Genomic DNA, 115,343 nt, shown 5'->3' on the forward strand with positions numbered 1-115,343 from the left:
GTGTCGCCGATGCGAGCGGCACGGGCCCTTTCGCGGCATTGATCGTCACAGTCAGCCCTTCGGAGTTCATGCCCGACAGCACGCCGATCATCCCCGCCCAGCCGATGCTGGCGAAGGGATAGCCCGCCTGCGGCCGGCAGAAGGTCACGATCTTGTTGCGGGCGAAGTCGTCGCCCATATAGAAATCGAAGTTGCGCCCGACGACCGGTTTCCCGTCGTCGCTCGCACCGCCCCATGCCGCGAACGAACTGCATCCCACGAGCATGTACTGGCTCATAGCGTGCCCGATGTCGTGCGCCGCGTGGTAGTTGAGCTGGCGTTCGTAGGGGGTGCCGATGGCGTCGAAGTCGTGCGAGCAGTAAAGCGACCGGGCGTATATCTCGCGCCGGTACTCCTCGGGGACGTGCCGCCCCAGGTTGCGGTTGAATATCCGGATCATGCCGCCCAGGAATTTCAGGTAGCCCTCCGAGGGGACGAATTCGCGGATTTGGTCTACGAAAACCTGTTCCTGGTAGTGCATCAGCCCTGCGGTGAGGGCGCCTGCCGCCGCCCCCGACTCTTCGGGCGGCCCGGCGGTATAGAGCTCCCAGAGTCCGTGGGGGTTGCGGCGCAGGAAACTGCCGTGGCAGGTGGTGTAGCCACCGTGGTTTGTGACGCGGTAGGCCGCGGTGTCGATCGTCACCGCTGGTTGCTCCATGTCGGCCGTTAAATAGAGGCCGCAGAGGAATGCCGCCGGCAGGACGAGGATCGCCGCCAGTGCGATGAGTGTGTATTTGAAGAGGCGTTTCATGCGTTGGCGATTTTTTTTGCGAGGTATTCCGTGCCCACTATTTCCGAGCAGGTCGCCGCGGCCGACAGCGTGACGCCGATGGCGCCGTGAACCGTGAGGTTCTGCCCCGTGAGCAGCAGGTTTTCGAATTTCGTGCGGGCCGGGATGTGCGACGCCATGATGCTGCGGCAGTCTTTCAGCAGCCCGTATGCCGCGCCGTGCGGTGCGCCGGTGTAGTGGCGGTAGGTGAGCGGCGTGGCAGCATACGTATGGGCGATGGCATCCCTCAGTTCCGGAAGGCGGGCGCAGGCGAAATCGACCGTCGCCTGCGTCATGGCGGCCTTCAGCGCCGTGTAGGCTTCGGGGCGGCGTCCCGGGGCGGAGCCTTCCCACGCCTCCCAGGGGCGGGTGGCGACGGGCGTCATCAGCGTTACGACGTCGCACCATGCCGGGTCGCCGGCCGGAGCCTGTGCGCTGAGCAGCACCATCCCCGGCCGCATGGCCTCCGGGTCGAAAAGCGTCTTCCAGACATCTTTCCCGGCGAAGTAATAGAGGTTCCGGTTGATGTAGGGGAACTGCCCCGGCTTCAGCAGCAGGTATGCCGAGAAGAGCCCGTATGAGTCGGGCAGGCTGCCGATCCGTTCCCGGAATGCCTTGCGGACGACGGGCGTCGGGCCTATCAGGCGGAATGTCTCCGCGGGATGGATGGCCGAGATGACGGTTTTTGCCCGCAGCATCCGCCCGTCGGCCAGCTCCACGCCCGTGACGCGCCGCCCTTCGGTGTGCAGGGCGACGACGCGGCTCCGCACCAGCGTCGTCCCTCCGTGCTCGCGGATCTTCGCCGCCAGTGCGTCGGCGATCTGCTGTGTCCCGCCCGTAAAGCGGCAGGCGCCCTCGATGTTCGAGTGGTTTACCATCGCGTGGTGGTAGAGCGTCGAGCTTTCGCGCACGCCTCCGTAGAGGGGGTTCGTCCCCGCGAGGACATTGCGCAGCAGCGGGTCTGCGACGCATTCGCCGATGAATCCGGCCGCCGGTGCCCCGAGGTATTTCGTTCCCCCGGCCGACAGCCGCCCCGTGCGGTGCACCCCGATGCCGATGCTGCCGCCGATTTCGCGCAGCTTCGCGCAGTAGCGGCCGAGCCCCGCCTTTTCGTGCGGGAACAATTCCCCGATGTGCTTTTCGAAGGCTTCGTAACCGTGCATGTAGGCGTAGTCGCCCGCTCCGGGCAGCGACACGACGTCGAATGCCTCGTCGAGCGGCCGCAGGCGCAGCGAGCCGAGGATGCCGAAATATTCGAAGTAACGGCGCATGATGCCGCCGGCCTGCATGCTGCCGATGTAGTGCATGCCCGTGTCGATCGCATGTCCCCGCCGGGAGAACGATTGCAGGCAGCCCCCGGGGACGTCGGCCTGTTCCGTGACGCAGACCCCCATCCCTTCGCGGGCGAGCATGGCGCCGCACTCCAGGCCTCCGAGGCCGCTGCCGATGACGATTATGTCGAACTGCCCCTCCATGTCACTCCTCCTTTCGGCCCTCAGTTTCCCGCCGGGTCAGTATGTATACCGTATTCGACGTGCGCGTGTCCTTGTGCGCGGCGTGTATCTCCATGCCCAGTTCGCGGGCGATCCGGGCCAGCTCGGGCGTCGAGGTGAAATGCAGCCCGCCGTCGGTCTTGTTGAACCCCACGATCTTCGTCGACCACACCTCGGTCATCGCCGTGGCCTTGTGCCGCTCGGCCTTGCCGCTGTCGCCGTCGCGGATGATGATCCGTCCGCCTGCGTTGAGCCGTGCCGCGCAGCGCCCGATGAGCGCCCGTTGTTCTTCGGGGCGCATGTAGTGCAGCACGTCGACCAGCAAGAAGGCGTCTGCCCCGGGCAGCTCCGCCGTGCGCAGGTCGGCGTGGATGAACTCGATGCCCGGCCGCCGCAGGAAGCTCTGTCCGGCCGTCTCGACCTTTTCCGCATCGTAGTCCATGCCGATGACCCGCCGCCGCTCGCAGAGCATGGCGAGCATGTAGCTCAGGGGGCCGTATCCGCACCCGAGGTCTACGACCGCCGCATCGCGCGGCACGATGCGGTCGAACAGCTCGTAGCTCCGCTCCAGCCGCACCTTGACGCGCATGTACCACTCCAGCACGGGGCCCTTGTAAGTGTAGCTCTTGATAAGCATGTCGCGGAAATAGGGGTTGCACGGCCTGTTGTAGGTTTCGTACAGCCCGAGGTACTCCCGGCGCATCAGGCGGCAGGCGGCCTTGGCCTGCGCCGAGCAGTTTGCGGGGTCGGCGGCGGCCATGCGCGGCAGCACGCGGCTTACCACCAGCCCGTGTTTGATATAGATGGGCTGCCTTTTCGACGAGATCATGCCGTTGCCGTAGAGGCAGATCGGCAGGATGTCCAGCCCCAGTTCCCCGGCCAGGTAGAAAGCCCCTTTGTGGAAGCGTCCGATCTTCCCGTCGGCCGAGCGCGTCCCCTCGGGGAAGACGATCACGCTGTACCCTTCGGCCACTTTCTGCGCCAGTGCCGGGGCGAGGCGTTCGTATCCGTCCGCCGCGTGGTAGAACCCCAGGTAGCGGACGATACGCCCGAATACCGGCGAACGCCATACCCAGCCGTTGGTCACCATCACGGCTTTGGGGCAGATGCTCAGCAGCACCAGGATGTCGATGAACGACTGGTGGTTGGCGATCACGACCGCCGGTTTTTCGAACTTTTCGCCCGGCTCGTTCAGGCGTATGGTCTTCGTCGTGACCATCGCCCGCAGGAATCCCCGCGTCATGTGGTGGATCGACCACTGCACGATGCGCTGTTTGCGGCGGCGTGCCATCGGCAACGGCCAGAGCGTGAAGATCAGCGCCTGCAACAACTGGCAGCCCGTCACGAACAACCCGAATGCGTAGGCCGTGTTCACGAGGCTCCCCAGCGTATAGGGCGCCCCGCCCTTTTCGGTCTGCGAGGTGATCAGCATCCGGAACAGCACGGGTTGTATCGTGTAGGAGACCAGCACCACGGCGACGATGCCGAACAAGGAGATCGTCGCCAGCGAGTGCAGTGCTGGGTGGTGTGCGAAGATCAGCGCCCCGAGCCCCACCACGACGGTGAAGGCCGAAAAGAAGATCGCCGTCTTGTGCGTGTCGAGCATCCTGCGCCCGGTCTTGTATTCGCTCAGCAGCCCGTCCATGATGAAGATGCTGAAGTCGTCGCCGATGCCGAAGATGAAGGTCGAGAGGATGATCGTCACGATGTTGAATTCCACGCCGAACATCGCCATCAGTCCCAGGATGATGACCCAGCTGATGCCCATCGGCAGCAGCGACATCAGCGTCAGCTCGATACGCCCGTAGCAGAGGAATAGCGCCACGGTGACCAGTATCGACGAGATCGAGAGTATCAGGTAGAAGTTGTGGTTCACGCTCCGCGCCATTTTCCCGGCGTAGAACGCCCGGTCGGCGACCACGATGTCGTCCGCCGCCGAAAACACGGCGTAAACCTCGTGCTTGCAGCTGTCGGGCAACGTCACGTGGCTCAGGAATATGGGTGTCGCCCCCTGCCCGTCGATCCATTCGCGGAATACCTCCCGTGCCGCCGGGGACGAGTAGTCGAGCTTCGTATATTCCCTTTCGGCCAGTTCCAGTGCGCCGTCGAAAGCCCCTTCGGCGAATCCGTAGCGCCTCTCGCCCTCCCGGATCCCCGCGCGCAGCACTTCGCGGCGCTGCGGCGTCCAGAACTTTCGCCAGCGCTCCAGCCTCAGCAGCTGCTCGGCGCTGTCCACCACGAACGAGGTCACCCCGGCATGGGAGTCGATCTTCCCGGCCTGTTTCAGCGAGTCGAGCTGCCGTCCCAGGCGCAGGTAGCTGTCCACGGCTTCGGCCGGGGTGTCGGCCGCCGTGAGGAAGAGCACCTTCGAACGTTCCCGGTCGTCGTCCATCAGGCGGCCCAGACGCTCCTCGGCCTGCGCCAGATGGGGTGCGTTGTAGTTCAGGTGCATCATGTCGCTGTCGAAGCCGATGCGGTTGAAGAAGAAGAGGCATACCGCCGTGAGCCCGAGTATCGCCGCCACCAGCATGCGGTTGCGGTCGGGGCGCATACCCGTGAGCCGCTCCACGCCTTCCAGCACGGCCGACCCCCCCCCGCGATCCTCCTTACGGATCAGGTGTGGCAGCAGGACGAGGCTGAACAGCGTCGTTCCGACCAGTGTCAGCGAAGCGAAGAGCCCGAAGTCGCGCAGCAGCTGCGAGTCGGTGAAAAGCAGCCCGGCGAAGGCGCCGATGGTCGTGATGCTGCCGATCGTCAGCGGGTAGGCCAGGTCGCGGATGATCTGCCGCGGGTCGTGGCAGTGGTTGGCATGGCAGAGAATGTGTATCGAGTAGCTCAGTGCGATGCCCATGACGACGGTTCCGGCCCCGACGGCTATGGCCGAGATCGTGTGGCACACGAGTGACATGACCGCCAGCGCCAGCAATCCTCCCAGTGCCACGGGGATCAGGGCCAGCAGCACCGACAGCTTGTTGCGGAACGAGAGGGTGATGAACACCACGATGACGAGGATGGCGATGTTCAGCGTCAGCATCATGTCGTGCTTGATCTGCCGCGCGTTGTATGCCGCCACGGCCGGGGCGCCGAAGTAGTCGGCCGAGATGCCCCGGGCGGCGTACTCGGCGTTCAGGCCGGCCAGCACCGCTTCGATCCGCTCCACCAGCCGGTCGCCGATGCCCGTGTCGCTGCTCTCGTACCGGGGCGAGATGAAGACCATCAGCGTCGTCATGTCCTTCGAGAAGAGGTAGTCGTCGAAGAGCGTGTAATTGCCCCCGATATTCAGCTCCTGTAATTTTCCCAGTGCCCCGAACGACAGCCCCAGCGGGTCGTCGTAGATGTATTCGTCGATGAACCCGCCGACGGGCGACAGCAGCCTGCGGTAGTTGCTTTCCATCGCGCGCGCGATGCCCTGCCGCGTGAGGAGCGTGTCCATGCGGGCATAGTCCGCCTCGGTGAGCAGCAGCGGCAGGTGCCCTTGCAGGAACGCCCGCATGTCGTCCGCCAGCTCGCAGCCGAACGAAGCCTCGGCCTGTGCCCAGCGGTGGAAAAGCGTATCGGCTTCGAGCAGTTCCACCAGCCGGTCGGCGCAGGCCATCATCCCCTCCGCCGTGGCTCCCGTGCCTTCTGCACCTTCCCGGGCATTTATCATCACGGCGATCTTGTCCTTGATCTTCAGGTTCGAGAATGCCGCCGCGGCCTTCCGCTCCCCGTCGGGGAAGAAGCCGGTGATGTTCTCGCTGAAACGCAGTTGCAGGGCCGCCGCACCCATCGCCGCGACCAGCACTGCCAGCACCGTGCAGAGCAGTGCGCGGCGCCGTTCGAAGAAGTCGTAGAGGGTGATGAAAAGTTTATTCATGGCCGGGCGTGCGTTTACAGAGTACGAGCAGGGCATAGCCGACCGCCGTCGCGGCCGCACCGCATACGGCGGCCATCGTGAAGCTGCCCACGATGTATTGTACGAGGTCTGCGGCCACCCGTTCCAGGGTGATGTCCGAGAGCGAGAGCGGCATGTCGCGCTGCAAGACCTGCGCCCCCGTCCAGTAACTTCCGTAAAGGATGAACGGGATCATCGGCGGGATGCTGATGTTCGAGCTGATAACCGCCACGGCTTTGTTCAGGCGTGTGAAATGCGCCGTAACGGCGGCCGCGATCATCTGGTAGCCCCACAGCGGGGCGATGCCGAAGAAGACGCCCAGCCCGATCGAGGCGGCCAGCCGCGGGTTCGAGTCCTTCGACCGGGTGATGTTGTCGGCCACGAAGCGCCGGATGTTTTCCCGGGTGAGCGACCGCAGGAACCGCCAGGGATAATAGAACAGCAGCGCTCCGAGCACGAGCAACGTGTTGAGGATGCTAATGCGCGTGAAATCCTTGCCCGGGCGGAAATGCGACACGCGCTCGGCCTTTTCGGGGTAGAAAACCCCCACCGGGATGTTGCGCACCTCGATCCCGCGCCATGCGGCGCGTACCAGCACTTCGACCTCGAACTCGTAGCGGCGCGTCGCGAAACGCATCCCCTTCATCCGCCGCACGGGGTAGAGCCGGAACCCCGACTGCGTGTCGTCGAGGCGGATACCCGTCTCCACGCGGAACCAGAAGTTCGAGAACTTGTTGGCGAAGGTGTTTTTGCCCGGCATGTTGTCCGACCTCAGGTTGCGGGCCCCCACGAGCAGTGCGTCGGGGGTCTTTGCGATCTCTTCGACGAATTTCGGGATGTCCGAGGCGTAGTGCTGTCCGTCCGAGTCGATCGTCAGCATGTAACGGTAGCCGTGCTCCGCGGCGTAGCGCAGCGCCCGGCGCAGGGCGTAGCCCTTGCCCCGGTTCGGAGCGTAGGAGATCGCCTCGACGCCCGCCGTGCCGAGTATGTCCGCCGTCGAGTCGGTCGACCCGTCGTTCACCACCAGCACGTCCGTGCAGTAGCGGCGCACGTCTCCGATGACTCGGGCGAGGGTCTTTTCGTTGTTGTAGGTCGGGATCACCGCCAGTATGTCGTTTTTTTCGCTGGTCATAGCTCTTCGCTGACGGTTCCTTTGAGTTTGAGTGCCGTTTTGCCGTTGTTGGCGACGGTGCAAACGAGCTTCTTCGCCGCGGGGCCGTCGTCCGCGAGCCTGATGTCGATCTCCAGCAGTTCGTCCGCCTGCGGCACGACCATGCCGAGGAACTTGCATTCGCGGATGGCCGCATAGCGGAACCTGCGCCCCGTGCCGCGGTTCAGGCATTCCCGTACGAGTTGCAGCGTGCAGACCCCCGGCAGCACCGGGTGCCCCGGGAAATGCCCCCGGTAGACCGGGTGCGACGCATCGAGCCGCACGCGGAAAGCGTAATGCCCCTCCTGGGCCAAGTAGTTGTCTATGCTGGTGAACAGGTCTTGCATCGGGCGTGGTCTCTGGGTTACGGGTTGAATCTTGCGGGGTCGACCGGGAGGTTGAAACGCTTGTTGCGGAATTCGTAGACCGAACGCCCGCCTTGGGTCTCGCAGAGTTCCATGCGGTCTAAGGTCATGTCCTTCAGGTCGAAGCAGAGCGTGATCGAGTCGATGTACTTGCGGGCGCGCTTCGACTCGGGAACCATTTTCACCTCCCCGACACCCTCCTTTTCGGTGTAGCCGATCTGCCACCCCTGGCCGAACTGCGAGAGGTCGCCGGTCATGCTGGCGCGGATCATCAGCGCCACCTGTTGCAGCATGGGGTTGGCCGACGTCGCGGTCTGGGTCACCTGCCCGGCCGTTTTGAGGATGATGCGGTCGTTGCGGATAATCACCTTGTCGCCTTCGGGCACGGTGTAGTCGAGCGCCATGGCGAGGCTGTTGTCGTAATAGAAGCGGCCTTTGAGCTCGATCTCGTTCTTCATGCGGCGCACCTGTTTGTGCTGCGTGAAGTCGCACTGGATAGTCCTGTTCTCGCGGCTGGCTTCGGCGAGCCGCTCTTTGAACGACGCGGGCAGCCCGGCCCGGGCCGTCAGCCCCGACAGGAGCAGGGCGGGGATGAAAAGAAGTGACGCTATCTTCATGGTTTCTCGGTTTTAAACAGTTCGCATACGGTCGCCGTGCGGTAGCCCCCGCGTTGCAGGTCGTTCAGCACCATCGCCAGTAGCCGTTCGGCACCGGGGCGGTCGTCGTGCAGCAGGATCACCTTGCCGTCGCCCAGCCGTCGGCGGATGCGGCGTGCCACGGCCTCACGGCTGCGCTGCCGGAGCGTGTCGAGCGAGCGGATGCTCCAGCCCACGCAGCGGCTTCCCGTCCGTTTCACGGCGCGTGCCACCATCGGGTTCGTGACCCCGTAGGGGGGCCGGAAAAGGTCGGTTTCCACGCCGGTTATCTCGCGCAGCGACTCCCGGCACCGCAGGATGTCGGCCGCCATCGCCCCGCTTCGCAGCATCGGGAAGCCGGGCGTGTGGCTCCACGTGTGAATGCCGATTGCATGCCCCTCGGCGGCCATACGGCGTACGATCTCCGGGTGCAGTTCGGCCTTGCTGCCGATCAGGAAGAAGGTCGCCCGTACGCCGTGCGCCCGCAGCGTGTCCAATACGCGCGGCGTCTGCTCGGGGTCGGGCCCGTCGTCGAACGTCAGCGCCACGACGCGCCCCGCCGCCCGGTTGCGGCACAGGCTGCGGACATACGCCCCCAGCCTGATCTGGTAGGAGCAGTAGAAAAGGGCGAACCCCGCGGCGATTATGGCGATAATTACATACATGTCAATTCGATGGCGGATACGGTGCTGCCCGGGAAATCGTTGTAAAGCACGATCCTCTGCCCGGCGTTCCCGGTGTCCTCGATGCTCCCGGTGTTTCCGATATTTCCGGCCTTACCCGTATTCCCGGCCTCCCCGGCGACCACACGGCGGAACACCTCGGCGATGGCCGTGAAATGGGGCGTCACGCCGCTCATCGACGCACGTACCATCCGGCGCTCGCCGCTTTGCGTCGCATTCTCCGGTTCCTCCTCGTTCCCGGAGGCCGTCCCCGTGCCGGGACTTCCCCCGGCCGGGATTTCACGGCCGGCGTTTCCCCCGGCCGATGTCCTTGTGCCGGCATCTTCCCGGGACTGGATTCTTCCCGTGCCGGCGCTTTCCCCGATGGCCGTGCCGTCCGGGAACCGGATCCCCGTGATCGCCGCGACCGAGGTGTCGAACGCTTCGGCGGTCAGCACGAAGAATACCGACGATTCGCCCCAGCCGCCCTGCTGTGCCACCCCGAGGCGTTGCAGGATTATCCCGGCCGACGGCGTCGTCTCGTCGAACGCCCCGACCAGCACCGCCTGCGACAACCCCGCGCCGATGCGCAGTGCGGCATCCGTCAGGGCGTTCTCGAAGCTCGTCCAGCGGTTGGCGTAGGTCGTGTTGTAGCAGTGCAGCCCGCGCAGCAGGGCGATCTGCGCCCCGACCGTGTTGAACGTCGACTGGATGAACGGCGTCGGGTTGAGCATCCGCTCTTCGTTGGCGATCAGCGAGTCGAGGAATTTCTCGCTGTCGGCGATGCACCCCAGCCCCGTGGCCGTGACCACGGCCTCGACCGCCGCCCGGTCGCCGAATTCCAGCAGCGATTCGATGCCCGCCGCGACGCCCGACTTCACCACGCGGCTCATCCTCCGGCGGAGGTTCATTTCGGGGATCAGCTCCTTGATGTCGCGGCGCAGCCCGGCGCCCGATGTGATGCAGTTGACGTAGAGTTTCATTTTGCAAAGATTAACGAACAGCAGTTGCCGCCGAACCCGAACGAATTTGAGAGCACCGAACGTACGTCGGCCTCTTGCGTCCGTGCTACGGGGTGCAGCCCGAGCTCCGGGATCGGCTCCGCGAATCCGGGGTTGCCGTAGCGCAGCCCGTGTGTGATAGCCAGCACCGCCAATACGGCCTCGATGCCTCCCGCCGCGGCGAGCGCATGCCCCGTGTAGCCTTTCGTCGAACTGAACGGCGGCACCTGTCCGCCGAACAGCCGCCGCAGGGCGGTGCCTTCCGTGAGGTCGTTGTTCGGGGTCGCCGTGCCGTGGACGTTGATGTAGTCCACGCGGCGCAGCCCGCTTTGTGCCAGCGCCCCGGCCATGGCGCGGTATGCCCCCTCGCCCGTTTGCGACGAGGCCGTCTGGTGATGGGCGTCGTTGGCATTGGCATATCCCGCCAGGCGGCAGTAGGTGCGCATGCCGGGCCTTTCGTGCGTGAGGACGAGGTAACCCGCCCCTTCGCCCAGGTTCAGCCCGGCGCGCGTGGCGTCGAACGGGCGGCAGGGTTCCCGGTCGAGCACCGAGAGCGAGTTGAAGCCGTTGAGCGTGAAACGGCAGAGGGCATCCGTGCCCCCGGCCACCACATAGTCGGCCATGCCGCTCCCGAGCAGCAGGGCGCCGGTGACGATGGCGTTTGCGGCCGACGAGCAGGCCGTGCTGACCGTCGCCGTGTAACCTCCGATGCCGCAGTAGCGGGCGATCCGTTGCGTGCTGTCGGCACAGTCGTGCCCCGCCACGTCGCGCAGCCGCCCTTTCGCCTTGTCCGTGCGGAAGTCGCGGTAGAAATTCTCCGTCAAATCCATGCCGCCTACCGAGGTGCCCGAAACGAGTGCTACGCGCGCCCCGGCGGGGATCGCCGCATCCGCTACGGCCTGTGCGGCCGCCGCCATGCCCAGCAGGGCGGTGCGGGAGGGGTGCTCGCGCTCCGGGATGCCGAGCAGCTCCCCGAGCGCCGCGTTGTCCCGCTTCACCTCGCCCACGGGCACGCCGACAGCCGAACCGAGAAGCGTCGGCTTCCCGATTCCGCTGCGTCCGGTGCGCAGGTTCCCGAGCGTCTCCCCGGCTCCGATGCCGATGGCCGAGACGATCCCTATGCCGCAGACGGCTATGCTCATTGCGGGCGGTTCTTGCGGATATAGTCGGCCAGCGTGGCTACCGAATAGAATATCGGTTTGGCTTCGGCCGGGTTCGCCAGCCGTATGCCGTAGTGTTTTTCGAGCAGGAGGGTGATCTCCAGTGCGTCGATCGAGTCGAGTCCCAGCCCGTCGCCGAACAGCGGCGCGTCGGTCGCTATCTCGTCGGCGGTGATCTCCTCGAGGTTCAGCGCTTCGATAATTTGTTGTTTGAGTTGCAGTTCCAGATCTTCCATCGTATCTTGTCCCGTTTTTTCGGTTAATGTCAGTTCGCAGTCGTAGCTGCCGCCGTCGAATTCGCACCAGCCCCACAGGACGGCGTCCATGCGCCCTTCGGCGATCAGCGAAGCGGCGTATTCCCGGATAAAGTTACTGCTTTTGTCCGGGAACGCAAAAAAAGTGCTCTCTCCCTTCAGCCCGTGCTTGATCGCCACCTGCCCCAGCATGATGTTGGGCAGCGTGTAGACGAACACCGCCGGTGAAACCCCGCACCCGTCCCCGGCGTCGATGATCGCCTGGTGGCGCCGGTCGCTGTCGAGCGAGGCGCTGCGGTTGGCCATCACCACGCCGATGCGCTCCGCCGGGCAATCGGGCCTGTGTCCGGAGAGCAGTTCGCACGAGGCGACGTAGGCCAGCTTGCACAGGTCGTCCATCTTCGAGAACTTCATGTTCGGGTCTGCGAGCGCCCGGTATCTTTCGCGGATGAAGGCGTCGAACGGCAGCGAAGGGTGTTGCGCAATGACGACGTGTGCCGTATCGTGACAGCGGATTCCGCTGCCGTGTCGTCCTGTGCCGGTTTCCGCATGGCCGCCGGCCTTTTCTCCGGTGTCCGGGTTCCGGTCCCCGACCGCATTTTTGCCGTGCCCCCGGTCATTCGCGCTCATAGCCGTTCCGCTTCGGGCACGGGCTGCCTCCGGGCAGTCGTTCCCGCCTTGCGTCCCTGTGTCCGGTTCGCTGCCTTGTCCCGCCGTCGTTTCATTTCCGGGCGCGGCGTTGGGGCCCGCTGCGCGGCGGAATACGACCGCGGCGTTGCAGCCCCCGAATCCCGAGGCGGTTTTCAGCGCCGTGTCCGTTTGTATCTTGCGGTGCGCGGCGCTTAAGTCGGGCGGGTAGGGTACCCCGCACTCCGCGTAGCCCTTCACCCCGAAGCAGGTGCCCTCGCACAGCTCACGTACCGTAACGATGCTCTCGATCACGCCCGAAGCCCCCAGCGTATGTCCGAAATAGGGCTTCAGCGAGTTGCAGGGTACGCCGCACAATCCCGCCAGGTGCAGCGCCTTGCTCTCCATCTCGTCGTTGTAGGCGGTCGCCGTGCCGTGGGTGTTTACCAGCCCGACCTCCCTGGCTCCGGTTCCCGCCTCGGCGAGTGCCGCGCGGATGGCGTACCAGAGCCCGTCGCCAGTGCGCGAAGGCGCCGATATGTGGTTGGCGTCGTTCGAAATTCCGCCTCCCGCCACGCTCACGCCCGTGCCCGAGAGCCGTCGGTCGCGTGTCAGCAGGACGGCGCCGCACGCTTCGCCCAGCGTCAGCCCGTCGCGTGCCGCATCGTAGGGACGGCAAAGCGTCGGGCTCACCGACTTGAAGGCGTTGAATCCGCTGACGATGAAGTCGCACAGCAGGTCGAATCCCGCCACGAAGACATGGTCGTACCGGCCGCTGCGGATCAGCCGTGCCGCGATGACGATGGCCGAAACGCCCGAGATGCAGGCGTTCGAGACCAGCAGCGGCCGGTGCGCGGCGCCGAAATGACGCCCCACGACTTCCGCCGTCCTGTTCAGGTCGCATCGCTCCGGGGCGCTCCCCAGCGACCCGATCTCCCCTTTGGTCGTCGCCAGGACGATCAGCACCCGCTTGTCGGCGGGCGTGACCCCCGAGCGGGCGACCACCCCGCCCAGCGTCGCCAGCACGAGCCGTTCCAGGGGCGTATATCCCGCGAGTCCCTGCTCCGCCGCCAGCGCTCCGAGCCGCTTCCGGTCGATCAGGCATACGGGTGTGGCGTCGTGCCACGACGCCAGCGAGCTTTTCATGGCACGTACGGCGGCCATGTTCTCCTCCGTGCCGAAGCCCAGCGCCGATACCATGTCGTCGGGGCCCCACCAGACCGTTATTTCACCTCCCATCGCTCTTTCCATTTGCGGTAGAACTCCGGCGCGAGCAGTTGCAGTTCGCCCCGGCTGTCGAGAAACACCTGTGTCGAGCTGCCTTCGGCCACCACTTCGCCGTCGGTGGCGCTGCGGATCGTGTACTCGAAACAGACCTTCGCCGCCTCGGTGGCGATATAGCGGGTTTCCACCACGGCCGTGTCATTCACTTTCAGCGGTTTCCTGTATTGCAGGTGCAACTCGACGATCGGCGCCGTGTAGCCGCTGGCATAGATGTCCATGTAACCCAGCCCTGCGAATTCGCGGCCGAACGCCTCGCGCCCGTCCTCGAAATAACGCACGTATTCGCCGTGCCACACGATCTGCATCGAATCCACTTCGCTGAACCTCACGCGCAGCGATGTCTTGTTCACGAGGCTCGCCTCGCTCTTTTTCCTGCGTACCATCACTCTTCCAGGTATATTTTCATCCGGCACTCGGCGACGGGTTTCCCGTCGCATTCCGTCCGTGCCGAAAGAAGCGTTACGTTCATCACCGTCTGCTCGACCATGTTCTGTGTGACGAGTCTGCTGCCCACCGGCGGCAGGAAGTGCACCTTCAGGTCGTTCACGGCGCCGATGTACCCCAGCTGCACTCTTCGGCCCATCGTGCGGTTCATGTAACCCGCCCTCAGGGCGGCCGACTGGGCGATGTGCTCCACGATGCCGCACTCGTCCAGCACCCCGTCCGCAACGAACAGGTTGTCCGCCGTAACGGTCAGCCCGCTGCGTGCGCACCCCCGCTCGTCGATGCCGTAAAAGGTGTCGACCATCACGACCGGCGGGCGCTGCGGGATGTATTCCAGTATCTCCTCCCCCGTAATCAGGGTTTTCTCAGGTACTCCCATAAAGGCCCTTTTTTATTTCGTTTCAACCGCAGCGTATCCGCCAGCGCGCTCTGCGGGTCGTCGGGGAAAACCCACGCCTTGCCCGTGGCCAATGCCGCGCGCCGCACCTCTTCCAGGTCGAAATCCCGGGAGATATAGTAGCTCGGCGCCATCAGGTCGTCGTCCCGGCCGATGGCACCCTCTTTCGCGGCCAGCTCCGCCAGCCGCGTATGCGGGTAGATGCGCATGCCCGCATAGGGGAACATGACGGTGTACTCCATCCGCCGCGAGTTTTCGATCGTTTCGCGCACGTTTTCGCGCGTGTCGCCGTAGCCGCCCAGGATCAGGAAGTGGGCGTAGTAGACGCCCTCGTCCAGCGCGAGCCGGCTTGCCCGCTCGACGTCGCCGAACGTGAAACGCTTGCCGTAAGCCTCCAGCGTCCGGTCGCAGAATGACTCGGTGCCGAATTCGATGTGCGTAAGCCCCGAAGCCCGGAACAGCCGCATCTGCTCTGCGTCGATGCCTCGCGGCGAGAAGTAGGCGCCCCAGCGGATATCCGTGCGGCGGCGGATCAGCGTCTCGGCCAGCCGGACGTTGTATTCCGGGCCGATGTTGAACACCGAGTCGGTGAAAAACAGGTAACTGATCCCGTAGTCGCGCTTGGCGCGCAGGATATTTTCGGCGATGGCCTCGGGATCCATCGTCCGCACGCACCGCCCGTCGATCGAGGGGTACGAACAATAGATGCAGTCGTAGGGGCATCCCCGCTTGGTCTGTATGTTGAGCATCCCGCTCCGCTTCCAGTAATAGCCCGTCAACTCGGGCTCGAACTGCACCTCGATCGACGGCAGGTAGCTCCTGCGGCCGCTTCCGCGGCGTCCGTCGCGGGTATAGACCGACGGGATGTCGATCTCCGTCCGGCCGCGCTCCAGCGTCCCGATCAGCTCCGCGAGCGGCTCTTCGCCCTCACCGTGGATGCCGTAATCGGCGCCCAGCTCCCGCATGAAGGCCTCGGGGAAGATCGAGAACCCGGCACCGCCGATGATCAGAGGGGCGTCGCTTGCCGTGCGTATGACGTCTGCCAGCACCTTGTACTGGGGCAGGAAACCCCGCCGGTCGAGCGAGTTGGCCCCGTCGACATTGCGCAGCGACAGCCCGATGTAACGGGGCGCCAGCGTGCGGATGCGTTCCGCGAGTTGTGCGTCGGAAAGCAGGTTGCAGTCCGCAATATCGACGCGTATCCCGTTTATCGTGCGCTCCAGGTAGGTTTTCAGATACGAAAGTCCGAGCGGATAAACGGGGTAGGGCGAGGTGTGCCGGTTGGCCGATACGAGTAATATGCTGCATGCGCTCACGACCAAAACCGATAGAAGTTGAACCACTGCTGCGGGTAGCGTCTCACCACGGCCTCGAGCGAGCGTACGTAGCTGCCCAGTATGGCCTCCTTCGTGCCGCACCCGTCCCCGTCCGGGATGTCGAAGATGAAGCGGTAACGCCTGCCGCGTTCGCGCATGGCATAGTAGAAGACCACCGGGGCGCGGAATTTCCCGGCGACAGCGAACGGCCCCGCCGGGAACGGCGCTTCGTGCCTCATGAAAGGTAGCGTCACCGTCGGGCTGCCCTCGACGAAGCGGTCGCCCTGGAAGCAGACGTACTCCTTGCGGTCGAGCACCTCCTTGATGCGGAGGATCGACTCGATGCCGCCCTCGTTCACCGCGATCACCTTGTAGCCCTCCTGCCCGCAATGTTTCTCCATGACGTTTTTGATCTGCCGGTATTCGGCGTCGTACATCACCAGGTGCATCTTGCGGGCGTAGTCCCCGAAGAACCCGGCCCCCGTGCCCCAGCATCCGACGTGTGCGCCGATGATCACCGCCCCGCGCCCGCCGTCGAGTACGCGCAGGAAAGCGTCGTAGTTTTCGAATTCGAATTTGTATTTTCGCTCCATGCCGCTGCCGATAGCCACCCGGTCGATGATCGTCTGCCCGAGCGCATAGTAGTGGGCGTAGAGCTTCACCGCCGAGTGCAGCCTGCCGTATCCCAGGATGCGGCGGTTATAGAACCATACGGCCCGCGTGGCGCGGGGTGCGAAGGGGATGAAATAGACGACTACCAGCGAGAGGAAGGCATACGCGCTGCGTATTCCGGCCACCTTCATCAGCAGGATGAAGAAATTGTACCCGAAACCGCCGCCGCGCGAGCGTCCGCTCCACTGTTTGCCGTTATTTCCCATTCGTCCGGCTGATAATCAGGTCGTAGAAGTCCCGGAAGGTCTTCAGCTCCTTGAAATCGGGGCCCGTGAGCGTTACGCCGAAGTTCTTGTCGACGATCACCACGACGTCCACCAGGTCGAGGCTGTCCAGGTCGAGCGTCTCCAGCAGCGGGGCTTCGGGCGTGATGGTCGTCCGGTCGACTTCGAATTCATCGGCCAGTACGGTATCGATCTTTTCTATGAGTTCCTGTTCTGTCATTTTTAGGAAAGGGTTTATTTGTATTTCTTAACGATCAGGGTCGAGTTGGTGCCGCCGAAGCCGAACGAGTTCGAGAGGAAACAGTCGAACTCCGTGTCCACCCTGCGGGTGGGGATGTTGAGCTTCGAGGTGGCCTCGTCGCCCTCGGTGAAGTTGATGTTCGGGGCGATGAACCCGTGCCGCATCATCAGCATCGAGTAGACCACTTCGCTCGCCCCGGCCATCCACATTTCGTGGCCGGTCATCGACTTGGTCGACGCCACGTAGGGGTTGCACCCGGCGAATACCCCGGCTATCGCCTCCGCCTCGTTGTAGTCGCCCAGCGGCGTCGAGGTGGCGTGCGCATTGACGTAGGGGATCTCTTCGGGCCGCATTCGGGCGTCCTCCAGACACCGCAGCAGCGAACGGCGCGGGCCGTCGACGTTCGGCACGGAGATATGCTCGCCGTTCGACGAGAACCCGTACCCGACCACTTCGCCCAGGATTTCGGCGCCCCGTGCGACGGCCGATTCATGGCTTTCGAGGATCACCGTCGCCGCGCCTCCGCTCGGCACCAGCCCGTCGCGGTCTTTGTCGAAGGGGCGCGATGCCGCCGCGGGATCCGATTCGCGGGCCGAGAATGCCCCCAGCCCGTCGAAGCTGCCCACCGAGTAGAGGTTTACCTCCTGTGCGCCGCCGCAGACCACGCGCTCCTGCAACCCCTGCCTGATCATCAGGTAACCCATGCCGATGGCGTGCGACCCGCTGGCGCAGGCCGCCGAGAGCGTGAGGTTGATGCCCCGCAGGTTGAAGATCACCGAGAGGTTCATCGTCACGGTCGAGTTCATCGACTGGAAAATATTGCCCGAGCCGACCATCGCCGTGTTCCGCCTGGCGCGGATGATGTCGATCCCCTCGATCACCGGCGCCGCACTGCTGTCGTTGCCGTAGATGATTCCCACCTCGTTCGCCGCCAGGTAGGCCTCGTCCATTCCGGCGTTGCGCATCGCCTCGGCGGTGGCCATGTAGGCATATTCGCCCTGCTGGGGCAGACACAGCCGCTTGCGGCGGTCGAGCACCCCTTTCAGGTTCGGTTGTTCCACGATCCCCGTCAGCGACGAGATGTATCCCAGCTCCCTGCGCGCCGGGTCGAGCCCGATGCCCGAGCGTCCTTCGCGGAGCGACTGCGTGACTTCTTCCGTATTTTTTCCGATGCAGGCCCAGATGCCCATTCCGGTGATAACTACTCTCTTCTCCATGGTCTCAGGTATATAATCCCCCGTTGATCGAAATGACCTCCCCCGTGATGTAGGAGGCTTGTTCCGAGATGAGGAACATCGCCAGGTCGGCGACTTCGGCCGGTTCGCAGAAGCGTCCGGCGGGTATCTGTTTGCGGAGCTCCGCCTCGTCGATGTCGGCGGTCATGTCCGTGCGCACGAATCCCGGGGCGATGGCATTCACCGTCACCCCCTTTTTGGCCACCTCCTGCGCCAGCGCCTTCGTCGCGGCGATCACGCCGCCCTTGGCCGCGGCGTAATTGGCCTGCCCGGGCAGCCCCTTGATGCCCGAGAGCGAGACGATGTTGACGATGCGCCCGAACCGGTTCACGAGCATCCCCTTGAGCAGCGGCCGCGTGACGTTGTAGAACCCGTCGAGGCTGGTGCCGATCACCGAGTGCCACTGCTGCGGTTCCATCCACATCATCAGCACGTCGTCGCGGATGCCCGCGTTGTTCACCACCACCTCGATGCAGGCGCCTTCGTGCGCTTTCTGCCATGCCTCGATGGCCGCCGTGCTCTCTTCGCCCGAGGCCACGTCGAATTGCAGTGCCTCGCCGTCGCCGCCTGCGGCGCGGATGCCCGACAGGGTCTTTTCGGCCTCGGCGGCGTTCGACTTGTAGTTGACGAGCACGTGGTAGCCGCACCCGCCCAGTTTGAGGCAGATTTCGCGGCCTATGCCCCGGCTGCCGCCGGTCACGAGTGCGTATTTATTCGTTTTTGCCATTTTCTGCGGTTATAGCTTGCTGCAACTCCTCGCCCAGCGAGCGGCGAAAGCGCCGGAAAGACAGCACAATGTCGCGGTCAGGGTGGTCAGGAGCTTTTTCATAGGGAAGCGGAATTGTTTTTCAGGAAATTTTCGATGGCGGCGATCTCCCTGTGCTTGGGCGTGTCGTCGGCAAAGCGCGGCACGATGCCCCGGATGTCGGCATACAACTGCCGCGTGGCGTCGGAGAGCTCCCCGGCGCATTGCAGGTAGTCGGCGGCCTGCACCAGCGCCAGCATCTCGATCGCGGCGACCTGGTAGCCGTTCTCCACGACCTGCCGCGTGAGCATCGCCGCGTTGGTTCCCATGCTCACGATGTCCTGGTTGTCGTTGTTGTTGGGGATCGAGTGGACGTACATCGGGTTGGAGAGCGTTTGCGACTCGGCCGTGGTCGAGGTCGCCGTGAACTGCGCTGCCTGCAACCCGTAGTTGAGCCCCAATTTGCCGAGGTTTACGAACGGCGGCAGCGTCTCGTTGATCCGGTCGTGGAAAAGGTAGTTCAGCTGCCGTTCGGCGAGCATCGTCATCTTCGTCACGGCGATCTTGAGCTTGTCCATCTCCAGCGACACGTAGTCGCCGTGGAAATTCCCGCCGTGGTAGATCGTCCCCGCCGCGGGGTCTACCACCGGGTTGTCGTCCACCGCGTTGAACTCCTCGACGAGGATTTTCTCGGCCTGGGAGATCGTTTCGAGCACCGGCCCCAGGATCTGGGGGATGCACCGCAGCGAGTAGTAGGGCTGCACCTTGTGCCTGAAGGTGGGTGCCGCGCCCGTGTCGCCGCTGTAAAGTTCCGCTTCGCGCTTGCGCAGCCGGCGGCTCGTGGCGCATATGGCGCGCATCTGCCGGGCGATCTCGATCTGCCCCGCGTGGAGTTTGTATTCGTTGAGCGCCCCGGCCATGAAGTCGTCGTACGACTCCACGATTTCGTTGAGCATCACCGATGCCTTCACCGCCCACCCCAGCAGGCGGCGCGCCTGGGCCAGGTTCACCAGTCCGATGCCCGTCATCACGGCCGTGCCGTTCGTGAGCGCCAGCCCGTCGCGGATGCGAAGCCTGAGGGGCGTTATGCCGCATGCCGCCATCGCCTCTGCTGCCGGGACGGTTTCGCCCCGGAACGAGACCTCCGCTTCGCCGATCAGCGCCAGTGCGATATGCGCCAGCTGCACCAGGTCGCCGCTTGCGCCCACGCTGCCGTGGCGCGGCACGAGCGGGTAAATTTCGTTGTTGAGGAAATCGGCCAGTATCCGCACCACGTCGGGGTGTACGCCCGACTTGGCGTTGAGGAACGTTTGCAGCCGCGCCAGCATCGCCGCCCGTACGCAGATGTCGGGCAGCGCCTCGCCCGCGCCGCAGCTGTGCGAACGGATGATGTTGTACTGGAGGCTGTTCAGGTCGGCGTCGCCGATCCGGTACTGCGCCATGGGGCCGAACCCCGTGTTGATGCCGTAGATGACCTTTCCCTGCTCGAATTTCTCCAGGAAACGGTAACACGCCTCCACTTCGCGCAGCGCCTGGTCGTCGATCCGTATTGCGGTCTTGTTGAAAATCCGGTCGTTTATGGTATTTAGGTTCGAACGTAGCATTTTTTGAGCTGATTTATGGCTCCAAAATTACAAAAACTATCTCAATAAATATTTATAAGTTTGTTTTTTTGTTTATATCGTCGGGCGATGCGTCCGGGCGCCTAAGGCTGCGGGCGGCATCCGTGCCCCGGAAAAACAGCGGAGGGCACCCGATGGTGCCCTCCGCCGCCAAGGCATATCCTGCGTGTTATTTCACGCCGAACTTGTAGATGCAGACCTGCGTATAGATCTCCCCGGGGCGCAGTACCGTCGAGGGGAAATTGTCGTGGTTGGGGCTGTCGGGGAACTTCTGCGTTTCGAGCGCCAGCGACTCGCGGTAGCGCTGCGGCTTGCCGTATTTGCCGATGCTCTTGCCGTCGAAGAAGTTGCCGCTGTAAACCTGCAGCCCGGGCTGGTCGCTCAGCACCTCGATGGTACGTCCCGAGGCGGGTTCCCAGACCGTGGCGGCCTGCTCGATGCCGCTTGGGGTCTTGCGGTCGATGACCCAGTTGTGGTCGTATCCGCCGCCGTTGCGCAGCTGTTCGTTCTCCGCTCCGATGCGCTCGCCGATGGCGTGCGGCTCACGGAAGTCGAACGGCGTACCCTCTACCGGGGCAATCTGGCCCGTGGGGATCAGCACCGAGTCCACCGGGGTGGTGTGGCTGGCGTTGATCGTCATCACGTTGTCGAGCACCGTGCCGTTGCCTTCGCCCTTGAGGTTGAAGAACGGGTGGTTCGACATGTTCACCACGGTCGGTTTGTCGGTAGTGGCCTTGTAGTCGATGCGGAACTCGTTGTCGGGCGTGAGCGAGTAGGTCATCTCGATATCCAGGTTGCCCGGGAACCCGTCCTGTCCGTCGGGATGGAGGTAATGCAGCACGAGTTTGTCGTCCGAGGCCGATACCACGTCCCATACCACGCGGTCTACGCCCAGGAGCCCGCCGTGCAGCGTCTGCCCGTTGTTGTTCAGGGGAAGGGTGTACTCTGTGCCGTCGAGCGTGAAGCGCCCCTTTGCGATGCGGTTGGCGTAGGGGCCTACCACGGCGCCGAGGAACCGTTCGCCCGTGTTGTCTATGTAGCGGCCGATGTTTTCGTAGCCCAGTACGATGTCCTCGTAGCGGCCTTCGCGGTCGGGCGTCCAGAGCGATACGACGCGGGCGCCGTAATTGGTGACCTGCATGGTGATGTCGCCTGCATGGAGCGTGTAGAGTGCGACTGGTTTGCCGTCGACGGTGGTCTGGAATGCCTCTTCGGGCAGCAGCGGGAGTTCCGTTTTCTGCACGCCGCACGCAGCCAGCAGCGACATGCCGAGTAGGATAAGCGATTTTTTCATCGGTTTCGTTTTTTTTAAGTTTTTTCAGCACGTAAAGATAAACGATTCCGGCGAAAAACGTGCGCTGCGGCCCGGTTTTTTGCCGGAGCCCGTACGGTTTCGGCACGCTTTCGGACATTTACGGCGTATATTGGAGGGATTTTGCTATTTTTGTCCGGGACATCAGCCCGCTCCATGAAACAGAAGCAGATATTTACGTTCCGCGACGCGGAGAAACAGGTCGCCCCCGCGGCCTTTTCGATCATGCTCAAACCGGCGGGCTCGGCCTGCAACCTCGACTGCCACTACTGCTACTACCTCGACAAGGCGGTGCAGTACGGCGGCCGCCAGGCCGTGATGGACGACCAGCTGCTGGAGCTCTGCATAAAACAGTACATCCGGGCCAATGAGGTCGACACCGTGCAGTTCTGCTGGCACGGCGGCGAGCCGTTGCTGCTGGGACTGGATTTCTATCGCCGGGCGATGGAGCTGCAGCGCAGGTACGCCGACGGCAAACGGATCGAGAATACGTTGCAGACCAACGGTACGCTGGTCGACGAGGCGTGGTGCGACCTCTTCGCCGCCAACAATTTCCTGGTCGGCCTCTCGCTCGACGGGCCCGGGGATATCCATGACGCCTTCCGCCTGACCAGGGGCGGCAAACCGACCTTCGAGCGCGTGATGCGGACGGTCGGGATGTTCGGGCGCAGCGGCGTGGAATTCAATACGCTGAGCGTCGTGAACCGGCGCTGCGAGGGGCGCGGCGGGGAGATCTACCGCTTCTTCCGCGACGAGGTGCACAGCCGCTTCATGCAGTTCCTGCCCGCCGTCGAACACGTCGTCGACAAACCGGGACACCACCGTCCGCTGATCGTCCCGCCCGGACACGAAGGGGCGCGGCTGGCCGGCTGGTCGGTCTCGGCCGAAGGCTACGGGCATTTCCTGTGCGATGTTTTCGATGAGTGGGTCGTAAGCGACGTGGGGCGCTGTTTCGTGCAGTTGTTCGACGCCTCGCTGGCGCAGTGGTGCGGTGTGCAGCCGGGCGTCTGCTCGATGGGCGAGACGTGCGGCGACGCGCTGGTCGTCGAGCACAACGGCGACGTCTACTCCTGCGACCATTTCGTCTACCCCGAGTACAGGCTGGGCAATATCCGCGAAACGCCCCTTGCCGAGCTTTACCGCTCGCGGAAACGCCGCGAATTCGGGCTGGACAAACGCAATACGCTGCCCGCCGGGTGCCTGCGCTGCAACTACTATTTCGCCTGCCGGGGCGAATGTCCCAAGCACCGTTTCGCCCGCGGGGCCGACGGCAGCCCCAAAAATTCGCTCTGCGAGGGGCTGATGCACTATTTCCGCCACGTCGAACCCTACATGGAATACATGCGCGACCTGCTCGCGCGGCAACAATCCCCGGCCTGGGTCATGCCTTTCGCCCGCAGGCGCATGGGGCTGATGTAGCCGTCCGTTGCCCGATCCGGCGGCCCGGCGCACACCGGTCCGGCCTTTCCCGCCCCGGTTTAACTTTCCCCTGCCTCCCTCTGATTCCCTGCCGGCGTTTTCTTCCGTTTTTTGCGGAATGCCCACAGCAGTGGCAACCCCGCCGCGAGGGTCAGCCATGTCACTACGCCCAGCGCGTCGGTCACCCCCTCGACATAGGTTTGGGAAGCCGATACCGTTTCGTGCGTCGCATGGAAGGCCGTCCGGGCCGAGTAAACGGCTGTCAGGATGGCGATGCCGATGCTGCCTGCGAGCTGTTTGATGCTGTTCGAGATCCCCGCCGCTGCGGCCATGTCGTGCTGCGTGAGGTTCCGCAGCGAAAAGAAGTTCAGCGGGGCGAACGTGAGCCCCATGCCCAGCCCGCGGATGTAGAGCACGAAGAGGATGTGCCGGTGGGTGGTGTGGAGCGTGAAACGGCTGGCCAGCCAAAAGCTCGTCGCCAGCAGCAGGATGCCCGCCGCCGCGAGCAGCAGGGGTTTGACATAGCGCGTGAGGTAACCCGATACGGCCGACAGCACTCCTTGTATGAGCCCCACGGGCAGGAATACGCTCCCGGCCATCAGCGCCGTGTAGCCCAGCCCGCGCTGCATGTAGAGCGGCAGCAGGTAGGTGCCGCCCAGCATACCGATCGAGAAGAGCGTCAGCACGGCCATCGAAACCCCGAAGTTGCGCTCCCCGAGCAGGCGCAGCTGCAGCAGCGGCGCCGGGCTGCGCAGCTCCGTGCGGACGAAGTAGGCGAGCGCCACGGCCGCCACGGCGAAACAGCCGATCACCGTGGGCGAGGCCCAGCCGTCGTGGTTGGTCGGCGAGTTGCCCCGCGCCAGCGCAAAGATCGCCAGCGGCATGAAGAGCGCGATGGCCACGAATCCCCGCCAGTCGAACGGGTGCCGCGCCGGGCTTTTCCATTCTTTCTGGATAAAGGCCGAGAGCAGGATGGCGAACACTCCCACGGGGACGTTCACGTCGAAGATTCTGTGCCAGCTGTATGCGTCGACCAGGTAGCCGCCCAGCAGGGGGCCGAACGAGATCGAGGCGGCCGCCGCCATTGCCCACAGGCCGAGCGCCAGGCCGCGCTGCTCGGGGCGGAATTCGCGGGTCACGATCGCCAGTCCCAGTGACTGGATGATGCCGCTGCCGACGCCTTGCAGGGCGCGTGCCCCGATCAGAAACAGGTCGCCCGGGGCTTTGCCGCAGAGCCACGACCCGAGCGTGAAGAGCGCCAGCCCCAGGATATAGATGCGTTTGTTCCCGAAGCGGTCGGCGAACCATCCCGCCGAAGGGAGCATGACGGTCATGGTGATCATGTAGGCGGTGATGACCCATTCGGCCGTCGAGATGCCGATGCCGAAAGCCGACATGATGGCCGGCAGCCCGACGTTGACTACCGTCACGTCCAGCACGGCCATGAACGTCCCGAGCATGATCATGCCCAGGATCCACCATTTGTAAGCGTTGCTTTGCCGGATATGTTCGCCGAGGGTCGCCATCGGCGGGCGATACGTCAAAAAAAATGCCATGCTGCCGATGCCTGCCGCATGGAATGCCCGTCCTTCTGCGTTTTTCTTTCCCGGGCTTCTCTGCTTCCCCGGGTACTGCTCCCGCTCCCGCCGTCCGTCCCGTTGCGGTAGCGGCCCGAAAAAGGGGATGCCGCTTTTTGGCGGCATCCCCGTACGTGCAGGCCCTGTAAGCCGGGTTCTGTTCCCGGGGCGAACCCCGGGCCCCTGTCATTTATCTAGGGCGGCAGTCTCCTGCCGTCTCAAGCAACCTACCCCCCGGCATCGGGCGAGCAACCCTTAATTGCCGGTATACACGGTCTTGCAACCCGCGAGACGTACTGCCGGACGGCATCGCTGCCCCCGCGGTGGGCTCTTACCCCGCCTTTTCACCCTTACCCGCCGGGATTACGGAAATCCCCTGCGGGCGGTCGTTCTCTGTTACGCTCCTATACCCTCACGGATATCAAGTCGTTAGCTTGCGCGGTGCTCTGTGTTGCCCGGACTTTCCTCTCCCGGCCTCGGCCGGCAGCGACAGGGCGGGCCTGCCCCGCAAAGGTAATAAAATTCGGCGGATTCCCGCTCCGCGGTTGCGATTTCCGGACATAAGCCGGGAATATCCCGGCTTGCCGCCATGGTATTCGCGTCCATGCCGCACCCTGCTTCCCGGCCTGTGCCGTGACGCATTCCCGCCGGGCGGCAGGGTGCTCCCCGAGGCGGCGGCAATACGCCGCCGTCCCCGGCCTCCGCCTTCCCTGCCGCCGGACACGGCGTTGCCCGCGCCGGTTCCGCGGTTTCCCTCCGGCATACTCCGTTCGGGCGCACTGTATGCCCTGTACGGAATCTTTTTTGCAAATATTGGATAAAGTTGTATTTTTGCTTTGTCCCTCCGCCGTTCTTCGGGGCGGCGGGCCCGAAGAATATACCGGCCGATGGCAGATAACGCGCATACGATCGACATACACGACAACCGCACGGTTGTCGGATTGCTCCGTGCGGGGGATGAAAAATGTTTCGATGCGCTTTTCCGCCGCTATTACAAACCGCTCTGCACCTACGCCACGCGCTTCGTGCCGCCGGTACGCGCCGAGGAACTCGTCCAGGACACCCTGATGTGGGTGTGGGAAAACCGCACCTCGCTGATCCCCGAGATGCCGCTCAAATCGCTGCTGTTCACCATCGTAAAGAACAAGTCGCTAAACAGCGCCTCGCGCGACACGCTCAAGAACCGCATCATCCGCCAGCTGGCCGAACGCTACGAAGAGACGTTCGACGACCCCGATTTCTACCTCGAGGGTGAACTGGTGCAGCGGCTGACCGAAGCTCTGCGCAAAATGCCTCCTGAATTCCGGCAGACCTTCCGTATGCACCGCCTGGAAGGTATGACCCACAAAGAAATAGCCGCCCGCCTCAACGTCTCCCCGCAGACGGTCAATTACCGTATCGGGCAGACGGTTCGCCTGCTGCGCGAAGAGCTCAGCGATTACTGGCCGCTGCTCGTGCTGTTGCTGTGGCCTGACCTCTCCTGATAAGGAAATCTGAATTTTTTTTTCGCCGTTCCGTTAGCATCCTTTGCTGACGGATTGTATTACTTTATAGACAAGCAAACAGCATGGCAAATTTCGAAATCGACGAAGAGGTATTGGTCGCCTTCCTGAAGGGCGAGCTGGACGCGGCGCAGGCGGAGGCCGTAGAGGCGTGGTACGACCGCTCGGCCGCAAACCGCAGGATGCTCGGCCAGGTTTATTATATATTGTATGTCAGCGACCGTATCAACGATGCGGCCGGTATTGACGTCGAACGTTCGCTCCGGCAGTTCAAGCGCCGCATGCACGCCGGACGCCGTATCTCCCTGCGCCGGAGCGCGGTGCGTATTGCCGCTGCGGCCGTGGTCGCCGCGGTGCTCCTGGCCGGCGGGCTCACGACCGTGTTGCTTTCCAAGCGCCTGGCGCAGCCCGTGACCGTCGTCACCCAGCTGGGCGAGCGGTCGCAGGTGGTGCTGCCCGACGGGACGAAGGTGTGGCTCAACTCATCGAGCAGCGTGGAGTACGTTGCCCCTTTCTTTTCGCGCCAGCGCCGCGTGAAGATGGAGGGTGAAGCCTATTTCGAGGTCGAGCACGACCGCCGGGCGCCGTTCGTCGTGTCGACCAACGGCCTGGACGTCGAAGTCCTCGGCACACGTTTCAACATCCGCAACGACGACAACGAGCATCGTGTCACCACCGTCCTGCTCGAAGGCGCCGTCAAGGCCTATGCTTCGGGACGCGAGCAGGCCTCGGTGCGCCTGCACCCCGCGCAGCAGCTGGTTTTCGACACCCGGACGCACGCCATGCGCCTGACCGACTGCCCCTCGGCCGAACGCTCGATCAACTGGATCGACGGCCGATTCTGCTTCGAGCACGATACTTTCGGGGAGATCGTCGCCGAGCTCAAGCGCTACTACAACGTCGACATCCGTTTCATGGACACCCGGCTCCGCGACATGCGTTTCTCGGGCAATTTCCGCGTCGAGGACGGCATCTACCACATCATGTCCGTATTGCAACTGACCTATAAATTCAATTACAGGATCGCCGGCAACGACATCGAACTCTACGCAAACCCTGAACGATAACCGAATACGAACTTAAAAACCTTCGATCCGCCTATGGAAAATTAACGTCTCTTTTTTCCCGGATGCCGCACTTTTCGGCGGCCTGTTTCGACACCTAACCATTACACTAACCTAAAATCTGATCCATGAAAAAAACTAACCTTGCGACAGGCAGGGGAGGACGTGTTGTCGCTACATGTTTCCGTTGTCTGTTCGTTATCCCGATGCTGCTCCTGGGATGCTTCGGCGCCACCTCTGCCGCAGCACAGACGCAGCAAGCCCTCTCGCGTGTGAGCCTCGATGCCCCGGACGCGACGGTCATCACGGTTTTCCAGGCTATCCAGCAGCAGACGGGCTGTTCGTTCGTCTACAATACGTCGGACATCGACACCGACCGCAAAGTGAGCCTTTCGGTGCACGACGAACCGCTGCAGGCCGTGTTGGACAAGCTCTTCGCGGGCTCCGACATCGCTTATACCCTTCGGGACAAACACATCGTGCTCTCGAAGAAAGCTAAAAATTCCCCCCCCCACAGCGCTCAGGGCGGCGTTACCGGAGTCATAAAGGACGATAAGGGCATGCCCCTGGTCGGCGCCACCGTGCTTATCAAAGGTACGACGACCGGTGCCGCCGCCGACATCGACGGCAATTTCTCGCTTCCGCAGGCCAAACCGGGGGACACGCTCGAAATTTCGCTCATCGGCTATACCAAACAGGAACTTCCCGTCTCGGGATCCGCCCCGTTGTCGGTGGTCATGCACGAGGACAACGAAGTGCTCGACGCCGTGGTGGTTACCGCACTCGGCATCAAAAGGTCGGAGAAAGCGCTGACCTACAACGTGCAGGAGGTCGCGGGCGACATCGTCAACACGGTCAAGGACGCCAACTTCATGAACTCGCTTTCGGGCAAGGTCGCCGGCCTTCAGATCAACGCCAGCGCCTCGGGCGTGGGCGGTTCCACGCGCGTGGTGATGCGCGGCGTGAAGTCCATCAGCGGCAACAACAACGCCCTCTATGTGATCGACGGTATCCCGATGCCCGACCTGCGTTCGTCGCAGACCGAGGGCACCTACGAAACGCCCGACGGCGGCGATTTCGAGGGTATCTCGAACCTCAACCCCGAGGACATCGAATCCATGACGGTGCTTTCGGGCGCCACGGCGGCCGCGCTCTACGGTTCGCAGGGTGCCAACGGCGTGATCGTCATCACGACCAAAAAGGGCGAGGAGGGGCGTGTGCGCGTGAACTACGCCAACAATACCACCTTTTCGTCGCCGTTCGTCATGCCGCAGTTCCAGAACATCTACGGCACCGAAGCTACGGCACCTTCCATGAGCTGGGGTACGAAACTCTCGACCCCGACCTCGTACGACCCCTCGGATTTCTTCCAGACCGGCTTCGAGGAGACCAATGCGATCTCGGTCTCGGGCGGTACGCGCGTGAACCAGTCCTATTTCTCGGCCGCTTCGCTCAATTCGCGCGGCATCATCCCCAACAACGTCTACAACCGGTACAACTTTACCTTCCGCAATACCACGCAGCTCATCAAGGACAAGCTGACGCTCGACCTGGGCGCTTCCTACATGCGCCAGTACAAGCGTAACCCGCTCGTGCAGGGCCTCTACCACAACCCGCTGATTCCCATTTACCTCTTCCCGCGCGGCGACGACATCTCCAAGTACGAGGTTTACGAGCGTTACGACGCCACGGCGGGCTATATGAAGCAGTTCTGGCCCCTGGAGTTCATCACCGGCGTCGAGAACCCCTGGTGGATCACCAACCGCGAGCTGTTCGAGAACACGGCGCACCGCTATACGTTCAACGCCACGCTCAAGTGGGACATTGCCGACTGGATCACCCTCACGGGGCGCGTGCGCACCGATAACATGGTGATGAACTATACGCGCAAGATCTATGCCTCGTCCGACAAGCTGTTCGCTTCCGAATACGGTAACTACCAGAACAACAAGATCCATCACAACAACCTCTACGCCGACGCACTGCTGTCGATCAACAAGAGTTTCTTCGACGACAAGTTCTCCCTGTCGTTCAACCTGGGTGCGAGCATCCTCGACGACAAGAACGACGGCGAAGGCTTCGAGGGCCACCTGGCCACCCTCGCCAACAAGTTCTCGGTCTACAACGTGGATATGAGCCATTCGCAGACCAAACCCTACGCCGACCGCTACCACGACCAGACGCAGGCCGTCTACGCCACCGCCCAGCTGGGATATAACGGCATGGTCTACCTCGACGTGACGGCGCGCAACGAGTGGGCGTCGCAGCTGGCCTTCACGCCCCATATGAACATATTCTACCCGTCGGTGGGCCTTTCGGCCGTCATCTCGTCGATGGCCGACCTTTCCAAAGCCGGCATTTCGTTCCTCAAGGTGCGTGCCTCCTATGCCGAGGTGGGTAACGCCCCGCAGCGGTTTATTACTGGTGTCAATACGCCTTTGCAGACGGGCGGTATCGTTTCGTCGGACTCCTATGCCCCGGCTGTCAACCTTACGCCCGAGCGCACCAAGTCGTTCGAAGTGGGCCTGAACGCCAAGTTCCTCGGCAACAAGATCTGGACGGACGTGACCTATTACAATACCAACACCTACAACCAGCTTTTCAGCTACGATGCACCGCCCAGCACCGGCTACAAACGGGCATATATCAATGCCGGCAAGGTCAACAACTGGGGTATCGAAGCGGTCGTGGGTTACAAGAACAAGTGGCGCGACTTCTCGTGGTCGACCAATGTCAACTTCTCGATGAACCGCAACGAGGTGAAGGAGCTGGTTCCCGAAGGCACGCGCGACGTGGCCGGTAACCTGGTGACTGTCGACGAGGTGAACATGGACTACGGCGGCTACCGCATGAAGGTCAAAAAAGGCGGTTCGATCGGCGACTTCTACGTGACGGGGCTCAAGACCGACGATCAGGGACGCATCTATGTCGACCCCAATACCAATACCGTCACCACCGATCCCAATACGTGGCTTTACGGCGGCAATACCGAAGCCCGCTTCCGCCTGGGGTGGAACAACCGCTTCTCCTACAAGGGCGTGAACCTCGGCGTGCTGTTCGATGCCCGCATCGGCGGCCAGGGCGTTTCGGCGACGCAGGCCCTGATGGATCGCTGGGGTGCCTCGCAGGATTCGGCCGACGCCCGGGAAAACGGCGGTGTCTGGATCTCCGAGGATCAGAAAGTCCCCGATGCCAGGGTCTTCTACGCCAACAACGGCAACGGGCTTTCGATGCTTTCACACTACGTTTACAGCATGACCAACGTCCGCCTGCGTGAACTTACTCTGGGCTACGACCTGCCTTCCAGGTGGTTCAACGACAAGATCGGCATGACCGTGTCGCTCGTCGGCCGCAACCTGTGGATGCTCTACAACAAGGCGCCGTTCGATCCCGAGATCACCGCGTCCACGGGTACCTATTACCAGGGGCTCGACTATTTCATGCAGCCCAGCGCCCGTACCATCGGTTTCAGCGTAAGACTCCAATTCTAAAATTTCAGACCAATGAAACGATTCAATCATACAATAGGATTTTTCGCCGCTGCGGCGCTTGCCGCCTGTACTGGTGACTTCGAATCCTTCAACACCAATCCCGATGCGGTGCAGTCGGTCGACAAGAAGACCTACATCACCACCATGCAAATGGATGCCGTGATCCCGTGCAGCGACGTGGGGGCCAACGAGTTCCAGCGCGCCTGCAACCTGATGGGCGACGCCTTCGGCGGCTATCTCTCCCCGATCCAGGCCTTCAACGGCGGCAGCTATACCTGTACTTACGACCTCGACGGTACGGACTACAACAACGTGCCTTTCTCGGTGGCTTTCACCAATGTGATGCCTGCATGGCTCAACCTCAAGTACGCCTACCAGAACGGACAGGTTACCGACGATGTCTTTGCCGTTGCCGAGGTCATCAAGGTGATGGCCCTCCAGCGTACCACCGACATCTACGGCCCGATCCCCGTTTCGAATTTCGGCCAGACCGAAAACCCCTACGAATCGCAGGAGACCGTCTACAAAAACCTTCTCACGGATCTGAATGCCGCCATCGCGGTGCTCAAGGAGTATGCGGCCAATGCCGCCGACGCCAGGCCGTTGCAGAAGGTCGACGCCGTTTACCAGGGCGACTATGCGAAATGGCTCAAGCTGGCCAACTCGGTCAAGCTCCGCATGGCCATGCGCATCCGTTTCGTCGAACCCGGGCTTGCCCGGACCTATGCCGAGGAAGCCGTCAGGGACGGGGTGATGACCGCTTCGGACGACGGGGCGTGGCTCAAGAGTTCCGGTTCGGTACAGGTATACAATCCGCTCGAAGAGGTGTGGAACGCCTATAACGATACCCGCATGGGTGCGACCATCGACGCTTATATGAACGGTTACGCCGATCCGCGCCTGCCGGCCTATTTCAAAACCTGCGAGGATGGCAAGTACCACGGTGTCCGCAGCGGTCTCAGCTCGATGCTGAAGGCGGACTATACCGGACTTTCGGTGCCCAACGTCGCCAAGGATACGCCCGTCGTGTGGTTCCTCGCTTCCGAGGCCGCTTTCCTGCGGGCCGAAGGCGCCATGCTCGGCTGGGAGATGGGCGGTGACGATGAATCGTTCTACAAGACGGGTATCGAGCTGTCGTTCCTCGAACGCGGTCTTACCGCGGCCGCCGCGGCCACCTATGCCGAGAGTGCGAGCGAACCCCAGGCATTCGAGGACGCTTCGGCCGCCTCGACGAAATACAACGCTTCGAAACCTTCGTCCGTCTCCCCGAAATGGAATGCCGGCGCCGGGGACGAGGAGAAACTCGAACGGATCATCACGCAGAAGTGGATCGCCATGTTCCCCAACGGGCAGGAAGCCTGGTCGGAATTCCGCCGCACAGGTTACCCCAAGGTGATCCCGATCGTCAACAACCTCAGCGGCGGCAAGGTCGATACCAACGTCCAGGTGCGCCGTATGACCTTCCCGCGTTCGGAGTACTCGAACAATGCCGCCGGCGTGGCGGCTGCCACCGCACTGCTCGGCGGAGCCGATACCGGCGGTACGAAACTCTGGTGGGATAAGAAATAATGAACCTAAAAACAACACGAAAGATGAAAAATTTCTTGAAATACGTCGCGGCCCTTGCGATCGTGGGTGCCTTTTTCGTCGCTTGTTCGGATTGGACGGATCCCGAGCGTGAAATTACGCAGCATCCCGACCAGCAGTCGCCCATCCTGCGCGATAATGCCTACTACCAGGCCCTGCGCGAATACAAAAAGACCAAGCACAAGATCGCTTTCGGCTGGTACGGTTCGTGGACGGCCGTCGGCGCATCCTACCAGACCCGCCTGCAGAGTGCTCCCGACTCGATGGATATCATCTCCATCTGGAGCCAGTGGCATTCGCTGACCCCCGAGCAGATCGCCGACAAGGAGTTCGTGCAGAAGATCAAGGGCACGAAGGTGACCTTCACGATCTTCTCGGACAAGATGCCCGAGCCGTTCCTCACCGAGATCGGCGGCGGCGAATATACCGACGAGGCCATCGAGGCCTACGCCAAAGCCTACTGCAAGGACTCGATGGACAAGTACAGCTACGACGGCATCGACGTCGACTACGAACCCGGCTACGGCGCTTCGGGGCCGTTCGTGGGACATGACAACGAGCTGTTCAGGAAGCTGATCCTGGCCATGAGCAAATACGTCGGCCCCAAGTCGGGGACGGGACGCCTGCTTATGATCGACGGCGTGCCCTATGCCGTGCATGCCGATGTGGCCGACTGCTTCGACTACGGCATCGTGCAGGCTTATAATTCTTACGGCTATACCGATTTGCAGGATCGCTTCGACGAAGCCTATAAGAAAGGCTGGAAGCCCGAGCAGTATATCTTCGCCGAGAACTTCGAGTCCCTCTGGAAAACCGGCGGCGTGTCGCATGAATGCCGCGACGGCCAGTGGGTCAACTCGCTGCTGGGCATGGCGCGCTTCAACCCCACGCAGGGTTTCGGCGCCGGTTTCGGTGCCTATCACATGGAGTATGAGTACGCCAATTCGTCGATGCCTTACAAGTATATGCGCGAGGCGATCCAGGATGTGAACCCCGCCGGCGGCGACCTGATCGTCGGTCTGACCTCGACCGGCTTGTCCAAATACCTGTTCCTGGTCGGGGACGACGGTACCATCACGGGCGAGGTGGACGAAAAAATCCGGGTCGAGCTGGCTCGTCCTGCCCCGGCCGACGTTTCGTTCCCGCTGGCTATCGACAATTCGCTGGTCGATGCCTACAACGAAAAGCACGGCACCTCCTACGAGCCGATCGACCCCGCGCGTGTTTCGCTCGGCACGCTCGGCGTGGCAGCCGGTGCGTTCTTGTCCGACGAGGTGTCCGTTACCGTAAGTTCTGCCGGGATCGAGAAGGGTTACTACCTGATCCCCATCGTCGTGGAACTTCCCGCGGAAGATATTTATACCTCGAAGGAGCCATTGGTACGCTACCTGCTGTTGACGGTGTCGGCGGTGGAGATCGACGTCGATGCGACGGCGCTTACGGGCGTGAAGATCGAACCTGCCTCCGGGTGGACGATCGTCTGCTACCAGGGCACCGCTTCGAGCGGCGCCAACGGCGTCTGGAACCTCGATTCCGATGCGCAGAAGGCCTGCATGTTCGACGGCAAGCTCGACTCCAACTGCTGGTATGCCGCGAATGCGTCCTATTCGTGGGGGAACGGCGGCAACTTCATCATCACGCTGGACAAGGCCTACGACATCAACGGCTTCCGCTGGCATATCTACTACGAGGACTCCAACCCCGAATGTACCGATTTCCAGTACAGCGAGGACGGCACCAACTGGTATAGCCTCACCAATGAAATTTCGTTCGTGCCCAAACTCTCGGCCGACAACTGGAAGATATTCCAGTTCAAGAAGACCGTCAAAGCCCGCTATCTCCGGGTATACGTCGGCCGGGTAACCGATTTCACCAGTATGAACGAGGCCGAGATTTTCGCCCCTGCAAACTAAACCTAAAACAAGAGAACTATGAAACTGAAATATTTGGTCGCTCCGCTGTTGTTCGCCGCCGCTGCGGCGACGGGCTGTCAGGAGTCCGCGGAGACCTATCCTGCGATCTACATGACCGATGCGCAGAACAATCCCGACAAATCCATGACCATCGACGAACCCCCTGCCGAGACCTCGATCACCGTATCCTCCTCGGTGGTTATGGAGCACGACGTGCGGATCCAGTTGGAAGTGCGGCCCGAACTGCTGGCTGCCTATAACGACAAGTACGGCAAAAACTACCAGATTCCGCCCGAGGACAGCTATGCCCTGAGTTCGACCGAAACGACCATCCTGGCCGGCTACAACACCTCTTCGGCGATTGACTTCACGGTGTCGTCCGTCTCGGAGTTCGCCGAGGGCGTGACCTATTGCGTCCCCGTGGGCATCAAGACCGTATCCGGCGGAATAAGCGTGCTTGAACCGAGCCGCACGCTCTTCATCGTGCTGAAAACGCCCGTGATCAGCAAGGCGATTTACCTGGGTTCGGGCAACATCTACGATGTGCCTTCGTTCCAGGAGAATTCCGACCTGGCAGCCCTTCCGCAGCTCACGCTCGAAGCCCGCGTATACATGCTCGGCTTCCAGTCCCGCGATCCTTACATCAGCTCCATCATGGGTATCGAGGGCATTTGCGGCGTGCGTTTCGGCGACGTGAAGGTCGATCCCGACTGCATCCAGATCTGCCACGACTCCTACCAGCCGGCGGCTTCCGACAAGCCGTTCAGCCTTGAGAAATGGTATCATGTCGCCGCCGTCTGGACAGGTTCGTCGTGGGATATCTACATCGACGGGCAGTATGCCACGGGCGTGGAGACGCAGGGCGAGACCATCGACCTTACGAGCGACAACGCGAAAGGGTTCCATTTGGGAGCTTCCTATGGCCGCGGCCGTACGCTGAATGGTTACGTCGCCGAGTGCCGCGTATGGACACGGGCTCTTTCGCAGGCCGAGATCGCCAACAACATGAACTATGTCGATCCCACGTCCGACGGGCTGCTCGCCTACTGGCGCATGAACGCATGGGAACCCAACGAGAGCGGTTACGGCAATATCGTGCGCGACCTTACGGGCCATGGTTACGATGCCATCGGCGACAGTTCGAATCCGACGATGATGGACACCAAGTGGAATTAGTCCGCTTATAGACCGACAAGGGCCGTGCGACCCCGGCATAAGCCGGGTTGCACGGCCCTTTTTTCATCCTCCTGCTTCGGGCTGTCCCTGCTTCGGCCTGCAAACCCGCCCCGGATGGCGGCTTGTGGGCAGTCTATCGGCGGGTTCGCTTTTCGGTTGTCCCTGTTTTCCAACGGTTTCCGGGCTCGGGTTGCACCGGTTGCCGCTTGTCCGCGTCCTTCGACGGTTTCCCGACTGGAGTCGCTCCGCTTCCCGGCTGCGGGTTGTCTCCGACTACCTGTTCCCCGGCGCCGCCCTTCCGGCCGTGGCCCGTTACGCCCTCCTCCGGCTTTGCCGGTTCATCCCGATTTGTTGTTGTACATGACCTAAAGACCTTATGAAAAAAATCACGCTTATCTCTTTTTGCCTTGCCGCTTTCGCCTTTGCTTCGTGCGCCGGCGGCGGGTGCCCGGCCACGGGTATCATTCCGGCTCCGCAGCAGGTGACGTGGGGCGAAGGTGCCTTCCGTATGCCTGCCAGGCTGCTCTACACGACCGACCTCGACGGGCAGGACAAGGCCGACCTCGCGGCGTGGATGCAGCGTGCCGCGGACGGATTCTTCCCTGCCTCCTTTGCCGAGGCCTCCGACGGCGACATGCCCGCGCTCGAACTGCTCCGTACGGGCGACGGCGCCCCCGAAAGCTACCGCCTCGACGTCTCCCGCACAAAGATCACGCTCACGGCCCCCGATGCCGCAGGGCTGTTCTACGGACTCCAGTCGCTCGCACAGCTGGCCGGGCATCATGGCCGCCGCATTCCGGCCGTCACGATCGTGGACGCCCCGCGCTTCGGTTATCGGGGCTTCATGCTCGACGTTTCGCGCCATTTCCGCGACAAGGAGTTCGTCGAACGTCAGCTCGACCTCATGGCGCGCTACAAGCTCAACCGCTTCCACTGGCACCTGACCGACGGAGCCGGATGGCGCATCGAAATCAAAAAATACCCCGCCCTGACCGACATCGCCGCCTGGCGTCCCTATCCCGACTGGGAGGGGTGGAATTTCGGCGGCAAACGCTACTGCCACCGTGACGACCCGGCGGCCGCCGGGGGCTATTACACGCAGGACGACATCCGCGAAGTGGTCGAATACGCCCGTGCCCTGCATATCGAGGTAATTCCCGAGATCGAGATGCCGGGGCACAGCGAGGAGGTGCTGGCCGTTTACCCCGAACTCTCGTGCAGCGGCAAACCCTACACGGACTCCGATTTCTGCATCGGCAACGAGCAGACGTTCGAATTCCTCGAGAACGTGCTCTCCGAGGTGATCGGGCTCTTCCCTTCGGAATATATCCATATCGGCGGCGACGAGGCTTCGAAACGGGGTTGGCGCACCTGCCCCGAATGTGCCGCCCGGATGCGTCGGGAGGGACTGAAGGATGTCGACGAGCTGCAAAGCTACCTGGTGCACCGCATCGGGACGTTCCTCGCCGCCAGGGGCCGCCGCCTGCTGGGCTGGGACGAGATTCTCCAGGGCGGGCTCGCGCCCGGCGCCACGGTCATGTCGTGGCGCGGCACCGAGGGCGGGATCGCCGCGGCCAGAGCCGGACACCGCGCCGTGATGGCTCCCTCGAACTACTGCTACCTCGATTTCTGCCAGGACGACCCCACCCGCGAGCCGGTCGCCGCGGCGGCGTTCCTCACCCTCGCGCAGGCCTACTCCTACGACCCTGCGCCCGATTCGCTGGGTGCGGATGTCGTGCCGATGATCCTCGGCGTGCAGGGCAACCTGTGGTGCGAGCACGTGCCCACAGCCGAACATGCCGAACACATGATCTGGCCGCGCCTGCTGGCGATCGCCGAAGTGGGGTGGAGCGCCCCCGAACGTAAGGACTTCGACGACTTCCACGCCCGCGTGCTCGACGCCGTGGCGTGGATGCAGCAGCGCGGATACCACCCCTTCGACCAGAAAAATGCCGTCGGCCCCCGCCCCGAATCGCTCGATACCCTGCATTGCCTCTCGACCGGCAGGCAGGTGGCTTACCGTACGCCTTACAGCCCGAAATACCCGGCTGCGGGCGACGCTTCGCTGACCGACGGGTTGCGCGGCGGGTGGAACTACGGCGACCGCCGCTGGCAGGGGTGGCTCGATACGGATGTCGAACTGGTCGTCGACCTCGGGGAACGCCTGCCTGTGAAACGTATCGCGGCCTGTTTCATGCAGGGTTTCTATGCCGACATCTGGATGCCCCGTGCGGTCGAAATCTCGGTTTCGGACGACGACAGGCACTATACGCCCCTTGCCTCGGTCGAAAACGACATCCCGTTCGAATACAAGCAGGATTGCTACCGCGAGTTCGGCTGGTCGGGCCAAACGGCGGCGCGTTACGTGCGGCTGAAAGCCCTGCACAACGGCCATCCCGGCGGCTGGATTTTCACCGACGAGATTATCGTGGAGTAACCCCGCCGGGGCGGATTTCCGGGATGCTTTCCCGCGATGTGCCTGCCGCTACAATGGGAAAGGGGGGGGCGCCAAGTCTTTCCGGCCTCCCGGGAACCGCGTGGCCTGAAATGCCCCGGATGGCAGTGTAAATAAAAAGGGCTGTCAGCGATATGCCTGACAGCCCTTTTCCATGCCGGGTCGGTTCTTTGCTATTGATCCCGCCGCCCGTTTCCCGGCTATGTTTCCCGATTGTGTTTTCCTTGTTCGTTTATCCTTGCGCCCGTCCGCGTACCCTTGCGTTCTTGTCCCGGTTTATCTTTGCGCTCGTCCGCGTACCCTTCCGTCTTTGTTCCGGCTTATTCTTGCGCTCATCCTTGTTCCTTTGCGTCCTTGTCCTCCTTTTATCTCTGCAATCCGGCTGTCGCTGCGCGCACGCAAACCCTCCGGTTACTTCTCGCGGAAAATGTTGAGGTGCGCCAGCAGCGGGTTGCGGCGGTCGAGCAGCAGGAACTCCGCCAGCAGCAGCACGAGCGCTGCGATGAGCAGGTATTGGTACTGCTCGTTGAATTCCTCGAAACGCATCATCGACAACTCGGTCTGCTCCATTTCGTTGATGCTCTTTACGATCTCGTCGAGGCCGATCGACTGCTTGGTCGAACGCACATAGGCGCCGCCCGTGATCTGGGCCACCTCGGAGAGCATCTTCTCGTCGAGCTTCGAGACGACCATATCGCCCTTCTCATCCTTGATGAACTCCCCGCCGATCTGGATCGGGGCGCCTTCGGGCGTGCCGATGCCGATGGTGTAGATGCGTATGCCCATCTCCGCGGCGCGTTTGGCCACCGCCAGGGCGTCGTCCTCGTGGTTCTCGCCGTCGGTCACCAGGATGATGACCCGGCTGTGTGTCTCTTCCGTTTCGCCCGAAAACGACAGCAGCGCCTGTGACAGCGCCTTGCCGATGGCCGTGCCCTGTACCGACACCAGCGACGGGTCGATGCGCTTGGCGAAGGCCTTCGCCATGCGGTAGTCCGACGTGATGGGCAGCTGTACCTTCGGTTCCCCGGCGAAGACGATCAGCCCCACGCGGTCTTGCCTGAGCCCGTCGAAAAGTTTGTTGATGGCATATTTGGTGCGTTCGAGCCGGTTGGGTTCGAAATCCTCGGCCAGCATCGAGTTCGAGACGTCGACCACGAGCATCATCTCCACGCCCTGCGCCTTCTCCTCGCGGAGCTTCGACCCGAACTGCGGGCGTGCCACGGCCAGTATGAGCAGGACGGCGGCCGTGCAGAAGAGGATGAACTTGAGTGCGGTACGCCCGGTCGAAACCTCGGGCATCAGCTCCTCCAGCACCCCGGGGTTCCCGAAGCGTGCGAGCCTTTTGCGGCGGCGTGCCGCCGCTGCCCAGAAGATCAGTACCAGTGCCGGGATTGCCAGCAGCAGCCAGAGATATTGCGGATTTGCGAATCTGAACATAACGAATGCCTGCCCGGCGTATTGTTTCCCGTTTGCTGTCCCTGTCCGACCCGCCGGGTTTGCATTAGGGCACCTGGGGTGCCTGTCGGACAGCGACATTCCCTCCGCAATCTTCCTTCCGGCAAAGGGAGGGCTTTGCCGGCGTCCGGGGCGTGGTGCCCGTCAGGGTATCCGTTTGAGCACCAGGTTTGCGAACAGGAACTCCGCGAACAGCAGCAGCAGCCCCGCCAGCGCCCACAGGAGGTACTGTTCGTGGTAGGTGACGTGTTCCGTAACCTTCACCTTGCTCTTTTCCATTTGGTTGATCTGGTCGTAAATGGCTTTCAGCTTGGCTTTGTCCGTGGCGCGGAAATACTCCCCGCCCGTCATCTCGGCGATCGACCGCAGGGTCTTTTCGTCGATCTCGACCTTGGCCATCACCGTGCCGCCCGTGGGCGTGCCGTAGATGTCCACGGCGGGGTAGGGCGCCATGCCCTCGGTGCCGACGCCGATCGTGTAGACGCGGATGCCCTGCGCCTTGGCGATCTCGGCCGCCGTCAGCGGGGCGATCTCGCCGCGGTTGTTCACGCCGTCGGTCAGCAGGATGATTACCTTCGACTTGGCCTCGCTCTCGCGCAGGCGGTTGATCGCCGTCGCCAGGCCGTTGCCGATCGCCGTGCCGTCCTCGATCAGGCCGCTGCGGATGCGCGACAGCAGGGTCTGCAACGTCCCCTGGTCGGTGGTCAGGGGGCTCTGCGTGAAGGCCTCGCCCGCGAATGCCACCAGCCCGATCCGGTCGCCGTAGCGGTCGGCGATGAACGATCCGGCCACCTCCTTGGCCGCCGTGATGCGGTCGGGCCGGAAGTCGCGTGCCAGCATCGAGCCCGAGACGTCGATCGCCAGCATGATGTCGATGCCCTCGGTGTTCGTGTGCGAAAGCCGCTCCACGTCCTGCGGGCGCGCCAGCGCCACGACCAGCAGTGCGAATGCCGCCGCACGCAGCACGAACGGCAGGTGCCGCAGGTAATAACGTATGGTCTTCGGGGCGCGCACGACACCGTCGACCGACGAGATCTGTATCGCCGCCCCGCCCTGCAACGTCCGCCAGACGTAGTAGCCGGCCATCGGTACGAGTGCCGTCAGCAGCCACAGATAGTATGGTGATGCAAAATGCATAGTCCTTGTGTTTTACCAGTTTTTCGTTCCCCGGACGACGACGCCCTGTTTCTCCTTCAGCTTGTCCTGCGTGCGGTCTTCCTGAGCCTGGATGGCATCGAGCATCTGTTCCTGCTCCTGCGGGGAGATACCCGCCGGAACGGGCTGTTGCTGCCCCTCCTGGTCGCCTTCGCCCTCCTTGTCTGGCTGCGAAGGATCCTGCTGCCGGTCGCCCTGCTGCTCCTGGTCGCCGCCCTGCTGCTCCTGGTCATCGCCCTTTTGGCCCTTGTCGTCCTGCTGCTGGTCGCCGTCCTGTTTGTCCTGTCCGTTGCCCTGTTGCTGCTGATCCTGGTTCTGGTCTTTGTCCTGGTTCTTGTCGTCGTCGCCGCCACCGCCGCCGTCCTCGTTGTCGTCTATCAGGCGCTTGGTGTAGGCGTAGTTGTACTTGGCCTGCTGGTCGGCAGGGTTCAGCCGCAGCGACTGTTTGTAGCTTTCGAGCGCCTCCTTGTATTTCTGCTGCTTGAACTGGGCGTTGCCCAGGTTGTAGAACGCTTCGGCACGCTCCCCGTCCGTACGCAGCGAGTCGGCCGCGGCCCTGCGCATCGTCTGCTCGGCCTTGTCGAACCGCTCGGCCTTGTAGAGGGCGTTGCCGAGGTTGTAAGTCGCCTCGAACGACTCCGGTGCGGCCTCCAGCGCCCGCTCGTAACGTTCGATGCTTTTCTCGTAGTTGCCCTTGTTGTATTGCCGGTTGCCGCGCCGCACCTCGCTGCGTTCGGGCATGTTCTGTGCCGAAGCCCCGAGCGCGGCCAGGAGGAATACCGCTGTGTATATGAGTTTATACATCTGTCACGCATTTTAGTTTTTCACCGGCTCCTGCCCTTCGGTCTCCTCCTCCGCCTCGGCGACCTTGGTCTCCTCGACGAAATAGTAGGCTTTCAGGTAGTCGGCCTCGTTCTGCTCCGCATCGGGCGTCGCCTTGGCGAACTTCACCAGGTCGGCGTCGCGCAGGATCGCCGTCAGATCCATCCGGGCCTTGTCGGGCAGTTCCTCCGCGCGCATCGCCTCTATGATCTCATCCGAGGTCATCTCCATGGCGCCGAAGCCCCACCGTGCCGCGATGTAGGTGCGCAGGATGTCCGTCAGTGCCGAATAATATTGCTTGTGCTTGTTGTTCTGCCACAGCTTCTGGTGGTGCAGTGCCTCCAGCGCCTTGATCGCCACGACGTGCGGCGGCTGGGGCGGTGACGGCCTGAACAGGTCGCCGAGGCGTTTGCCGCGGCTCTCCAGGTAGCGCTTCAGCGCATAGGCCGCCGCCAGCAGCAATACGAGTGCGAGCGCGCCCCATTGGGCGTAGCCGCTGACCTCCCCGAAGCGGAACGGCAGGTTCCACTGGGGCTTCACGTCGTAGATCGACTGCGACGTCGAGTCGATCTGGAAGGTCGCCACCTGCAGGTAGAGCGAGTCGCGTGCCCAGAGCGTGTCGACGATGTTCTTGTCGGCATAGAGCACCGCCGGGCGGCCGAGATTCCACTTGCCCTCCTCGAACGCCGCCAGCGTGTAGCGCTTGCGGAGTTTGAGGTGGCGGCCGTCGCGTTCGAGCGTGTCGACCGGATACTCCTTGTGGAGTTCGATAGGGCTCCCCGGCTTGTCCTCGAATTCGGGGAACTGCACCACCTGCACCAGGTCTTTCTCGACGTCGACCATCAGGTCGAAACGGTCGCCGATCATGACGCTGTCGGGCTGGATGTGCGCCGTGACCTGCGGCACGTCGGACTGGGCCCGCGCCGCTGCGCCCGCGAGGAGCAGCGCTATTGCAAAAAGTCGTTTCATCGCTGTTTGAACAGTTTTATCAGTTCCGCCACATAGTCGCCCTCGGTCGAGACCATCGCCGTGTCGATGCGGTTGTGCTTGAGCGTCGATTCGATCTGTGCGCTGCGCTGCCGCCATTTTTCGGCGTAATGCTCCCTCACGGCGCGCGACGAGGTGTCGACCCAGACCTTACGTCCGCTCTCGGCGTCTTTTAGCTCGACGATGCCCACGTCCGGCAACTCCGTTTCACGCGGGTCGTAGACGCGTATGCCCACCAGGTCGTGCTTGCCGCCGGCGATCTTCAGCGCGTCGTCCAGCGCCGCCCTGTCCTTCGAGGAGTCCATGAAATCCGAGAGGATGAAGGTCGTGCAGCGTTTCTTGTTGACGTTGGTCAGGAAACGCACCGGCTCCGAGAGCTTCGTCCCGGCCGATTCGGGCCGGAATCCCACCAGCTCGCGGATGATCATCAGGATGTGGCTGCGCCCCTTCTTCGGGGGGATGAACTTCTCGACCTTGTCCGAGAAGAAGATGCAGCCCACCTTGTCGTTGTTCTGTGCGGCGGAAAAAGCCAGCACGGCGGCGATCTCGGTGATGATGTTCTTCTTCAGGCGTTCGGTCGTGCCGAACATGCGCGATGCCGAGACGTCGACCAGGAGCATCATCGTCAGTTCGCGTTCTTCCTCGTAGATCTTGATGTGGGGTTTGCGCGAGCGCGCCGTCACGTTCCAGTCGATGTCCCTCACGTCGTCGCCCGCACGGTACTCCCTGACTTCGGAAAACGACATGCCCCGTCCGCGGAAAGCCGTATGGTACTTTCCGGCGAAAATCTCGTTCGAAAGACCCCGGGTCTTGATTTCGATCTTCCGGACGCGTTTCAGAATATCGTTCTCTGTCTCTTGCATCGTTAGGGTACGATTACGTTGTTGAGGATGTCGGTGATGATCTCCTCCGAGGTGATGTTTTCGGCCTCGGCCTCGTACGTCAGGCCGATGCGGTGGCGCAGCACGTCGTGGCAGACGGCGCGCACGTCTTCGGGGATGACGTAGCCGCGGCGGCGGATGAAGGCGTAGGAGCGTGCGGCCTTCGCCAGCGAGATCGACGCACGGGGCGAACCGCCGTATGCGATCAGATTCTGCAGTTTCTGCAGGTTGTATTCCGCCGGCTCGCGCGTGGCGAAGATGATGTCGATGATGTATTTCTCGATCTTCTCGTCCATGTAGACGTCCTCCACGACCTTGCGGGCCTTGATGATGTCCTCGGGCGAGATGACCTTGTTGACCTGAGGCATGCCAGCGCCCGAGAGGTTCATGCGCACGATGTCGCGCTCCTCCTGCTTCTTGGGGTAGGAGATCTTGGCCTTGAGCATGAATCGGTCGACCTGCGCCTCGGGCAGCGGGTAGGTACCCTCCTGCTCCAGGGGGTTTTGCGTGGCCAGCACCAGGAAAGGCTGCGGCAGCGGGTAGGTCTGGTCGCCGATGGTCACCTGCCGCTCCTGCATGGCTTCGAGCAGTGCCGACTGCACCTTGGCCGGGGAGCGGTTGATCTCGTCCGCCAGCACGAAGTTGGCGAACACGGGGCCTTTCTTGACCACGAACTCCTCGTTCTTCTGCGAGTAGATCAGCGTACCGATCAGGTCGGCCGGCAGCAGGTCGGGGGTGAACTGTATACGCGAGAATCCGGCATCCACGGCTTTTGCCAGCGTGGTGATGGCCAGCGTCTTGGCCAGTCCGGGCACGCCTTCCAGCAGGATATGTCCGTTCGACAGCAGCCCGATCAGCAGCGTGTCGACCAGATGGCTCTGCCCCACGATGACCTTGCCCATTTCCGTGCGGAGCGTATCGACGAATACCGATTCGCGTTCGATGCGCTCGTTGAGTTCCTTGATGTTGATGACTTCGCTCATTGTTTTATTATGTGTTGAATTTCATGCTTCATACCCTGCGCCCGGCATCTTTTGCCCGCAGCTTCCGCATCCGCCCGGCGCAAACGTTGCCGTATTGTCGTCGGATACGCAAGTCTTGATTTATTATTGGGAACGATTCCCGAATGAAATTATTGCAAAATTAATAAAATTACGGATAAAATGTTTTGAATTTCCCCTTTTTTGCTATCTTGTAATCACTTACCGCTTGAACCCATGCTATGCGAAAATTGTATTATTTAGCCTGCAGTATTGTCTTATCCGGCCTTACCGCCTGTGAAGTGCCTCCGCTGGCGGATGGAAGCTCTGCTGTAACGGTTGAAGGCGTTGCGACGGCTCCGGTCTCGCACACGATTCCCGCAGCGAAGGCACTGGAACATCTTGCCGGGGCACTGGTTGCCCTTGACGGGCCGACCCGTTCTCCGGGTGAATCGAGAACCGTGCAACGCGTTACGGCGGTTACGCGGGCCGACCTGAGGGCGTCTGCGACCCGCAGCGGAGGATGTTCTGCCGACTCGCTTGTTTATTTAGTCGAGTTCGAAGATGGAAAAGGCAGTGCCATTCTGGCTGCGGACGACCGGCTCGAACCTGTTATCGTGATCTACGATACGTATAAAATGAAGAAGGAAGATTTGCGGGAACCGCCGGTCGATCCGGATGCTTGGCGGACACTTGAAAATCTTTATTGCGAAGAGGATGACGACTATTATCTGGGGGCAAGCGAACTCCCGGAGCTACCTGTCGAAAATACGCTTTTGGAACATCAACTCATCTACGATTATATCAATAAGGAAGTAGAAGATACGGGCGGTGCTGTTTATACGGTTGAGAGCGGTTGGAATCTGAGCCGATCCGTGAGCCCCATGCTGACGACTCAATGGCATCAGGGAGCCCCGTTTAAACTACGTTTTCCGATTACTGCTTCGTGGACTATCTGGGCTCCGGCCGGATGTGTCACGATCGCCGTGGCCCAGATTATGAACTATCACCAATTTCCGCGCAATTATTGTGATTGGTCGCTGGTAAATCAATATAATCCTAACGACCCCCTTGAAGATAATGGCCAGGATGTGCTGGACGAAGTCGCGTTATTGTCTAAAAAGGTGGCTGGCGGTTGTCGTGTGGAATGTAATTTTTTTGGCTCCGGGGAAACTTTTTCCACGCCGGCCAAAGCCAAGCGTTTTCTTCGCGATGTGGGCTATACCGGTACCGAGAAACATCTCGGATATGACGCGGACGTGATTAAGAAAACGCTGGATAACGACTGCCCTGTCTTTATCGGGGCTTTGGCTTCCAGCAATCATGGTCACGCATGGGTGATCGACGGATATCTGAATTACGAAAACATCATCAAAACCTACAACGGCCCTACCACTTTGTTGAAAACAAACACAGTGAATAAACTATTCGTACACTGTAATTAGGGCTGGCAGGATACTGACAAAAACGGATATTATGCCAGTAAGGTTTTTGACACCCGAAAAGGGCCTGCGGATTTGAACGGGTATCCGGCGGCGACTCGCGGGGTCAATACTAAAAATTACACATGGTGGTTCCGCATCGTTACTTATAACAAACCCCGATAGTTATGAAAAAACTGATTATATTGTGTAGTGCCGTATTGGGCTCCTTGCTGTTTTGCGGATGTCTTCCGAGCTCTGCGCCTTACGAGGATTTTTACTCCCGGTCGTTCGTCTTGCGGTATTGTCAGGTAAGCGATATCTCGATCGAACGTCGGTATTATTCCGAAGACGATCCCGATTACAACCTGGGCTATTTTATCCGGGTTGTTTCCGATAAACTTTATCGGGCAAACAGGAACGGTGAAGAAAAACAGGTCTACGATGCACTTTGCGAAAAATACAATGATGTGACCTATAACCGTAAGGTGCGATACTCTTACGATGAATACTATCCTCCCAGGTGTTCCTGCTTTTTTACGGATATGGAGATATGGAGCACTGCCGACTGGGATGCCGGTCATCCGGCGGGAACGCCGCTCGATGACATCGTGCGTTTCAAAAGCGATACCCCCTGGCCTTATATCCGGAGCGGTTATACGCAGCGGTATTCCGACAAGAAAAGGGGCGAATACTATCCGGTCTATTGCCTGGTTTCGGAACTTACGGCGGACGACATGACCCTGTTGCCGGATTCCTTTTTTATCCTGTTTACCTCGCGTCCCTCCCTCGACCTGCAACATACCATCCGTGTCCGGTTGACCGACGATGCCGGGAATGTGTACGAGGCTGGCATCGACGTGGATTTCAGCCTGTGACCCGAACCATCCGTGCGGAAACGGGTATTTCTGTCCCTGTCGTTGGCTGTGTTTTCGGATGTCCCGGCAGTGTTGCAGCCGGCCGGCAGTCCGCTTTGGATTGCTGTGCCCCCGAATCGGCGTGCGGGGCTTTCCCGGTAAATTTTATTCCAAAATCGGCAGGGCTCTGCCGAAGGGCTTGCGAAAAAGTATTAACTTTGCAGCCATGGAACCCAAAGAATCTCCGATACTGCAAGGCCTGAACCCCGCACAGCTCGCTGCCGTGGTCAACTACGACAGCCCGTCGCTCATTATCGCCGGCGCCGGTTCGGGCAAGACGCGCGTGCTGACCGCGCGCATCGCCTATATGATCGAGCAGGGCGTGGCGCCCTTCAACATCCTGGCGCTCACCTTCACCAACAAGGCCGCCCAGCAGATGCGCGAGCGCATCGCGCAGATGATCCCCGATAACCGCAGCCGCTATATCCGCATGGGTACGTTCCACTCGGTCTTTTCGCGCATCCTGCGCGAGAACGCCGAAAAGATCGGTTTCCCCGAGTCGTTTACGATCTACGAGCCCTCGGACTGCAAGAACCTCATCAAGACCATCGTCCGCGAACTGAACCTCGCGGACGAGAAATACAAGCCCAACCTCATCGCCTCGCGTATCTCCTACTTCAAGAACTGCCTGGTGACGCCCGGCGCCTACCTCGCCAACTCGGTCTATGCCGCCGAAGACCGGCAGGCGCAGATCCCCGAGTTCGGCAATGTCTACAATATCTACTGCCAGCGCTGCAAGCGCAACGGCGCAATGGACTTCGACGACCTGCTCTTGCAGACCAACATCCTGCTGCGCGACGCCCCGGACGTGCTGGCGCGCTACCAAGAGCTGTTCAAATACATCCTGGTGGACGAGTACCAGGACACCAACTACGCCCAGTACGTCATCATCCGCCGCCTGTCGCAGCTCCACTCCAAGGTCTGCGTGGTGGGCGACGACGCACAGTCGATCTACTCGTTCCGCGGTGCCAAGATCGAGAACATCCTCTCCTTCCAGAAGGATTTTCCCGCGGCCAAGGTCTTCAAGCTCGAGCAGAACTACCGCTCGACCCGCACGATCGTCGATGCGGCCAACTCGGTCATCGTCCGCAACTCCAGGCGCATGGAGAAACACTGTTTCTCGGCCGGCGACGTGGGTGAACCGATCCGCATTCTCAAGGCCTATACCGACCGCGAGGAGGCCGAAATGGTGGTCTCCGACCTGCGCGACAAAGTCCGCTCGACGGGCGACGACTGGTCGGAAGCGGTGATCCTCTACCGCACCAACAACCAGTCGGCCGTGCTGGAGGACAACCTCCGCCGCCGCGGCATTCCCTACCGCATCTACAAGGGCAGTTCGTTCTACGACCACAAGGAGGTCAAGGACATGCTGGCCTATATCCGGCTGGTGATCAACCCGCGCGACGACGAGGCGTTCAAACGCATCGTCAACTATCCGACGCGCGGCATCGGCGACACGACCGTGCAGCGCATCGCGCAGCTGGCCGCCGAGCGGGGCGTCTCGATGTGGGAGGCGGTCGACGCGCTGGTCGCCGAGCCGGCCGCCGATCCCGTGCAGAAGACCATCGCCCGCAAGGTGGCGGACTTCGTGGCGATGATCCGCTCGCTGTCGCTCGCCCGCAACGAGAAGGGGCTTTACGACTTCGGGCTCGAGATCGCCACCCGCTCGGGCATCCTCGCGGCCTACCGCGCCGAGAATACCCCCGAGGCGACCTCGGCATTGGACAATATCGAGGAGCTGCTGAACTCGATGCAGGAGTTCAAGGAGCGGTGCGACGCCGAAATCCGCAACGGGGAGCGTCCGCAGGACGAAGAGGCGACCATCGAGGAGTGGTTGCAGAACGTCATGCTGGTGACCGACATGGACAAGGACGACCCCGAAGACCGCAACAAGGTGACGCTGATGACCGTCCACTCGGCCAAGGGGCTGGAATACAAATACGTGTATATCGTCGGGCTGGAGGAAAACCTCTTCCCCTCGCAGCGGGCCGCCGAGTCGCCCGACGGCATGGAGGAGGAGCGGCGCCTGTTCTACGTGGCGCTCACCCGTGCCAAGGTCGAGGCGACGATCTCCTACGCCGAGATGCGTTTCAAGTGGGGCAACATGGAGTTCTCGCGCCCGAGTTGCTTCCTGCGCGAGATCGACCCGAAATATGTCAGGGCCGACTTCGGTACCGGTACCGGCACCGACGACGACCGCCCGCACCGCTCGCCCGACGGATCCGCACCTTCGGCCATCGACGAACTGCGCCGCCGCTTCGACTACCGTTTCCAGCAGAAACAGCAGGCTGCGGGCGGGAACAATCCCGGCTTGGGCGGCGGCCGGCCGGGCAGCAACCCCGGCCGCGGCAATTTCGGCGGCCGCCCCTCCGACGGCGAATCCGGCCCCGCAAGGCGTTTCGCCCGGGCTGCGGCACCCCGCGACGCCCGCCCGCAGGGGCGTCCCGACCCGGCGCTCGTCCAGGCCTCGCGCCCCTCGACCGACGGCATGCGCCGCATCGGTGTGCGGCAGGCGGCCGACGGCGGCGTACCCCTCGGCGATACGATGCCCGTCAGCGGCGATTATACCGTGGGACAGCGCGTCGAGCACCCCAAATTCGGCGTGGGTATCGTGCAGCGCATCGAGACCCTCGCCACCGACCACAAGCTGGTCGTGGCCTTCGACGGCGCGGGCGAAAAGACCCTGCTGGCCAAATTCGCCAAACTGACCAAACTGTAACGGCGCGAAACTGCGCCGGCAGATACCGGTAACCTCGCTGAATCTCCCTTCGAAAGGGGCTGCGTTAGATAATTTTTGTTAAATTTGACCCAATGGACTATCCTGTATTTCCGCTGGTGTCGGTCTGCATGACCACCTACAACCACGAAGCTTACCTTGCCCAGGCCATCGAGAGCGTGCTGGCGCAGCAGACCTCGTTCGGGGTCGAGCTGGTGCTGGGCGACGATTGCAGTACGGACTCCACGGCCGCTATTTGCCGCGAATACGCGGAGAAATACCCCGGCCGCGTGCGTTTCGTCACGGGCCAGCGCAACGTGGGCTGGCGTGCCAACTACCTCCGCACGTTCGAGGCCTGCCGCGGGAAATACGTGGCCTACTGCGACGGCGACGACTGGTGGAGCGACCCCCGCAAGTTGCAGATGCAGGCCGACCTGCTGGAGTCCGACCCCTCGTGCGGGATGTGCTATACGCGCGCCAGCAACTATTACCAGAACACCGGCCTCACCGAACCCGACCACGAGGAGCATTTTACCGATTTCGACCGCCTGCTCTGCCGGCTCACCATCGCCAACTGCGCCACGCTGGCGCGCCGCGACCTCATCGCCCGCTACTATGCCGAGGTGCGCCCCGGGGAACATCCCGAATGGCTTACCGACGACGCTCCGATGTGGCTCTGGTTCGCGGCCTGCAGCCGGATCCGCTACCTCCCGGTCATCACGGCGGTGCACCGCCGCCTGCCGCAGAGCGTGAGCCATAGCACGGAATATCCCCGCCGGATCGCCTTCTGCGACTCCCTGATGGACATAAGCCTGTGGTTCGATGCCCGTTACGGTGCACGCCGCAACCGTTTCCGCATCCTGCGGCGGCGCAGTTCGGTCGCGTTGTGGGTACTCTCCTGGAACGGTTCCGTCGGCGAATACCTCGCCCGGTGGCGCCGCGACGTGGCTGCCTGTCCGCGCCTGCTGTTCTGCCCCGAAGGCTGCGGGCTCCTCGTGAAGAAGATTTTGTTCCGACGTAAAAAACAACGACTATGACTACCAAAGAGCGTTACGACGGCGTTATCGCCTGGTTCTCGGAGCACATGCCCGTGGCCGAGAGCGAATTGCACTATACGGATCCCTACCAGTTGCTCGTGGCCGTGATCCTTTCGGCGCAGTGTACCGACAAGCGGGTCAACATGACTACGCCCGCCCTGTTCGAGCGCTTCCCCACGCCGTTCGAAATGGCGAAGGCCACGGCCGAGGAGATTTACCCCTATATCCGGAGCATTTCCTACCCGAACAACAAGGCCCGCAACCTCGCGGGCATGGCGCGTATGCTGTGCGAAGAGTTCGGGGGCGAGGTGCCGAGCGACCTGCAGCAGATGCAGCGCCTGCCGGGTGTGGGGCGCAAGACGGCCAATGTGCTTGGCGCCGTGCTGTGGCAGAAGGAGGTGATGCCGGTGGACACGCATGTCTTCCGTGTTTCGAACCGTATCGGGCTGACGACCAATTCGAAAACTCCGTTGCAGACCGAGCTGACGCTCGAAAAGAACATCCCCTCGCACCTGCTGCCGCTCGCCCACCACTGGCTGATCCTCCACGGACGTTATGTCTGCATGGCGCGCAGCCCCAAGTGCGGCGAATGCGGGATCGCCGCCTGGTGCCGTAAGTACGCCGCCGACCACCGGACGAAAGGGTAGGTGCCGGCCTCCGGAGCTCCGGCCGGTTCCTGCCGACCCGGCCTCTGGCGCTCCCGTCTGCTCCTGCCGGCTCCTGCGGGCCCCGGCTTTTCCCCGACGTTTTGGGGCGTTTGCCCGGGGAGGCTTTGCCGGGACGGTTCGTTCCCCGATCGACGCCCCCGCCCGATCGACAGCCCCCCCCCGGTACGGCCCGCCTCCCGCGCGGGGCATGATCCGGCCGCCGGGAACACCCTGAACACAAAAAAACAGATCAACCCAATCCAAACCTCAGACCTATGACCAAGATCGTCCTGAAATTCCTGTTGTTGCTGTTCGTGCCCTTTTTCACGCAGGCGCGTGACACCGATTCGCTGCGGGTGCTGTGGGTCGGCAACAGCTATACCTATTACAACGACATGCCGTCCACCGTCCGGCAGATCGCCGCGACGCAGAAGGTGAAACTCTCCTGTACGCGCTTCCTCAAGGGCGGCGAGCGCCTTTCCGGCCACCTGAAAAACCAGAAACTGCTCGACGCCATCGCCGCGGGCGGCTGGGACTACGTCATCCTCCAGGAGCAGAGTTCCGCACCGGCCATGCCGACCCGGCAGGTCGCACGGGAAGTCTACCCTGCGGCGCGTACGCTCGACAGCCTGGTGCACGTCGCGTCGCCCGATGCCCGTGTGATCTTCTACATGACGTGGGGGCATAAGAACGGCAACCGCTTCCCGATTCCGGAGTACCCGCCCGCCAACAGCTACGGCACCATGCAGGAACGGCTGATTACCAGCTACCTCGAAATGGCCTACGACAACGACGCATGGTGTGCCCCCGTGGGCATGGCATGGCGCCGGGTGCGTGCCGAAAGGCCCGATTACGTGCTCTATGCGCAGGATTGTTTCCACCCCGGGCCGCTGGGCAGCTACCTGGCCGCGAACGTGATTTTCACCACGATCTACGGCAAGCCCTACCAGACCGACTGCACGCTGGATTTCCCGGCCGAACAGGCCGAATACATCCAGCGTGTGGCGCAGCAGACCGTGCTGGAAAACCTCACGCTGCTGAATATAAAAAGGTAATCGGATTTGTACGGATTCATGCCCGCGCTTCCGCAAGCGCGGGTTTTTTCGGATCTTGGACGCCCACCGGCCCTGCCGCAGGCCGTTCTGCCGGACAGGATGCCTGCCCTCACCGCTCGCTCAGCTCCAGCCAGCGCATCGTCTTTTCGTCGATCGACGCGATCAGCTCCGCTATGCGCCGTGACTGCGCCGTGAGCTCCTCCACCGGGAGCGTCCCCGACGAGAGCGACGCCTCGAGTGCCGCTTTCTCGGCCTCGAGCGCCGGGATTTCCGTTTCGAGCGCTTCCAGCTCCCTCTTTTCGTTGAACGAGAGCTTGCGCGGCACAGCCTCCGCCGCCTGTGTTTTCGCCGCCTGCGGTTTGGGGCGGGCCTGTGCGGTTTCGGTGCGGCGTGCCGCTTCGTATTCGCGCTTCCAGGCCACGTATTCCGAGTATGCCCCCGCAAAATCCCTGATCTCGCCTCCGCCGCAGAAAACCAGCAGGTGGTCGGCGACCTTGTCCACGAAATAACGGTCGTGCGACACCACGATCACGCAGCCTTTGAACGCTTGCAGGTACTCTTCCAGAATACCCAGCGTTACGATGTCCAGGTCGTTCGTCGGCTCGTCCAGCACCAGGAAATTGGGGCTCTGCATTAGCACCGTGCAGAGGTATAGCCGCCGCCGTTCGCCGCCGCTCAGGCGTGCCACGTAATTGTATTGCGTTTCCGGTGTGAAGAGGAAATGTTGCAGCAGCTGCGAGGCGCTCATCCGCCGCCCGTCGCCCAGTTCGACCTGCTCGGCGATCGCCGTCACCACGTCGATCACCCTCATCGAGTCGTCGAACTCTAGCCCCTGCTGGCTGTAATAGCCGAAGCGAACGGTTTCGCCTATGTCGATCACACCGCTGTCGGGTCGTTCGATGCCCGTCAGCAATTTGAGAAACGTCGACTTACCGCAACCGTTGTCGCCCACGATCCCCAGCTTTTCGTAGCGGGTGAAGTTGTAGTTGAACTTGTCGAGGATCACCACGTCGCCGAAGCGCTTGCTCACGTCGCGGGCCTCGAATATCTTGGTGCCGATCCGCGACGCCCCGACGTCGAGCCGCACCTCGCCGCTGCGGCGCGTCGTTTTGAGCCGCGATTCGAGATCGCGGAACGCGTCGATGCGCGACCGCGCCTTGGTCGCCCGCGCCTGCGGCTGGCGGCGCATCCACTCCAGTTCGCGGCGGTAGAGGTTCATCTCGCTCGCCCGCTGTGCCGCGTCGGCCGTTTCGCGCTCCTGTTTCTTTTCCAGGTAATAGGAGTAGTTGCCCGCATAGTGGTAGATCCGGCGGTTTTCCATTTCGAGGATGTCGCTGCACACGCTGTCGAGGAAATACCGGTCGTGGGTCACCATCAGCAGCGCGGCGCTGCTCGCCGCGAGGTACTCTTCGAGCCACTCGGTCATGTCGGTGTCGAGGTGGTTGGTCGGCTCGTCGAGGATCAGCAGGTCGGATTCGCTGATCAGCACGTTGGCCAGCGCCACGCGCTTGAGCTGTCCGCCCGAGAGGGTCTCCACTTTTTGCCCGAAGTCGCGGATCCTGAGCCGTGAAAGGATCCGCTTGGCGCGCTGCTCGTAATCCCACGCTTCGAGGGCATCCATCCGCGCCATTGCCTCCTGCAGCCCTTCGCCCGACGCATCGCCGATCGCCCGCTCATACTCCGCGATGGCCTTCAGGGCGGGGCTCTCCGAGTAGAAGCAGGCTTCCAGTACGGTCATTCCCGCCGGGTATGCGGGGCTTTGTTCCAGGTAGGCGATCCTCAGGCCGCGGCGCGGCACGACGCTGCCCGCGTTGTGGCTTTCCTTCCCCGCGATGATGTTCAGCAGCGTGGTTTTCCCCGTGCCGTTCTTCGCCACGAGGGCCACGCGCCGGCCCTCCTCGATCGTGAACGAGATATTTTCGAAGAGCACCTGCTCGCCGTACGATTTGGTGAGGTTTTCCACCTGGAGACAAGAAGCCATAACGTGTGATTTAGATTTGCAAAGCTACGCAAAAATCCCGAACCGTGCCAATCGCCGTCCCGGAAAGGGGCCCCGACCCCCGGAAAACGGACTGCTCCTCCCCGAAAAAAGGACGGCGCACGACGGTCATATCCCCTCGTGCGCCGTTTCTCGTTGCCGGACTTCCCCCGGAAACGTTGTGCCGTTCCGGTTTTTCACCCCTCCCGGCGCCATGCTTTCCGGGCGGTTCCCTTTCTTCCGTCAACCTCCCTTCTTCCGGGTTGCGGGTTCCCGTCACGGTGTTTTCTCCGGCATCGGATCCCTCCCCGCGGCATCCGCTTTCCCGGACACCCGTTTCCAGACACTATCTTTTCCCCGCCCTGCCTTTCGGGCGCACTACCAGTTCTTGCGCAGGTCGCGCGTCAGGGGGAACTCGGTGATGCGCAGCGTCGTGCAGCCGTAGGGGATCAGCGTGATCTCTTCGGCGGGGTTGGCGGTCTCGTTGGTGCTGTACGGCTGGGGGCCGGCGCTCTCCTGGTAGAGCACCCATTCGTCGAGTCTGCGCCCGCGCGCCCTGATCTCCACCGGGGCGTTTTCCAGCGTCCACGGATAGGCGTCGCCGATGTCGCGCCGCTCGACCCTGAATGCCTCCGCAATGCGTTCGGGGCGGATGTCCTCCTCGAAGAGCGTGTAGTTCCACGGGGTTGTAGGCCGCACCTCGTAATACCACGGGCCGTAAATCTGTTTGCCCGGGTTGCGGACTTTCGACCATTGTTCGCCGATGCGCAGCGAGTAGACCAGCGGCCCGCGCTCGACGACGGCCGAGCGTTCGTACCAGCGGCTGACGGCGACCTCCATCGGCAGGCGGAGCGTCACCACGTCGCCCGTGCGCCATGCGCGCCGCACTTCCGCCACGGAACCTTTCCCGGGCGACGCCACGGCCTGACCGTTCACCACTACGGTCGCCCCCTCGCACCAGCCGGGGATGCGCAGGCGGAGCGGGAACTCGGCCGTTTTCACCTTGCGGCCGTCGATCCTTATCTCGAAACGTATCTGCTCGTCGAAGGGGTATTGCGTCCGCTCGGCGATCGTCACCCGTACGCCGCCGGCCACTTCGGCCGTGACGTTGCAGGGCGAGTAGACCATCGCGGCCAGCCCGCCGTCGTGGGTGGCATACCACAGGTTTTGCGTGAACTTGGGCCATCCCTGGTGCATGTTCGACATGCAGCAGGCATAGCCCGTCAGCAGGCCGTAGAGGATGTCCGTGCCGTCGTGGCTCTGCTCGAAATTGCGGCGGTGGTCGGTAATCATCACCTGGTTGACCTGCTGGTAGTACTGGCGGGCGTCATAGGCGTCCGTGGCCTGCGTGGGCAGGGCGTTGAACGCCACGCGCTCCAAGTGGTCGGCGAACTGCACGTCGCCCGTGATTTCGGCCATCTCCTCCAGCGAGTACATCATCTCCACGGCCGTGCAAAGTTCCGAACCCTGCGTCGGGGCGGCGCCGTGCAGCGCCTCGTCGCCCCCGTACAACCCCGTCGGCAGGCCGATGTAGCGGCGTATGTCCGCGAAGCCTTTCTTCACGGCCGCCACATGCGCCGGGTCGTTGCTGCGCTGGTAGTATACCACCGGCTCCTTGATCCCCTGCGCGAGGTTCACGCAGTGCAGCGAAAAGGGCGTCGGGATCACCTCCCCGCCGGCGAGGATGCCCGTCCAGTCGAGCGTCTGCCGGTGGATCAGGTCGCCCAGCTCCAGCAGGAATTCGTCGCCCGTGATGTTGTAAAGCCAGTAGACGATGCCCAGGTTGTCGCCGCCGCGCTGTTCGCCCCAAAAAGTCCAGTGCCCCAGCGGGGTCTTCGGAAGTTCGCGCATCTGGTAACGGAAATAGGCCCTCATCAGTTCGATGACGCGCTCGTCGCCCGTCGCTGAGTAGTATTGTTGCAGCACCTTGAGCATGACCATCTTGGGCCACCAGTCCCGGGCGTTGTCGCGTTGTATGGCCGGGCTTTCGAACGGGCGGTCTTCCGCCGGGCCGAAATAGCCGTCGGGCTGCCGGCTGCCGAGCGCCCACTCGACCCAGGGGCGGGTCTTTTCGATCAGCCGTTCGTCGCCGAGGATATAGGCCAGCGGCAGCAGCCCGTCGATCCAGTAGGGGCCGCGTTCCCAGACGTCGCCGTCGCCGCCCAGCCAGCCGTTGCGCGGGCCCATCACTTCGGGGTAGACCGAATCGAGGTGCCCCGTCAGCCCGTCGGCCTGGCGCTGCAACTGGTCGCGGAGCCATCCTTCGGCGCGGATGGCGCCCAGCGGAAGTTTTACGAAGGGCTTTTCGCGCAGCGGGGCGCGGTTGTTGGCATAGGGTGCCGCGGCCGTCGCGGCGGTCGTTGCCAGGAGCAGGCTTGCCAGGAGCAGGTGGATAAGTTTTTTCATACGTACGGTTTTGGTTAGCCGGGACAAAATTAACGAAATTCCCGGCTGCGGGGTGTATGCAAACGTGCAAATTCAGTATGCATCGGCGGGCGCGGTTTGTTATCTCCCTCTTTTTTGCTACCTTTGCCCAGTATCACCAATGTGAAGCAAGGCTGAAATGGAGCTATCGAAAGAGCGTATCGAATCCCTCAGGGAACTTCTCGCCCCGGCAAACCGTAAGATCGTGATTGTCGCCCATACCAATCCCGACGGCGATGCCGTGGGTTCTTCGCTCGCCTGGGCCGAGGTGCTGCGGGGAATGGGACACGAGGTAACGTGCATCGTCCCGAACAAATATCCCTATTTCCTCGACTGGATGCCGGGTATCGGCCAGGTCGTGGTCTTCAAGAACGACACCGCGGGCGATGCCGTGCGCGCCATCGCCGAGGCCGACCTGCTCTTCTGCCTCGACTTCAACGCCGTGTCGCGGCTCGAAATCCTGAGCGATACGATCGAGGCCAACACCACGGCGCGCCGTGTGCTGATCGACCACCACCTTTCGCCCGACGGGCATTTCGACCTCTCGTTCTCGTATCCCGATTCGTCGAGCACCTGTTTCCTCGTATACAGTATCATCGAAGCGCTGTTCGGCACCGATGCCATTACGCGGCAGATGGCCGAGGCGCTCTACGTGGGCATCATGACCGACACGGGCAACTTCGCCTACTCGTTCCTCACGCCGGAGCTGTTCCGCGCCGTGGCGGTGCTGGTCGAGAAGGGCATCAGCATCCCCGAGATACACAACAACGTCTATAACGCTTATACCGAAGGCCGCGCACGATTATTCGGTTATGTCATCAACCGCAAGATGGAGATCATCCAGGACGGGACGGTGGCCTACATGTCGCTGATGGAGAACGAAATGCGCCGTTTCCAGTTTCAGCAGGGTGACAGCGAGGGTTTCGTGAACTACGCGCTGACGATCAAGAAGATGAAGATGTCGGCCATGTTCCTGGCCCACCGCAAGTTCATCCGCGTGAGTTTACGTTCGCGCGGAGATGTCGACGTCAACCTCTTCGCCCGCAAGTACTTCAACGGCGGCGGCCACAAGAATGCCGCGGGAGGTAAATCGTTCGTTTCGATGCAGGAGACTATCGACCACTATATCAAGTCGGTAAAGGAGTTCGCCCAAGACGGGCATCTGGGTTGAGGACGCTATGGCTGGTGGCCTTGCGCCGATAACCTACGAAAGTTATGGACGATTTCAGACTTAAAGTTTTTATCACTGCAGCCCGGACGCTCAGTTTCACCCGGACTGCCGAGCAGCTGTTCATTTCCCAGCCCGCCGTCAGCAAGCATGTCGGTGAGCTCGAATCCCGTTATAAGACGCAACTCTTCGTCCGCCGCGGCAGCCGCCTGGAGCTGACCCCGGCCGGTGAAACCCTGCTGACCTGCGCCGAACGGCTGGCCGGCGACTACCGCCGCATGGAGTATGAGATGAGCCTCTGCGCGAGTGCGGTCGAGGGCGAACTGCGCCTCGGTGCCAGCACGACCATCGCCCAATACCTCCTGCCGCCGATCCTCGCCCGCTTCACCACGCGTTTCCCAGGCGTGCGGGTCTCGATGATGTCGGGTAACAGCGACCAGGTCGAACAGGCACTGTGCGGGCGCAGCATCGACCTGGGGATGGTCGAGAGCCTCAGCCGCCGGCAGGGGTTGCACTATACGCTCTTCGCGCCCGACGAACTGGTGTTGGTCGCACGTACGGGCGGCCCCTATGCGCGCACGGATGCCGTGACGCCCGACCGTTTACGGCAGATTCCCCTCGTGCTGCGCGAGGGCGGGTCGGGGACGCTCGAAGTCATCAAGACGGCACTCGGCAAGGCCGGAATCCGCATCCCGGAGCTGAACGTGGTGATGCGCCTCGGCTCGACCGAGGGGATCAAGGCATTCGTGCGCAACAGCGACGCCATGGCCATCCTGTCGGTGATTTCGGTCGTGGACGAGCTGCGCAGCGGTACGCTGCGTATCGTCGATGTCGACTCCCTATCGCTCACGCGCGACTTCGTGTTCGTGCATCCCGAGGCCGAACCTGCCCGGCTTGTCCGGCAGTTCGTCGATTTCGCCCGGGCCGACCGCTGACCCGGCGGGCATCCCGTATCCCGCATTCCGTTCTCGTTCCCGTTCCCGTTTCTGCGCATCGCTGTACGGCTGCGGCTTTCATTATAACTATATGTTATGTAGGATAACCGGTTCTTGTTCCATATCCCGCCAAAAGATGCGATCTTTGCCGGCGAAACAAAGGAAAAGTTATAACGGCTTCTTAAAAACACGAAGGATATGTTGAAAAAAGGTAACAGGGCGAATACCCTGCACGGGATTCTGCTGATCGTCCTGTTCTCGTTCGCGGCATTCTACATCGCCGGGTTCCCCCTCGTAAAGAAACTTTCGTTCAGCCCGCTGATCGTCGGCATCGTGCTGGGCATGCTCTATGCCAACAGCCTGCGCAACAAACTGCCCGAAACGTGGGTGCCCGGCATCAGGTTCTGTACCAAGCAGGTGCTGCGCTGGGGCATCATCCTCTACGGGTTCCGCCTGACGCTCTCCGAGGTGGCGGCTGTGGGCATCCCGGCCGTCGCGGTCGACCTGGTCGTCGTGACGGTCACGATCCTGGGCGGCATCCTGCTGGGACGCCTGCTGAAGATCGACCGCGACACGGCGCTGATGACCTCGACGGGCAGTGCCATCTGCGGCGCGGCGGCCGTGCTGGGTGCCGAGCCGGTCGTGAAATGCGAGGGGTACAAAACCGCCATTGCCGTCTCCACGGTCGTGATTTTCGGCACCCTCTCGATGTTCCTCTACCCCCTGATGTACCGCACGGGGATGCTCGACGGGCTCACGGACACGGGCGTGGCCGTCTATACGGGCAGCACGCTGCACGAGGTGGCCCATGTGGCGGGGGCGGGCAACGCAATGGATCCGACCGATACGCTGGGAATCGCCGGGACGGCCACCATCACCAAGATGATCCGTGTGATGATGCTCGCGCCCGTGCTGGTTATCCTGGGGTTCGTGCTGGCGCGCCGCCGGAAAACCGCCGGGGGGCGCAATGAGAAGAACAAAATCACCATTCCGTGGTTCGCATTCGGGTTTATCGGGGTCATCTGCCTCAATTCGCTGTTGCAATACCTGACTGGGGCGGAGAGTGTCCGCGACATTCCGTTGAACAGCGCCATCGAATATGTCGATACGTTCATGCTGACGATGGCCATGACGGCGCTGGGTACGGAAACGAGCATCGACAAGTTCAAACATGCCGGGGCGAAGCCCTTCGTGCTGGCGGGACTGCTGTATGTCTGGCTGGTCGTGGGCGGTTATTTCGTCACCAAATACCTGGTCGGGATCCTGTAACGGGGTTTTCGGCCGGGCGGCTCCCGGAGGGATCCCGTTTTTGCGCCCGGCTCCATTTTATGCCGATATGGCGCCTATCCGCCTGCATCGTCTGCATTGCCGGGGATGCCGGGAAAGAAATCCCGCCGCTGAACGGCCTATGCCGGTCGGAACCGTTGTCTTGCTGGAAGCGATCCGCTTTTTACGCTAAATTCGGCAGAGTGGGGGCTTCGTGCTCCGAATAGCGGAGGACTGTCTCCCGTACGAAGTCCGCGAAACTGCGGGCTTCTTCGTAGGTGATGGCGCCGGGATAGCTCATCAGCACCAGCCGGTGGGGCGTGAAAGGCTTGCGGAACGACGGGTGGATGTACCGGTAGGGGTTGGCGACGAACCCCAGCCGCTCGTAGAAGTGCAGGCGGCGGATCGAAATGTCGTCTACGGGCGGGTCGATCTCGAGGATGACGCGCCCGACCTTCCGGCAGAAGGCCGAGAGTGCCGCGGAGCCCATGTTTTGTCCCCGCAGGGCGGGTGAGACGGCCAGGTGCTCGACATAACGGTACCCGTCGGCACCCCAGTGGAAGAGGATGCCGATGAACTCGTCGCCGCGCCAGATGCCGTCGGCTTCGAAATTCGGGTCGCCGAATGCCCGGTCGTAGCCTTCGGCGTTCCAGCGTTCGTTGTAGGGGAACGACTTTTCGTAAAGCTCCCAGGCCTCGGCCCAGCCTTTGTCCGAGCGGGACTTGAAAGGTATGAATTGCAGTGGTCGTGTCATCGTCCGTATTGTTTTGCGCAAAATTACTACAAATTCCGCGCATTACCAATCCGGTTGTGCCGGGAAGGGCGCTCCGCGACATAATGGTAAAAGGGACACCCGCTCCGGGGTGTCCCTTTTACTGCCTTGCGGCGTGAACTTTTTATTACTCCGTTTTCCCTCCGGTGATTTCCTCGGGGATGCCGTCGCAGCGTTCGTAGACCGAAATGTCCGAACGGTCGTCCTTGGCTGTCCATATCATTTGTGTCTTTGAAAAGTCGGTCACGATGTAGCGGTGTTGCCAGTCGCCTACGCTGTAATCGTAGTTTCCGTAGATGATGGCGCCCAGTTCCTCGTCGGTTTCGATGGCGAAGCGTCCCGTGAGCTTGCGGGCGCCGAAGCTGTCGAGGTTCTGGTACATGACGTACTTCTGGTCTTTGCGGATGAACTCGATGTATACGTAGCTGCCCTCGGCGAGGGGCGCGCCGTTCCATTGGACGAGCTGCCACGTGCCGGCGAGGTTGTTGGGCGTGACATCCAGGGGGGCTACATACGACTTGTCGTCATCGCAGGCGCAGAAGGCCGTCGCGATAAGTGCAAGGAGCGTAAATCTAAAAATTGTTTTCATATTACTCGTTTTTGTCTGTTTCTTACTCTGTTTCTTCGAACCGGATTTGCAGCGTGCGCCCGCTCGGCGGAACATCGGGCCCTTCGAGGATCAGGGGCAGCTGCACAGGTGGCCTGCGCGTTGCCTGCGCGGGGTCGAACCCGATGACCAGGTCGCCTTTGGCGCCCGGGGCGAGGGTTGCGGGCTCGCACCGGAAGGTGATCCCCGGGGGGAGCAGGTGCTCGTCGCAGCGTGGCCGCATGGCTTTGCCGCCCGTGTTCAGGCATTCGATGCGCTCGTTCTGCAACCTTTCCGGGGCGAGGCGCACGGACTGCTGTTTGAGCCGCAGCGCACCCATTGCATAGGGGTAGTCCCCGTCCGTGCGTTCCGAGGCTATGACCGTGCCCGTGAGGTGCAGGATGGCCGTCGGCATCTTGTCCGAGAGCTGCGTATAGACGAAGATCCGCCTGTCGAAGCTCCCCGGGTGTCCCTTCGGGTGGTAGGTGACCGTCACCGTGCCTTCGCCGCCCGCGCGGACGGGCTGCCGGCCGTAGGTGGCCGCGGCGCAGCCGCAGGTGGTCTGCACGCGGGTGATGACGAGCGGTGCCGTCCCTGCGTTATGCCATTTGAACGTGTAGCCCGGCGGCGTGTCGTCCTCGCCGATATGCCCTGCGTCGATCTGCGTGCGTTCGAAGCGCATCGCTTCGGCACCGTCGGCCGTGGCGGGGTGCGCCAGGCTGTCGAGTTTGGCACGGGGGACGATGCGGATCTGCGAGCAGAGCGGTGTGGCGGCGGTTACCGCCCACAACGCCCCGCAGCAGAAGAGCATACGTGCTATCGTCGTTCCGCAGCGCATCGTCCGTTAGAGCCAGCCGTTGCCGTTTGCCGTTTTACGCACCGTGATGTTGAAATTGTGCGTCTCGCCCTTGCTCGAAGTGATGCTTGCCTTGGTCGTGCCGGCCTTCAGCCCCCTGACCGTCAGCTTCGCACCCTCCATCGACGCCGTGGCGACCGCCGTGTCGGCGATGCTGACCGTGTAGGTCAGCGTTTCGCCGCCGAGGAAGTAGTTGGCCGGGATGGCCTTCACCTCTTTGCCCAGCGAGATGTAGAGGTTCGGGAACGAAACCTGCTTGCCGTTGCCGGAGACCGCGTTGAGCAGCCTGGCCGCATTGACCTGGCCCGTGCCCATCTGGTTGCGGTAGTTGGCCAGCGTCAGCTGCATGGGCTGGTTCAGGCCGACTTCGGCGACGTAGCGGTAGTAGTTTTTCAGGCCGGTCATGTAGGAGTCGATCGGCGTGGTGGTTTCGCAGAGCAGTGCCTTGAACTCGTCGGCCGTGAAGTGGCGGCGGAGCTGTGCGGCGTACGAGAGCCCGAGCGCGGCGACGCCCGAAACATGGGGGCAGGCCATCGAGGTGCCTTCCATGTAACCGTAGCCCGTTTCGCTGATGGTATAGGGCAGCGTCGAGAGGATGCAGCCGATCTCGCCGCGTTTGTGGTTGTCGTCGAAGTACTCGTAGTAGTAGTCCTGATCGCCGCCCGGGGCTGCGATCGTCGTGCCGGGGCCGTAGTTGGTGTAGACGGCGGGCGTATAGTCGGCAGCCGTGGCCGATACCGAGATGCACTCCTCGGCAGCGCCCGGGAACCCGGCCTGCGGAGCGCTCTCGTTGCCGCCTGCGAAGATGGCCAGGCCGCCTTCGATCGGGCCGTTGGGCGATCCGGCGTTATGCAGGAAGTAGTCGAGGGCGTCCTTCTCCAGCGGGGCGTTCGTCGCCCACTCCTCTTCGTCCTTGAAGCCCGGCGTCCCCCATTCGTAGCTGTTGGCACTGCCCGAAACATAGCCCCAGCTGCACTGCAGGATGACGGCGCCGTTGTCGGCCGCGTATTTGATGGCCCGGACGGTCGCCAGCGAGTTGCTGACCGTGTTGCCCGAGAATATCTGGCAGCTCATGATCTTCACGCCCGGGATGTCGCCGTTGCCGCCGGCGATCGAGCTGATGCCGATGCCGTTGTTGTTCTGCGCGGCGATTACGCCCGCTACGTGCGTGCCGTGCCCCGTGTCGTTGATGTCATCCCATGAGATGACGCCCGTCTCGAATACGAAATTGTAGCCGTAGACGTCGCCTTTGTAGCCGTTGCCGTCGTTGTCCTGCTTCGAGCGGTAAACCTCGCCTTCGTTGACCCACATGCTGTTCTTCAGGTCGGGGTGTTCGACCATGACGCCTTCGTCGAGCACGGCGACGATGATCGACTTGTCGCCCGTCGAGGATTTCCACGCCTCTTCGCACTGCACGTCGGCATCGACGATCGACTTGTCGCCGAACAGGTTGCCTCGGTTGATCAGGTGCCACTGCATCGGCAGCAGCTCGTCGTTGAAGGGATAGCCCGTATCCCCGGCGGCACGGGTCGCACGCTGCATGGCGGCGAGGGCCTCGCGGGTGAGGGGCATCGCCTTCTTGCCGGCGTTGTAGGCACGGCGGATCGTGCGGTTGAGGTTCACGTGCTGGACTTCGCCCAGGGCCGAAAGTTTCTCGGCGACCTCCTCGGCGGAGTAGTCGTCGCCGAAGCGTACGACGTACCACAGGTGCAGCTCCGATTCGCGGGTGCGCTCCTCGTTGCGGCCGTCTACGGGGAAGACGCGCTCGATCTGGTAGCCGCCCACGATGTCGAGTACCTCGTCGACCGAAAGGATGCCCGAGCGGGTGGCGGGGCCGCCGCTGCGGGTCGCTGCGGCCGTCTTGTCGAGTATCTCGCTCACGTAAGGCGAAAATTTGACGAGTATCTCCCCCGACTTGTGCTCGACAGGGGTGTCCGGGCCCGTGCCGGGCGTCGGGAGCTCCTCGTTGGTGCAGGCGGTAAATGCCAGGAATGCAATGGCAAAAATGCCGTATAAATAGTTTTTCATCGTCTTGATTATTTGGTCGTATCCTCGTCTTCCTCTTCTGCGCCGGGGTCTTTCTTGTACCCCTCATAGAATTTATAGTAGTAGTTCAGGTTGGCGGGTTCGTTGCCGAATCCGGCCGATGCGCCCGTCGCGTCCTTACCTTCCTGCGTGAACACGAGCTGGAAGGGTGACCACCAGTCGAGGGCGGGGTGGTAGAGCAGCCAGTCGGGCAGTTCGCCGGTCAGGCGGTTGAGGTTGATGGCGAAACGCTTGGTGTGCGGCATCACCTTCGGGGTTCCGATCAGCGCACGGGGCAGCGTGTCGGCGTCGATGATGTCCTGTTCGGTGTATTTCTCCCAGTCGTCCATCTTGGGCAGCGGGCCCTGCAGGTAGTTGACCGATAGTTGCAGCGTGTCGAGATCCCATTCGATCATGCGGCGCGGGAATCCTTCTTCATCGACGAGGCCGCCGTAGTTGGTTTCGACGGTGTTGCTCAGGTCATAGATATTCCTGCGCGTGTTGGCGCCCATGAGCAGTGTCCGCAGTTTCGGGAAGTTGGTCGGATTGATCTCGTCGGGAATCTTCTGGAAGTTGTTGCTGCTCAGGTCGAGGAACTCGAGGTTCTTGAGCGCCGTGAAGTTCTTGTCCAGCGAAACCAGCCCGTAGGCGGCGATGGTGAGGCGTTTGAGCTGGGTGAGCTTGGTGATGTGCTCGCCGGTGGTGAGGTCTTTCAGGAAGGCGTTGACGTTGCTGTAGAAGTTCAGCTCGTCGGCGGCCGTCAGGTACTGCACTTCGAAAGGCAGCTCTTCCTTGGTGTCGAACATGAAGAACCGGGCGTATTTCACGCGGCCGTTCTTCTCGGGCGTGTAACCCGCCATGCCCTCCTCCCAAAGGGTGACGTCGTCCCAGTTGTCCATGCGCTCGCCGTTCTCCCACGAGCTGTTGGTTCCGAGCGTGCGTGCGATGGCCAGCAGGGCGATCGAGTCGCCGCTGCGGGTGTTCTCCTCGATGGGTTCGGCGGCGCCCTGCGTGACGAGCAGGTTGTCCTGGCGGGCGAGTTCCACCTCGCGCTTGGGCTTGAACACCACGTCGGCGATACGCTCGTTGGGCTGGGAGTTGATGCTCCAGTTGAAGCGTACGGTCACCTCGCGCGGGCGGATGCCGCGGTCGAGTTCGACCTTATAGCTGTCGTATTTGAGCCAGCTTTCGGCCGAGGCGGGGACTTCGACGGCGAAGTCGACGTTGGTCTTGACCTTCACGTCGAAATGACGGGTGCCGAAGGCCGAGAAATTGGCTACGGAAACCTCTTTCTCCCCGAGCGTGATGGCGTAGTCGAAGCCCTGCTGGTCGATGGTGATCTCCTTCTTGTCCCAGGTGTTCTGTTCCTGGATGCGCACCACGCCGCGGCGGGGCGAGTCGGTCAGCGCCGAGTCGATGAGTATCCTGCACTCGGTGGTGCCGCGGCCGTTGGCCGGCGAAATGGAAATCCACGGCTCATCGGTGGTGGCGACCCAGTCCCCCGATGCCGATACTTTGATCTTGTGGCTTCCCCCTGCGGCTTCGGCTTTGATGGCGTCGCTGTCGAGCCCGAACGCGATGTTCTTGTCGGCGTCGGAGCAACTGCATAATGCGATCGAGCAGAGGATGACCGGTATGTAATTCTTTATTTTCATTGTCGTTTCTCCTTAGGTGTTATTCGAGCATTTTGTCGCAGTTCAGGATGTTCTGGGTCTTGTCGTAGATCAGGTTGTAGACCCCCTGCTGCCAGTAGTAGCAGATGGCCGAGGCATCGAACGTGATGTTGGGGTTGTCGCTGATGTCGAGGTGGTAGATCAGGTAGGAGATCGTGTCCTCGATCTTGCGCAGGTCGTTCGAACCGATGTAGAACCCGCGCAGGCCCGTGTGCTGGTAGAGCCCCGTGGGCCATTCGCGCAGGCAGCGCTTACCCTCGGCATCGCGCTGGCCGCGGATGGCGTAGACGGTCAGCCCGGCGCAGTTGAGCGGCCCGAACGGGAACTTGTCGAACGAGTTGTACGATATATCCAGCCCGTAAAGGTAGGGCAGCTGCTCGGCCGTGAAATCCTTGGACAGGGCCTTCAGTTTGTTGTAGGTCAGGTCGAGCGATATGAGCGCCGTCGAGTTCTTGCCGCTGAAGCTGCCTTCGGGGATTTCGTCGATGCTGCAACCGCGCAGGATGATGTAGGAAACCAGCGAATTGGTCGTGCCGAGGCATTTGGGGAACTTCGTCAGCCCGGGGTTGGCCGCCAGCGAGAAGGTCTCCACCCGCAGGCCCTTGTATTTGCCCTCCTCTTCGCCTTCGAAGCCGTCGATCTCGTTGTAGGAGAAATCCACCGATTTCATGACGTACTTGGACTTGGCAGAGAAGATGTTGGGAACTTTCTTGAGCTTGTTGTAGGTCACCGAGAAGGTCTCCGTGTCGTCCGTACCGCAGAAGATGCCGTCGCTGTTGGCCGGGAGCGACGTGATGTTGTTGTGGTCGAGGTAGAGCTGCATGGGTGCGACCTCTTTGCCCAGCGGGTGGAGCGTTTCGATCTGGTTCTTGGACAGGTCGAGCAGGCTGATCTTCTTCAGGTTGCTGAACGACTCGGGTATCTCCCTGAGGTTGTTGTTGGTCGCATAGAGGATCTGGAGCTTCTCCTTCGACGGGCCGTTGGCGATGGCGTCGAGCCCCTTGTACAGCTCTTCGGCCGACCACTGGGCATTGTTGGAGATGTTGACCGAAACGAGCTCGGGCATCTGCGCGATCTCCACCGGGAAGCGGGTCATCTTCGGGCAGTTGTAGATCTCCAGGTCGGTCAGCGACTTGAGGTTGGCCACTTCGGCGGGTATCTCCTCCAGTTCGCCGTTGGCGATGTTGAGGTACTCGAGCTTTTCGAGTTTGCCGATGGCCGGGTCGATCGACTTGAGCCCGTTGGTGAGCTTGCCGTGAACGACGTCGTAGGGACGGATATTGTTCTGGAGGCCGGTTTTGCGGTCGATGATCTGATCCTCGGTGAAATTCTTGTAGAGCGACGTGGCCGGGATCGAGATGCCGTGCTCGGCAAGGGCCCGGGCGATCGGCTCGGACGTCTGGGTCGGGATATGGATCAGCGAGAGGAACTCCTTGTGGCGCTCCATGCGGGTGCGGTTGCGCTCGGAGAGGCTCTTGTCGTGTGCCAGCGAGGGGTCGTATTCGAGCAGGTTGCCGTCGTTGTGCGTACCCAGATACAGCTCGACGAGCTCCGAGAGCTGGCCGATGGCTGCCGGCACGTGCCCGCGGAAGCCGAACTCGCCGATCGAGATCTTCGCCACGCGGCCGTTGGAGTGCACCTCCACGCCCGGCTGGACACCCCACAGGTCGGGATCCTTGTTGAAATCCCAGTTGACGCCGGTGGGATAGTTTTCACCCCTGTAAGACCAGTGCTCCCCGTCGAGCGCCTTCCAGATTTCGTAAAGCGCGTAGTAGTCGCGGATATACTCGTCGGCCTCGTAGAGCGTGACGCCGACTTTGGCCTCGGTGGTCTTGTTGTCCTCGATGGTGAAATCCAGGTTCTTGGGACGCTTGTTGGTCTCCAGCAGGATTTTGTTCTTGTCGTAGGCCTGGTATCTCTCCAGGCTGTAATCGCCCGCCTTGAGCGAGAGCAGCGTGTCGCATTCGAGCGAGGAGGTCTGGTAGCCGTCCTCGATGTCCTCGGGGGCCCCGTCCTCGCGGTCGTCCCTGAAGTGGATCGAGAACTTCGCGGGGAGTTTTTCGAACGTGGTGAGCTCGTTGGTCGTCTTGTGCCTTACGGTCAGGTCGAGGAACGCGATCTCGTCGAAGGTGTACTGCCGTTCGGCGGCACGCGTCACCACGGGTGTCTCGGTGAAGTCCGACAAGTCCTTGGAGATCGAGAAACGCACCGTGCCGCGCGGCTCCACGTCGACCGTCAGGTCGTGCGAAACGAGGCCGCCGGCCACGATGTCGAGCCTCTCTTCGCCCGGCATGCCGTTGTAGATCAGCTCGTCGTCGGCATTGAATAACGAGAAGGTGATGATCTGGTATTGTCCCGTCAGCAGCCGGAGCTTCTCGCTGCGAAGCCCGAATTCGGCGCTCTGCTTGTCGGGGGCCGAGAGCGTCAGCGACTGGGTGATGGTCGTGCCGTCGTAATAGAGCGAGACCTGCACCTTGCTGGCTTCGGAAAGGTAGTCGAGCTGGGGTTTCTGGGCCCGGCTCAGGGCGTCGTAGGACGCCTCCTTGTGTAGCTTGAACTGAACGTATCCGTAATCTTGGTCGCGGTTGTCGATGCCGTCGTCGTCGGAACATCCGCCGAGGAAGGCCATGCCCAGTGCGAGGAATGCCGTTACGGAAAATTTTAAAAGTTTCATATCTAAAAACCTGGTCTGTATGTTCTCCATAAATTGTAGTCGTATCGAACAGGGCCCCAGCCCCCTTCGGAGAGGGGCCCTGAATCATTGGGGTCAGATGTTGAGCGTGCAGATGATCACCATCACCACGTTCCAGTTGGCACCGTAGAGGAACATGACGCCCTCGGCGGCGGTCTGAGAGTCCATGTTGACGTAGATCTGGGTCGGGCCGTAGGATTCGGCCGTAAGCCAGCTTTCCGCATCGCCTTGGGCCATGAAACTCGAGTAGGTTGGGACGTTCATCACGGCGTTCGTGGTTTCTCCCTCGTAGGTCAGGTGGTAGATCGGGGCGCCGTACTCCGCATACTGTTCGTAGTATTCGCCCGAGGTGATCTCTTCGAGGGTCGCGCCGGTGACGTATTCGGGATATGCGAACCCGATGTCCGTGCCGCCGATGTCCGCATTGGGATCGTAGAGGCAGTTGACGGCCGCGATGTTGCCCTCGGCGTCGTAGAAGACGATGTAGCCTTCGTCCTCGCGATCCATGTCGATGATGGCCCCGCCTTCGACGCGGCGTACCGAGAGCCAGTTCTGCTCGTCCGACAGCGGCTGGCAGTCGGCGTCGTAGCATTTATAGCCGGTGAAGTCGCGTTCGAATGTCAGCGTGGCTTCGGGGTCGTTCGACCAGGCTTTGGTGTAGGTCAGTTTGTAGGCATCGTCGACCTCGAGCTCGCGGAGCGACCAGTGGGTCGAGGGGAGTTTCTCGAACAAGGTGCCGATCTCCGCCATGCCCTCGGGGTTGGCAGCCTGGATCGGGCCGGGGCTGGCCTGCTGTGTCAGCGTGGCGAAGACATAGGGCTGGTACTCTTCCTTGATGTCGTAGTCGAAGAGTTCGTTGGGGTCGGAGACCGCCATCGAAGCCGGGAGCACGATGATCCTGGCCGTGCGGGCATCGCCCTGGTTGACCTCCGTGCCGACGGTGAAGCCCCGATCCATGATGACCAGCTCCTCGTCCCAGGCGCTTTCCTCGACGATGACCCATTTGGTGTCGGCTTCGTCGCCGCTCAGGCCGGTATTGCCCCAGCGATCCGTGACTTCGGCGATGACATAGATCCTCGCACCCCTGATGCCCTTGACCGAACCGCGTGCGGTGCCGGGCGACCAGTCGCCGTTCATGCTGTTGTAGATCTCGGCTGCGGCGTTGAACTTGAGTTCCTTATCGAGCGTGACATCGAAAATGTCGCGGCAGGAGGGGATCGTGACCGGAATCTCGACCTTCGCGTCGAGGTTGTTCTTGTCGATGAACACCAGTTTGTCCTGCGCCCCGTCGAGCGGGTAGGCCGACGGGTTGCCCTGGATGCGGATCTCGACTTTCGTGCCGGGTTTCCCGACCGTCACCGACGGGGTGGATACCCACTCCGGCAACTGGTTGATCGCCCAGTCGTAGTTGGCCTCGACCAGGATCGGCATCGAGAAATCGGTGCGTCCCTCGGGCCAGGTCAGGTCGATGCTTTCGGCCTCCCCTTCGTTATAGGAGTAGGTGAGGCCGGTTTCGCTGTCGCCGTATTCGAAGTCGCCGTACTGGTCGAGCTTGCATGTGCGAAGGCTGAAGCCGCGTTCGAGCGTACCGCGTGTGATCGTGGCGATGACCTTGCTTTGGCCTCCCATCTTCAGGGTTACCTCGCAGACACGCGTGTCGTCGAACTCATCGAGTTCGGCCACGCCGATTACGATCCGCGATGCACCCGCACTGCCGCGCAGCGTCCAGACTTTCTGTGTTTCGTCCTGTATCCAGAACCATGCGGCGGTGGCCGTCGGGACGCTCACCTCCCAGTTCTGGTTGGGCTCTATCTCGAGCGTGTAGGTGCCGCCGGCTTCGATGGTCGCTGAAACCGCCTCGGGGAAGTTGGGGCTGGGAAGCTTCGTATCCTCATCCGAATCGGAACACGAAGCGGCCGCCAGACATGCTCCGGCGAGCAGCGACATCACCAAGTGCAAATAATGTCTTTTCATATTTCGTTTCTTTATTTACGTTATGATTTAGAGCGATTCGGGCGTTATGACGCCTCCCGGGAGCATGCCTTCTTCCCGCTGGAGCCGCTCGGCCTCCTCGTCGCTGACCCATTCGATGATGTTATAGAAGTGGCCTACCGTACCGACGTTCACGCCCATGTCCTCGACGTGCACCTTGATCCACAGGGCCACGAAATGCTGGCAGCTGTTGAAATAGGAGTCGTAGAGCGGGCTGTTGGTGACGAGAATCTTGTTGTCGCCGAGGATCTGGCCGAAGACCGAAGCCTCGTCGGCCAGCACCTGGTTCTTGTCCATGGTCACCAGCGGTTCGATGGGGTCGCCCGGGTCGAGGCGGATCGTGACGTCGTAGCCCGAGAAGAGCCAGTCGTGCAGGATGATCATATTCTCCTCGGTGGGGTGTTTCTCGGTGTGGATGAGACGCTGGATGCTCTTGTTTTCCACGCCGGGGTAGCTGTTGAGGAACGTCGAGGTCACGACACACCAGCCCGTGAACTCGTTGATGTCGTAGGGGCAGCTCTTCTGCAAGACGACCTTGGTCCGGTCGTGGTACAGATCCCATTTCAGCTGCTCGGGCATGACCAGTTTGAGGATGAAGCCCAGCGAGTCGGTATCTTCGATGTTGTCGTAGAACCCGTGTACCTGTACGTCGGCCTTACGCGAACCGGCCTTTATGGTGATGGTGTTCGACAGGAGGCGGTAGTGCTTCCCCTCGACGGCATTGCTGCCCTGGTCGATGATCTCCACGCCGAACGTGCGGTCGTAATCGCACGCGACGGTCGAGGAGACCGGTACCGAGAAATAGTCTTGGTTCTGGAGTACGGCGTAGGTCGCCAGGGTGTCGGCGAACAGCACGTACTCCGCATCGGAGTAGGTCTTATATTCCTCCTTGCAACCCGTTGCGAGGGCGGCCAGGAGTCCCGTTGCAAACAAAACCGTGATAATTCGTTTCATTGTCTCTCTTCTATTCGTTGTTGCTATCTGTTGCTTTCGTTCGGGAGTATCTCCGAACCGGGGGCTTCCAGCTCGTGCTGCGGGATCGGCCATACGAAAAGCGGGTTGTCGGCTTCGATCTTGAGCGAGCTGCCTTCGGCCTGGGAATTGGCCTGCGGCTTACGCTCGAAGCCCTTGTGCCAGCGTTTGAGGTCGTGCAGGCGGAAACCCTCCATGTAGAGTTCGCGCAGGCGCTCATCGGAGATGGTCTGCAACCAGTTGTCCTTCGTGACGTTGATCGTACCGCCCGATTTGTAGCGCATCTTGCGCAGCGTCGAGAGGTCGTTGCCGGCCTTCGAAAAATCGTTCTTTTGGCAGTAGGCCTCGGCGCGGATCAGGTACTGCTCCGCCAGGCGGAACGGCTTGGGCATCGAGACATGGTAGATCTGGTTGGCGATCAGGTTGCGGTTGCCGTAGTATTTGACCAGCAGCGGCCAGCTCAGCCCGTGAGCATAACCGGTCTCGGTCTGGTAGAAGTAGCCCGAATAGCGCAGGTCGGCATCGTCGTAGAGATCCAGGGCGGCCTGGCCGGGGACATAGTCGGGATAGAAATAGGTGTAGTCCTTGTTGAAGTTGAGGAACACCGTGCCGAGCGCCCCGCCGTAGGAGGTGTCGGTGAAGCCGATGCGCCAGATGACCTCGTATCCCAGGTCGTACGCCCACATGTAGTCGAAATAAGTGTAGTCGGAGGTGTAGTTGGTCTTGGCATCGGAGAGCTGGAAGGTGGCCTTTTTTTCGTCGATCAGGGTGCTCGAATATTCGATCGCCGTGTCCCAGTCCTGCATGTAGAGCGCCACGCGGGCGTGCAGCGCCTCGGCCGAGGCCGAGGTCATGTAGACGTTGCCGTAGGCGTCGTTCTCCTTGTCGAGGCGTTTCTCGGCCTCGGCCAGGTCGTCGAGTACGAACTGGTACGAGTCGTAGAGCGATGCGCGGCGGGCCGCCTCGGGCGTAAAGTATTTCGTGCGCAGCACGACGCCCAGTTCCGATTGGGCCGTGTCCGGCTCATAGGCCTTGCAGAAGGTCTTGAGCAGTTCGGAATAGCAGAGCGCACGCACGGCGTAGACCTCGCCCGTGTACTGTTCGAGCTTCTCGATGTTGGTGTCGCTGATCTCGTTCGCCACCACCTCGTCGATGCGGTCGAGGTAGAAGTTGCAGTTGCCGATCACCTTGTAGAGGGCGGCATAAACCGCTTCGAGCTGCAGGTCGGTCGGGCGTATGTCCCAGCGCCAGAACGAGCCGTAGGTGTTGGTGTTGCCTTCGACGGCATAGACCAGGTCGGCCTGGATGTCGGGCAGCAGGGTGAGGTAGCCGCTGTAAAGCGCGTTGCTCTTGAGCGAGGCGTAGATGCCGGTGAGCGTCTGCTCGGCGTCGGCGAAGGTGCGCATGGCCTCCTTCTCCGGAATGGACGAGCCGGGGTACTTGTCCAGGCACGAGGTGGCGCCGACAAGTATCGCGAGGGCCGAAAGGTAGAATTTTATATTGCGTAACATGTTCATAGTCCCTGATTAGAATGTTAAGTCGAGTCCGAAGGTGAATTGGCGTGCCATAGGGTACTGTGCCTGGTACATATTGCTCGACCCTTCGGGATCGAGGCCCGTGAATTTGGTAAAGGTGAAGAGGTTCTGGGCCTGGGCGTAGATCTTCACGCCGCTGATGAAGCGTGTCTTACGCAGCCACTCCTGCGGGAAGGAATAACTCAGCATGAGGTTTTTCAGGCGCAGGAACGAAGCGTCCTCCAGCAGGCGGTCGTCGAACTCGGTGTAGACGCCGTGGCGCGGGATGTCGGTGATGTCGCCGGGTTTCTTCCAGCGGTTGAGCAGGCGCTTGGACTGGTTGTAGGAGGCGAATCGGCCGTTCGACTCGTCGAAATAACGGTCGTTGTTGATCATCCAGCGGTCGGCGACCCAGCTGAACTGTGCCGACAGCGAAAGTCCCTTCCAGGCCAGCGTCGTGCCGAAGCCGCCCTGCCAGGGCGCCACGTAGCTCTTGCCGACCATGACCTTGTCCTCGTCGCGGAGCTCGGTGGTCAGCTCGCCCTCCTTGGTGTACCACAGCGCGTCGCCGTTGGCGGGGTTGACGCCTGCGAACCGGTTGAGGTAGAACTCGCCGAAGGAGTGCCCCACGACCAGTTTGGTATTGGTGCTCGAAAGCTCGTATTCGCTGACCCCGCTGTAGAGCTTGGTCATCTTGTTCCTGTTGTAGGAGACGTTGGCGTTCACGCTCCACACGAAATCCTTGTGCTGGATGACGTCGGCGGCCAGGCTCACCTCGACGCCGCGGTTGGTCATGTCGCCCACGTTGTCCCAGCGGAAGCCGAAGCCGTTGGAGGTGGTGTAGGAAACGGGAACCTCCATGAGCATGGCGCTGTTCTTCTTGTGGTAGAGTTCGACGTCCACGTTCAGGCGGTTCCAGAAGCCCAGGTGCACGGCCAGGTTGGTGATCCACAGCTTCTCCCACTGCAGGTCTTCGTTGCCCGGCTGCGAGGGGGCGATGCCGGCGTCGCCGTAGTAGTTCAGGCCGCCGCTCACGAGCGCCATGTGTTCGTAGTTGGGGATCGACGAGTTACCCGAGGTGCCCGTGCTGAAGGCGATCTGCGCGTTGGTGAGCCAGCGGCGCGAGTTCTCCATGAATTTCTCGTTGCGCAGGTTCCACATCATGCCCACTGAGCCGAACGCAGCCCAGCGTCCCGAGGTGCCGAAGCGCGAGGAGCCGTCGGTACGGACGGAGAAGTCGACGTAGTAACGGTCGGCGTAGTTGTATTCGCCGCGCGCGAAGAACGACAGGAAGGCGTAGTTGTCGTCGGTGACGTCGCTCCACGACGTGGCTCGCGTCCCCGACGAGATGTTGACCAGCTTGTCGTTGTTCTGGCCGCGGGTGGCCAGCGTGAACTCCTCGTAGCTGTAATCGACGCCCTCCTGGCCCAACAGGAAGTTGAACGAGTGTCCGCCGTCGAGCGAGAAGCGGTAGTTGATCGTATTGGTGATGGAAAGGCTCATGCCGTCGGTCGAGTAGCGCTGGGCCGTGCCCGAGCCCAGGTTGGGCGGGTAGTTGGGGTAGGAGGCGCCGAAGCCCGTCGTGTGCGAATAGCCTACGCCGAACTGCGACCGGATGGTGAGCCCCTCGATGGGGGTGGCCTCGGCGAAGAGCGTCGAGATCACCTTGTATTTTTTATAGGAGATCTTGTTGTTGGCCAGCCATTCGAGCGGGTTCTGGCCTTCGCCCTTCCAGGTGCCGTCCTTGATCGAGGCGAGCGAGCCGTCGGGGCGGTGGGGATTCCAGTACGGCATCATGAAACGTGCGGCCGAGATGGGGGTCACGAGCGTATATTCGCCCGACTCGGCGCGTTCGATGGTCTGGTAGTTCATCATCGTGTTGGTGCCGAGCTTGAGCCATTTGGCGGCCTGCTGCTCGACGTTGGCGCGGAGCGAGAAGCGCTCGAAGGCCGAACCTGCGGCGATGCCCTCCTGGTTGTAGTAGCCGCCCGAGACGTAGTAATTGGTCTTGTCGGTGGCCCCCGAAACCGAAAGTTCGTAGTTCTGGAGCAGGGCGGCATCGTTGAACACCTCGTCGAGCCAGTTGACGTTGGTCTTGCCCAGGACGTTGTAGTTTTTGCCGTCGGTGAACCCGATCTCCTTCTCGTACTGGATGCGTTCGCCGGTGTCCATCAGATCCCAGTTGCCGTAGGCGATCTGCGAGAAACCGAGCTGCATGCGGTAGTTGATCTTCGCCCGCTCGGCCATGCGCCCGCGTTTGGTCGTGATGACGATCACGCCGTTGGCCGCGCGCGCACCATATATAGAGGTGGAGGAGGCGTCCTTGAGCACCGAGATGCTCTCGATGTCGGCCGGGTTGATGGCATTGAAGTCGGAACTGGCGATGGCGACGCCGTCGAGTATGTAGAGCGGCGAGGTACCCGAGTTGATCGAGTTCATGCCCCGGATCATCATCGTTGCCGACGTGCTCGGCTCACCCGAATTGGAAAGTACCGTCAGGCCGGGAACCTGTCCTTGGATGGCCTGGTCGAACGCCGCCGTAGGGGTGTTCTCGACCTTTTCGGCCTTGACGGTCGATACCGATCCGGCGATGGTGCCCTTCTTGCGGACACCGTAAGCGATGACCACCACGTCGTCGAGCGCCTGTGCCTCGCTCTCGAGGGAGACGTTGTAGGTCAGCGAGGCGCTGCCGCCCGGAACCGTAAAGGTGGCGGGCTTGTAGCCGATGTACTGGAAGGTGAGCGTCGTCCCTGCGGCGACGCTGATCGAGTAGCTTCCGTCCGCAAGGGTGCTCACCCCGCTGGTGGCCCCGGAAATCACGTTGACCCCGATGAGGGGTTGCTTGTCATCCGCCGAGGTGACGATGCCTCTGACGGTCACATTTCCCCCCCCCTGAGCTACGGACATCGCCGGCAAGGCACATAGGAAAAATGCAAGAATGTTGAGTAGAAGTTTCGTTTTTTGCATAAGTAAATGATACTTTCTTACGCGACAAAGAAAAATAATTAAAACGAATTTGCCAAATGTTCAAAATAGATGAAATGTAAGCAGGAGTGTTCGGAAAGGGTCTTTCCGGCCCTCTTTTCAGGGCGAAAACAGGTGCTATAAGACTAAATATAAATAACTTAACATTTTGTTTTAACCCGAAGAACCATTGTTGAACACGGGTTAAAATATTTTTATAAAAACGAAAATAAAATTCAATATGTTTTGAATATTTTGGGGTTTCGGGCGAAAAAATACCCTCCGGTACGGTTTGATATGCGGTGAGTTTCCGGACGTAGGTGCTTCTGGATACCTTATTTTTTAATATTATTTAATATATACCAACCTGCGGGGTGGTTCTTTGAAAAAATATAAAAAATATAAAAATATTTTTCGCCGGAGGGGACGAACTTCCCCGAAAACCTGAGGAGATAACAATTTTCCGGCAATCGGTGGTGTACGGAGGAAATACGCGAAACCCCGTAAAGAGTTCTCAAAGGGGATTTTATCGAGGGCGATTAGGCTGAAACGGGAAGTAAAGTAAAGGATGCGCAGTTTTTTGGTGTATTATGCTTACAGATTGTAAGTGATATGCCGTGATTTCATTTTAATACATAACATCAACCCCTATTTGCGCCCGCGGGTCAATGCTTTGGTCGGCGGCGGGTTGTAGCCCCCGTGCATCGCTGCCGTGGGCAACCCGCGGTGCGTCACGGCCGTGGTCTGTTCCGGCGGGTCACTGCCCCTTCCCGCCCCGGAAGCGGGCGCGGTACTGACTGGGGCTGAGCCGTTCGCGGAGGCGGAAAAAGAGCGAGAAGGCGCTCACGCTTTCGAAGCCGAGCGCATAGGCTATTTCCGAGATGCTGTGGGCTGTCGTCGCGAGCAGTTCCCGGGCCTTGTTGAGCCGCATCGTGTGCTGGTATTGCGCCGGCGCCATCCCCACGTATTCGCGGAAGACGCGGCGGAACCACGTGTAGCCCATGCCCACTTCGCGGGCGATCTGTTCGGGCGAGCGGTTGCGGCCGAAGTCTGTGCGCATGATGGCTTTCGCGCGGTTGATCTTCTCGACGACGGGGTTGTCGGAGTAGAGCAGGTTGCTGTGCTTGAAGAGCACCGACCCCAGGATGTGGAGCACGATGCTCGAAATAAGCGGCTGGAATCCCACGCGCTCCTCCTCGACCGTGCCGATGATCTCGCGGTAGCACCGCTCGATGCCGCCGCTGCACCCGATCCGCAGCAGGGGGCGCCGGCGGCAGAGGAACCCCTGCTGTTCCAGCCGGTCGATATTGGCGCCGCGGAAGCCGACCCACCACTCCGTCCATCCGGTGCCGGGGTCGGGTGAATAGGAGTGCCATTCGTTGGGGAAGAGCAGGAGCATGGTGCCCGCCTCGACCGTCTGCGACGGGCAGGATGCCGACTCGAAACGTCCCCGTCCGGCGGTGATGTAGACCAGCTGGTATTCGTCGAGCGTGCGGCCGCTGCCTTTGTAAAACAGGTAGTGCTCGGGGTGTTCCGAGACGGGGTAGGGCGTTCCGGGCGGGACGTGCTGGTGCCCGGCCGTGGTGCAGACGATGCCCCACTGCTCGTCGCGCGGGGAGACTGGCAGGTAGTGAAGGATGCTCAGCGGCCGGTCGTCCATAGTGTCAAATCTATATATAGTTTGTCAAAACCATCAACAAAGGTAGGGAAAAGATTGTATAGTTTTGCATCAGTAACCTAAAACTTTCCGTGATGAACCGTTATTTCGTTGGTGTCGATCTCGGTGCCACGAGCGGCCGTGTCATTCTCGCCACGCTCTGCGGCGACGGCATCGCCCTCGAAGTTCTGCACCGCTTCCCGAACCGCCTGCTTTCGATCGGCGGCAAATATTATTGGAACATCTACTCGCTCTATGAGGAAATCCTGCACGGCCTGACGCTGGCCGGGCAGCGAAGGCTTCGGGTCGATTCGATCGGTATCGACACGTGGGGCGTCGACATGGCCTGCGTGGCGGCCGACGGTACGCTGGCCGGGCTTCCGAGGGCTTACCGCGATCCCTATACCAACGGGGTTCCCGAGGAGTTCTTTCGGAAAATACCCCGGCAAGAAGTGTACCGCCGCACGGGTATTCAGATCATGAATTTCAATTCGCTCTTCCAGCTCCGTGCCGCACGCGGGGAGGGGATGTCGGCGCTGGAAAATGCCGCGTCGGTGCTTTTCATTCCCGACGCGCTGTCGTACCTGCTCACCGGCGAGAAGGTATGCGAGTATACGATCCTCTCGACGTCGCAGTTCATGGAGCCCCGCACGCGGGAGATCGACGGCGCACTGCTGCGCGAGGCGGGCGTCGATCCCGCGCTTTTCCCGCGGGTGGTGATGCCCGGCCGGAGGATCGGGGTGCTTTGCGACGCCGTAGCCCGGCAGACCGGGCTGGGGGCGGTGCCCGTGGTGGCCGTCGCGGGGCACGATACGGCTTCGGCCGTGGCGGCCGTGCCTGCCCGGAACAGCCGCTTCGCCTACCTCTCGTCGGGGACGTGGTCGCTGATGGGCATCGAGGTGCCGGAGCCGATCATTACGGAGGAGTCCTATGCGATGAACTTCACCAACGAGGGCGGCGTGGACGGCACGGTGCGTTTTCTGAAGAACATCACCGGCATGTGGCTGCTCGAACAGTGCCGCGCGGTGTGGAGCCGCCAGGGCAGGGAGTATAGCTATGAAGAGATCGTGCGCATGACCGAGGGCGCCGCCCCGTCGCCGGGGGTCATCGACCCCGATGCCGCGGAGTTCGCCGCGCCGACCGACATGCCGCAGGCGATCCGCGCGTGGTGCGCGGCGCACGGCGTCCCCTCGCCGGCGGACGATGCGGCGCTGATGCGGCTGATATTCGACTCGCTGGCGGCGAAATACGCCGAGGTGCTCGGTAAATTGCGGCGGCTGGCGCCGTTCGAAATCGAATGCCTGCACGTCATCGGCGGCGGCGCACAGAACGACCTGCTGAACCGGATGACGGCCGACGCTGTCGGCATCCCCGTCGTGGCGGGCCCTGCCGAAGCCACGGCGCTGGGCAACATCATGGTGCAGGCGCGTGCCGCGGGCGTGGTCTCTTCGCTCGCCGAAATGCGGCGCTACATCGGCCGCTCGATCGAAACGAAAACATATCAACCGAAAAAATAAAACTGTCATTCTTATGAAAACGGAACTTATCGAAAAGGCATACGCCATCGCGCGGGAACGCTATGCGGGGATCGGCGTAGACACCGAACAGGCGCTCGCGGCGCTTCAGAACATCTCGCTCTCGCTCCACTGCTGGCAGGCGGACGACGTGACGGGCTTCGAAAACCGGGGCGGCGACCTTACGGGCGGCATCCAGGCCACGGGCAACTACCCGGGCAAAGCCCGCAACATCGGGGAGCTGCGTGCCGACATCCTCAAGGCCAAGTCGTTCATCCCCGGTACGCACCGCCTGAACCTGCACGAGATCTACGGCGAGTTCGGCGGCGAGACGGTCGACCGCGACCAGGTGGAGCCCCGGCATTTCCAGGGCTGGATCGAGTGGGCGAAAGAGCACGGCATGAAGCTCGACTTCAACTCGACGTCGTTCTCGCACCCCAAGAGCGGCGATCTCTCGCTGGCCAACCCCGACCCCGGAATCCGGGACTTCTGGGTGGAACACACCAAGCGCTGCCGCGCCATTGCCGAAGAGATGGGCAAGGCGCAGGGCGCCCCCTCGATCATGAACCTCTGGGTGCACGACGGCTCGAAAGACCTTACGGTGAACCGCATGCTCTACCGCGAGCTGCTGCGCGACTCGCTCGACCGCATCTTCGAGACCGAATACGACCACATGAAGGACTGCATCGAGTCGAAGGTGTTCGGCATCGGGCTGGAGAGCTATACCGTCGGGAGCAACGACTTCTACATCGGCTACGGAGCCAGCCGCGGCAAGATCGTGACCCTCGATACGGGGCATTTCCACCCCACGGAGATCGTGGCCGACAAGATTTCGTCGCTGCTGCTGTTCATCCCCGAGGTGATGCTGCACGTGTCGCGCCCGGTGCGCTGGGATTCCGACCACGTGACGATCATGAACGACGATACGCTGGAACTGTGCAAGGAGATCGTACGCTGCGATGCGCTCGACCGCGTTCATATCGGGCTGGATTATTTCGATGCCTCGATCAACCGCATCGGCGCCTATGTCATCGGTTCGCGCGCCACGCAGAAGTGCCTGATGCAGGCGTTGCTCGAACCGCTCGCGCAGCTTCGCCGGTACGAGGCTGCCGGACAGGGCTTCGAGCGCCTGGCGCTGCTCGAAGAGTCGAAGTCGCTGCCCTGGAACGCCGTATGGGACATGTTCTGCCTGCGCAACGACGTGCCCGTGGGCGAGGAGTTCATCGCCGGGATCCAGCAGTACGAAAGGGAAGTAACCTCCAAACGCTAAGGCCATGTACCGCATCGTACTGAACGAGACGTCGTACTACGGCGCAGGGTGCCGCTCGGTGATCGCCGACGAGATCCGCAAGCGGGGCTTTAAAAAGGTGCTGCTCGTAACGGACAAAGACCTCATCCGGTTCGGCGTGGCCGCGAAGATCGAGGAGGTGCTCCGCGGGGCGGACATTCCCTATGAGATTTACAGCCAGATCAAGGCCAACCCCACGATCCGCAACGTGCAGCAGGGCGTCGAGGCGTTCAAGGCTTCGGGCGCCGACTGCATGGTGGCGCTGGGCGGCGGTTCGTCGATCGACACGGCCAAGGCCGTGGGCATCATCGTCAACAACCCCGGGTTCGCCGACGTGCGCTCGTTGGAGGGCGTGGCCGACACCAAGCACCGCGCCGTGCCGACCTTCGCCGTGCCGACGACCGCGGGAACGGCGGCCGAGGTGACGATCAACTATGTCATCACCGACGAGGAGAACCGCAAGAAGATGGTATGCGTCGATCCCAACGACATCCCGATGTGCGCGGTGATCGACTGCGAGCTGATGATGTCGATGCCCCGGGGGCTGACGGCCGCCACGGGCATGGACGCCCTGACGCACGCCATCGAAGGGTATATCACGCCCGGGGCGTGGACGATGAGCGACATGTTCGAGCTGAAGGCCATCGAGCTGGTCGCCGCGCACTTGCGGAATGCCGTCGAGGACGGCAGCGACCCCGTCGCCCGCAACGGCATGGCCGAGGCGCAGTACATCGCGGGCATGGGTTTCTCGAACGTCGGGCTGGGCATCGTGCACTCGATGGCGCACCCCCTGGGGGCGTTCTACGACACGCCGCACGGCGTGGCGAACGCACTGCTGCTGCCCTATGTGATGGAATACAACGCCGAGTCGCCCTCGCGCGCCAAATACCTCGACATCGCGCGGGCGATGGGCGTCGATACCGCGGGCATGAGCGTCGACGAGGGCGTCGCCGCGGCTGTCAGGGCCGTGCGCGACCTGTCGCTCAGCATCGGTATCCCGCAGCACCTGCACGAGATCGGCGTGAGGGAGGAGGACATCCCCGCGCTGGCCGTGGCGGCGTTCAACGACGTCTGCACGGGCGGCAACCCACGTCCGACCTCGGTCGGGGATATCGAAAAACTATACCGTACCGCATTCTAAAACAAAGGCCATGAATACGCTTCTCGGACTTCTGATCATCGCCGTCGGCAGCTTCTGCCAGTCGAGCTCCTATGTACCCATCAAAAAGGTGAAGGAGTGGTCGTGGGAGAGCTTCTGGCTGGTACAGGGCATCTTCGCCTGGCTGGTGTTCCCGCTGCTGGGGGCACTGCTGGCGGTTCCCGCGGGCAGCTCGCTCGGGGAAGTCCTCTCGACCGACCCCTCCGCCGCCTTCAAGGCCGCCGGCTACGGCGTGCTGTGGGGTGTGGGCGGCCTGACGTTCGGGCTGTCGATGCGCTACCTCGGGGTGGCGCTCGGGCAGTCGATCGCCCTGGGCACCTGCGCCGGGTTCGGCACCCTCTTCCCCGCCATCTTCGCGGGCGAAAACCTCTTTGCGGGCAAAGGGCTCGTACTGCTGCTGGGGGTCTCGATTACGCTGGCGGGCATCGCCGTGATCGGCTACGCCGGGTCGCTGCGCGCGCAGAACATGACCGACGAGGAGAAACGCGCCGCCGTCAAGGACTTCGCCCTTACGAAGGGGCTGGCCGTGGCGTTGCTGGCGGGCGTGATGAGCGCCTGCTTCAACCTCGGGCTGGAGGCCGGGAGGCCGTTGCAGGTCGAGGGCGGCAGCGCCCTGTTCCGCACGCTGCCCGCCACGCTGATGGTGACGCTCGGGGGCTTCGTGACCAATGCCGCCTACTGCCTGTGGCAGAATGCGCGCAACCGCACGTTCGGCGACTACGGTAAGGGGACGCTCTATGCCAACAACCTGTTGTTCTGCGCGTTGGCCGGGGCGCTGTGGTACTCGCAGTTCTTCGGCTTCGGCATCGGGCAGACCTTCTTCGAGCCCGGGTCGGTCGTGGCGGCATTCGCCTGGTGCATCCTCATGGCGCTCAACGTCACCTTCTCGAACGTGTGGGGCATTATCCTCCGGGAGTGGCGCGGGGCGTCGCGAAAGACCGTGGGCGTATTGGTCTGCGGCCTGGCGATCCTGATTTTCTCACTCGTATTTCCTAATTTGTTCTGACGATGAAATCCATACTCGAAAACCGCCCGGCGCTGGCCGCCGAGGTGGACAAAGTGGCCGAAGTGGCCGGTTACCTCTGGCAGAAGGGGTGGGCCGAGCGCAATGGCGGCAACATCACGGTAAACATCACGGAGCACGTCGACGACGTGATCCGCGCGATGGCTCCGATTAGCGGCCGCTTTGAAATCGGCACCACGCTGCCCCGCCTCAAGGGGTGCTATTTCTTCTGCAAGGGTACCAACAAACGTATGCGCGACCTGGCGCGCCGCCCGATGGAGAACGGCTCGGTAATCCGCATTCTCGACGACTGTGCGTCGTACGAGATCATCGCTGACAAGGCGGTGAAACCCACTTCGGAGCTGGCTTCGCATCTGGCGATGCACAACCAGATGATCGCCTCGGGCAACGGCTACAAGGCGGCGCTGCATACCCATCCCATCGACCTGATCGCCATGACGCACAACCCTGCGTTCCTCGAAAAGGACGTCTTGACCAACCTTCTGTGGAGCATGATCCCCGAGACGCGGGCCTTCTGCCCCAAGGGGCTGGGGATCGTTCCCTATAAGATGCCCTCGTCGGTCGAACTGGCCGAGGCCACCATCGCGCAGCTGCGCGAGTACGACGTGGTGATGTGGGAGAAACACGGCGTATGTGCCGTAGGGCCCGACATCTTCGAGGCGTTCGACCAGGTCGACGTGCTCTCGAAATCGGCGCAGATCTACCTCACGGCCCGTTCGATGGGCTTCGAGCCCGCCGGGACGACGCAGGAGCAGATGGACGAATTGAAACGGGCCTTTAACCTCTGACCCAAAGATGCCGGCGGGCGGGGACGGCAATCCCCGTCGGGAGCGGCAGACGGGCATCCCCGTATGCCGAAAGCCTGCGGACGGGGTATCCCTGCGGCCTTGGGCACCGGATCTGTCCGTACCTGTACCCCGGAACGCGGCGGGTGCCGTTGCCGCCGGAGGACGGAAACGATAATTTTACCGTTTTATGAAAAAGATACTTTTATCGCTTTGTTTTGCGGCTGCCGCGCTGGGTGCGCAGGCCGCGGCACCGTGTACGCCCGTGGGGCTGCGGTGCGAACATCTGGAGACGCCGCTGGGCATCGACGCCCCGGCGCCGCGACTGGGCTGGCGTCTGGACGACAGCCGTTCCGGGGCGCTCCAGCGGGCTTACAGGGTCGTCGTGGGGCGGGATTCCGCCGCCGTGGCCGCCGGACGCGGCGACGTGTGGGATTCGGGGCGCACGGATTCGGACGGGATGCTCGTCCGTTACGCCGGGCCGAAACTCGACCCGTTCACCCGGTATTACTGGGCCGTGACGGTCTGGGACAAGGACTACGCGCGCTCCTCGTCCGGGGTCGCGGCGTTCGAGACCGGCATGATGGGGGCCGGGAACTGGCAGGGATGCTGGATCAGCGACCACCACGACATAAACCATAAGCCCGCGCCCTATTTCCGCAAGGAGTTCTCCGTGGGCAAACGCGTGAAATCGGCCCGCGCCTATGTCGCGGCGGCCGGGTTGTACGAACTCCATATCAACGGGCGGAAGGTCGGCGACCACCGCCTCGACCCGATGTATACGCGCTTCGACCGCCGGAACCTCTACGTCACCTACGACGTGACGCGGCAGTTGCAGGACGGGGCCAATGCCGTGGGCATCCTGTTGGGCAACGGCTGGTACAACCACCAGTCGGGCGCCGTGTGGAACTTCGAGCGGGCGCCGTGGCGCAACCGCCCGGCGTTCTGCTTCGACCTGCGTATCGAGTATGCGGACGGGACGCACGAGGTCGTGAAGTCCGACCTCGACTGGCGCACCTCGGGCGGGCCGCTGGTGTTCAACAGCATCTATACTTCGGAGCATTACGATGCGCGGCTCGAGCAGCCGGGCTGGAGCGCCCCCGGGTTCGACGACTCGGCCTGGGACGGGGTGATGTACCGCGGCGCGCCGTCGCAGAGGGTTACGGCACAGCAGACGGTGCCGATCCGCAACGTCACCCAATACAGGCCGCGCAGCGTGCGCAAGCTCGACGAACGGAGCTACCTCTATGATTTCGGCCAGAACATGGCCGGTGTGACGAAGCTTCGCCTGAGGGGCGAAGCCGGGACGCAGCTGCGGCTCATCCATGCCGAACGCCTGCGCGAAGACGGCCATGCCGACCTGTCGAACATCGACGTCTATTTCCGCCCGACGGACAAGGACGACCTGTTCCAGACCGACGTGGTGACCCTGAGCGGCCGCGACGACGAGTTCATGCCCCGGTTCAACTACAAGGGCTTCCGCTATGTCGAGGTGGTTGCCGACCGGCCGGTGGAGCTGTCTGCGGAGAACCTGACGGCCTATGCCATGCACAGCGACGTGACCCCCGTGGGGCATATCGAGACGTCGAACGACCTGGTGGACAAACTTTGGGACGCCACCAACAAGGCCTACCTCTCGAACCTGATGGGTTACCCGACCGACTGCCCCCAGCGCGAGAAGAACGGCTGGACGGGCGACGGCCACCTGGCCATCGAAACGGCGCTGTACAACTACGACGGCATTACGGTCTACGAGAAGTGGCTCGCCGACCACCGCGACGAACAGCAGCCCAACGGCGTGCTGCCCGACATCATCCCCACCGGCGGCTGGGGCTACGGCACGGCCAACGGGCTGGACTGGACGAGCACCATCGCCATCATCCCGTGGAACCTCTACCTCTTCTACGGGGACACGAAGCCGCTGGAGGATTGCTACGAGAATATCAAACGCTATGTCGATTACGTCGACCGCCGCAGCCCGGGGCACCTCTCCTCGTGGGGACGCGGCGACTGGGTGCCCGTCCGCTCGCAGTCGTCGCTGGAGCTGACCTCGTCGGTCTATTTCTACGTCGATGCCACGATCCTCGCCCGTGCCGCCGCCCTGTTCGGCCGGGAGGCCGACCGGAAGCACTACGAGGCTCTGGCCGGCGAAATCCGCGGGGCCATCAACGACAAATACCTCGACCGTGCGGCGGGCATCTATGCCAGCGGCACGCAGACCGAGCTGAGCGTTCCGCTGATGTGGGGCGTCGTGCCCGAGGAGATGGTCGCCAAGGTCGCCGGCAACCTCGCCCGCAAGGTCGCCGAAGCCGGGTTCCACCTCGACGTCGGGGTGCTGGGCGCCAAGGCCATCCTCAATGCGCTGAGCGAGAACGGCCATGCCGAAACGGCCTACAAGGTCGCGGTGCAGGACACCTATCCTTCGTGGGGATGGTGGATCGTGAACGGCGCCACCACGCTGCTCGAAAACTGGAACCTCGAAGCCACGCGCGACATCTCGGACAACCACATGATGTTCGGCGAGATTGGCGGGTGGTTCTTCAAGGGGCTGGGCGGCATCAAGCCCGACCCCGAAGCGCCGGGCTTCAAACACATCTTGCTGCGCCCGAATTTCGTCGGGGTCGATGCATTCGAGGCTTCGCACGACGCCCCCTGCGGGCGGATCGTGTCGGCATGGACGCGCCGGGGCAATACGGTGACCTACTGCGTCCGAATCCCGGCCAACAGTACCGCAACGCTCTACCTGCCGGCCAACGTGGACGGCGGGAAGGTGCATCAGCTGGGTGCCGGAAGCCATACGCTGACGCTCAGGGTGGCCAAATGACCCTTCCGCCTCGGGGCGGACGGCTGCTGCCGCGGGCCGCATTCCCGTGCGGGACGGCTGCCTGCACAGGACGATTTTTACCCATAACCTGAAATATTCCTGCGATGAACAAACTATCGAAACTGATTCTGATGCTGCCGCTGGCCCTCGCTCCGCTGGCGGGGCAGGCCGCCCCGAAGGGCGGCTCCCATGCCGCCCTGGCCGCGGGGTTCGTGGCGCCGCCCGACTCTGTCCAGACCTCGGTTTACTGGTACTGGCTTTCGGGCAATGTCTCGAAGGAGGGCGTGGTGAAAGACCTCGAAGCGATGAAACGGGCGGGGATCAACCGTGCCTTCATCGGCAATATCGGCCTCGGGGAGCTGGCGACGCCCTATGCCCCCGTGAAACTCTTTACGGACGAATGGTGGGAAGTGACCCATGCGGCGCTCAAACGCGCCTCGGAGCTGGGTATCGAGATCGGCATGTTCAACAGCCCCGGCTGGAGCCAGGCCGGAGGGCCGTGGATCGAACCCGGGCAGGCCATGCGTTACCTGGCTTCGGTCAAGGCGCATGTCCGGGGCGGCGGGAAGGTCGAGGTGGAGCTGCCGCGCCCGTCGGCCGATTTCCAGGACGTGCGGGTGGTCGCCTATCCCGCTTCCGCCGTGGGGCGTGCGGCGCTGACGGCGGCCGATACGCGTGTGACGGCTGCCGGCACGGCTGCCGGGGCGCAATGCCTCATAGACGGCGACCCGGCGACGGAGCTCCTCTTCGACGGCAGCCCCGAAGCCGTCATCGACTTGGTGACGGACGCCGACCTGGATCTGCGCAACATCACGGTGTGGCCCGCCCGCCGTCCGATACGTGCTGAGGCCGAATTGCAGGTGAAGGGGGCGGACGGCTACCGGACGGTCGCATCGTTCGGGATCGACCGCTCGAACCCCAATATCGAGGTCGGTTTCGACCCTTACGCCCCGGTTTCGGTCTGCGTGGCGAAGACCACGGGGCGCGAGTTCCGGCTCATAGTCCGCGGCGCGGGGAAGGATACGGGTTTAGGGGAGGTGCTGCTCTCGTCGCTGCCCCGTGTGGAGCGTTATGCGGAGAAGACCTTTGCCAAGATGTTCCAGTCGCCGCTGCCCTACTGGGAGGAGTACCAGTGGCGCGACCAGCCCGTGCTGGACGCGGAGTCGCTGGCGGTCGACCCCGCGGAGGTGGTCGACATAACGGAATGTCTCGACGGCGACCGCCTGGTGTGGGAAGCCCCTGCCGGGGAGTGGGTCGTCATGCGTACCGGGATGCGCCCGACCGGCATCCAGAATTCGCCCGCGGCGCCCGAAGGCACCGGGCTCGAAGTGGACAAGATGACCCCGGCCTACCTGCAGCACCATTTCGACGCCTTTATCGGTGAGATACTCCGCCGCATCCCGGCCGAAGACCGCAGGACGTTCCGCGTGGTGGTGGCCGACAGCTACGAGAAGGGCGGGCAGAACTTTACGGATACCTTCCTGACCGACTTCAGGGAGCGTTACGGCTACGACGCCCTGCCGTTCCTGCCCGTTTACGACGGCGTGGTGGTCGGCAGCCAGGATATCTCCGACCGGTTTCTGTGGGACATGCGGCGCCTGGCGGCCGACAAGCTGGCCTATGCGCATATCGGGGGGCTGCGCGAAATCGCGCACAAATACGGGCTGACGTTGTGGCTGGAGAACTACGGCCACTGGGGTTATCCCGGCGAGTTCCTGCAGTACGGCGGCCAGTCGGACGAGGTCGGGGGCGAATTCTGGGGCGAAGGGTCGCTGGGCGACATCGAGAACCGTGCCGCCTCGTCGTGCGCCCACATCTACGGCAAGCGGAAAGTGTCGGCCGAGTCGTACACCTCGGCCGGGAACGATTTCGGGCGTTATCCGGCGATGGTGAAGCCGCGCGGCGACAGGTTCTTCTCCGAGGGGATCAACAACACGCTGCTGCACGTCTACATTTCGCAGCCGGGCGACGAACTGCCCGGCATGAATGCCTGGTTCGGAACGGAATTCAACCGCAACAACACGTGGTTCTCGCATATCGACCTCTTCACGGATTACCTCAAGCGTGTCAATTACATGTTGCAGCAGGGGCTCAACGTCGCCGACGTGGCCTATTTCATCGGCGAGGACGCCCCGAAAATGACGGGCGTCACCGACCCGGCGCTGCCCCGAGGGTACCAGTACGATTATATCAACGGCGAGGTGCTGCTGGAACGCGCCACCGTGAAGGACGGCCTGTGGACGCTTCCGCACGGGACGCAATACCGGATACTGGTGTTGCCGAAGCTCAAGACGATGCGCCCCGAACTGCTTGCGAAGCTGCAGGCGCTCGTCCGTGAGGGCGGCGTGCTGCTGGGGCCTGCGCCGCAGCGTTCGCCGAGCCTCGAAGGCTATCCCGATGCCGACGCCCGGGTGCGCCGCATGGCTGCGGAGCTCTGGGGCGGGGTCGACGGCAAGGCCGTGAAGGCCGCCCGCTACGGCAAGGGCGCCGTGCTGGACGGCATGACCATGGAGGAGGCGCTGGCCTATGTGCAGTGCCTGCCCGACTGCGAGGTCGGGGCCGATGTCCCCGTGCTCTTCGGGCACCGCGATGCGGGCGACGAGCAGATTTACTTCCTGACCAACCAGTCGGACGCGCGCATCGCTTTCCCCTGCACGCTGCGTGTGACCGGCTCTGTGCCCGAGGCATGGGATGCCGTGACGGGGGCGATCCGTCCGCTGCCGGAGTTCGAGGATGACGGTCGCAGGACGACGCTGCCGATGGTGTTGGAGCCCAACCAGAGCCTGTTCGTCGTACTGCGCGCGGACGGGGCGGGCGCTGCGCACAGGGACGGGACGGCGAATTTCCCGACCCCGGTGCGGGTCAAGACGCTGGACGGGCCGTGGACACTGACCTTCCAGGAGGGGCGCCGGGGCCCGGCGGAGCCTGTCGTGGCGGACGAACTGAAAGACCTGCGGCTCTCCGACGACGAGTCGGTGCGCTATTTCTCGGGCAGTGTCCGCTATGAGACGACGTTCGACCTCAGGGGAAAGGAGAAATCCGGCCGGCTGTACGTGAACACGGGCCAGGTTGGCGTGATGGCCAAGGTCTATGTCAACGGCAAGTACGCCGGGGGCGTGTGGACGGCGCCGTACAGGGTCGACGTCACGGACTTCGTGCGCAAAGGGAAGAATACCCTCGTCATCGACGTGGTCAATACGTGGGTGAACCGCCTGATCGGCGACAGCAGGCTCCCCGAGGATCAGCGCGGGACATGGACGCTGAACAATCCGTGGCGTCCCGATTCGCAGTTACAGCCTTCGGGGCTGTTCAACCCGGTGGTAATCGAACGGATGATTGCACGATGAGACAGATAGCATTGCTTGCCCTGCTGCTGGCCTTTGCGGCGGCCGTGTACGGGCAGGAGAACATACTGGAGAAGGGGCTGGAAGGCCGGAGTGCCGCGGATGTGATTTCACGCAGGTATGTGACCCCGCTGCGGCTGGTCGCACTGCCCGGCGAGCTGACGGCGGGGGTGGAAAATCCCGAAGCGCTGCTCCGGAATTTCGACGGGCAGCTGACGACCGGGACACCCGATGTCTGCCGCCTCTCGACCCGCGACGGGTGCTCGGCTTCCGTGCTGCTCGATTTCGGCAAGGAGTTGTGCGGCGGGATCGCGCTCTCGGCGGCGACGCCCCGATGGCCAGCGCCACGAACGAGCATTCGCTGCGCGATTTTACGCTCGGCGTGCCGTGGCTGGGCAATGTCGAGGCCGGGAACTCAGGGTTCCGCTTCGTGCGGATCGACCTGGTGGAGCCCGATGCGGAGCTCAATCTGAAAGCCGTGCGGGCGATCCTCCGTTACCGCGACGTCCCTTATCTGGGGTCGTTCCGCTGCGATGATGAACGGCTGAACCGCATTTGGGAGACGGGGGCCTACACCGTCCACCTCAATATGCAGGAGTACCTCTGGGACGGGGTGAAACGCGACCGTCTGGTATGGCTCGGGGACATGCACCCCGAGGTGATGACCGTCCAGAGCGTGTTCGGCGGCAATGAGGTCGTGCGCCGGAGCCTCGACCACGTGCGCGACAATACGCCGCTGCCCGGGTGGATGAACTGGATCGCGGCCTACTCGATGTGGTGGGTCATTATCCACCGCGACCTGTATATGTACGAGGGCGATTTGAACTATCTCCGTGAACAGCAGGAATATATGCGCGCCCTGCTGCGGGTGCTGGCGTCGCAGATGGACGGCGACCGCGAGAACCTGCAGGGCGGCCAGCGCCTGCTGGACTGGCCCACGTCCCAGATGCCCGACGTGATCCATGCCGGGTATCAGGCCCTGATGGTGATGGCCATGGAGGCCGGCGCCGAAATCGGCGGCTGGCTCGGCGACAGGCAGATGCAGTCGGAGTGCCGTGGGGCGCTGCGGCGGTTGCGGCGGCACGTGCCCGACCACCTGCGGAACAAGCAGGCGGCGGCGATGCTCGTGCTGGCCGGGCTGGCCGACCCCGGCAAGGTGTGCCGGACGGTGATCGCCCGGGGCGGGGCGGAAGGTTTCTCGACCTTCTACGGATATTACATGCTCGAGGCGCTGGCCGAAGGCGGCCTTTACGATGAGGCTTTGCAGATCATCTCCGATTATTGGGGTGCGATGCTCGACCTGGGGGCCACGACTTTCTGGGAAGACCTCAATTACGCGCATGCGGCCGGTGCGGCGCGTATCGACGAGCCGGTTCCGGCCGGGAAATTCGACATCCATGCCGAGTCGGGCGCCTATTGCTACAAGGGGTTGCGCCACAGCCTTTGCCACGGCTGGGCATCGGGCCCCACTCCCTGGCTTTCGCGGCACGTGCTGGGCATCGTGCCGCTCGAACCGGGCTGCAAGTCCGTGGCGGTGCGCCCCCACCTGGGACACCTGAAGTGGGCCGAGGGGACGTTCCCGACCCCGTGGGGCGTTATCCGGGTGCGCCACGAGCGCGGTGCCGACGGGAAGGTCTCGACGAGCGTGTCGGCACCCGATGGGGTGCGGGTCGTGCGCTGACCCCGGAAAAAATCGTATTACTGTTAACAACCGATGGATATGACAAGGAAACTGATTTTGGCGGCGTGGGCGCTGCTGTTCGCCGCAGCTGTCCCTGCACAGCAGAAGGAGGAGTTCAGGTTATGGCCCGAGGCCGGGAAGTATGCCCCGGAGCGGCTCGGTGCCGGATTCGACCGCGACAACGCCCCCTATGTCACGTTGTACCGCCCTGAAGGGAAGAAGCCGGCGCCGGCCGTGGTGGTCTGCCCGGGCGGTGCCTACGGCGGCCTGGCTATCGGCCATGAGGGCTATCAGGTGGCGGAGTGGTTCGCGGCGCGCGGGTTTGCCGCCGTCGTGCTGAAATACACCATGCCCCACGGCAACTACGACCTGCCCCGCCGGGACGTGCAGCAGGCGATCGAGCTGGTGCGTGCGAATGCGGCCGGGTGGGGCGCAGACCCCGCGCGGGTCGGCGTCATCGGCTTTTCGGCCGGGGGACACCTGGCCTCGACGGCTGCGACGCACTTCACCTGCGATGCGAACCGTCCCGATTTCGCCATACTGGTCTACCCGGTTATCACGATGGACGAACGTTTTACGCATGCCGGGTCACGGAGGAACCTGCTGGGCGAAGCGCCGGCCGAAGGGCTGGTTGCGGCGTTCAGCAACGAACTGCGCGTGACCAGCGGGACTCCGCCGACGTTCATCGCCTTCAGCGACGATGACGACGGGGTGCCCCCGGTCAACGGCACGTTGTTCTACAATGCGCTCAAAGCCGCCTCGGTGCCGGGCGAGATCCATATTTATCCGACGGGCGGGCACGGCTGGGGCTGGAACGAAACCTTTAAATACAAGGACGAGTTCCGGAACTCGCTCGCGCGCTGGCTCTCCGAGCGGCTGGGCGAGTGACGCCGCATCCGTTTCCCCATAGGTGCCGGCACGCACTAAAATCCCCGTTCGGCAATGCTGCCGAACGGGGATTTTAGTGCGTGGACGCTTCCCGCTTGCGGGACGGGTTTACCGCGCCTTGCCGGCAGCGGGAATGGGGCGGGCTTCGACGCCCTTGCGGGTCATTCTGACCGGGACGATGTGCCCCTCGGCATCGAAATACATGCGGTCGATGCAGGTTTCACGGCTGCTGGCTGCCGTTTCGTTCAGCGGGCGGCGGTGGTAGACGATGTACCATTCGTCCCGCCCCGGAACCTGTATGACGGAGTGGTGCCCGGCGCCGCGGGCGATCGCCGGGTCTTGTTCGAGGATCTTGCCGATGCGTTCGAACGGCCCGAAGGGCGAGTCGGCGATGGCGTAGGCGACGCAGTAATCGGGGCCCGTCCAGCCCCCTTCCGACCACATGAAGTAATATTTCCCGCGGTGCCTGAGCATGAACGGCCCCTCGGTGTAATTCGCGGGGGTGACCTCCTTGTAGAGGGTGCCGTCGTCGAAGGGCACGATACGCAGCAGATCCGGCGACAGGCGTACCATGTTGCAGTGCCCCCAGCCGCCGTAGTACATGTAGTAGCTGCCGTCGTCGTCGAGGAAGACGAACTGGTCGATGGGCTGGGCCCCGTTGACGATGCTGTCGATGAGCGGCTTGCCCAGCGCATCGCGGAACGGCCCGGCCGGGGAGTCGGCCACGGCTACGCCGATGCCGCCGGTTTCACCCTCGTGGATGTCGTTGCCGGCGAAGAAAAGGTAATACTTGCCGTTGGCATGGACGGCCGCGGGCGCCCACATGGCGCGTTTCACCCACTTCACCTCGTCGTTGGAGACGATCCGGGGGTGCTTCTGCCAGTGTACGAGGTCTTTCGACGAGAAGGCGTCCATGAAGGTCTGCTCGTCGTAGTCGGCCGAGTAGGTCGGGTAGATCCAGTAGGTGTCGCCGAAGACCACCCCTTCGGGGTCGGCGTACCAGCCCGGGAAGACGGGGTTGCCGCTCCTGCCGGCTGCCGAGGCCGTATTTTGCGCCGCGGCGCAGTATGCCGCAAGGCATGCGAAAAGGAGAGTTACGTATTTCATAAGTTATTCGATTAGGGTCGATTGCGGGCCGAGGTAAGAGCGTTTCATGCCCCCGAAGTCGAGGACGATCTTTTGCAGGACGATGCCCGGGTCGCCGACGCGGATGCGCAGCGTGTGGCGTCCCCGCTTGTCGATGTGGAGCGTCGATTTGTTGACGGCGCAGTTGCGCAGCACGCTTTCGAACCACACCTGCGAGTATTCGACGTGCGACGAGGAGGGGGTGGCCAACGCCCCGTCGTCGATCTGGACGCTGTACTTGGTGTCGGTGTTCGTGTTTTCGCCGATGCGGAAATCGCGGTCGGCGTGGAGCGGGAAGGTCGGCAGCACGTAGGTGTAGACATCGACCGAACCGGCATCGAAGGCGTAGAAGTCGTATTCGGCGCACGGGACGTCGCGGCTGCGGAAGATCTGGAGCGGGGCGGTCGGGTCGCCCAGCTGCAGCGCGGGGCCTTCGATGCCGAGGTCTTCGACGACCGTTATTTTGATTCGGTCGTTTTCACGGACGCGGTGGCAGCCTGCGGCGGGGATCGAGACGCAGCCGTTGTTCTCGACGTAGATGCCGCGGAGCTCGGCCCGCGACGGGGCGGTGGGGTTGAAGAGCGATACGAGCACCTTCTCGGACTGTTCACCCGCGCGGAAGACGATCTGGGCCGGCACCGCGTTCCCCGAGGGGGCTTTCTCCCAGTCGATGCCCACCGTGATGCGCTCTTCGTCGGCAGTTTTTCCGGCGGATTTGCTCAGGACGACCCAGGGTTCGGAGGCATGCGCCGTCCAGGCGAGCGTGCCGCCGCCCCGGTTGTATATCTCGACGGGGTAGGTGCGGCGCAGGTAGTTGTCGAACGCAGGCTGGGCGTGGAAGGCCCGGGCGCCCGTGACGTCCTCGCCTGCGACCTGCAATGCCAGCCGGGGAGCGCCTGCGGCATCGTGCGTTGCCAGGTGCGGCAGGTTGAAATAGGAGCTCACGCCGTCGTAGTTCTGGCGCATGGACATCATGTGGTTCCATTTGCCGCCGAGCAGCGAGTTGTAGCCCCGGGTGATGACCTGCAGGCTGTCGTAGCAGCGCTGCACCTCGTCGCGCACGGCATTGGTCGCCGCGCGGCCCTGGCGTGCGTACCAGCGGTTGCGCTGGCCGCCGAGCGTCATGCGGTTCATCAGTTCGGCGCCGCGCAGGGGGTAGTAGACCAGCTGGTAGAAAGCCGGGCGGGCTTCGTCGCCGATCTCGTGCAACAGGGCTTCGGCCCGGGCGCCGAGCTGCCGGTAGGCCTCCAGCCGCCGCTGTGCCTCGTCGTAGTTGGTGAACGAGAAATCGGTGTCGGTAAGCTGCTCGCAGTTGTGGTCGAAGCGGTTCCAGTGGTAGCCCCAGCCCATGTATTCGGGCTTGCGGGGGAAGGCCAGCCGCAGGTGTTCGCGGGTCATCGCTTCGAGGCGGTCGTAGTACGCTTCGCCGAAGATGCCGGCCAGCCAGCGTGCCGGGTAGGTCACGACGTTGTCGGCCGTGAAGCGGCCGATGTCCCAGGCCATGTCGAGGAAGAGCGAAACCTGCATCTCCGAGCCTTTCAGGTCGCCGCAGTTCACCAGCCACAGCCGGTCGGCCGTGGTGTCATAGGCCTTGCGCAGCTCTTCGTACATCAGCGACGGGGGCGTCGTGCTGAACCAGAGGTAGCTGTGCGGTACGCCCAGGTAGGAGACATGGTAGTAGACCCCGGAGCGCCCCGTGCGCCGCTGTTCGCGCACGCCGCTCAGACGTTTCATGTAGCCGTAGTTGTCGTCCGGCCAGACGATCGTGACGTCGTCGGGCAGTTCCAGCCCGTTGGAATAGATCTCCAGCACCTCCTTGTAGGGTGTGAACGCCTGCGGGACGGTCTCGACCGGGCGGTCGATGTTCTCGGCGAGGATTTGCCGCTGGTCGAGCAGCGCCTGCTGGAGCATCCGCACCTTTTCGTGCATGGGCAGCGTGGTCGACATGGCGTCGTCGTGCAGGCCGCGCAGCGCCAGCGTATAGACGTTCTCGTAGGGGCTGTTCTCGCGCACGCGCTGCGTGAGCACGCGGTTGATACCCTCCTTGTTCTTGTCGTAGTTCCAGGGCCCCATCGTCTGGGTATCCCATTCGCTGGCGGTGTTCAGCAGCAGCGGTTCGCAGTGGGTCGATCCCATCACGATGGCGAACGTGTCGGCCACGAGCTTGTTTTCGGGGATTTGGTTGAACGAGGTGGAAACGGGGTGCATGGCCGGGGCGAGGTAGTTGGCCTTGAGGCGCAGCAGCAGTTCGCAGACCTTGGCGTAGGTTCTGGGGCCGATGTTGCCGCGCTCGGGCTCGAAGGTCTGCGAGGCCCAGGGCGTCAGACCCCAGTCCTCGTCGTTGAGGAAGATGCCGCGGTAGCGCACCGACGGCGTCTGGGAGTAGGTCGGCGGGGCGTCGACATGGAGCGCCGCATGTTTTTTCACCGGAACGTCGGCCCACCAGTACCAGGGGGATACGCCGATCAGCTCCGAGAGCGTGAAGAGCCCGTAGGCCGCGCCGCGGCGGTCGCTGCCCGCGATGACGAGGGCTTTGCGGATGCCCGGCAGGGGATTGGCGACGGTCTGGATCAGGTAACGCTCCCAGGCGCCTTCGAGCGGGGCGGTGTCGATCTTCCCCGCTTCGGAGAGCCTGCGGATGAGGGCGCTGCCTCCGACCGTCCCGACGATTACCGCCGGGCCTGTTTCTCCGGTCGCGGAGGTCACCTGCGGGCGTCGGCCCGTTACGGCCTCCACGTCGGCGGCGAAGAGCTCCGCCGCGCGTTTCACCACCGCGGCGTCGGATGCGTCGTAGAGGATCGCGGCCGTCTGGCGGGGCGAGGCGAGGGTGAAGGCGTATTTGGTTTCCGGGCTTTTTTCGTGTACGGCCACCTGTGCGTGGCCTGCGGATACGGCCACGAGGGCCGACAACATAAGAATCAAGTGCTTCATGGGTATCGGTTTGCATTGCTAAGGTAGAAATTTCGCAGCAATGCCCGAAATTTTGCATCGGAAAACAGGGCGCGTGGCAGGATTATGTACTTTTTTGGCAGTATCCGTGACCTGCGGTTCGCCGGGTTACTCTCCGGGGTTGCCCATGCGGGTGGTGACGACCATGCTCCGGCGTCCGGCGGGGGTGACGGCGACGCATTTGAGCACCCGTTGTTCCCCCCGGGGAACGATGACCTCCAATTCGCCCGGCACTTCGCGGTCGAAGTCGTAGGGCGTGGCGCCGTTGAGCGTGTAATAGACCCGGCAGCCCGGGAAGGGCGGGCGGATCGTGAAGCGGAAACATCCCCCTTCGAGCGTCTCTTCGCGGATGCCGTGGGGTTGCGGAACCTGATAGGCTGCCCCTTCGGCGTCGAGCCGCGCAAGGTATGCCGGAAGGCGCTGCCGGGAGAACTCCTCCCACGACTTGCGCGCTACGGGCGACCATGCGATTTCGGAGAGGGCGTAGATGCGCGGCAGCAACTGGTACTCGACCCGTTTCCCGGTCGCCACGAATTCCGTCCACAGGTTGGCCTGCACGCCCAGCAGGTATTGCTGTTCCTCTTCGGAGAGCCCCTCGGCCGGGTCGTAGCCGTATATCTTCTCCAGCGGCAGGGAGAGGTTCAGGCTTACGGGCTCGTCGGGCGAATCCGTCCCCCGTTTGTCGAAATAGAGGTACTGGCCGGGGGTCATCACCACATGGTGGTGCTCTCTGGCCGCCGCGATGCCGCCCTGTGTGCCCCGCCAGCTCATGATGACCGCCCCGGGCGACAGCCCGCCCTCCATGATCTCGTCCCAGCCGATCAGCTGCCGGCCTTTCGATGCGAGGTAGCTGTCGATGCGGTGGGTGAGGTAGGATTGCAGCTGCGTCTCGTCGCGCAACCCCTCGGCCGCGATCCGGGCCTGGCAGTCGGGGCAGGCTTCCCAGCGGGTGTGCTGGCACTCGTCGCCGCCGATGTGGATCAGCTTCGAGGGGAAGAGCGCGACGACCTCGTCGAGCACGTTTTCGAGGAATTCGAAGGTGCTCTCCTTGCCCGGGCAGAGGACGTTGCCGGGGCCGCAGATCCAACCCGCTATTTCGTAGGATTCGTCTCCGTTCGTGCATCCCAGCCAGGGATAGGCCGTGAGGGCCGCGAGCGAGTGCCCGGGCATTTCGATTTCGGGGATGACCGTGATGTACCGCTCGGCGGCATAGGCGACGACCTCGCGGATCTCGTCCTGCGTGTAAAAGCCGCCGTACCGTCCGAATTCGAAGGTGGCGGGCTTCTCCTCGTAGCTGCCGATCTGGGATTTCGAACGCCACGCCCCGACCTGGGTCAGGCGCGGGTAGCGTTTGATCTCGATGCGCCATCCCTGGTCGTCGGTCAGGTGCCAGTGGAAGCGGTTGAGTTTCGCGGCGGCCATGCGGTCGAGGTAGCCCTTCACGAACTCCACGGGGAAAAAGTGGCGGCAGACGTCCAGGTGGAGTCCCCGGTAGCCGTAGCGGGGGTAGTCCTCGATCTCGGCGCAGGGGATGTTGCCGTCGGCGTCGGCCATTTGCAGGAGCGTCTGGAGCCCGTAGAAGATGCCGCTTTCGTCGCCCGCCGTGAGTTCCGCCGCGTGTTCGGCGACGCGGAGCCGGTATCCTTCGGCGGGGATGCCCGCGCGGGCGTCCAGTTGCAGGAGGAGCGTGTTCCGCGTTTTCCGGGCCGGCTGCTTTCCGTGCGGGGCGGCCAGTGCCGAGGCCACCCGGATCAGCCCTTCGGGCCGGGAGGCGAAGCCTTCGGCGGTGACTTTACAGCCCGGTGCGGCGAAGTGCCCTTCGCGGAGTTCGGCCCGGACGGGCTGCGGGATGAGTTGCAGGGGGCGCTGCGCCGCGGTTGCGCACAGCGTGGCCAGCACGGCGATCAGGGGGAATAGTTTTTTCATGGCGCAAGTATTTTGTCCGGCCGGGCCGATGCCGGCCCGGCCGGGGCTGGCGGGATTACTCCGCCGCCTTGAGTTCAAGTACGTGGCTGGCATGTTCGCCGCCCACCTCGAAGTCGAGGCCGGTCTCCATCAGGAACGCCCCGGTGAAGGTCTTGCCGTCCTGGGGAATGGGCTTGCCGTCGAGGCTGAGCTCCCTGACGAGGTACCTCTTCTGCGGGTCGAGCCCGGCCATCCGGAACGCCGGCCGGGGCATGTTGTGGTACTGTTCCAGCTTGTAGACGAAATAGGCCGCGTGGTCTTTTTCGGGCGAGACGTACATCAGCGATGCGTACCCGGTCTTGTCGAAGGGCGAGATCAGGCGGTAGAGGTCACCCTGCTGCACGACGGGGCGGATCAGCTTGTAGTCGGCGATGGCGCGTCGGGCGAAGGCCTTGTCCTCGTCGGTCATGTGTGCGGGCTGGAGCTCCATGCCCATGCGTCCGCTCATCGCCACGTCGAAACGCAGTTTGAGGGGCGTCTTGCGGCCGGTCTGGTAGTTGGTGTCCACGCTCACGTGCGAGGCCATCGCCACGGCGGGGAAGAAGTTCGAAACGCCCCACTGGATGAAGATGCGTTGCAGGGCGTCGGTGTTGTCGCTCGTCCAGAATTCGTCGTAGTAAGGCAGCATCCCGTAGTTGATACGGCCGCCGCCGCTGGCGCAGGCCTGCATCACCAGGCCGGGGTATTTGGCGTGGATGCGCTTGAGGATGTTTTCCAGGCCGCGGTGGTAGGCGATGTAGAGATGCGACTGTTTGTCGCGGGGCAGGTAGGTCGACCCGTAGTTGAACAGCGTCATGTTGGCGTCCCACTTGATGTAGGCGATTTCGGGGTGCGCCGTCATCAGCTTGTCCACGACGCCGAACACGAATTCCTGTACTTCGGGGTTCGACAGGTCGAGCACGAGCTGCGTGCCTCCGCGACCCTTGTGCATCTCGCGGTGGGGCTGCTGGATCACCCATTCGGGGTGCTTCTCGAAAAGCTCGCTCTTCGAGTTGGTCATCTCGGGTTCGATCCAGATGCCGAACTTGAGCCCTTTCTCCCTGGCCGAGGCCGTCAGCCCCTTGATGCCCTCGGGGAGTTTCTCTTTGCAGACCACCCAGTCGCCGAGGCTCGACGTGCCGTTGTTGCGCGGGTATTTGTCGCCGAACCAGCCGTCGTCCATCACGAACATCTCCCCGCCCATGGCGGCGAAGTCGGCCATCATCTGATCCATCACCTCCTGGTTGACGTTCATCGAGACGCCTTCCCAGCTGTTGAGCAGGATGCTGCGCTGCTCGCCGCCGTGGTTGAGCCGGTGCAGCCGCGCCCAGCGGTGGAAGTTGCGGCTGACGCCGCCCTTGCCCTCGTCGCTGAAGGTGAAGGCGAATACGGGGGTCGTAAAGACCTCTTTCGGTTCGAGGATGTATTGCGACTGGTCTTCGTTGATGCCGGCGAAGATGCGTGTGGTGTGGGCATTGTCGTTGTCGATGGCGATGCGGTAGTTGCCGCTCCATGCCAGCGTGCCGCCGATGACCATGCCGTGCTGTTCATCGGGGCGCCCGTCGAGCGTGAGCATGAACGACGGGCAGCTGTTCTGCGTATTGCGTACGCCGTCCTTGTCTTTGATGACCCTCATGCCGTCGGTCAGCGCTTCCTCGTAGAGGTATGCCTCGGCGCCCCAGGGGCCGTGGAAGTGCGAGAGCCAGTTGTCGCCGCGGCGCACGGGCAGGAAGGCCGACGCGAAACGGTAGAGCGTGACGGGTTTCTTTTCCAGGTGGCGGATCTCCGTCCAGGTCTCGATCACCTCGCAGTCGGGATAGGTCTTGTAGTAGATGGTGACATAGAACGGGTAGAATTTGTCTCGGGTCGCGATCGCCGTGACCTGGCCGCCGTCGCGGTTCTCCCTGGTGACCGACTCCACGACCAGTTCGAGCGACATATTGCCGTCGTTGTGGGTTGCCTGAATGGCTGTTTCACGCGAGCACTGGACGCCGAACTGGGGGTATACCGGGACGTTGAAGGCGCTCCCGCTGTCGAATACGTCGCCGGGATTCGCCAGCCGGGGGCCGAAGTACTGTATCCGGGGCGATTCACCCTTTGGGGCCGTGATCAGGATAGAGCTTTTCCTGTTGGAAATAACGATGTTATCAGCCCGGAGAATCCCGGAACCCAATAACGCGGCGCATAGCAGCACACTTGCAAAGAGTTTGTTCATAGATGTTCCTTAGATTAAATAAGTTTTGGTTTAATAGTCATCATTCTAAAAATATGTGGTAAAATTAAGAATAATTATGAGAAAATTTAGCATTGTCGGGCATTATTTTATCACTCCCGGTCGATATTCGTGCCCGGGAGTGTCCCCTGCCCGGGGCGGGAGGTCTTGAAACGCGTGAAATCCCCCGGCTTAGGGGGTGGTTTCGGGGGCGGGTACGGGCATGGCGGCCGGCCGTCGGACGGGGATGTGCGGGCGGGATGGTTTGGGGCTGCCGGGAGCGGCCCGGGGAAGGGAGTATACGGATTTTTCGGGCGGGAGGTATGCCTTAATCATACTGTTTGTTGCTGATTATTAGTATTTAATGTGTCCGTATGGAACATTCCCGGGTTCTTGCGGGTATCCTGTGATTATACCATTTTGGTAGTATTGTATACAATTCGGCGAGTAATATAATCTACTTTTGAATTACAAAAAAACACTGACCATGCGCTACGCACATAACCCGATCCTGAGCCCCGAAGATTTGTGTCCGAGCCAACCCTCGATGCAGATCGAATGCCTGCTGAATCCCGGCGTATTCCGTTACGACGGGAAGGTCTGGATGCTGGTCAGGGTCGCCGAACGCCCTGCACAGGCCGAAGGGGAAGTCAGTTTCCCGTTGCTCGACGCGCAGAACCGCGTGACGGTGATGCGTGTCCCGGCCGCCTCCCCCGAACTCGACCTATCGGATCCGAGGGTCATCAATTACAAGGGCGAGGATTTCCTCACGACGATGTCCCACCTGCGGCTTGTGAGCAGTACCGACGGCATCCGTTTCCGCGAGGAGGCGGGATATCCGCCGCTGACGGGCAGCGACCGTTACGAAGCGTACGGGATCGAAGACTGCCGCGTCACGCAGATCGGGACGCAGTATTACCTGACTTATACGGCCGTCTCGGCCAATGGCGTGGCGGTGCGGATGCGCAGCACGTCGGACTGGCGCCGTTTCACCGATTACGGGCTGGTGCTGCCCCCGCACAATAAGGACTGCACGCTCTTCGACGAGAAGGTAGGTGACCTATATTATATGCTGCACCGCCCGAGCAGCCCCGAGATCGGCGGGAATTATATCTGGATCGCTCAGAGCCCCGACCTCCGCCACTGGGGAAACCACAGGTGTGTGGCCCGTACCCGCAAGGGGATGTGGGACAGCGCCCGCATAGGTGCCGGGTGTGCCCCGATCCGTACGGGCGAAGGGTGGCTGACGATCTACCACGGCGCGGACGCTTCGAACCGCTATTGCCTGGGTGCGATGCTGCTCGATGCCGCCGACCCGTCGAAGGTGCTGGCGCGCAGCCGCACGCCCGTCATGGAGCCTGAGGAACCCTACGAACTGGAAGGCTTCTTCGGGAATGTCATCTTCACCAACGGCCACCTGGTCGATGGCGACCGCATCGCCCTGTACTACGGGGCTTCGGACAAGGTGATCTGCCGGGCCGACCTCTCCGTAGGCGAAATCCTGGAAAACCTGCGCAAAGACTTATAATAGAAATCCCAATAAAACCTACTTAAAACTCATGAAGAAAACTTTGACCTATTGTTTCGGTTCCCTGCTTTGTCTGATGACGCTCGCTTCGTGCCAGAACGGCGGTTCGTGCTGCGGCCGCGCCGCTACGGACGTCGACCTGACGGGCAGGCTCTATCCGAAAGTCAAAACCCCGACCAAATCGCTCGTCATCGTAGACCTGCAAAACGACGATATCGAGGGGCAGGTCGCTGCCATCGGCCTGCAGGGTATCGTCAACCGCGACAGCGAACAGAAGATCTATGTGATGAACAGCCGTTGCAAGGACAACCACGGCGGCTGGAAAACCGGCCCGCACGACATGGCCCAGATGGGGCAGTTCTGGCTCGACCGTGTGCTGAAGGACATTCCGCAGGAAACCCTCACGCTCGATGCGACCAAGTCCAACCCCGGGTTCTCGGCGCTTGTCGAGCAGTATAAGAAGCATATCAAGGGCGTAGTCATCTATGACCCCGAACTGGTCGAGGCCACGATCGAGGCGGCGACCACGATCGCGGCACAGACCGACGCCCTGATCGTTTCACCCCGCCTTTACGAGGAGGTGAAGGGATATGGTTTCCCGGTGATCCGGGATTTGCGCGGGATGTTCAAGACCAACATCGAGTGTGTCGACTGGCTCGTGGAAAACTATTTCGGGACGGCCAACCGCGACGTGGCTTTCACCTGGTCGCACATGACTACCGATTTCCAGGAGAGCTGGGGCGCAGCCAACAAGGACTACGTGGTTGCCAACCGCCTGTTCACCTATTTCCTCGACATCCAGGATCATGACCAGTGCGCATATTACGAGAACATCGTCAAGAAATATCCCGCCGGCACCCAGATCATGGGCTGGACCGACGAACTGAAGGCCGACAAACTCTTCGCCGAATACGGGTATTTCATGGTGCCGTTCATTTCGGTCGAGAACATGACCGTCATGTCTTCGTTCCCCTCGGTGCAGGGTACGCCCATCGAACCCAAGGCGCTCGAGGCCGAACCCAATACCGTTTATATCGCGATGCTCGTCTCCGACGGCGACAACCTGCTGCATACGATGATCTACATGCCCTACACGATCGAGGAGTCGGCCGCCTACGGCGATGTCCCCGTGACGTGGATCATCAACCCCGCCATCGTAGACCTCGCGCCGCGTGTTTTCACCTGGTACGAGCAGGTGATGAACGAAGGCGGCCAGGAGATGGGCGCCATGATGGGCGACGGCTCCCCGACGACCGACCGTTACAGCGGCTTCTCGTTCTATTGCGCGCTGACGCGGCATTACCTCAGGCAGGCCGGCATGCACACCCTCAAGCAGATGGTCGACGGCGAAGCCGTGGCCTGGAACGTACAGCCCTACTGCCTCGAAGGCGGTTATGCGGGCACCGACTGGCGGGGCATCGGTTCCGACGAATACCACATGGACAACGACTGTTTCCATATCGGTACGACCAATTCGCGTCCCGAATACCTGGACAAGGTGCTGGACAGCGCCCCGGTAGACGAACCGCTGTTCCTGTCGGTCATGATCGGCACGGCGAGCGAGGATGTGACCACCTATGCGTCCGAGCTCAAAAAGCAGATCGAGGCCCGCAACGACGGCCGGAAATACGTGTTCCTGAGGACTGCCGACCTGGCCGCTACATATCGCGCCTATAAAGGTCTCCCCGTAGAATAATCGTGCGGAATGCCGCGTGCATCGGTGTGCCCCGACAGGCACACCCTGTACGCTGACGTCCCTGACTATTGCGGCGGGTGTTTCCGCCTGCATCCTGCAAAAAGCGTTGGGGTATTCGTAAAAACCTAATTATAAACCACTTATTAACTTGACACCTAATTGGCCACAAACTGAAAAGATGTAAAACCTACCGATCCGCCGGGAGCCGGGCGTTCCCGCGGAAAGCAAAGAAATGACAACCAACGAACTACATTAACGATTGATTAAAATTATGAAACAAAGCTTACTGAAATTAGCTTTCGCAGCAGTGATGTTGATGCTTGTCGCTCCGTTCGCAGGCAGTCGGGCTGTTGCACAGACGCACAATCTGACCGGAACCGTCGTCGACGCACAGGGTAATCCGGTTGCGGGTGCCGCCGTGGTGATCGACGGGACGACGAAGGGTACCTCGACGGGTTCCGACGGTTCTTTCGCACTGAACGGCGTTATGGCGAACCAGAGCCTCCTGGTGACATTCATCGGTTATGAGCCCCAGACGGTTGCCATCGGCTCGCAGACGAATATGAAGGTCGTGCTCAAGGAGGACAACCAGACGCTCGACGAAGTGGTCGTCATCGGTTACGGCGTCCAGAAGAAGAGGGACGTGACGGGGTCGATCACCTCGCTGAAGAGCGACGTGTTCGAGTCGCGTTCGGTCGAGAACGCGCAGCAGGCCCTGCAGGGAAAGGCCCCGGGCGTGCAGGTGCTCTCCTCTTCGGCCGCTCCGGGTTCGAGTCCCTCGATCCGTATCCGCGGATTCAGCTCGAACAATTCGGGCGCATCGGAGCCCCTCTATGTGGTGGACGGCCTGAAGGTGTCGGACATCTCCTACCTGGATCCTTCGTCCATCGAGTCGATGGAGATCCTCAAGGACGGTGCCTCGGCGGCCATCTACGGTGTCGAGGCCGGTAACGGCGTCGTACTTATCACCACCAAAAAGGGTAAGAAGGGCGACGGCCGCATCTTCTACGATTTCACCTACGGCATCACCTCGCTGGCCCGCAAGGCCGACCTGATGAATGCCGAGCAGTACGTGGCCTACCAGACGGCCGCCGGCAACAGCCAGTCGCTGTCCGCGTGGGACGGTAAAACCGATACCGACTGGTTCGACGTGCTTTACGGCGACAACGGTTCGTTCCAGCGCCATACGGCCGGCGTCGAAATGGCCAACGACTATGGTTCGGTTTACGCTTCGCTGTCGTATATGGACAACGACGGTATGTACTACGGCAATAAGGACTGGCTGAAGCGTGTCACCTTCCAGCTCAACGGCGACTACAAGGTCAAGAAATGGCTCACCTTCACGACCAACAATACGGTCGAAAGTTCGCGTTCGCAGAACAGCGGCGACGGCGTGAGCAATCTGGGCAACAGCAACCAGTTCATCAACCCCTACGGCATGGATCCGCTGCTGCCCGCTTTCTGGGACAAGGACAACCTGCCGGCATACATGACCGAGCTGATCGCACAGCAGGGCGACGACATGTTCATGAAGAACGAGAAGGGCGATTACGTCGGCATTCCGTTCGCCGCCAAGGACGCGGTCAACCCGCTTACCCACTATTACAGCAACACGGGCGAGCATAAGAACTTCGCCCTGCGCGGTGCGTCGTCGCTGGTTTTCGCCCCCGTCGAGGGCCTTACCGTCACGTCGCGTGTCGGTTACCGGCTCGAATCGACCAATTACAGTTTCTACGGCGTGCCGACCTACTTCGCCGTGTCGTCGCGCACGAAGATGCAATTGGACGGAAAGACCACGATGAACCGCTTCTACATGTGGGAGAACTTCGCCAACTACAACAACACGTTCGGCAAGCACACGATCAACGCGATGGTCGGTATGTCCTACCAGTACGAGTGGAGCAACTTCACTTCGGGTTCGACCAACGGCCTGACCGACAGCAGCAGCAATTTCCACCACTTGGACTTCGCTTCGACCGACGCGACCAAAGGCGTGGGCGGCAGAGTAGGCGAAATGTCCAGTATCAGCTATTTCGGCCGTATCGGCTATACGTTCGACAACCGTTACAACATCATGGTCAATTTCCGCGCCGACGCTTTCGGCCGCTCCAAATTGTCGAAGGAAGCCCGCTGGGGCTATTTCCCCTCGGTGTCGGCCGGGTGGACGATCTCCAACGAGCGGTTCATGCGCGATATCGACCCCAAGATCATTTCGTTCCTGAAGCTCCGCGCTTCGTACGGTGTCAACGGTAATATCAGCGCGCTGGGCGCTTTCATGTACAGCTCGTCGATGAGCGTGGGCGATTATTACCCCATGAACGGCTCGCTGGTTTCCACCGTCTATCCTTCGGATGTGCTGGCCAACCCGGATCTGAAATGGGAGACGGCACGGCAGTTCGATGCCGGTATCGACGCGCGTTTCCTGAACAACCGGCTGACTTTCGGGATGGACTTCTACAATAAGAATACCGTCGACCAGATCCTTACATTGACGCCTCCCCTTGCGACGGGTACCACGAGCATGGCCAAGAACATAGGCAAGGTCAACAACCACGGTTTCGAGTTCGAACTCGGCTGGCAGGATCAGGCCGGTGAGTTCACCTACGGCGTCAATGCCAACCTTGCCACCATCAGCAGCGAGGTCAAGGAGATGGAAGGTACGCGTATCGTGAACGACTTGTCCGATTTCGTCTATTTCGACAAGGGACAGCCCATGTGGAGCTACTACGGCTACAAATACCTCGGTGTAAACCCCGAGGACGGCAGCGCCATGTATTACGACAAGGACAAGAGCGGTACGATCGACGACAAGGACAAGGTGTACCTGGGTTCGGCCATCCCCGACTTTACCTACGGTATCACCCTCAATGCCGCTTACAAGGGCTTCGACCTGACGGTATTCGGCAGCGGCAGCCACGGCGGCCTGCTGAGCCTCTACGGTGCCCGCCTGACGCCTTCGGCCAACAAACCCTCCGAACTGTGGACGGATTCGTGGGACGTGAAGGGTGCCGGTGCCAAGTACCCGCATCCCGATCCGATCGGCGATACGGCTTCCAGAAACTCGAGCATGTGGCTCAAGAGCGGTTCCTATTTCAAGATCAAGCAGATCCAGCTGGGTTACACGCTGCCTTCGTCCTTTACGAAAAAGATCGCCATTTCGCGCCTGCGCGTCTATGTCTCGCTCGACAACTTCTTCTGCATCACGCCCTACTGGGGTATGGATCCGGAAGCTGTCAGCGGTACGTCGGGCATCGGCATGGACTATGGCGACTACCCGACCCCGAAGACCCTGACATTCGGTGCAAACCTTTCGTTCTAACCTAAAAACATTACGACTACTATGAAAAAGCATATTTTGGCATTAGCCGGACTGCTTGCCGGAGCGATGATGGTGACCTCGTGCTCCCAGGCGCGTCTCGACGAAGTGGAGCACCTCGGAGTCACCGAAGTGGACAAGACCTATGCGGAGGCGGACGATATGACGGCCCAGCAGCTGATCGCGAACGTATACGTCACGGCCAAGTACCTGATGATGGGCGACTGGGGCGTACACTACATTGCAACCACCTCGGCCAAGACGGCCGAGTGCTGGCCGGGCGGCTCGGGCCCGAACGACGGAACCGACTACCACCGCATGTCGGCCATGATCGACGATTCGGAGAACAACGCCTACAAGGAGATGTATACCCGTTTCTACAAGATCATGTACAAATGCAACATGATCGTCGACAAACTCAACGACGGCTCCGATGAGCGCAAGCGCGTGATTGCCGAGGCCAAGGCCTGGCGTGCCTGGGCGATGATGCGCCTGACGCAGCTGTGGGGCTCGGCTCCGCTCGTGGATCACGTGCTGGACGGTATCAACTATTCGTTCTATCCCGGCAACTCGAACCCCGCGGACAACTGGAAATGGATCATGACGCAGTTCGACGAGGCTGCCACCGTGCTTCCGTCGAAGAGCGGACTGGGCGGCCAGAAAGCCATCGGCGGCCGCTGGACGGCCGAAGCCTGCTTTGCGTACAAAGGCCAGGGTTACATGTGGCAGAACGACTATGCCAACGCCAAGGTCGAACTGGCCAAGGTGATCAACTCGGGTAAATACGAACTCTGGGAGAAGACCGCGACCATGGGCCCGTCGAGCTACGGGACGAACATGCAGCTGGCCAAGAGCCAGAACGAAAACTGGAGCGACGGCAACGAGGAGTACGAATACCTGACGCTCTACCGTGCCGAGGCCGATTTCTGCGACGAGTTCCTGCTCGAACTGGACATCGACGGCGATGCCACGACCATCACCAGCACCGAGCCTTACTGGTTCCGCGCCTACATGAACTGGCGTAAGGACGAGGTCAACCTGCCGGGCAACACGACGACCGCCTCCGACGGCTGGGGCTTTGTCAACCCGACCCGCACGTTCGGTTATGCGTTTGCCAAGCACGATGGCAACAGCGTGCGCCGCCGTGCGGCCATCGCCACTTACAGCGAGGTGTACCACGACTTCCCCTACCTGAACAAGGACGTACGCGGTGTCATGTCGAGCATGTTGTTCGAGAACGAGGGCTATTTCCGCATGAAATACTACGACTTTGTGGACGACGTGGTTCCCGAGCGTTTCGCAAGCGGCCAGACCAACGGCAACCGGACGAACTTCCCGCTGATGCGCTATGCCGACGTGCTGCTGCTGTACGCCGAGGCTGTCTGCATGTCGGGCGAGGGTACGGCCAACATCACGGGGCTGGAGGCGCTGAACAAGGTGCGCCGCCGTGCGGGCCTTACGGACGCCCCCGCACTGGATATGGATAACGCCGAGTACGGTATCAAGGCCGAGCGCCGCTTCGAGCTGTGGCTGGAGGATTGCAGCCGCTATGTCGACCTGATCCGCTGGGGCGATTACAAGAAATTCATCACCGACACTTCGATCGACGGTGTGAGCGAGCATTGGGGTAACGAATGCGCATGGCTCGTCGGGCTCAAGGACGCGACCGTGCGTACGACCGATCCTACGGATTGGAGCAACTACGAAGTGCGCTACGACCCGCTGTCGACGCGCGGCAGCTGGAGCGACCGCTTCTACCTGTGGCCGTTCCCCTATGCCGAAACGACGCAGAACCCGAACCTCGTCCAGAATACCGGTTGGTAAAAACCGGTTGTGAAGGCCGTACCGGCCGGTTACCCGGGGCGGTATGATAATCCGGCGACGGCGGTGGATCGTTTTTGTTTCACTTCGCCGTCGCCGGGATTTTTTCCGGCCGGGCCGTCCGGATCGGCCTGCATCGGCGGGTTGCCGCCCTTCGCGTGCGTGCGGTCGTGCGGTGCCGGATGACCGGCGGCGTTGAATCCGTGCGGGAGCGAATAATCCGTAAAAAAATGAAGGAATGAAAAAATATCTGTTGATCGCAGCGTCGCTGTTGCTGTGCCTTCCCCTGGCAGCCGCTGTGCAGAAAGTGTCGCTCAACAGCGACGGCCGGGTTGCCGCATGGCAGCTCCGGGCGCAGGACGAGGTGACCGACGTGAAAGCCATGCTCGGGGCGGGCTACGATGCCTCGGGTTGGGTCGCCGCGGTCGTCCCGGGGGCGGCCTTCACGTCGTTCGTCGAGGCGGGGATCGAATCCGACCCCAATTTCGGCGACAATGCCTACAAGGTGGACAGGAGCAAGTACGACCGCAATTTCTGGTACAGGGCCGAGTTCGCTACGAAAGACCTGCCCGCCGGTGCGCGCCGCTGGATCTGCTTCGAGGGCGTGAACCGCGGGGCCGAGGTCTATTTCAACGGCGCGCGGCTGGGGTCGCTCGACGGGTTTATGGATCGCGGCATGTTCGAGGTCACGCACCTGCTGCGGCAGGATGCCGCGCCCAACGTGCTGGCCGTGCTGGTGCGCGTGCCGACGAACCCGATCGCCAATCATGCCAGCCCGACCTATATTTCCAGTGCGGGCTGGGACTGGATGCCCTACGTCCCCGGGCTGCTGGGCGGCATCACCGACGACGTGTATTTCACCACGTCGGGCGACGTGTCGCTCGTCGACCCGTGGGTGCGTACCAGGGTGCCTTCGCGCGAGCAGGGCATCGTCTCGCTGACCACCGAACTGAAGAACCACTCGCAGCAGGAGAAAACCGGGGTCGTGAGGGGCGTCATCCGCCCGGGCGACATCACCTTCGAGAAGCGATTTAAAATAGGGGCGGGCCAGCAGCGCACCGTGGGCGTCGACCCCCGCGAGTTCCCGCAGCTGACCGTCGACGACCCGGCCCTGTGGTGGCCCAACGGGTACGGCGACCAAAACCTCTATACGTGCGAGCTGACGTGCGAGGTCGACGGCGAGGTTTCCGACTGCCGGACGGTGACGTTCGGCATCCGGGAGTACTCCTACGACTTCGTGAAGGGTGTGTTCCAGCTCTCGGTCAACGGCGAGCGCATCTACTGCAAGGGCGGTAACTGGGGCATGAGCGAGTATATGCTCCGCTGCCGGGGCGCCGAGTACGACCTCAAGGTGCGCCTGCACCGCGAGATGAACTACAACATGATCCGCAATTGGATCGGTTCGACGACCGACGACGAGTTCTACGAGGCGTGCGACCGCTACGGCATCATGGTCTTCGATGATTTCTGGCTCAATTCGCATCCCAACCTGCCGGACGACGTGTTCGCCTTCAACCGCAACGCCGTGGAGAAAATCAAGCGGCTGCGCAACCATCCTTCGATCGCCGTCTGGTGCGGCGACAACGAGGGCGTGCCCCTGGCGCCGCTCAACGAGTGGCTGCGCGAGGATGTCAAGGCCTTCGACGGCGGCGACCGCTGGTACCAGCCCATTTCGCGCGAGTACGGATTCTCGGGCAGCGGCCCCTGGGTGAACGCCCATCCGATCTGGTACTTCACGGCCCACCCGCTGGGCTACGGCGAACACAAACTCGACGGCTGGGGCTTCCGCACGGAGATCGGCTCGGCCGTCTTCACCAACTACGAGAGCTATAAGAAGTTCATGCCCGAGCCCGAGCGGTGGCCGGCTTCGCCCGGGATGCTGGACAAGCATTTCTTCGGCAACTCGGCGGGCAATGCGCGCCCGACCCGTTATTTCGCGGCCGTGGAGTACAATTACGGCAAGGCCGCGGGCGCGGAGGATTTCTGCCGCAAGGCGCAGCTGCTCAACATCGAGGTCAACAAGGCGATGTACGAGGGGTGGCAGCACCACCTGTGGAACGACGCTTCGGGCATCCTGACCTGGATGAGCCAGTCGGCCTACCCGTCGTTCGTATGGCAGACCTACGATTACTATTACGACCTGAACGGTGCCTACTGGGGCGTGCGCAAGGCCTGCGAGCCGCTGCATATCCAGTGGAGTTACGCCGACAACACGGTCAAGGTGGTCAACGCCAGCGGCGAGGCCTACAACGGCCTGCGTGCCACGGCGGCGGTCTACAATATGGACGGCAGCGAGGTGAAGCGCTACGCGCAGCGGGCCGCCCTGTCGTCGCTGCCCAATACGGCTGTCAAGGTGATGACGCTGCCGTTCCCCGAAGATCGCAACCTCGCACGGGGTAAGAAAACCGTCGCCTCGTCGTCGGAGAATGACGATTCGCATGCCGCCAAGTCCGTCACCGACGGCAATACGGGCTCCTCGTGGCGCTCGGGCGGCCCGGGCGAGCAGTGGGTCATGGTAGACCTGGGCGCGCCCACCGAGTTTTCGGACATCGTCCTGACGTGGGAGAGCGAAGCGGCCAAAGCATACGAGATACTCGCGTCGGACGACGCCGAAGAGTGGCGGACGGTCTACACCAGCGGCAAGCCCAGCACGCCCATCGACCGGATACGGATCGACCCCGTGACGGCGCGCTATGTCAAGTTGCAGGGCACGGCGCCCCACGACGACTGGCAGCTGGTGCTCTTCGAAATGGAGCTTTACGGCCCGGAAACCCCGGCCGAAGAACTTTCGCCCGTGCATTTCATCCGCCTGCGGCTGACCGACGATGCCGGGAACCTGCTCTCGGAGAATTTCTACTGGCGTTCGAACCGCCTGGGCGACTACCGTGCGCTGAACGACCTCGAACCCGCGAAACTGGATGTACGCACGAAAGCCGAAACGGTGGACGGCAAGCGCATCATCCGCGCGACCGTCACGAACCGGGGCCGCAGCGTGGCGTTCGCCGTGCGCCTCATGCCGGTCTACGCCTCGACCGGGGAGCAGATACTGCCGGTCATCATGGACGACAACTACTTCACACTGCTGCGGGGCGAGACCCGGAAGGTCGACATCGAGATCGACGAGTCGCTGCTCGGGGAGGATACCTACAAACTGGTCGCAAGGCCCTATAACGATTGATTGCGGGTATGGGAAGGTTTTGTGCGCTGGTGCTCCTGCTGTGCGCGGCATGGGCGCCGTCCGAAGCGAAAATCAAGCTGCCCGCCATCGTGGGCGACAACATGGTGCTGCAACAGTCCTGCGAAGTGAAGCTCTGGGGCTGGGCGGCGCCCGAGGCCGAAGTCAGCGTCGCACCCTCGTGGTGCGGCGCCGTACGGACGCAGGCCGACAAGAAGGGACGCTGGTGCGTGACGGTCGCAACCCCGGCCGCCTCGTTCGAGCCGCGCAGCATCGCCCTGGGCGACGGCGACGGCGAACCCGTCGTGCTGAAGAATATCCTCATCGGCGAGGTGTGGCTCTGTTCGGGGCAGTCCAACATGGAGATCCCCGTGCAGGGAGGCCGCGACTGCCCGATCGAACATGCGCAGGAGATCATCGCCGAAAGTGCGCAGTACCCCGACGTGCGGCTCTTCTCGGTGAAAATCGACGGCGGGCTTCGTCCCCGGGAGGATGTGACGGGTGCCTGGTGCGAAGCCTCGCCCGAGAGCGTCAAGACCTTCAGCGCCATCGGCTACCTGTTCGGCCGCAACCTCCGCCGGGCGCTGAACGTCCCCGTGGGGATCATCAACAGCAGTTGCGGCGGCACGTGGATCGAAGCGTGGTTCCCGGCGTCGCTGCAACGCGGGTTCGCCGATTTCGACCCGGCGTCGGTCGCCACGCGCGAGGGGCAGAGCGGCATGAATACGGTCGAAATCCTTTACAACGGGATGATTTACCCGTTGCATAACTTTGCGATCAAGGGGTTCTGCTGGTATCAGGGCTGCTCGAATGTCGGGCGCAGCACCTGTTACGCCGACAAGATGGTGGCGATGATCGACCACTGGCGGGAGTTGTGGGGCGGCGAACGCAAGCCGTTCTACTACGTCGAGATCGCACCCCATGAGGACGGCGAAGAGAACGTGAACGAGGCGCTGGTGCGTGAGCAGCAAGCGCGGGTGATGGACATGACCGACAACGTGGGCATGGTTTGCACCAACGACCTGGTCTACGACTACGAGACGTGGAACGTGCATCCCAGCCGCAAGGAGCCCATCGCGCGGCGCCTGGCCTATTGGGCGCTGAGCCGGGACTACGGCTACGGCGATGCGGTCAAGACCATCGGGCCGCGGTTCAGGTCGATGGAGGTGCTCGAAGGCGGTGTCGTGCGGGTGCATTTCGACGGCAGCGACTGCGGGTTCCTCGTCAAGGGCGAGATCGAGGGCTTCGAGCTGGCCGGCAGCGACGGGGTGTTCCGCCCCGCGAAGGCCGTGCGCCGGCGCCCCGACCCCACGGTGCTCTATGTCTCGAACTACGACGTGGGCAGCCCCGTGTACCTGCGCTATAATTTCAAGAATTGCAGCGTCGGCCGCCTGTGGGATGCCTTCGGGCAGCCCGTAGTGCCGTTCCGGACGGATAATTTTTAACTTTGTGGAACCGATCTAATATTTTGCGGAAATGAAAAAACTGATCTTGTCATGTGCGCTTTGCCTGTTTGGGGCAGGCGTTGTTTTCGGCCAGGCCTATTCCGACCTTCTCTACCGGGACTGGGCGGGGCTCAGGGCCTATGCCCAGGTGAACAAAACGCTGGGCGACGTGCGCCCCGACGTGGTTTTCATGGGTAACTCCATCACCGAGGGGTGGTTCAACCAGCACCCGGAGTTCTTTCAGAAAAACAACTTCCTGGGACGCGGTATCGGCGGGCAGACCTCGTCGGAAATGCTGGTGCGCTTCCGCCAGGACGTGATCGAACTGCACCCGCAGTGCGTGGCGATCATGGCCGGGACGAACGACATTGCGATGAACAACGGATACATCGCCCTGGAAAATACCTACCAGAACATCGTTTCGATGTGCGAGCTGGCACGCTTCAACGGGATAAAGGTGCTGCTGTGCTCCGTCACGCCGTGCGTGCGCTACAACTGGCGGCCGCAGGTGGAGCCCGGGAAGATCATCCCTAAGCTCAACGCGATGCTCAGGAAGTATGCGGACTCGGCCGAGGGCGTGGAGTATGTCGACTATTTCTCGGCGATGGCCGACAAGGACAACGCCATGCTCCCGGAATATTCGCCCGAGGGATGCCATCCCAACGGCGAGGGCTATAAGGTCATGGAGAAGATCATCGTGCCGGCCATCAACAAGGTGAACGGTACCGACAAAAACTATTTCGTCTACTAATCCGAAGCTGTCATGAATCTCAAACGAACCCTTTTCCTGCTGGCGGCCGTGCTGCCCCTGCAGCTCTCCGCCAAGGTCACGCTCCCGGCAATCTTCACCGACAACATGGTGTTGCAGCAACAGAGCGATGTGAAAATCTGGGGCAGGGCCAAACCCGGCAAGGCCGTGAAAGTCACCACTTCGTGGGACGGCAAGACCTACGCGACGACGGCCGCCGCATCGGGCGGCTGGGAGGTGCGCGTGTCGACTCCCGTGGCCGGCGGCCCCTACACGGTCACGGTTTCGGACGGCAAACCCGTCGAACTGAAGAACGTATTGATCGGCGAGGTATGGCTCTGCTCGGGGCAGTCCAACATGGAGATGCGCGTTGCCGACCGGGTGCTGAACTACGAACAGGAGATGAAGGAGGCCGATGCCTACGGGAATATCCGCCTGCTGCATATCGACAACACCACCAGCCCGGTGCCGCTCGACGAGGCTTCGGTTCGCCACGGCGGCTGGCAGGTGTGCTCGGGCGAAAACATCGCCGACTTTTCGGCGACGGGTTACTTCTTCGGCAAGGAACTCTATAAAAACCTGGGCATACCCATCGGATTGATCGAGTCGTGCTGGGGCGGGACGTACGCCGAGTCGTGGACGAGCGCCGAAGCGCTGTCCGAGATGCCCTATTTCCGTCCCCGCGTCGAGAAGGTGAAGCAGATCCCCGAATCCCGGGAGGCGCGTAACAGGATGTTCCACGACGACATGGACGAGTGGCGCCTCCGGATGATGCAGGCCGACAAGGCGTTCGAGGACGGCCGCGCGGTGTGGGCCGAGAGTTCGTTCGACGATTCGTCGTGGGGCGAGATCGCGGTTCCGGGGTTCGTGCAGGATCAGGGCCTCGACGGGTTCAGCGGCTTTATGTGGGTGCGCAGGGACGTCGAGATCCCGGCCGGCTGGGCCGGTAAGGAGCTGACGCTCACGCTTGCGGCCATAGACGACAACGATTTCACCTATTTCAACGGCGTCGAAGTGGGGCATACCGAGGGCTGCATGGCTTTCCGGAGCTATAAGATTCCCGCGTCGCTGGTCAAGGCCGGCAAGGCGACCGTTGCCGTGCGTGTGATGGATACGGGCGGCAAGGGCGGCATCTTCGGCGATGCGAACAGCATCGCCCTCGCCAAATCGGACTCGGAGAAACTCCCGCTGGCCGGGCAATGGAAATACAAGGTCTCGATGGGCCTGGGCGACGCCCCCGACATGCCGGTCAACACCGCCACCGAACCCAACTACCCGACGTTCCTCTTCAATGCGATGATCAACCCGCTCGTGGACTATGCCATCCGCGGCGCCATCTGGTACCAGGGCGAGGCCAACGTGGCGCGCGCGGCGCAGTACCGCGACCTGCTGCCGCTGATGATCCATGACTGGCGGCAGCACTGGGGATATGCCTTTCCCTTCTACATCGTGCAGCTTCCCAACTACATGAAGGCACAGGAAGGCCCCGAGGAGTCGGAGTGGGCCGAGTTGCGCGAGGCGCAGAAACATGCGCTCCGCCTTGAGAACACGGGGCTGGCCGTGTGCATCGACGTGGGTGACGGCGACGATCTCCATCCGAAAAACAAACCGGCGGTCGGCCGGCG

General features: G+C 62.2%; 78 protein-coding genes and 1 other RNA gene (2 of these 79 only partly in view). 35 read left to right on the plus strand and 44 right to left on the minus strand.

Going from position 1 to position 115,343, the window contains the following annotated elements:
* The 19 genes from DW189_RS07155 to DW189_RS07245 all read right to left on the minus strand — a co-directional run.
* Positions 1-790: the 5' portion of a C45 family peptidase gene (locus DW189_RS07155; protein WP_117507309.1), read on the minus strand. Its footprint begins 869 nt before the window's first position; 790 of the gene's 1,659 nt are visible here — the first part of the coding sequence; its start codon is at positions 788-790; the stop codon falls past the left edge of the window.
* On the minus strand, positions 787-2,283 hold the full coding sequence (locus tag DW189_RS07160) for a phytoene desaturase family protein (protein WP_117507310.1): 1,497 nt from the start codon (positions 2,281-2,283) through the stop codon (positions 787-789). The genes DW189_RS07155 and DW189_RS07160 overlap by 4 nt, the downstream gene beginning before the upstream one ends.
* A 1-nt stretch (position 2,284) precedes the next feature.
* Entirely contained in the window at positions 2,285-6,157 is a 3,873-nt protein-coding gene (locus DW189_RS07165; protein WP_117507311.1) for a trifunctional MMPL family transporter/lysophospholipid acyltransferase/class I SAM-dependent methyltransferase, read from the minus strand.
* A complete protein-coding gene (locus DW189_RS07170) occupies positions 6,150-7,307 on the minus strand; it encodes a DUF2062 domain-containing protein (RefSeq protein WP_117507312.1) in 1,158 nt (385 codons plus the stop codon). The genes DW189_RS07165 and DW189_RS07170 overlap by 8 nt, the downstream gene beginning before the upstream one ends.
* Entirely contained in the window at positions 7,304-7,672 is a 369-nt protein-coding gene (locus tag DW189_RS07175; protein ID WP_055211890.1) for a beta-hydroxyacyl-ACP dehydratase, read from the minus strand. The genes DW189_RS07170 and DW189_RS07175 overlap by 4 nt, the downstream gene beginning before the upstream one ends.
* Positions 7,673-7,689: 17 nt before the next feature.
* Complete coding sequence (locus tag DW189_RS07180; RefSeq protein ID WP_022333243.1) at positions 7,690-8,307, minus strand: LolA family protein; 618 nt, start codon at positions 8,305-8,307, stop codon at positions 7,690-7,692.
* Positions 8,304-8,990 carry a polysaccharide deacetylase family protein gene (locus tag DW189_RS07185; RefSeq protein WP_022333242.1) on the minus strand — a complete coding sequence of 229 codons (687 nt, stop codon included), beginning with the start codon at positions 8,988-8,990 and terminating at the stop codon, positions 8,304-8,306. The genes DW189_RS07180 and DW189_RS07185 overlap by 4 nt, the downstream gene beginning before the upstream one ends.
* Complete coding sequence (locus DW189_RS07190) at positions 8,981-9,970, minus strand: beta-ketoacyl synthase chain length factor (RefSeq protein ID WP_117507313.1); 990 nt, start codon at positions 9,968-9,970, stop codon at positions 8,981-8,983. Before DW189_RS07190 ends, DW189_RS07185 begins: the two co-directional genes overlap by 10 nt.
* Complete coding sequence (locus DW189_RS07195) at positions 9,967-11,130, minus strand: beta-ketoacyl-[acyl-carrier-protein] synthase family protein (protein ID WP_117507314.1); 1,164 nt, start codon at positions 11,128-11,130, stop codon at positions 9,967-9,969. The genes DW189_RS07190 and DW189_RS07195 overlap by 4 nt, the downstream gene beginning before the upstream one ends.
* Positions 11,127-13,268 carry a phosphopantetheine-binding protein gene (locus tag DW189_RS07200; protein WP_232044657.1) on the minus strand — a complete coding sequence of 714 codons (2,142 nt, stop codon included), beginning with the start codon at positions 13,266-13,268 and terminating at the stop codon, positions 11,127-11,129. Before DW189_RS07200 ends, DW189_RS07195 begins: the two co-directional genes overlap by 4 nt.
* Positions 13,253-13,696 carry an acyl-CoA thioesterase gene (locus DW189_RS07205; protein WP_022333238.1) on the minus strand — a complete coding sequence of 148 codons (444 nt, stop codon included), beginning with the start codon at positions 13,694-13,696 and terminating at the stop codon, positions 13,253-13,255. Before DW189_RS07205 ends, DW189_RS07200 begins: the two co-directional genes overlap by 16 nt.
* Positions 13,696-14,136: a hypothetical protein gene (locus DW189_RS07210; protein ID WP_022333237.1), complete on the minus strand. Its 441-nt coding sequence runs from the start codon at positions 14,134-14,136 to the stop codon at positions 13,696-13,698. Before DW189_RS07210 ends, DW189_RS07205 begins: the two co-directional genes overlap by 1 nt.
* The gene (locus DW189_RS07215) at positions 14,112-15,470 is read right to left on the minus strand and encodes a lipid biosynthesis B12-binding/radical SAM protein (RefSeq protein ID WP_232045693.1); all 1,359 of its coding nucleotides are present in this window, start codon (positions 15,468-15,470) and stop codon (positions 14,112-14,114) included. Before DW189_RS07215 ends, DW189_RS07210 begins: the two co-directional genes overlap by 25 nt.
* On the minus strand, positions 15,467-16,348 hold the full coding sequence (locus DW189_RS07220) for an acyltransferase (protein ID WP_117507316.1): 882 nt from the start codon (positions 16,346-16,348) through the stop codon (positions 15,467-15,469). The genes DW189_RS07215 and DW189_RS07220 overlap by 4 nt, the downstream gene beginning before the upstream one ends.
* Complete coding sequence (locus tag DW189_RS07225) at positions 16,338-16,586, minus strand: phosphopantetheine-binding protein (protein ID WP_022333234.1); 249 nt, start codon at positions 16,584-16,586, stop codon at positions 16,338-16,340. The genes DW189_RS07220 and DW189_RS07225 overlap by 11 nt, the downstream gene beginning before the upstream one ends.
* Before the next feature lie 14 nt (positions 16,587-16,600).
* On the minus strand, positions 16,601-17,824 hold the full coding sequence (locus DW189_RS07230) for a beta-ketoacyl-[acyl-carrier-protein] synthase family protein (protein WP_117507317.1): 1,224 nt from the start codon (positions 17,822-17,824) through the stop codon (positions 16,601-16,603).
* A 4-nt stretch (positions 17,825-17,828) separates the two neighbouring features.
* Positions 17,829-18,569, minus strand: coding sequence for a 3-oxoacyl-ACP reductase FabG (gene fabG, locus DW189_RS07235; protein ID WP_055211877.1), 741 nt, complete (start codon positions 18,567-18,569; stop codon positions 17,829-17,831).
* 98 nt (positions 18,570-18,667) lie between these two features.
* Positions 18,668-20,191 carry a histidine ammonia-lyase gene (gene hutH, locus DW189_RS07240; protein WP_055211874.1) on the minus strand — a complete coding sequence of 508 codons (1,524 nt, stop codon included), beginning with the start codon at positions 20,189-20,191 and terminating at the stop codon, positions 18,668-18,670.
* A gap of 187 nt (positions 20,192-20,378) precedes the next feature.
* Positions 20,379-21,503 (minus strand): aldose epimerase family protein, encoded by a 1,125-nt coding sequence (locus DW189_RS07245; protein ID WP_117507318.1) that lies wholly within the window; start codon positions 21,501-21,503, stop codon positions 20,379-20,381.
* A gap of 174 nt (positions 21,504-21,677) precedes the next feature.
* On the opposite strand from DW189_RS07245, the gene DW189_RS07250 reads away from it, so the two are divergent.
* The gene (locus tag DW189_RS07250) at positions 21,678-22,940 is read left to right on the plus strand and encodes an anaerobic sulfatase-maturation protein (protein ID WP_032134706.1); all 1,263 of its coding nucleotides are present in this window, start codon (positions 21,678-21,680) and stop codon (positions 22,938-22,940) included.
* A 59-nt stretch (positions 22,941-22,999) separates the two neighbouring features.
* Here the strand turns inward: DW189_RS07250 and DW189_RS07255 are convergent, their stop codons facing one another.
* Entirely contained in the window at positions 23,000-24,466 is a 1,467-nt protein-coding gene (locus tag DW189_RS07255) for a DHA2 family efflux MFS transporter permease subunit (protein ID WP_117507545.1), read from the minus strand.
* 181 nt (positions 24,467-24,647) lie between these two features.
* Positions 24,648-25,023, minus strand: an RNA gene (rnpB, locus tag DW189_RS07260) — RNase P RNA component class A.
* 381 nt (positions 25,024-25,404) lie between these two features.
* Here rnpB and DW189_RS07265 point away from each other — a divergent pair.
* The 7 genes from DW189_RS07265 (at position 25,405) to DW189_RS07295 (ending at position 37,687) form a co-directional block, all read left to right on the plus strand.
* The gene (locus DW189_RS07265) at positions 25,405-26,001 is read left to right on the plus strand and encodes an RNA polymerase sigma-70 factor (RefSeq protein ID WP_117507319.1); all 597 of its coding nucleotides are present in this window, start codon (positions 25,405-25,407) and stop codon (positions 25,999-26,001) included.
* Positions 26,002-26,084: 83 nt separating this feature from the next.
* Complete coding sequence (locus DW189_RS07270; protein ID WP_117507320.1) at positions 26,085-27,086, plus strand: FecR family protein; 1,002 nt, start codon at positions 26,085-26,087, stop codon at positions 27,084-27,086.
* Between the two features lie 125 nt (positions 27,087-27,211).
* Positions 27,212-30,574, plus strand: coding sequence for a SusC/RagA family TonB-linked outer membrane protein (locus tag DW189_RS07275; protein ID WP_117507321.1), 3,363 nt, complete (start codon positions 27,212-27,214; stop codon positions 30,572-30,574).
* A 12-nt stretch (positions 30,575-30,586) separates the two neighbouring features.
* Entirely contained in the window at positions 30,587-32,143 is a 1,557-nt protein-coding gene (locus tag DW189_RS07280; RefSeq protein WP_117507322.1) for a SusD/RagB family nutrient-binding outer membrane lipoprotein, read from the plus strand.
* 23 nt (positions 32,144-32,166) lie between these two features.
* Entirely contained in the window at positions 32,167-34,074 is a 1,908-nt protein-coding gene (locus tag DW189_RS07285; RefSeq protein WP_117507323.1) for a glycoside hydrolase family 18, read from the plus strand.
* 18 nt (positions 34,075-34,092) lie between these two features.
* Positions 34,093-35,250: a DUF1735 and LamG domain-containing protein gene (locus DW189_RS07290; protein WP_117507324.1), complete on the plus strand. Its 1,158-nt coding sequence runs from the start codon at positions 34,093-34,095 to the stop codon at positions 35,248-35,250.
* A gap of 376 nt (positions 35,251-35,626) precedes the next feature.
* Complete coding sequence (locus DW189_RS07295; protein ID WP_117507325.1) at positions 35,627-37,687, plus strand: family 20 glycosylhydrolase; 2,061 nt, start codon at positions 35,627-35,629, stop codon at positions 37,685-37,687.
* Between the two features lie 429 nt (positions 37,688-38,116).
* Here the strand turns inward: DW189_RS07295 and DW189_RS07300 are convergent, their stop codons facing one another.
* The 6 genes from DW189_RS07300 to DW189_RS07325 all read right to left on the minus strand — a co-directional run bounded on the left by DW189_RS07300 (position 38,117) and on the right by DW189_RS07325 (position 43,988).
* A complete protein-coding gene (locus DW189_RS07300; protein WP_117507326.1) occupies positions 38,117-39,142 on the minus strand; it encodes a vWA domain-containing protein in 1,026 nt (341 codons plus the stop codon).
* A gap of 162 nt (positions 39,143-39,304) precedes the next feature.
* Positions 39,305-40,297: a vWA domain-containing protein gene (locus tag DW189_RS07305; protein ID WP_117507327.1), complete on the minus strand. Its 993-nt coding sequence runs from the start codon at positions 40,295-40,297 to the stop codon at positions 39,305-39,307.
* Between the two features lie 12 nt (positions 40,298-40,309).
* Positions 40,310-41,119 (minus strand): tetratricopeptide repeat protein, encoded by an 810-nt coding sequence (locus tag DW189_RS07310; protein WP_117507328.1) that lies wholly within the window; start codon positions 41,117-41,119, stop codon positions 40,310-40,312.
* Between the two features lie 12 nt (positions 41,120-41,131).
* Positions 41,132-42,106, minus strand: a complete 975-nt coding sequence (locus DW189_RS07315) for a hypothetical protein (protein WP_117507329.1) — start codon at positions 42,104-42,106, stop codon at positions 41,132-41,134.
* On the minus strand, positions 42,103-42,987 hold the full coding sequence (locus DW189_RS07320) for a DUF58 domain-containing protein (protein WP_022332032.1): 885 nt from the start codon (positions 42,985-42,987) through the stop codon (positions 42,103-42,105). Before DW189_RS07320 ends, DW189_RS07315 begins: the two co-directional genes overlap by 4 nt.
* 2 nt (positions 42,988-42,989) lie before the next feature.
* Complete coding sequence (locus DW189_RS07325; RefSeq protein WP_022332033.1) at positions 42,990-43,988, minus strand: AAA family ATPase; 999 nt, start codon at positions 43,986-43,988, stop codon at positions 42,990-42,992.
* A gap of 239 nt (positions 43,989-44,227) precedes the next feature.
* On the opposite strand from DW189_RS07325, the gene DW189_RS07330 reads away from it, so the two are divergent.
* From DW189_RS07330 to DW189_RS07355, 6 genes are all read left to right on the plus strand, one after another.
* On the plus strand, positions 44,228-45,430 hold the full coding sequence (locus DW189_RS07330; protein ID WP_117507330.1) for a C10 family peptidase: 1,203 nt from the start codon (positions 44,228-44,230) through the stop codon (positions 45,428-45,430).
* 446 nt (positions 45,431-45,876) lie between these two features.
* Positions 45,877-46,284: a hypothetical protein gene (locus DW189_RS14235; protein WP_141417788.1), complete on the plus strand. Its 408-nt coding sequence runs from the start codon at positions 45,877-45,879 to the stop codon at positions 46,282-46,284.
* Positions 46,285-46,489: 205 nt separating this feature from the next.
* A complete protein-coding gene (locus DW189_RS07340; protein ID WP_117507332.1) occupies positions 46,490-49,042 on the plus strand; it encodes an ATP-dependent helicase in 2,553 nt (850 codons plus the stop codon).
* Between the two features lie 92 nt (positions 49,043-49,134).
* Complete coding sequence (locus tag DW189_RS07345; RefSeq protein ID WP_032134721.1) at positions 49,135-50,076, plus strand: glycosyltransferase family 2 protein; 942 nt, start codon at positions 49,135-49,137, stop codon at positions 50,074-50,076.
* On the plus strand, positions 50,073-50,723 hold the full coding sequence (nth, locus tag DW189_RS07350; RefSeq protein ID WP_032134722.1) for an endonuclease III: 651 nt from the start codon (positions 50,073-50,075) through the stop codon (positions 50,721-50,723). Before DW189_RS07345 ends, nth begins: the two co-directional genes overlap by 4 nt.
* A 275-nt stretch (positions 50,724-50,998) precedes the next feature.
* On the plus strand, positions 50,999-51,778 hold the full coding sequence (locus DW189_RS07355; RefSeq protein ID WP_117507333.1) for a DUF4886 domain-containing protein: 780 nt from the start codon (positions 50,999-51,001) through the stop codon (positions 51,776-51,778).
* A 109-nt stretch (positions 51,779-51,887) separates the two neighbouring features.
* On the opposite strand, the gene DW189_RS07360 is transcribed toward DW189_RS07355, so the two are convergent.
* Both DW189_RS07360 and DW189_RS07365 read right to left on the minus strand, forming a co-directional pair.
* On the minus strand, positions 51,888-53,759 hold the full coding sequence (locus DW189_RS07360; RefSeq protein ID WP_117507334.1) for an ABC-F family ATP-binding cassette domain-containing protein: 1,872 nt from the start codon (positions 53,757-53,759) through the stop codon (positions 51,888-51,890).
* A 375-nt stretch (positions 53,760-54,134) separates the two neighbouring features.
* Complete coding sequence (locus DW189_RS07365; protein WP_117507335.1) at positions 54,135-56,162, minus strand: beta-L-arabinofuranosidase domain-containing protein; 2,028 nt, start codon at positions 56,160-56,162, stop codon at positions 54,135-54,137.
* 157 nt (positions 56,163-56,319) lie between these two features.
* Between DW189_RS07365 and DW189_RS07370 the strand changes: the two genes are divergently transcribed.
* The 3 genes from DW189_RS07370 (at position 56,320) to DW189_RS07380 (ending at position 59,552) form a co-directional block, all read left to right on the plus strand.
* The gene (locus DW189_RS07370) at positions 56,320-57,351 is read left to right on the plus strand and encodes a DHH family phosphoesterase (protein ID WP_018695716.1); all 1,032 of its coding nucleotides are present in this window, start codon (positions 56,320-56,322) and stop codon (positions 57,349-57,351) included.
* A 44-nt stretch (positions 57,352-57,395) separates the two neighbouring features.
* Positions 57,396-58,283 carry a LysR family transcriptional regulator gene (locus DW189_RS07375; RefSeq protein WP_117507336.1) on the plus strand — a complete coding sequence of 296 codons (888 nt, stop codon included), beginning with the start codon at positions 57,396-57,398 and terminating at the stop codon, positions 58,281-58,283.
* Between the two features lie 198 nt (positions 58,284-58,481).
* The gene (locus DW189_RS07380; RefSeq protein WP_117507337.1) at positions 58,482-59,552 is read left to right on the plus strand and encodes a YeiH family protein; all 1,071 of its coding nucleotides are present in this window, start codon (positions 58,482-58,484) and stop codon (positions 59,550-59,552) included.
* Between the two features lie 181 nt (positions 59,553-59,733).
* Here DW189_RS07380 and DW189_RS07385 read toward each other — a convergent pair whose 3' ends face one another.
* The 11 genes from DW189_RS07385 to DW189_RS07435 all read right to left on the minus strand — a co-directional run bounded on the left by DW189_RS07385 (position 59,734) and on the right by DW189_RS07435 (position 77,255).
* Positions 59,734-60,303 (minus strand): GNAT family N-acetyltransferase, encoded by a 570-nt coding sequence (locus tag DW189_RS07385; RefSeq protein ID WP_117507338.1) that lies wholly within the window; start codon positions 60,301-60,303, stop codon positions 59,734-59,736.
* 145 nt (positions 60,304-60,448) lie between these two features.
* Complete coding sequence (locus DW189_RS07390; protein WP_055211837.1) at positions 60,449-60,910, minus strand: lipocalin family protein; 462 nt, start codon at positions 60,908-60,910, stop codon at positions 60,449-60,451.
* Positions 60,911-60,932: 22 nt separating this feature from the next.
* Entirely contained in the window at positions 60,933-61,745 is an 813-nt protein-coding gene (locus DW189_RS07395; RefSeq protein WP_117507339.1) for a DUF1573 domain-containing protein, read from the minus strand.
* Positions 61,746-61,751: 6 nt separating this feature from the next.
* Positions 61,752-63,791: a S8 family peptidase gene (locus DW189_RS07400; protein ID WP_117507340.1), complete on the minus strand. Its 2,040-nt coding sequence runs from the start codon at positions 63,789-63,791 to the stop codon at positions 61,752-61,754.
* Between the two features lie 8 nt (positions 63,792-63,799).
* Positions 63,800-65,443 (minus strand): BACON domain-containing protein, encoded by a 1,644-nt coding sequence (locus tag DW189_RS07405; RefSeq protein ID WP_117507341.1) that lies wholly within the window; start codon positions 65,441-65,443, stop codon positions 63,800-63,802.
* 19 nt (positions 65,444-65,462) lie between these two features.
* Positions 65,463-68,135 (minus strand): DUF4458 domain-containing protein, encoded by a 2,673-nt coding sequence (locus DW189_RS07410; protein ID WP_117507342.1) that lies wholly within the window; start codon positions 68,133-68,135, stop codon positions 65,463-65,465.
* 93 nt (positions 68,136-68,228) lie between these two features.
* Positions 68,229-70,127, minus strand: coding sequence for a hypothetical protein (locus DW189_RS07415; protein WP_117507343.1), 1,899 nt, complete (start codon positions 70,125-70,127; stop codon positions 68,229-68,231).
* Between the two features lie 27 nt (positions 70,128-70,154).
* A complete protein-coding gene (locus DW189_RS07420) occupies positions 70,155-71,099 on the minus strand; it encodes a DUF4984 domain-containing protein (protein WP_032134734.1) in 945 nt (314 codons plus the stop codon).
* A gap of 23 nt (positions 71,100-71,122) precedes the next feature.
* Positions 71,123-72,628, minus strand: coding sequence for a RagB/SusD family nutrient uptake outer membrane protein (locus DW189_RS07425; RefSeq protein ID WP_181969296.1), 1,506 nt, complete (start codon positions 72,626-72,628; stop codon positions 71,123-71,125).
* 15 nt (positions 72,629-72,643) lie between these two features.
* Positions 72,644-75,598: a SusC/RagA family TonB-linked outer membrane protein gene (locus DW189_RS07430; protein ID WP_117507345.1), complete on the minus strand. Its 2,955-nt coding sequence runs from the start codon at positions 75,596-75,598 to the stop codon at positions 72,644-72,646.
* 754 nt (positions 75,599-76,352) lie between these two features.
* A complete protein-coding gene (locus DW189_RS07435) occupies positions 76,353-77,255 on the minus strand; it encodes an AraC family transcriptional regulator (RefSeq protein ID WP_018695729.1) in 903 nt (300 codons plus the stop codon).
* Between the two features lie 92 nt (positions 77,256-77,347).
* On the opposite strand from DW189_RS07435, the gene DW189_RS07440 reads away from it, so the two are divergent.
* From DW189_RS07440 to DW189_RS07480, 10 genes are all read left to right on the plus strand, one after another.
* Entirely contained in the window at positions 77,348-78,769 is a 1,422-nt protein-coding gene (locus DW189_RS07440) for a rhamnulokinase (RefSeq protein ID WP_117507346.1), read from the plus strand.
* Positions 78,770-78,782: 13 nt separating this feature from the next.
* The gene (locus tag DW189_RS07445) at positions 78,783-80,036 is read left to right on the plus strand and encodes an L-rhamnose isomerase (RefSeq protein ID WP_117507347.1); all 1,254 of its coding nucleotides are present in this window, start codon (positions 78,783-78,785) and stop codon (positions 80,034-80,036) included.
* Between the two features lie 4 nt (positions 80,037-80,040).
* Positions 80,041-81,195 (plus strand): lactaldehyde reductase, encoded by a 1,155-nt coding sequence (gene fucO, locus DW189_RS07450; RefSeq protein WP_117507348.1) that lies wholly within the window; start codon positions 80,041-80,043, stop codon positions 81,193-81,195.
* 10 nt (positions 81,196-81,205) lie between these two features.
* Positions 81,206-82,219, plus strand: a complete 1,014-nt coding sequence (rhaT, locus tag DW189_RS07455) for an L-rhamnose/proton symporter RhaT (RefSeq protein WP_117507349.1) — start codon at positions 81,206-81,208, stop codon at positions 82,217-82,219.
* Between the two features lie 2 nt (positions 82,220-82,221).
* Entirely contained in the window at positions 82,222-83,025 is an 804-nt protein-coding gene (gene rhaD, locus DW189_RS07460) for a rhamnulose-1-phosphate aldolase (protein ID WP_117507350.1), read from the plus strand.
* A 187-nt stretch (positions 83,026-83,212) separates the two neighbouring features.
* Positions 83,213-85,846 (plus strand): alpha-L-rhamnosidase, encoded by a 2,634-nt coding sequence (locus DW189_RS07465; RefSeq protein ID WP_117507351.1) that lies wholly within the window; start codon positions 83,213-83,215, stop codon positions 85,844-85,846.
* Between the two features lie 104 nt (positions 85,847-85,950).
* Complete coding sequence (locus DW189_RS07470; RefSeq protein WP_117507352.1) at positions 85,951-89,193, plus strand: glycosyl hydrolase; 3,243 nt, start codon at positions 85,951-85,953, stop codon at positions 89,191-89,193.
* A complete protein-coding gene (locus DW189_RS14765) occupies positions 89,190-89,663 on the plus strand; it encodes a hypothetical protein (protein WP_372444966.1) in 474 nt (157 codons plus the stop codon). Before DW189_RS07470 ends, DW189_RS14765 begins: the two co-directional genes overlap by 4 nt.
* Positions 89,664-89,668: 5 nt before the next feature.
* Positions 89,669-90,871: an alpha-L-rhamnosidase C-terminal domain-containing protein gene (locus DW189_RS07475; protein ID WP_372444968.1), complete on the plus strand. Its 1,203-nt coding sequence runs from the start codon at positions 89,669-89,671 to the stop codon at positions 90,869-90,871.
* Positions 90,872-90,910: 39 nt separating this feature from the next.
* Complete coding sequence (locus tag DW189_RS07480) at positions 90,911-91,759, plus strand: alpha/beta hydrolase (protein WP_232045691.1); 849 nt, start codon at positions 90,911-90,913, stop codon at positions 91,757-91,759.
* 108 nt (positions 91,760-91,867) lie between these two features.
* On the opposite strand, the gene DW189_RS07485 is transcribed toward DW189_RS07480, so the two are convergent.
* The 4 genes from DW189_RS07485 to DW189_RS07500 all read right to left on the minus strand — a co-directional run bounded on the left by DW189_RS07485 (position 91,868) and on the right by DW189_RS07500 (position 99,992).
* Positions 91,868-92,866: a glycoside hydrolase family 43 protein gene (locus DW189_RS07485; RefSeq protein ID WP_117507354.1), complete on the minus strand. Its 999-nt coding sequence runs from the start codon at positions 92,864-92,866 to the stop codon at positions 91,868-91,870.
* A gap of 3 nt (positions 92,867-92,869) precedes the next feature.
* Positions 92,870-95,815 (minus strand): glycosyl hydrolase 115 family protein, encoded by a 2,946-nt coding sequence (locus DW189_RS07490; RefSeq protein WP_117507355.1) that lies wholly within the window; start codon positions 95,813-95,815, stop codon positions 92,870-92,872.
* A 126-nt stretch (positions 95,816-95,941) separates the two neighbouring features.
* Positions 95,942-97,759 carry a beta-N-acetylhexosaminidase gene (locus DW189_RS07495; protein ID WP_117507356.1) on the minus strand — a complete coding sequence of 606 codons (1,818 nt, stop codon included), beginning with the start codon at positions 97,757-97,759 and terminating at the stop codon, positions 95,942-95,944.
* A 55-nt stretch (positions 97,760-97,814) separates the two neighbouring features.
* On the minus strand, positions 97,815-99,992 hold the full coding sequence (locus DW189_RS07500) for an alpha-galactosidase (RefSeq protein ID WP_117507357.1): 2,178 nt from the start codon (positions 99,990-99,992) through the stop codon (positions 97,815-97,817).
* Positions 99,993-100,476: 484 nt separating this feature from the next.
* Between DW189_RS07500 and DW189_RS07505 the strand changes: the two genes are divergently transcribed.
* The 8 genes from DW189_RS07505 to DW189_RS07540 all read left to right on the plus strand — a co-directional run.
* Complete coding sequence (locus DW189_RS07505; RefSeq protein WP_117507547.1) at positions 100,477-101,517, plus strand: glycoside hydrolase family 130 protein; 1,041 nt, start codon at positions 100,477-100,479, stop codon at positions 101,515-101,517.
* A 31-nt stretch (positions 101,518-101,548) separates the two neighbouring features.
* Positions 101,549-103,213, plus strand: a complete 1,665-nt coding sequence (locus DW189_RS07510) for a GxGYxYP domain-containing protein (protein ID WP_117507358.1) — start codon at positions 101,549-101,551, stop codon at positions 103,211-103,213.
* Positions 103,214-103,484: 271 nt separating this feature from the next.
* Positions 103,485-106,532 (plus strand): SusC/RagA family TonB-linked outer membrane protein, encoded by a 3,048-nt coding sequence (locus tag DW189_RS07515; protein ID WP_117507359.1) that lies wholly within the window; start codon positions 103,485-103,487, stop codon positions 106,530-106,532.
* A 21-nt stretch (positions 106,533-106,553) separates the two neighbouring features.
* Entirely contained in the window at positions 106,554-108,353 is a 1,800-nt protein-coding gene (locus DW189_RS07520) for a RagB/SusD family nutrient uptake outer membrane protein (RefSeq protein WP_117507360.1), read from the plus strand.
* Positions 108,354-108,588: 235 nt separating this feature from the next.
* Entirely contained in the window at positions 108,589-111,528 is a 2,940-nt protein-coding gene (locus DW189_RS07525) for a discoidin domain-containing protein (protein ID WP_117507361.1), read from the plus strand.
* Between the two features lie 8 nt (positions 111,529-111,536).
* On the plus strand, positions 111,537-112,970 hold the full coding sequence (locus DW189_RS07530) for a sialate O-acetylesterase (RefSeq protein WP_117507362.1): 1,434 nt from the start codon (positions 111,537-111,539) through the stop codon (positions 112,968-112,970).
* A gap of 31 nt (positions 112,971-113,001) precedes the next feature.
* Positions 113,002-113,721 (plus strand): GDSL-type esterase/lipase family protein, encoded by a 720-nt coding sequence (locus DW189_RS07535; protein WP_117507363.1) that lies wholly within the window; start codon positions 113,002-113,004, stop codon positions 113,719-113,721.
* 12 nt (positions 113,722-113,733) lie between these two features.
* Positions 113,734-115,343 carry the 5' portion of a sialate O-acetylesterase gene (locus DW189_RS07540; RefSeq protein ID WP_117507364.1) on the plus strand. 370 nt of this gene lie beyond the right edge of the window, so 1,610 of the gene's 1,980 nt are visible here — the first part of the coding sequence; the start codon lies at positions 113,734-113,736; its stop codon lies beyond the right edge, outside the window.

Origin of the sequence: Alistipes sp. AM16-43 (assembly GCF_003435745.1) — a bacterium.
Taxonomy (GTDB): domain Bacteria; phylum Bacteroidota; class Bacteroidia; order Bacteroidales; family Rikenellaceae; genus Alistipes; species Alistipes onderdonkii.

What these genes read in the sequence shown, in the direction of transcription:
- DW189_RS07360 (WP_117507334.1), bottom strand. Translation starts at nt 53,759, where the DNA reads ATGGCTTCTTGTCTCCAGGTGGAAAACCTCACCAAATCGTACGGCGAG.
- DW189_RS07375 (WP_117507336.1), top strand. Translation starts at nt 57,396, where the DNA reads ATGGACGATTTCAGACTTAAAGTTTTTATCACTGCAGCCCGGACGCTC.
- DW189_RS07295 (WP_117507325.1), top strand. Translation starts at nt 35,627, where the DNA reads ATGAAAAAAATCACGCTTATCTCTTTTTGCCTTGCCGCTTTCGCCTTT.
- DW189_RS07530 (WP_117507362.1), top strand. Translation starts at nt 111,537, where the DNA reads ATGGGAAGGTTTTGTGCGCTGGTGCTCCTGCTGTGCGCGGCATGGGCG.
- DW189_RS14765 (WP_372444966.1), top strand. Translation starts at nt 89,190, where the DNA reads ATGAGACAGATAGCATTGCTTGCCCTGCTGCTGGCCTTTGCGGCGGCC.
- DW189_RS07245 (WP_117507318.1), bottom strand. Translation starts at nt 21,503, where the DNA reads ATGAAAAAATCGCTTATCCTACTCGGCATGTCGCTGCTGGCTGCGTGC.
- DW189_RS07380 (WP_117507337.1), top strand. Translation starts at nt 58,482, where the DNA reads ATGTTGAAAAAAGGTAACAGGGCGAATACCCTGCACGGGATTCTGCTG.
- DW189_RS07410 (WP_117507342.1), bottom strand. Translation starts at nt 68,135, where the DNA reads ATGAAACTTTTAAAATTTTCCGTAACGGCATTCCTCGCACTGGGCATG.
- DW189_RS07390 (WP_055211837.1), bottom strand. Translation starts at nt 60,910, where the DNA reads ATGAAAACAATTTTTAGATTTACGCTCCTTGCACTTATCGCGACGGCC.
- DW189_RS07420 (WP_032134734.1), bottom strand. Translation starts at nt 71,099, where the DNA reads ATGAAACGAATTATCACGGTTTTGTTTGCAACGGGACTCCTGGCCGCC.
- DW189_RS07185 (WP_022333242.1), bottom strand. Translation starts at nt 8,990, where the DNA reads ATGTATGTAATTATCGCCATAATCGCCGCGGGGTTCGCCCTTTTCTAC.
- hutH (WP_055211874.1), bottom strand. Translation starts at nt 20,191, where the DNA reads ATGCTACGTTCGAACCTAAATACCATAAACGACCGGATTTTCAACAAG.
- DW189_RS07280 (WP_117507322.1), top strand. Translation starts at nt 30,587, where the DNA reads ATGAAACGATTCAATCATACAATAGGATTTTTCGCCGCTGCGGCGCTT.
- DW189_RS07365 (WP_117507335.1), bottom strand. Translation starts at nt 56,162, where the DNA reads ATGAAAAAACTTATCCACCTGCTCCTGGCAAGCCTGCTCCTGGCAACG.
- DW189_RS07440 (WP_117507346.1), top strand. Translation starts at nt 77,348, where the DNA reads ATGAACCGTTATTTCGTTGGTGTCGATCTCGGTGCCACGAGCGGCCGT.
- DW189_RS07220 (WP_117507316.1), bottom strand. Translation starts at nt 16,348, where the DNA reads ATGGGAAATAACGGCAAACAGTGGAGCGGACGCTCGCGCGGCGGCGGT.
- DW189_RS07425 (WP_181969296.1), bottom strand. Translation starts at nt 72,628, where the DNA reads ATGTTACGCAATATAAAATTCTACCTTTCGGCCCTCGCGATACTTGTC.
- DW189_RS07230 (WP_117507317.1), bottom strand. Translation starts at nt 17,824, where the DNA reads ATGGAGAAGAGAGTAGTTATCACCGGAATGGGCATCTGGGCCTGCATC.
- DW189_RS07430 (WP_117507345.1), bottom strand. Translation starts at nt 75,598, where the DNA reads ATGCAAAAAACGAAACTTCTACTCAACATTCTTGCATTTTTCCTATGT.
- DW189_RS07205 (WP_022333238.1), bottom strand. Translation starts at nt 13,696, where the DNA reads ATGGTACGCAGGAAAAAGAGCGAGGCGAGCCTCGTGAACAAGACATCG.
- DW189_RS07190 (WP_117507313.1), bottom strand. Translation starts at nt 9,970, where the DNA reads ATGAAACTCTACGTCAACTGCATCACATCGGGCGCCGGGCTGCGCCGC.
- DW189_RS07330 (WP_117507330.1), top strand. Translation starts at nt 44,228, where the DNA reads ATGCGAAAATTGTATTATTTAGCCTGCAGTATTGTCTTATCCGGCCTT.
- DW189_RS07520 (WP_117507360.1), top strand. Translation starts at nt 106,554, where the DNA reads ATGAAAAAGCATATTTTGGCATTAGCCGGACTGCTTGCCGGAGCGATG.
- DW189_RS07385 (WP_117507338.1), bottom strand. Translation starts at nt 60,303, where the DNA reads ATGACACGACCACTGCAATTCATACCTTTCAAGTCCCGCTCGGACAAA.
- DW189_RS07180 (WP_022333243.1), bottom strand. Translation starts at nt 8,307, where the DNA reads ATGAAGATAGCGTCACTTCTTTTCATCCCCGCCCTGCTCCTGTCGGGG.
- DW189_RS07195 (WP_117507314.1), bottom strand. Translation starts at nt 11,130, where the DNA reads ATGAGCATAGCCGTCTGCGGCATAGGGATCGTCTCGGCCATCGGCATC.
- DW189_RS07470 (WP_117507352.1), top strand. Translation starts at nt 85,951, where the DNA reads ATGAACAAACTATCGAAACTGATTCTGATGCTGCCGCTGGCCCTCGCT.
- DW189_RS07160 (WP_117507310.1), bottom strand. Translation starts at nt 2,283, where the DNA reads ATGGAGGGGCAGTTCGACATAATCGTCATCGGCAGCGGCCTCGGAGGC.
- DW189_RS07345 (WP_032134721.1), top strand. Translation starts at nt 49,135, where the DNA reads ATGGACTATCCTGTATTTCCGCTGGTGTCGGTCTGCATGACCACCTAC.
- DW189_RS07535 (WP_117507363.1), top strand. Translation starts at nt 113,002, where the DNA reads ATGAAAAAACTGATCTTGTCATGTGCGCTTTGCCTGTTTGGGGCAGGC.
- DW189_RS07515 (WP_117507359.1), top strand. Translation starts at nt 103,485, where the DNA reads ATGAAACAAAGCTTACTGAAATTAGCTTTCGCAGCAGTGATGTTGATG.
- DW189_RS07445 (WP_117507347.1), top strand. Translation starts at nt 78,783, where the DNA reads ATGAAAACGGAACTTATCGAAAAGGCATACGCCATCGCGCGGGAACGC.
- DW189_RS07250 (WP_032134706.1), top strand. Translation starts at nt 21,678, where the DNA reads ATGAAACAGAAGCAGATATTTACGTTCCGCGACGCGGAGAAACAGGTC.
- DW189_RS07300 (WP_117507326.1), bottom strand. Translation starts at nt 39,142, where the DNA reads ATGTTCAGATTCGCAAATCCGCAATATCTCTGGCTGCTGCTGGCAATC.
- DW189_RS07225 (WP_022333234.1), bottom strand. Translation starts at nt 16,586, where the DNA reads ATGACAGAACAGGAACTCATAGAAAAGATCGATACCGTACTGGCCGAT.
- DW189_RS07270 (WP_117507320.1), top strand. Translation starts at nt 26,085, where the DNA reads ATGGCAAATTTCGAAATCGACGAAGAGGTATTGGTCGCCTTCCTGAAG.
- DW189_RS07495 (WP_117507356.1), bottom strand. Translation starts at nt 97,759, where the DNA reads ATGAAAAAACTATTCCCCCTGATCGCCGTGCTGGCCACGCTGTGCGCA.
- DW189_RS07255 (WP_117507545.1), bottom strand. Translation starts at nt 24,466, where the DNA reads ATGGCGACCCTCGGCGAACATATCCGGCAAAGCAACGCTTACAAATGG.
- DW189_RS07510 (WP_117507358.1), top strand. Translation starts at nt 101,549, where the DNA reads ATGAAGAAAACTTTGACCTATTGTTTCGGTTCCCTGCTTTGTCTGATG.
- DW189_RS07310 (WP_117507328.1), bottom strand. Translation starts at nt 41,119, where the DNA reads ATGTATAAACTCATATACACAGCGGTATTCCTCCTGGCCGCGCTCGGG.
- DW189_RS07395 (WP_117507339.1), bottom strand. Translation starts at nt 61,745, where the DNA reads ATGCGCTGCGGAACGACGATAGCACGTATGCTCTTCTGCTGCGGGGCG.
- DW189_RS07490 (WP_117507355.1), bottom strand. Translation starts at nt 95,815, where the DNA reads ATGAAGCACTTGATTCTTATGTTGTCGGCCCTCGTGGCCGTATCCGCA.
- fabG (WP_055211877.1), bottom strand. Translation starts at nt 18,569, where the DNA reads ATGGCAAAAACGAATAAATACGCACTCGTGACCGGCGGCAGCCGGGGC.
- DW189_RS07200 (WP_232044657.1), bottom strand. Translation starts at nt 13,268, where the DNA reads ATGGGAGGTGAAATAACGGTCTGGTGGGGCCCCGACGACATGGTATCG.
- DW189_RS07465 (WP_117507351.1), top strand. Translation starts at nt 83,213, where the DNA reads ATGAAAAAGATACTTTTATCGCTTTGTTTTGCGGCTGCCGCGCTGGGT.
- DW189_RS07290 (WP_117507324.1), top strand. Translation starts at nt 34,093, where the DNA reads ATGAAACTGAAATATTTGGTCGCTCCGCTGTTGTTCGCCGCCGCTGCG.
- rhaT (WP_117507349.1), top strand. Translation starts at nt 81,206, where the DNA reads ATGAATACGCTTCTCGGACTTCTGATCATCGCCGTCGGCAGCTTCTGC.
- rhaD (WP_117507350.1), top strand. Translation starts at nt 82,222, where the DNA reads ATGAAATCCATACTCGAAAACCGCCCGGCGCTGGCCGCCGAGGTGGAC.
- DW189_RS07175 (WP_055211890.1), bottom strand. Translation starts at nt 7,672, where the DNA reads ATGCAAGACCTGTTCACCAGCATAGACAACTACTTGGCCCAGGAGGGG.
- DW189_RS07505 (WP_117507547.1), top strand. Translation starts at nt 100,477, where the DNA reads ATGCGCTACGCACATAACCCGATCCTGAGCCCCGAAGATTTGTGTCCG.
- fucO (WP_117507348.1), top strand. Translation starts at nt 80,041, where the DNA reads ATGTACCGCATCGTACTGAACGAGACGTCGTACTACGGCGCAGGGTGC.
- DW189_RS07265 (WP_117507319.1), top strand. Translation starts at nt 25,405, where the DNA reads ATGGCAGATAACGCGCATACGATCGACATACACGACAACCGCACGGTT.
- DW189_RS07275 (WP_117507321.1), top strand. Translation starts at nt 27,212, where the DNA reads ATGAAAAAAACTAACCTTGCGACAGGCAGGGGAGGACGTGTTGTCGCT.
- DW189_RS07500 (WP_117507357.1), bottom strand. Translation starts at nt 99,992, where the DNA reads ATGAACAAACTCTTTGCAAGTGTGCTGCTATGCGCCGCGTTATTGGGT.
- DW189_RS07170 (WP_117507312.1), bottom strand. Translation starts at nt 7,307, where the DNA reads ATGACCAGCGAAAAAAACGACATACTGGCGGTGATCCCGACCTACAAC.
- DW189_RS07285 (WP_117507323.1), top strand. Translation starts at nt 32,167, where the DNA reads ATGAAAAATTTCTTGAAATACGTCGCGGCCCTTGCGATCGTGGGTGCC.
- nth (WP_032134722.1), top strand. Translation starts at nt 50,073, where the DNA reads ATGACTACCAAAGAGCGTTACGACGGCGTTATCGCCTGGTTCTCGGAG.
- DW189_RS07355 (WP_117507333.1), top strand. Translation starts at nt 50,999, where the DNA reads ATGACCAAGATCGTCCTGAAATTCCTGTTGTTGCTGTTCGTGCCCTTT.
- DW189_RS07485 (WP_117507354.1), bottom strand. Translation starts at nt 92,866, where the DNA reads ATGAAATACGTAACTCTCCTTTTCGCATGCCTTGCGGCATACTGCGCC.
- DW189_RS07435 (WP_018695729.1), bottom strand. Translation starts at nt 77,255, where the DNA reads ATGGACGACCGGCCGCTGAGCATCCTTCACTACCTGCCAGTCTCCCCG.
- DW189_RS07305 (WP_117507327.1), bottom strand. Translation starts at nt 40,297, where the DNA reads ATGCATTTTGCATCACCATACTATCTGTGGCTGCTGACGGCACTCGTA.
- DW189_RS07415 (WP_117507343.1), bottom strand. Translation starts at nt 70,127, where the DNA reads ATGAAAAGACATTATTTGCACTTGGTGATGTCGCTGCTCGCCGGAGCA.
- DW189_RS07315 (WP_117507329.1), bottom strand. Translation starts at nt 42,106, where the DNA reads ATGAAACGACTTTTTGCAATAGCGCTGCTCCTCGCGGGCGCAGCGGCG.
- DW189_RS07400 (WP_117507340.1), bottom strand. Translation starts at nt 63,791, where the DNA reads ATGAAAAACTATTTATACGGCATTTTTGCCATTGCATTCCTGGCATTT.
- DW189_RS07405 (WP_117507341.1), bottom strand. Translation starts at nt 65,443, where the DNA reads ATGAAAATAAAGAATTACATACCGGTCATCCTCTGCTCGATCGCATTA.
- DW189_RS07325 (WP_022332033.1), bottom strand. Translation starts at nt 43,988, where the DNA reads ATGAGCGAAGTCATCAACATCAAGGAACTCAACGAGCGCATCGAACGC.
- DW189_RS07370 (WP_018695716.1), top strand. Translation starts at nt 56,320, where the DNA reads ATGGAGCTATCGAAAGAGCGTATCGAATCCCTCAGGGAACTTCTCGCC.
- DW189_RS07320 (WP_022332032.1), bottom strand. Translation starts at nt 42,987, where the DNA reads ATGCAAGAGACAGAGAACGATATTCTGAAACGCGTCCGGAAGATCGAA.
- DW189_RS07165 (WP_117507311.1), bottom strand. Translation starts at nt 6,157, where the DNA reads ATGAATAAACTTTTCATCACCCTCTACGACTTCTTCGAACGGCGCCGC.
- DW189_RS07210 (WP_022333237.1), bottom strand. Translation starts at nt 14,136, where the DNA reads ATGGGAGTACCTGAGAAAACCCTGATTACGGGGGAGGAGATACTGGAA.
- DW189_RS07525 (WP_117507361.1), top strand. Translation starts at nt 108,589, where the DNA reads ATGAAAAAATATCTGTTGATCGCAGCGTCGCTGTTGCTGTGCCTTCCC.
- DW189_RS07480 (WP_232045691.1), top strand. Translation starts at nt 90,911, where the DNA reads ATGACAAGGAAACTGATTTTGGCGGCGTGGGCGCTGCTGTTCGCCGCA.
- DW189_RS07340 (WP_117507332.1), top strand. Translation starts at nt 46,490, where the DNA reads ATGGAACCCAAAGAATCTCCGATACTGCAAGGCCTGAACCCCGCACAG.